The organism is Streptomyces luteogriseus (genome assembly GCF_014205055.1).
Classification (GTDB): Bacteria; Actinomycetota; Actinomycetes; order Streptomycetales; family Streptomycetaceae; genus Streptomyces; species Streptomyces luteogriseus.
Genome location: NZ_JACHMS010000001.1, coordinates 1243692 through 1359034, shown reverse-complemented (window position 1 = coordinate 1359034; position 115343 = coordinate 1243692). Strand labels below are relative to the sequence as shown.

Sequence of the window (115343 nt, the reverse complement as noted above, 5' to 3'; positions counted from 1 at the left end):
TCGGCATGCGGGCGACTCCAGGCGTCCCGGTCCGCCTCCCGCCCGGGACGTCACACGGCCTGCTGGAGCTGCGGCAGCACCTTCGTGCGGTAGAAGTCGAAGAAGCCGCGCAGGTCCGGGCCGATCTGGTTCACATAGACCCGGTCGAAACCCGCGTCGGCGAACTGCTTCAGCTCCGCCACGTGCTCGTCCAGGTCGTCGCCGCACACCCGGTTCCCGCGCACCATGTCCTCGGTGACGAGCTGCTGCGCCTGCTCGAAGTGCTTGGGGGAGGGCAGCACCTGGCCGAGCTCGCCCGGCAGCTGCTCGTTGGCCCAGAGCCGGTGGACGGTCCGTACGGCCTCGTCCTTGTCGGTGTCGTAGCAGACCTTGGTGCCGCCGCTGACGAGCTTTCCGCCGCCCCCGCCCTTGCGGTACTGCTCCACCATCGCCTCGTCCGGCGACACGGTGATGTAGCCGTCGCCCACACGGGACGCGAGCTGCGTCGCGGCCGGGCCGAAGCCGGAGATGTCGATCGGGATCGGCTCGTCCGGGACGGTGTACAGCCTGGCGTTCTCGACCGTGTAGTGCGGTCCGTGGTGGTTCACCTCCTCGCCGGTGAACAGCCGGCGCATCACCTGGATCGCCTCCTCCAGCATGTCCAGCCGCACGTGGGCCGGCGGCCAGTGATCGCCCAGGATGTGCTCGTTGAGCGCCTCGCCGGAGCCGACGCCGAGCCGGAAGCGGTTGTTCGTCATCACCGCGCTGGTCGCCGCGGCGTGCGCCACCACCGCCGGGTGCATGCGCACGGTGGGGCAGGTCACGGCCGTCTCGATCGGCAGGGACACGGCCTCGGAGAGCGCGCCGATCACCGACCACACGAACGGGCTCTGGCCCTGCTCGTCGTTCCACGGGTGGTAGTGGTCCGAGATCCACAGCGCCTGGAAACCGGCCTGTTCGGCCATCCGCGCCTGCTCGATCAGCTCGGCGGGTCCGTACTGCTCACACGAGAGGAAGTATCCGTACTCGGGCATGGGGGAGTGCCTCCGCGACGTCGGCGGTCCGTATCCCGCACCGGGTACCCGGGCGCGGGGTCGGAAACCGGCGGCGTGCGGGGGAGCGCGCGCCCCGGCCGGGGTTTGGGTGCCCTGGCCAGGGGGACGCGGAAGGCTCCCGAGCTACGCGACAGCGCCGGAGGCGAGCGACCGTGAGTCGACCCCGCATCCTGATCGTCGGTGCCGGCTTCGCCGGCTTCCGCACGGCCCGCACCCTGTCCCGGCTCACCCGGGGCCGGGCCCACATCACCCTGCTGAACCCGACCGACTACTTCCTGTACCTGCCCCTGCTGCCCCAGGTCGCCGCCGGCATCCTGGAGCCCCGCCGGGTCACGGTCTCCCTCTCGGACTCGCTGCCGGACGTCCGGCTGGTGCTGGGCGAGGCCGACCGGATCGACCTCGACGACCGGACGCTGCACTACACCGGCCCCGAGGGGGAGGGCGGCACCCTCGCCTACGACCGACTGGTGCTCGCCGCGGGCAGCGTCAACAAGCTGCTGCCGATCCCCGGGGTCGCCGAGCACGCGCACGGCTTCCGGGGCCTTCCCGAGGCGCTGTACCTGCGTGACCACGTGACCCGGCAGGTGGAACTCGCGGCGTCCGCGGACGATGCCAGGACGTGCGCCGCGCGGTGCACCTTCGTCGTGGTCGGCGCGGGATACACCGGCACGGAGGTCGCCGCGCACGGGCAGATGTTCACCGACGCGCAGGTGCGCAAGCACCCGCTGCGGCGGGGCATGCGGCCGCGCTGGATGCTGCTGGACGTGGCGCCGCGGGTGCTGCCCGAGATGGACGGGAAGCTGTCCGCCACCGCCGACCGGGTGCTGCGGCAGCGGGGTGTGGACGTGCGCATGGGGACCTCCGTGAAGGAGGCCACGCACGACGGGGTCCTGCTGACCGACGGCGAGTTCGTCGAGAGCCGGACGCTGGTGTGGTGCGTGGGCGTGCGTCCCGACCCACTGGTCGAGTCCCTCGGGCTGCCCATGGAGAAGGGGCGGCTGCTCGTCGACCCGCATCTGCGGGTGCCGGGTCGGCCGGAGCTGTTCGCCTGCGGCGACGTGGCCGCCGTACCCGATCTGTCGAATCCGGGGAGCTATACGCCGATGACCGCGCAGCACGCCTGGCGGCACGGCAAGGTCGCGGCGGAGAACGTCGCCGCGTCGCTCGGTCTCGGCGGGGCGCGCACGCCGTACCGTCACCGCGATCTGGGCTTCGTCGTCGACCTGGGCGGGGCGAAAGCCGCTGCCAACCCGCTCGGCGTGGCTCTGTCCGGCGTACCCGCGGGTGCGGTGACGCGGGGTTACCACCTCGCCGCGATGCCCGGCAACCGCGTGCGGGTCGCGGCCGACTGGCTGCTGGACGCCGTACTGCCGCGCCAGGCCGTGCAGTTGGGGCTCGTACGGTCCTGGTCGGTGCCGCTGGACACGTCGTCGCCCGAGGTGGCCCGGGTGCCGGGCGGGCCCGGGCGAGGGCAGGACACGAGCGCCCGGTCCGGGCCGGGGGCGGCGCTCGCGGCCGACACCGGCGACGGGGGCACCGGCGCCGGAGGGCCGGGCCCTGCCCGGCCCGACGATGAGCCCGCGAAGGGGCGGCCCGGATCCGGGGCGACGCAGGTACGGCCCGGATCCGGGGCCGCGCAGCCACGCTCCGAGTGGGAAACGGCGAAGGGCCGCCCGGCCACGGGCCGACCCGGCTCCGGGTCCGCGGAGTTGCGCTCGGAGGCCGAGACGGCGAAGGGCCGCCCGGCCGCGGGACCCCGCGGCGAGCTGTCCAGGAACCAGGCGGGTGGTGAGCCGGCGAGGAATCAGCCCCGCGGCGAACCGGGCAAGAACCAGGCGGGTGGTGTGCCCGCCAGGAATGAGCCAGGCGGTGTGTCCGCCAGGAATGAGCCTGGTGGTGAGCCTGCCAAGAACCAGCCTGGTGGTGAGCCTGCCAAGAACCAGCCCGGTGGTGAGCCTGCCAAGAACCAGCCCGGTGGTGAGCCTGCCAAGAACCAGCCCGGTGGTGAGCCCGCCAAGAACCAGCCCGGTGGTGAGCCTGCCAAGAACCAGCCCGCCCCCGGACCACCCCCGCCCGGCCGGCCGTCTGCGGGCCACCCTGCCCCCGGCCCGGTCAAACGAACCGACGTCACGGAAGACTCCGCGAAAGGAGACTCATGAACACCGGTGAACTCACCGACCTCGGACAGCAGCTGCGAGTGGACAGTGTCCGCGCCGCCGCCGCGGCGGGCTCCGGGCACCCGACGTCCTCGATGTCCGCGGCCGACCTGATGGCCGTCCTGCTCGCGCACCACCTCCGCTACGACTTCGACCGCCCCGCCCACCCCGGCAACGACCGCTTCGTCCTCTCCAAGGGCCACGCCTCCCCACTGCTGTACTCCGCGTACAAGGCGGCCGGCGCCATCGACGACGAGGAACTGCTCACCTTCCGCAAGCTGGGCAGCCGCCTCGAAGGGCACCCCACCCCGCAGCGCCTGCCGTGGGTCGAGACGGCCACCGGGTCACTTGGGCAGGGCCTGCCCGTCGGAGTCGGCATCGCGCTGGCCGGCAAGCGGCTCGACCGCACCGGCTACCGCACCTGGGTGCTGTGCGGCGACAGCGAGCTGGCCGAGGGATCCGTGTGGGAGGCCGCCGAGCACGCCGGGTACGAGCACCTGGACAACCTCACCGTGATCGTCGACGTCAACCGGCTCGGCCAGCGCGGCCCCACCCGGCACGGCCACGACCTGGACGCCTACGCCCGCCGCTTCCAGGCCTTCGACTGGCACACCATCGAGGTCGACGGCCACGACGTGGACGCCGTCGACCGCGCCTATGGCGAGGCCGCGTCCACCAAGGGCCAGCCCACCGCGATCCTCGCCCGCACGCTCAAGGGCAAGGGCGTCGAGGGCGTCCAGGACCGTGAGGGCCTGCACGGCAAGCCGCTGCCGGAGGCCGAGGAGGCCATCACCGCACTCGGCGGCCCGCGCGACATCCGGGTTCAGGTGCAGGAACCGCCCGCCGCCCGCATGCTGCACTCCGTCCACACCGGGGACTTCGAGCTCCCGAGGTGGGACAAGGGCGAGGAGGTCGCCACCCGCAACGCCTTCGGCGAGGCGCTCACCGCCCTCGGCACCGGCCGCGGCGACATCGTCGCCCTGGACGGCGAGGTCGGCGACTCCACCCGCGCCGAGTTCTTCGCCAAGGAGCACCCCGACCGCTACTTCGAGTGCTACATCGCCGAGCAGCAGCTGGTCGCCTCGGCCGTCGGCCTCGCGTCCCGCGGCTGGGTGCCGTACGCGGCCACGTTCGCGGCGTTCCTGACCCGGGCCTACGACTTCGTACGGATGGCTTCCGTCAGCGGCGCCGGCATCAACCTCGTCGGCTCACACGCGGGTGTCGCCATCGGCGAGGACGGGCCCAGCCAGATGGGCCTGGAGGACCTGGCGATGATGCGGGCGGTGCACGGCTCGACCGTGCTGTACCCGTGCGACGCCAACCAGACCGCGCGGCTCGTCGGCGCGATGGCCGGACTGGAGGGCGTCCGCTACCTGCGCACCTCGCGCGGCGAGAGCCCGGTGATCTACGGCCCCGACGAGGAGTTCCCGGTCGGCGGCAGCAAGGTGCTGCGCTCCTCCGGCCAGGACCGCCTGACCCTCGTCGCGGCGGGCGTCACCGTGCACGAGGCACTGGCCGCCGCCGAGGCACTGGAGCAGGAGGGCATCGCGGTGCGGGTGATCGACCTGTACTCCGTGAAGCCCGTCGACCGGGCCACCCTGCGCCGGGCCGCCGAGGAGACCGGCTGCCTGGTGACCGTGGAGGACCACCACCCCGAGGGCGGCATCGGCGACGCGATCCTCGACGCCTTCACCGACGGGCGTCCCGTACCGCGCCTGGTGCGGCTCGGCGTGCGGACCATGCCGGGCTCGGCGTCCCCGGAGGAGCAGCTGCGCGCCTCGGGCATCGACGCGGAGTCCATCGCGGCGGCCGGGCGGCTGCTGGTGGAGGAGGCGGTCGTGCGGTGAGCGGCGGCGACGGCACACGCAGGGTGCGGGCGGGCCGCCGCACGGTGGAGGTGCACCGGCCGGACAAGGTGCTCTTCCCCGGCGGCGGCGACGCCAAGGAGTACACCAAGGGCGACCTGGTGGACTTCTACCGGGCCGTGGCGCCCTTCATGCTGCCGCACCTGCGCGGCCGGCCGCTGATGCTGGAGCGGCATCCGGACGGCCTCGACGGGCCCACGTTCATGCAGAAGAACACTCCCGACCACTACCCGGAGTGGATCACCCGCGTCGAGCTGGCCAAGGAGGGCGGCACCGTCTGCCACGCCGTGTGCGACGACACCGCCACCCTGCTCTACCTGGCCGACCAGGCGAGCATCACCCTGCACCGCTGGCTGTCCCGCACCGGCAGTGTCGACCACCCCGACCGGCTGGTCTTCGACCTCGACCCGGCGGGCGACGACTTCGAGGCCGTGCGCGAGGCCGCCCGGCTGCTCGGGGAGCTGCTCGACGAGCTGGAACTGCCCTCGGCGCTGATGACCACGGGCTCGCGCGGGCTGCACGTGATCGTGCCCCTGAACGGTCGCCACGACTTCGACGAGGTACGCGCCTTCGCCCGGGACGTCGCCGACACCCTCGCCGCCGCGCACCCCGACCGGCTCACCACCGCCGCCCGCAAGAAGGAGCGCGGCGAGCGGCTCTATCTCGACATCCAGCGCAACGCCTACGCCCAGACCGCCGTCGCGCCCTACACGGTCCGGCCCCGCCCGGGTGCGCCGGTGGCCACCCCCATCACCTGGGGCCAGCTCGACGAGCCGGAGCTGAACGCCCGCCGCTGGACCATCGCCGACGCCGTCGAGCAGGCCCGCACCCATCCCTGGTCAGGTCTGCTGAACCGCGGCCGGGCGCTGGGGCCGGCCCGGCGGCGGCTGATCGCCCTGCGCGGCTGAAGCGCCCCGCCTTCGGCCTGGCGAGTGGCAGATGCATGCATCCGTAGAGGTTTGGCGAACACGCTTGCGGCCACACGGAGGGGGAGGTGGCCATGTCGAACACAAAAAACACGCAAGAGTCACAGGGTCCACAGAAGTCTCAGGACTCTCGGAATTCGAGCAAAACGAACGACGACCAGACGGCCCGGAAGCGGCCGAGTCCGATGGAAGTGCTGCGTCAGGCACGCGGCCAGCTCGCGGAGCTCACCGGCATGGAAGCCGAGTCCGTGTCGTCCTTCGAGCAGACGGAGGAGGGCTGGGCGCTGGAGGTCGAGGTCCTCGAACTCGAGCGCGTGCCCGACACGATGAGCCTGATGGCGAGCTACCAGGTGGAGCTCGACGCAGAGGGGCAGCTCACGGGATACCGGCGCGTCCGCCGCTACGAACGCGGGCGGTCCGACGCGCGCAGGCCCGGCGGCCGTTAGGCCGCCCGACCCGACCCGTACCCACACACGAGGAGGAACACCCGGCATGACAGTCGTACCGGCACAGCAGTCCGGCGGCGGAGGCGGCAGCAGCGGTCTCTACGACGTGCTTGAGCTCGTCCTGGACAGGGGGCTCGTCATCGACGCATTCGTGCGCGTCTCCCTGGTCGGCATCGAGATCCTCAAGATCGACGTACGCGTCGTCGTCGCCAGCGTCGACACCTATCTGCGCTTCGCCGAGGCGTGCAACCGGCTCGACCTGGAGGCCGGTCCGCGCAAGGACCCGGGCCTGCCCGACCTGGTCGGGGAGATGACCGAGTCCGGTGCCCGCGGCAAGTCGAAGGGGGCGCTGTCCGGCGCCGCCGAGACCATCTCCGACGCCTTCAAGCAGGCGCGGACCGAAGGCTCCGAGCGTGAGACCGAGTCGCGTCCGCGAGCCCGCAAGAGCACGTCGTCCCGCCGTAAGGAGGAGCAGGAGTGAGCACTTACGTCTACGGCATCGCCTCGAGCTCGCACCCCGGCCTCCCCGAGGGCATGAGCGGCGTCGGCGACCCGCCCCGCCCGGTGCGCATCCTGCGCGAGGGCGACCTGGCGGCCGTCGTCAGCGAGGCGCCCGACGGGCTGCGGCCCAAGCGCAAGGAACTGCTCGCCCACCAGAACGTGCTCAGCGAGGCGGGTGCGGCCGGCTGCGTGCTGCCCATGCGGTTCGGCAGCGTGGCCCCGGACGACAACTCCATCACCGGGGTGCTCGCCGAGCGCGCCGAGCACTACAAGGAGCGGCTGCGGGCCCTGGACAACCGGGTCGAATACAACGTCAAGGCCAACCACGTCGAAGAGGCCGTCCTGCACCAGGTGATGGCCGAGAGCCCCGACATCCGCGGGCTCGCGGAGGCCAACCGGCAGGCGGGCGGCGGCAGTTACGACGACAAGATCCGGCTCGGCGAGATGGTCGCGGCCGCGGTCAAGGCCAAGGAGGCCGACGACGGGGCCGCGGTGCAGCGCGCCCTGGAGTCGGCCGCCGACGACGTGAGCGTAGGCCCGGAGTCCACCGGCTGGCTGGCCAATGTGTCGTTCCTGGTGGACCGGGACTCGGCCGAGTCCTTCCTGGCCGCGGTCGAGCAGGTCCGCAAGGACATGCCGCACCTCGAGGTGCGGGTCAACGGTCCGCTGCCGCCGTACAGCTTCGTCGAGCCCGGTCCGGCCGAGCCCGCGGGCACCGTGGCGAGCGGAACGGACACCGGAGCGGGGTGACGACGTGGGCCTGATCTCTGAGGTGCTGCTGCTGCCGTTCGCACCGGTACGCGGCAGCGCCTGGGCCATCAAACAGGTGGTGCAGGAGGCCGAGCGGATCTACTACGACCCCGCCACGATCCGGGCCGAGCTGGCTCGCCTTGAGGAGCAGATGGAGGCCGGAGAGATCACGGAGGAGGAGTTCGACCGTCTTGAGGACGAACTCCTCGACCGGTTGGAGATCGCTTCGCGCGGCAGCGCGGGAACAGGCAACGGGACAACATCATGAACCGAACGGGACTGGGTCTCGCCATAGGGGCCGGATATCTCCTGGGACGGACCAAGAAACTGAAGATGGCGATGGCCGTCGGCGGACTGGTCGCCGGCAAGAAGCTGAACCTGAGCCCGCGCATGGTCGCGGATCTGGTCCAGCAACAGCTGCGGAACAACCCGCAGTTCAAGGAGATCGGCGACCAGCTGCGGCAGGATCTGCGCGGTGTCGGCAAGGCCGCTTCCGGTGCCATGGTCGAGCGGCAGATCGACGCCCTCGCCGACCGGTTGCACGGCCGTACCGCCCAGGTCCGCGACCAGCTGTCGGGCGTGGTGCCCGGCCAGGACGACGAGGCCGAGGACGCCGAGTACGAGGACGAGGAACCCGAGGACTCCGCACCCGACGAGGACGAGGAGCCTGAGGACTCCGAAGCGGAGGAGCCCGAGGAGGAAGAGGAGCCCGAGGACTCCGAAGCCGACGAGGACGAGGAAGAGGAAGAGGAGCCCGAGGCGAAGAAGGCCCCCGCCAAGAAGGCGCCGGCGAAGAAGGCGGCCAAGAAGGCTCCCGCCAAGAAGGCTCCTGCCAAGAAGGCTCCCGCGAAGAAGACGGCGGGCCGCAAGGCGGGGGCGAAGAAGACCACGCCCGCCAAGAAGGCGACCTCAGGAAGCCGGGGCGGCAGCGCCCGGTCCCGGCGGCAGAAGGGAGGCGGTGAGGGATGAGTGACACTCTCGGCTCGGCGAAGTCCGCCGCCAACGGAGCGACGAAGAACCCGCTCACAGACCTGGCTCACAGCGAGGCCGCCGACCGGCTGAAGGCCGAACTGCAGGAGTACCTCGCCGCTCAGGCCACGCGCATGCTCACCGGCGTAGGCCACAAGCTCGGCGAGACCACCGGAAAGCTGAACGACATCGCCGAGGGCAACAGCCCCGGCTTCGCCAAGCTCGCCCTCGACGGCGGCCGCAAGATAGCCGAGGGCAAGGGGCCGGTGCGCTCCGCCCTGGAGCTCGGCGGCTCACGCCTCAAGGACAAGGTCAAAGGCGCCTTCAAGGGCCTGGGCGGCAAGGGCAAGGGCAAGGGCCGTTCCGGCAACAAGCCCACCGTCATCATCGAGCACATCGATGTCGGCGTACCGCTGCGCACGGCGTACGACCAGTGGACCCAGTACCAGGACTTCAGCACCTTCGCGAAGGGCGTCAAGAGCGCGAGCCGCGACGACGACACCCACTCCGACTGGCAGGCGAAGATCTGGTGGTCCAACCGCAGCTGGAAGGCGACCACGACCGAGCAGGTCCCCGACGACCGCATCGCCTGGACCTCCGAGGGCGCCAAGGGCACCACGAAGGGCGTCGTCTCCTTCCACCGGCTCACCGACAACCTCACCCGTGTCCTGCTGGTCATCGAGTACTACCCCTCCGGCTTCTTCGAGAAGACCGGCAACATCTGGCGCGCCCAGGGCCGCCGGGCCCGGCTTGACCTCAAGAACTTCGTCCGCTTCATCACCATCAAGGGCGAGGCGGAGGACGGCTGGCGCGGCGAGATCCGCGACGGCGAGGTCGTCCGCAGTCACGAGGACGCGCTCGCCGAGGAGGAGTCCGAGGAGGAACGCCCCGAGGGCGAGGAGGCCGAGGACGAGTACGACGAGGAGGAGCCGGAGGAGGACGAGGAGCCCGAGGGCGAGTACGAGGACGACTCCGAGGCCGAGTACGACGAGGAGGCCGAGGACGAGGAGGAGCCCGAGGAGGAAGAGCCCGAGGGTGAGTACGAGGACGACGAGGACGAGGAAGTCGAGGCAGGGAGCCGGCGATGACGACGCCCAGCAGGATGCCCGAACCCTACGGTCAGGGAAGCGGTGCCAACCTCGCCGACATCCTTGAACGGGTCCTGGACAAGGGCATCGTCATCGCGGGCGACATCCGGATCAATCTGCTCGACATCGAACTCCTCACCATCAAGCTGCGGTTGATCGTCGCCTCGGTCGACAAGGCGAAGGAGATGGGCATCGACTGGTGGGAGACCGACCCGGCCCTGAGCTCGCGGGCCCGCCGGGACGAACTGACCCGTGAGAACGCCGAGTTGCGCGAAAGGCTGGCCCGGCTGGAGGAACTGGAGCCCGGCCGCGCGGAGAAGAAGGAGGCACCGTGACCGGACTGCGGTACGTCTACGCCGTCTGCCGCCCCTTCGGAACCCCGCTCCAGGCCCAGTTGACGGGTGTGGCGGGCGATCCGCCCAGGGCGCTGACTCACCACGGCCTGGTGGCCGTGGTGAGTCACGTGCCGGAGCGGGACTTCGCGGAGGAACCGCTCCGCGCCCATCTGGAGGATCTGGACTGGCTCACCGAGACCGCCCGCGCCCACCAGGGCGTGATCGACGCGCTCACCACCGTCACGACGCCGCTGCCACTGCGGCTCGGCACCGTCTTCCACGACGACAGCGGCGTACGGACGATGATGGAGGCCCGCGAAGAGGACTTCCAGCGCACCCTTGAACGGCTGGAGGGCCGGGTCGAGTGGGGCGTGAAGGTGTACGCAGAGTCCGAACCGCAGGAGAGCGCCCGGCCCGCGCAGAAGCCCGCGTCGGGCCGGGACTACCTGCGGCAGCGGCGCATGCAGACCAGGTCCCACGAGGAAATGTGGCAGAAGGCCGAGGCTTTCTCGTCCCGTCTGCACGAGGAGCTTTCCGCATTCGCGGAGGATTCCCGGACGCATCCCCCGCAGAACCCCGCCCTGTCCAAGGCGACCGGACGCAACGTGCTGAATGCCGCCTATCTCGTTCCGCGTGCGAACTCCGAGGAATTCGTGGAACTGGTCGACCGCACGAAGGGCGAGGTGCCCGGAATGCGCATCGAACTCACCGGCCCCTGGGCGGCCTATTCGTTCGCCGGGGAAGCCACATGAACAGGCGGGAGAATCCGTGACCGTAGTGGAACGCCGTGAGGTCGCCCTCGTGGACCTGCTCGACCGGCTGCTCGCCGGCGGCGTCGTGATCACGGGGGACATCACCCTGCGCATCGCCGACGTCGACCTCGTGAGGATCGACCTCAACGCGCTCATCAGCTCGGTGAACGCCCAGGTGCCCTCACCGTTCGAGGAGTTGCTGTGACCAGCCCCGACGACCAGCCCCGGTCGCGCCGCAAACATATGGATCTGGAGCCCGACACGGTCGAGCGCGACCTGGTCAAACTGGTGCTGACAGTGGTGGAGCTGCTGCGTCAGCTCATGGAGCGCCAGGCGCTGCGCCGGTTCGACGTGGGGGACCTGAGTGAGGAGCAGGAGGAGCGGATCGGGCTCACGCTCATGCTGCTCGACGAGCGGATGACGGAACTGCGCGACCGCTACGGACTGCGGCCCGAGGACCTCAACCTCGACCTCGGGCCGCTCGGACCGCTGCTTCCGCGGGACTGACCTCACACATGTCGCCCCGGGCCCTGATCCGGACCCGGGGCGACATGTGCGCATTCACCACCTGTACCAACGGCCCCTGCCGCCGGCTGCCGACGTACCGCGGACGAAGAAGCCCACCAGCCATATGACGAGAACCGCGAGTGCGATCCACCAGAGAATCTTTACTGCGAATCCGGCGCCGAACAGAATCAAAGCCAGAAGCAGCACCAGCAGGATGGGAACCATAATTCGAACCTCCTGCTTTCAGGGTGTCCCGTAAAACGGGATTCAGGCTTCCTTGCGGCAGAGAATTTCTCCGTGCAGCACGCTGAACCACCCGTCCTCCCGCGTACCCCACTCCCGCCAGGCCTCGGCCACGCCCCGCAGCCCCGCCTCGTCGGCGTGCCCGCCCTCGACGGCCCGGTCCGCGTAGACCGACGCCAGGGTGCGATCGGCCCACAGCCCGCTCCACCAGGCCCGCTCCTGAGGCGTGGCGAAGGTCCAGGTGCCGGAGGTCGCCGTGATGTCCGTGAGGCCGGCCCGCAGCGCCCAGGCCTTCAGTCGTCGTCCGGCGTCCGGCTCACCGCCGTTGGCCCGGGCCACCCGGCGGTAGAGGTCGAGCCAGGCGTCGAGTCCATCCGACGCCGGGTACCAGGTCATGGCCTCGTAGTCCGCGTCCCGCACGGCGATGAGGCCGCCGGGTTTCACGACCCGGCTCATCTCGCGCAGCGCCCGCACGGGATCTCCCACGTGCTGGAGCACCTGGTGGGCGTGGACCACGCAGAACGTGTCGTCGGGATAGTCCAGGGCGTGCACGTCGGCGACCGCGAAGCCGACGTTGGCCAGGCCCCGTCCGGCCGCGGTCGCACGCGCCTGCTCCAGGATCTCCGGCGCCCGGTCGACGCCGGTGACGTGCCCGCCGGGCACGAGTGCGGCCAGGTCGGCGGTGATCGTGCCGGGCCCGCAGCCGATGTCCAGGATCTTCATGTGGGGCTTCAGCGAAGGCAGCAGGTAGGCGGCGGAGTTGGCGGCGGTGCGCCAGGTGTGCGAGCGCAGCACGGACTCGTGGTGCCCGTGGGTGTAGACGGCGGTCTCCCGGGGTTCCGGCATGTCGGATCCCACCCCTTCCGGTCGGGTCGGCATGAGATCACCGTACGCAGGAGCGCCGCATATTGAGATCCATATCCCGCCATGTGGACTGACGGTGTGTCAGCGCCCGGTGATCGGCCGGTACACGGTCAGTGCCGCGGGGAGCTTCTCCAGCGTCACGCGGCCCGCGGGTACCCGGAGAGGGTGGACACACCGACGCTCCCGGGGCAGGCTCGGGACTGATCATCATCACCGAAACAGGGGGAACCGAGAGATGAACGCGCACGTGACGGCGGTCAGCAGCAACGGGGAGTACTCGTTCACCAAACCGAACCGGGACAGCATCACGCTGCTCGCCGGGCTCGGGGTGGAAGGGGACGTGCACGCCGGGGTGACGGTCAAGCACCGCTCGCGCGTCGCGCAGGACCCCACCCAGCCGAACCTGCGGCAGGTCCACCTCATCCACGAGGAGCTCTTCGCCGAGGTCGGCGAGGACGGGTTCGAGGTGGCGCCCGGCGAACTCGGCGAGAACATCACCACCCGGGGCATCGACCTGCTCGCACTGCCGACCGGCACGCTGCTGCGCATCGGCGCCGGCGCGGTCCTGGAGGTCACCGGGCTGCGCAACCCATGCCTGCAGATCGACCTCTTCCAGGACGGACTGCTGAAGCAGGTCGTCGGACGTGACGAGGCGGGGAACATCGTGCGCAAGGCCGGGATCATGAGCGTGGTGCGCGAGGGGGGCGTGGTCCGCCCCGGCGACACGATCGTGGCGGAGCTTCCCAGCGAGCCGCACCGGCCGCTGGAACGGGTCTGAACGGCACCCCGGGATCCGAAACCCGTTTGCCCCGGACCCCCGCGCCCCCACAGAATCGCGCGCATGGGACACCTCGAAGCCGCGCACCTGGAGTACTGCCTGCCCGACGGAAGGGCGCTGCTGGGTGATGTCTCGTTCCGGGTGGGGGAGGGGGCCGTGGTGGCCCTCGTCGGGCCCAACGGTGCCGGGAAGACCACCCTGCTTCGGATGCTCGCCGGTGAGCTCAAGCCGCACGGCGGATCCGTGGTCGTCGGCGGCGGGCTCGGGGTCATGCGACAGTTCGTGGGATCCGTACGCGACGAGACGACCGTACGGGACCTGCTCGTGTCCGTCGCGACGCCCCGTATCCGCGAGGCCGCCAAGGCCGTCGACGACGCCGAGCACGCCATCATGACCGTCGACGACGAGGCGGCCCAGCTGGCCTACGCGCAGGCCCTCGCCGACTGGGCCGAGGCCCGCGGCTACGAGGCCGAGACGCTGTGGGACATGTGCACGACGGCCGCGCTCGGGGTGCCGTACGACAAGGCGCAGTTCCGGGAGGTCCGCACCCTCTCCGGCGGCGAGCAGAAACGGCTCGTCCTGGAAGCGCTGCTGCGCGGCACCGATGAGGTGCTGCTCCTCGACGAGCCCGACAACTACCTCGACGTCCCCGGCAAGCGGTGGCTGGAGGAACGGCTGAAGGAGACCCGCAAGACGGTCCTGTTCGTCTCCCACGACCGCGAACTCCTCGCCCGCGCCGCCGAGAAGATCGTCTCCCTGGAGCCCGGGCCCGCGGGCGCCGACGCCTGGGTGCACGGCGGCGGTTTCGCCACCTTCCACGAGGCCCGGCGGGAGCGCTTCGCCCGCTTCGAGGAGCTGCGCAGGCGCTGGGACGAGAAGCACGCCCAGCTGAAGAAGCTGGTGCTGACGCTGCGTCAGGCCGCTGCCGTCAGCCATGAGATGGCCTCCCGCTACGCGGCCGCGCAGACGCGCCTGCGCAAGTTCGAGGAGGCCGGCCCGCCCCCGGAGCCGCCGCGCGAGCAGGACATCAGGATGCGGATCAAGGGCGGCCGCACCGGCATCCGGGCGGTCACCTGCGAGAACCTGGAGCTCACCGGCTTGATGAAGCCCTTCGACCTGGAGGTCTTCTACGGTGAACGCGTCGCCGTTCTCGGCTCCAACGGCTCCGGCAAGTCCCACTTCCTGCGCCTGCTGGCCGGCGACGACGTGGCGCACACGGGGGACTGGAAGCTGGGCGCCCGGGTCGTGCCCGGCCACTTCGCGCAGACGCACGCGCACCCGGAGCTGGAGGGCCGCACGCTCCTCGACATCCTGTGGAAGGAACACGCACAGGACCGCGGCGCCGCCTCCTCACGGCTGCGCCGCTACGAGCTGACCCAGCAGGCGGAGCAGACGTTCGGGCGTCTCTCCGGCGGCCAGCAGGCCCGCTTCCAGATCCTCCTGCTGGAGCTCCAGGGCGTGACGGCGCTGCTGCTGGACGAGCCGACCGACAACCTCGACCTGGAGTCGGCCGAGGCGCTCCAGGAGGGCTTGGAGGCCTTCGACGGCACGGTCCTCGCGGTCACCCACGACCGCTGGTTCGCCCGTTCCTTCGACCGCTTCCTGGTCTTCGGCAGCGACGGCCGGGTCCGGGAGACCCCGGACCCGGTCTGGGACGAACGGCGGGTGGAGCGAGCCCGCTAGGGGCTGTCGAGCTTCACGACAGCCCCTCGGAGGACATCCCCCGGGGCCCGCTCCCGGTCACTTCCAGCGCAGCAGCGCCCCGAGGCCCCCCACCGGGACCTCGCGCTCGGCGACCGACAACGCGGGCGCGTCCGTGGCCACCGCGGAGCGGATCAGCGCGTCGTCCGCCCGGGCCGGCCACGAGTGCTGCTCGCCCAGGACCTTCAGGTCCGTGCGGCGGACCGCGAGCTGGTCGGGGTCCTCCCCGATCCACACCTCGCGGTGCGCGTCGGGCCCGTCCGTCCTGATCAGCAGCTCGTCGATGCGGTGCTCGCGCGCCGCCTCGACCAGCGCGGGCACGCCCTCGGCGGCTCCGGTCCGGCCCTCGCCGTCCGGGGCGCGGGCGGCACGGAACCGCTCCAGCTCCGCCTCGGCCCGTCGCCCCACGTGTTCGGCCCGGGCCCGCTCCACGTCCTCGTCGAGCAGTCGGCTGCCGCTGCCGTGCGGCGCCTCGACCACCAGGTCGTGCAGCCGCTTGGGCAGCCGCTCGTGCACGGACCGCCGCTCCCGGTCGTCACCGACGAGAACCAGCAGGTCGGCCTTGGTCTCCTCCTGGCACACGGCGAGCGCGTCGGCGATCTCCGCGGCGTTGTGCTCCCAGGTGTTCTCCACCCGCAGCTGGAAATGCCGCTCGGACCAGTCCGCGGAACTCGTCCGGTGCACCGGCCACTGCCGGCCGGTGACGCTCCCGGCGCCCTCCCGGCCCAGCGCGCTGCGCAGCTCGAAATCGGCGCCCTTGCGGTCGACGTACGCCACCACGCACACCGGGTCCTCCCCGGCCAGCTCCAGCAGCGGCGCGACCCGCGGCAGCGGCGCCCATTCGGCCCAGTCACCGCCGCGCGGGGGACGGACCAGCGGCGGGTCGAGAACGACCTCGCCGGCTCGTGCGAAAAGGGCCCGGCCGTGCGGTTCGGAGGAGTGCCGCAGCTCCTCGATCGCGCTCTGCACGGCCCGGCAGGTCGCCTCGTCCGCTCCCTGCGCGGCCAGCTCCCTGGCCATCGCCTGGGCCGTCAGCTCCCGCTCGTGGGGAGTGCCCTCCGTGTGCCGTGAGGTGTCGACGTACACGGAGGCCCAAGGCCCGGGGTGTTCGTACAGTGGGTGCAGAAAGGCGAGATCCATGGTTCCTCCCGGATGCCGCTCGGGGGTAGTGCTCAGTTGCTCCGGGGGCGGGTACCCGGACCGCATGAACGAACACGAGGAGCGGGGCGACACGATGACCGGAGTGGACCCTGACCGGCTGGACGAGCAGCAGCTCATGAAAGAGCTGGAGACCATCCACCGCACGCGCCACGACACGCTGCTCTACGGCTCGAACGACGCGCTGCGCGCCCACAACGAGCGCATGGCGCAGCTCGAGGGCGAGTACCTGCGCCGCAATCCGCGCCGCACGGTGGCCGCGGGCCGCACACGCGAAGGGGCCCGGGAGCGGGGGAGCGGGGAGTCGGCGACTCCCACGGCCCCCGGCACCTGAGCCCCTCGAAGGACGAGACCGGAACCTGACCGGCGCGCACGCGCGCCGCACGGACCGGACCGGCCGCGACCGGCCCGGCCCGGCCCGGCGGACGGGCGGCGGGATCGTCCGCCTGGCACGCCTCGCGCCGATGCCGCTCGCGGTCGGCGGGGGGGGGGTGCCGTCAGGCGGTCTCCTGCGTGAGGACCTTCAGGCGGCCTCTTGCGCGAAGACGTCCAGGAACGTTTCGCAGAACGCCTTCAGATCGTCCGGCTTGCGGCTGGTGACCAGCTTGTTCGCCCCGTGGTCACAGACCTTGACCTGCTTGTCGACCCAGGTGCCGCCCGCGTTGCGGATGTCCGTCTGCAGGCTCGGCCAGGACGTGAGCTCCCGGCCGCGTACGACGTCCGCCTCGACCAGCGTCCACGGCGCGTGACAGATCGCCGCGACGGGCCGGCCGTGCTCGAAGAAGTCCCGGACGAAAGCGACGGCCTTGTCGTCCATCCGCAGGAAGTCCGGGTTGGCGACGCCTCCCGGCAGCACGAGAGCGCCGAACGAGTCCGGCGAGGTGTCGCCCACGACCTCGTCCACGGGGAACGTGTCCGCCTTGTCGAGGTGGTTGAAGGCCTGGATCTCACCCTGCTGCGTCGACACCAGGACGGGCTCGTGACCCGCGTCCTTCGCGGCCTGCCAGGGATCGGTCAGCTCGACCTGCTCGACGCCCTCGGGCGCGACCAGAAACGCGATACGCATGATGCTCGATGTCCTTTCCTGTTGCGTTTGTCCTTTTTGCGGCCCGCGCGCACGCACCGCAGCAGCTCTTCGCCGTACGGCAGCAGCACACACGTGCCGATCGCGGCGGCGATGCCCGCCAGGTAGCCGGGCGACAAGGGCCGCCGGCGCGGCACCAGCCGCCACGCGTCGGGGTCGCCCCTGCCGCCGCGCACGAGCGAGGCGACCTGGTCGGCGTGCAGGCACATCAGGGCGGCCAGGGCCCCGAACGGCAGCGACTCCAGGAAGCTGTGGATGTGCTGCTCGATCGGCTTGACCTCGCGCTCGCTCTCCACGGCCGTACGGACGTCCCACAGCGCCGTCGCCTCGTGCACCGCGGCCCCGCCCAGCTGCACGCTCAGCAGCAGCGGATTGACCTCGTAGCGCAGCGTCAGTGCGATCGGGATGCCGACCTCGGCCATCATCAACGAGTGGATCAGGGACTCCTTGGTCCCCGCGGTGTCCTCGATGCGCGTCCGCCGGTGCATCACCCAGTCCGCCACGCCGGGGACGAACCAGCTGGGCAGCAGCCCGTAGAGCAGATACCGGGTCGTGGCGTCACCGACGTCGACGGTGACGCCGGTGGAGCTGATCCGACTGGCCTGGTCCGTGCTCATGCATCACCCCGGGCGTCGGGCTCGGCCCGGCTGATGTCGGCGAGCGCGGACGCGGGGTCCTCGGCCTCGGCCACGTCACCGAGGCTCACGATGCCGACCGGCAGCCCGTTCTCCACCACCGGCAGCCGGCGCACCGCATGCTCACGCATCAGCGTCACGGCGGTCCCCACCCGGTCGTCCGGCGTCACCGTCACGGGATTGCGGGTACACACCGCCTGCGCGCTGACCGTCATGGGGTCGGCGCCGTCGGCGACGGCCCGTACCGTGATGTCACGGTCGGTGAGCACGCCGATCACGTCCTGCCCCTCGGCCACCACCACATCGCCGATGTTCTGCGTGCGCATCAACTGCGCCGCCTCGACGAGCGAGGCGTCCGGGCGCACGGCGACCACACCCGCTGTCATCACGTCCTTGACGTACTCGGCCCTCACTGGCGCCTCCCCTCCGTTCCCAGGACGGTGGGGGGCGTCGCGGCCTCCCGCGACGCCCCGACACGGTCCTTACGCGTACTCCTCCGGCCCGGTCTCACGGGCCCGGATCAGGGCCTGGGCCAGTTCCTGGACGTTGCCGTAGCGCTCCTGGCGCGGCAGTCCCTCCAAGCCCTCGACGAGGACGTCGGGCGCCTGGTGGCCGCGCAACTCGCGGGCCAGCTCGCGCGCGCTCGCGGGGAACGCCCTGCGGCCCAGGATCCGGGCCAGTTCCAGCCGCACCGACTCCAGGGACGTCGGCGCACGGCTCGGGGTCACCGGCCCGTGGGCGACCTCGGGGTCGTCCTCGGCGGCCGGCTCCGGGTCGTGCCACTCCTCACTGCGTGTGGGATGCCCCGACCTGAGCAGGCCCTGCAGTTCGTGCTTCATCTCGTCGTCCCGGTGGACGCTCAGCCGGTCGCTGCCTCGCTGCATGTCTCCCTCCAGACGTTCGGGGGCCCGCACCGCGTACCCGAACACCGGAGGGCGACACAGGTTCCGCCACGCCGATCGCCGCCGTCCGTACTGGTTTGCGCCATGCCCTGCGGGAGACCCGGATCCCACCCCCCCACACACTTCTGGGGAAGGACACGTCATGGCGATGCTCGCGGTGCTCATCCCGCTGCTCATGCTCGGAGTGGTGCTGGTGCTGGGCCGTTACGAGGAGTTGCTGCTGCCGCAGGAGGACGCCGAACGGCGCGAACCGGCCGCCCCCGCAGCCGTGGCGGCCACCCCTTCTCCCGCCCCGGCAGGAACTCACGCACCATCGCCCTGAAGCCCCTCCAGACGTCCGGACGCTCCAGCCGCGGGTTCTCCCACTCGCTCACCGCTCTCCCCCCCGCACGGCGAGAAGGCCGTTGACGCCACCGCCGGAGCCGGCGGTACGAGTCACCCTGCGCGATGGCGGAGGACCTCTCCGGGTTTGCGGGTGGGGCCCGGGGGCAGGCGCCCATGAGTGCTTCGGACAGGAGGCACGTCCGTGGGAGCGGCGAGCGAGCCGCACCGGAGCCTCTGTCCCAGAGCCCGATCGCGCTCCCACGGTGACCGTCCAACCCAGTGCACTTTCAAGGGAATTGCGACGCATCATGCCGACTCGATCCAGCACGAAGCACCCCCACGACGACGCCCCCGACACCGCCGAGGCCTTCCGCAGGATCACCTCCATGCCCGCCGGCCCGGAGCGCGACAAGCTCCGCGACGAGATCGTCCAGGCCTGGCTGCCCATGGCGAACCGCCTAGCCGGACGCTTCCACAGCCGCGGCGAGAACGTCGAGGACCTGCGCCAGGTCGCGGCCCTCGGCCTGGTCAAGGCCGTCGACCGGTACGACCCCGACCGCGGCAACGCCTTCGAGAGCTACGCCGTGCCGACCATCACCGGCGAGATCAAACGGCACTTCCGCGACCACATGTGGACCCTGCACGTACCCCGCCGCGTCCAGGACCTGCGCAACCGCGTGCGCTTCGCCGGTCAGGACCTGTCCCAGACCATCTCCGGACGCCGGCCCACCGTGGCCGAGATCGCCGAGCACGCGGACATGAGCGAAGAGGACGTCCGGGCCGGCCAGGAGGCACTGGAGAGCTTCACGGCACTCTCCCTGGACGCGGAGCTGACCGGCAGCGAGGACGGCTACTCGCTGAGCGACGCGCTGGGGTCCTGCGACCCGGCGCTGGACACGGTCGTCGACCGCGAGGCGGTGCGGGCCCGGCTGGCGGCGCTGCCCGAGCGGGAGCGGGCGATCCTGTACATGCGGTTCTTCGGGGACATGACGCAGAGCCGGATCGCCGAGGAGCTGGGAATCTCGCAGATGCACGTCTCCCGGCTGATCAGCCGGTGCTGCGGACGGGTACGGGAGCAGGTCATGCGGGACGCGGCCTGACACACGGCACCGGGACTTTCACCCGGTTGGAGGGCGCCGTCCCGCTAATGGGGTCCGGTCCCGCGCGGGCCCGTCGGCGGCGGGCTGTCATGGCAGAGGGGTATGACTACCGAAGGAGTCCCCTCGATGCGCCGCAGCCTGCACGCCCTGTCCGTCGCCGTCCTGGCCGGCTCAGCACTGCTGGGCTTCGCGTCGGCCGCGTCCGCCGAACCGGCCGCCGAGGTCAGTCCCGCCACCGTCCAGCCCGGCGGCACGCTCACCGTCTCGGTCAGCTGCGATCCGACCGGGGGGCCGCCGCCCGACACCATCGACGCCACCTCCGAGGCCTTCGACGAGGGCACGGTGGCGCTGCAACGGGTCACCGGCAACGACGACGAGGTGTCCGGCCCCGCCTACCGCGGCACGGCCCGCATCGCCTCCGCGGAGAACTTCGAGGGCGACCCGGACGCCCCGGCGGAGGACTCGGCCTGGAGCGTCGAGGGCACCTGCCCGGCCGCTCCCGGCGGTGAGGGCACGACCTGGAGCGCGACGTTCACCGTGGCCCACGGCTCCGGGCCCCACGAGCCGTCGCACAAGCCCACCCACGAGCCCCCGTACGACCACCCCACGCACCCACCCACGCACAAGCCCTGCCCCGAGCCCTCGTACCACCGCGAAGCGCACCACACCGAGTGCGGCGGGTCGGCGGCCCGGCGCGGGGTGCGGGCCGGTGACGGCGGTGCCTTCACCGACTCCGTGCCCGCCCTGGCCGCCGGCGGGGTGCTGATCGCGGGCGCGTTCGGCGCCGCCGTGCACCGGCTGCGCACCCGGGAGAGCGACCCCCGCCGCTGACCCTCCGGGCCCTTCCACCGTCCCGGAAGGGCCCGGCTTCCCCGCCACGGCCCGCTCATGCTGTGACCGTCACGACCCGGCCGGGCGCCCATGGGGCGGTGGAACCCTGGGTACTCAGTGCCCGAGGGCCCGAGCCGCACCGTACGGCGCACGCGCCCGGGGCGACATCACACGGCGGCACCAGACACTGGCACTGCGGAGGTACGGATGCGGCGGACGGCCCCGGAAGGTCACGGCCCCGTCCGGTTCGGGCCGCCGCTCCCCGAGGACGGGCTGCCCGTCCTGCCGGAGCTGTCCGCGGTGCTCGCCGCCGCCGCGTCCCGGGGCGACCACGAGCCCGTCGGCGGCGGCCGTGCCCTGCGCGAAGCCGCCTGCGGCTACTGGGACCGGCGCGGACTGCACTGCGACCCGGACCGGGTGGCCGCCGCCCCCGGATCGCCCGCCCTGCTGCTCGCCCTGACCGCCGCCCTCGGCGGCGACGTCCTCGTACCGAGACCCTGCGCCGCCTGGTGGGCGCCGTACGCCCACCTGCTGGGCCGCCCCGTCTTCCATGTGCCCACCCCGCCGGAGAGCGGCGGTGTACCCGACCCGTACGCCCTGCTGGAGACCGTGCGCCGGGTCCGCGCCGAGGGCGGCGACCCGCGCCTGCTCGTGATGTCCGTCGCCGACGACCCCACCGCCACCGTCGCCCCTCCCGAACTGCTCCACGAGACCATCGAGGCCGCCCAGGGGGAGGGCCTGCACCTCGTCAGCGACGAGACCTGGCGCGACACCCTGCACGACCCCCACGACACCGTGCTGCTCAGCCCCGCCGAGATGGTGCCAGACCGGGTCACCGTCGTGACCGACCTGGCCGGTGCCCTGCTCCCGCCCGGCTGGCCCGCCGCAGTGGCCCGCTTCCCGGCCGGTGAGGACGGCGCGGGCCTCCACGCGCGCGTGCTCGACATCCTCACCGCCCTCGACGCCCGGGTCGCCGCGCCCATCGCCGCGGCGGCCGGATACGCCCTGGGAGAGCCGGAAGCGGTCACCGCGCGCGTGGCCACCGCCGTGCGCCTGCACGCGCTCCTGGCCGCCGAGGCGCACACCGCCGTCGTCGCCGCGGGAGCCCTCGCCCGGCCCCCGCGCTCCGGCCGTCACCTGTATGTGGACTTGGCCCCGCTGCGCCCCGCGCTGAGCGCGCACGGCGTCGGCGACGCACAGGAACTGGAGGACTTCCTCGGCGCACGCCTCGGCATGCCCGCCCCGGGCGGTCACCGCTTCGGCGACGACCTCGAAGCCCCGCGCGTGCGGCTCTCCACCGGCGCACTGGTGGCCGGCTCCGGCACGGAACGCGCGGAATGCCTCACCTCACCCACGCCGTTGGAACTGCCGCAGGTGAACCGTGCGTTGAGCCGACTGAAGTCGGTCTTCGACGATCTCCGCGACGACGCTCAGCGATGGGAGCCTCCTCGATGACGCAGCAGTCCGAGTCGACCACCAGCACGACCACCCGGGAAGCGGACGAGCCCGGGCTCCCGTCCCCCCTCGCACCCCCGCACCCGCCCCTGGCCGAACCCCGGCCGCTGGCCGAGCGGCGGGTGTGGCCGCGCACCTTCCACGACCGGCTGACCGCACCGCTCCCCGGTCTGAAGGCCATGGCCCGCTTCGCCCGGGAGGGCGCGGTGAGACCGGGCCCCGAAGGCCTCGCCGACATCCCCCGGCTGCCCTACGCCCCGGCCCCGCTGCCCCGCGTGGACGCCCGCACCGTCGCCGTCACGTGGGCGGGGCACGCCAGTTGGGTGCTGCGCATCGGCGGGCTGACCGTCCTCACCGACCCGGTCTGGTCCCGCCGCATCCTCGGCACCCCGGCCCGGATCACGCCCGTGGGCGTCCCCTGGGAGGACCTGCCGCGCGTCGACGCCGTCGTCATCAGCCACAACCACTACGACCACCTGGACGCCCCCACACTGCGCCGCCTCCCGCGCGACACCCCGGTGTTCGTCCCGGCCGGGCTCGCCCGCTGGTTCCACCGCCGCCGCTTCACACGCGTGACCGAGCTCGACTGGTGGGAGGCCGCCGAACTGGACGGCGTCCGCTTCGACTTCGTCCCGTCCCACCACTGGTCCAAGCGCAGCCTCACCGACACCTGCCACAGCCTCTGGGGCGGCTGGGTCCTCACGGACCGGGAGGGGCAACGCGTCTACTTCGCGGGCGACACCGGCTACGGCCACTGGTTCTCCCGCATCGGCCGCCGCTACCCCGGCATCGACCTGGCCCTGCTTCCCATCGGCGCCTACGATCCGCGCTGGTGGCTCCGCGACGTCCACTGCGACCCGGAGGAGGCGGTCCGCGCGGCACAGGACCTGGGCGCGCGCCGGATGGCCCCCATGCACTGGGCGGCGTTCGTCCTGTCGGCGGAGCCGGTCATGGAGCCCCTGACGCGCGTGCGGGCGGCATGGGAGCAGGCGGGGCTGCCCCGCGAGGACCTCTGGGACATGCCGGTGGGCGCCTCCCGGGTGCTGTCCGGGAACTGACCTCAGGTGCGCGGGGAGCTGCGCACCCGCCGCCACACCGCCGGCACCGCGCTGAGCAGCAGCGTCAGCGCGATCGCCGCCACCACGCCCTGCCACGGCTCGGCGAACAGCGACCCCCCGAGGATGCCGATCAACTGATACGTGGCGGCCCAGGCCAGACAGGCCGGCAGGTTCCCCCGGGAGAACCTCCGCAGCGGCCACTCGGCCAGCAGACAGGCCAGCATCACCGGGATGCGCCCCGCCGGCATCAGCCGGGACAGCACCAGCACCGCCACCCCGTGGGCGGAGAGCTTCTCCTGCGCCTGCTCCAGCCGGTCCTCCGGCGCCCGCGACCGGAGGGCCTCCAGCCATCGCGAGCCGTTCTTCGACTTCAGCCCGCGCCGACCCAGCCAGTACAGCGCCGCATCGCCCAGGAACGCCGCCAGCGACGCCGTCACGAACACCAACGCCAGTGAGAAGGGCGCCGTCCGGTGCACGGCGACCACCGCCGCCGAACTCACCAGCGCTCCCGTCGGAATCACCGGCACCAGCGCCCCGGCCAGCACCAGCACGAAGAGCGTCGGATACCCGATCGCCTGCTGCGTGGACTCCGGGACCAGGGACGCCGGGGTGACGGCCGACGCCGCGAGCAGGGGTGCGAGCGCCAGGGGCGCGGACCAGCTCACCGCGCGGCCTTCACACGCACGCTCTCCCCGTGGCCGAGCCGGTGCACCGCCACCTCGGGCGCGTCCCGGGCCGCCAGCCGGACGAACTCCTCTCCCGGAGCGTGGAACTCGTGGGGGCGCACGGCGTCCATGCCGATCGGCCAGTACGTGCCGTAGTGCACCGGCACCGCGGTGTGCGGCGCCAGCCGTGCCAGCGCCTGCGCCGCCCGGCCCGCGTCCAGGTGTCCCTCGCCCAGGTAGGGCCCCCAGCCGCCCACCGGCAGCAGCGCCACCTCGACCGGACCGACCTCCTTCGCCATCTCGTCGAACAGCCCGGTGTCCCCGGCGAAGTACGTCCGGGCCTCGCCGGTTATGACGTAGCCGAGGGCGGGGGAGCGGTGCGGTCCGAACGGCAGCCGCCGCCCGTCGTGGCGCGCGGGCACGGCGCGTACGACGATGTCGCCGACCGAGGTCTCGTCCCCGGGGGTCACCTCGCTCACCCGCAGGTGCGAGAGCCGGCGCAGACCCGGCACCGCCCGGCGCGCGCCCCGGGGCACGAGCAGGCGCGTGCCCGGAGCGAGCCGCATCAGCGACGGCACGTGCAGATGGTCGGCGTGCAGATGCGACACCAGCGCCACATCCGCGTGCGGGGCGCCCGGGGGCGGCAGCGCTCCGCGCCGGCGCCGCAGGTGTGCGAGCCGGCGTGCGAACAGGGGATCCGTGAGCACGCGCACATTCGAATCCTCGACGGTGCAAGTGGCGTGACCCCACCAGGTGATCTCCACCGGCACTTCTTTGCCTCCTTCGCGCGACTCCCCCGAAGCCTACGTGCAGGAGTAGGGTCGGCGGCGAAACCGGAGGTGAGGGGGACGCCATGGTGCCGGTGCGGGTCACGGCGATCGCGAGTCTGACGCCGCTCGAGGAGCTGGACGACGATCCGTTCCTGGTCGACTCCCGCAGTCAGCACGCGATGTGCGCCCGCTGGGCCGCCGAGCGGGGCTACGTGGTCAGCCGGGAGTTACTGGTCCGGGGGCTGCGGCCCGACCACGGCGCCCTGTGGGACGGCGTCCGGCCCGGCCTCGACCTGTTCGTCGCGCCCAGCCGGCGGGTACTGGAGAGTGCGCTCGCCTCCGTCGAGGAGTTCACCGCCGAGTGCGCGCGGCGTGGTGTACGCGTCGAGACGGTGGGGCATGCGGAACCTGCGTACGACGCGGCGATGAAGGCCTGTGTGCACCGGCGGCTGTCGATGCCGACGGCCGGCTACGACGGCCGCTGACGTCCTCCCACACCGGGGTGTGACCTGGGGACGAAACCGCCCGGCCGGGCGTTGAGACACTGTGGGGGAGGCCCGCGACGGCTGCGGGCCAGGGACGTGAGGTGGCTGGGCGTGCGGGGCGTGCGGTGGCGGCGGGCCGCCAGTCAGGTGGGGCGGAGCGTCGCCGTGTGGGCGGTCTCCACCGTCACCATGCTCGTGCTCGCCGGGATCCTCCCGGACTTCCGGCTCCGCTCGGAGAACGGCGACAGCGCCACGGACATAGCCGTCACGGCGGCCTTCGGCGCCGGCGCCTTCGGTCTGCTGTCGGCCGTGGTGTGGCCGCTGCTCGTGCGGCTGCTGCTGCTCGTGCCGGCACTCGTGCTGGGGCTGCTGGTGTTCTTCCTCAACGGCGCCCTGCTGCTGCTCGCCCTGCACCTGAACCCGGCCGAGCGCGGCGCCGCCGCGCCGGAGACGGCCGTCGTGGTCGCCGCCGTGATGTCCGCCGTGGCGTCCGCGACCGGCGCCGCCCTGGCCGTGCGGGACGACGACGCCTACCGCCGCAGGCTGTACCGCCTCTCCGACCGCCGCCGCCGCTCCGGACCGCCGTCCCCCGCCGGCGCCGGCACGGTCTTCGTGCAGCTCGACGGCGTCGGCCACGACACCCTGCTCGACGCGGTCGGCAAGGGCCTGATGCCCACCGTCGCCCGCTGGCTCGACATAGGCGACGGTGGCCGACCCACCCATCGGCTCACCCCCTGGCGCACCGACTGGTCCAGCCAGACCGGCGCCAGCCAGCTCGGCCTCCTGCACGGCAGCAACCACGACGTCCCCGCCTTCCGCTGGTACGAGAAGGACACCCGCGAGGTGGTCGTCTGCAACCGCCCCACCAGCGCGGCCGAACTCCAGCGCCGCGCCGTCGAGTACGCGGGGCACGGCGGGCTGCTGACCGTCGACGGCGCCAGCCGCGGCAACCTCTTCAGCGGCGGCGCCGAACAGCAGGCCCTCGTCCTGTCCATCGCGGCCCGCCGCCGCAGCCGCGAGAACCGTTCCCGCGCGGGCTACTTCGCCTACTTCTCCGACCCCGCCAACGCGGTGCGCACCGCGCTGTCCTTCTGCGCCGAGGTGGGCCGGGAGGTCGGCCAGTCCACCCGGGCGCGCCTGCGCAAGCAGCGCCCGCGCGTCTCCCGCGGCGGGCTCTACCCCCTCGTCCGGGCCTTCGCGACGGTCGTCGAACGGGACGTCGTCGTGGCCGCGGTGACGGGCGACATGCTCGTCGGCCGTACGGCCGTCTTCGCCGACCTGGTGGCCTACGACGAGGTCGCCCACCACTCCGGCCCCGCGAGCCGCGACGCGCAGAAGGTCCTCGAACGCCTCGACCGCTCGCTCGCCCTGATCGAGAACGTCGCCGAGCACGCCCCGCGTCCGTACCGGATCGTCGTGCTGTCCGACCACGGCCAGAGCCCCGGCGAGACCTTCCGCGCCCGCTACGGCCTCACGCTCGGCGACCTGGTGCGGGCCGGCTGCGGCATGCCCGTGCCGCGCGGGGCGGAGCGCACCCGCAGCGGGGCGGAGGCCCGCGCCGCCGTGCGCGCCGCGCTGCCCTTCCCGGTCGCGGAGGGCGGCGAGCGGCACCCCCCCGAGCCCGGCTCGGAGCCGATCGTGCTGGCCTCCGGCAACCTCGGTCTGGTCTCCTTCCCTGACGTCACGCACCGGATGAGCAAGGAGGAGATCGACGCGCGCCACCCCGCGCTGCTGCCGACCCTCGCCAACCACCCGGGCGTCGGCTTCCTGCTGGTCCGCAGCGACCGGCACGGCGGTGTCGTCCTCGGTGCGTACGGCGTCGAGATCCCGCTGGCCCGCCTCGACGACGACCCGGGCCCGCTCGCCCCGTTCGGCCCCGGCGCCGCCGACGCGATACGCCGCACGCACGCGTTCCCGCACACCGCCGACATCATGGTCAACTCCATGTACGACCCGGCGTACGGCGAAGTCCTCGCCTTCGAGGAGCAGATCGGCTCGCACGGCGGCCTCGGCGGCGCCCAGGGCAGACCCTTCCTGCTGTCCCCGCTCGGTGTCTCCGCGCCGGTCGCCGAGGGCGAGGAACTCGTCGGCGCCGAGCACGTGCACAGGGTCCTGCGGCGCTGGCTGCGCGAGTCGAACGGACCGCAGGTGCCGCTGGAGGCCACCGAGGAGGAGCGCGCCGCCTGAACTCCCTTCGAAGCGCCTGGTCCCGCGGGCAGCGCGACCGCCGTTCACCGCCAGAGGGCAGGTCGTCCGCGTGAGTTGAGCCGTAGTGTGATCGGATGGGGGACACGGGGCCCGGAGACGGGCCCGCACGCGAGTCCGTACGCGAAAGGAAGAACTCGTGGCTACCACGCGCTCCGCACACACGGTCTGGGAAGGCAACCTGCTCGAGGGCAACGGTGTCGTCACCTTCGACTCCTCCGGCGCCATCGGCGAGCAGCCGGTCACGTGGGCCTCGCGCGCCCAGGAGGCGAACGGCAAGACCAGCCCCGAGGAGCTGATCGCGGCCGCCCACTCCAGCTGCTTCTCGATGGCCTTCTCCAACATCCTCAACAAGGCCGGGACGCCGCCCACCAAGCTCATCACCTCGGCCGACGTCTCCTTCCAGCCCGGTGAGGGCATCACCGGCATCCACCTCACCGTCGAGGGCACCGTCCCCGGCATCGACGAGGCTGCCTTCCAGGCCGCCGCCGACGAGGCCAAGACCGGCTGCCCGGTCAGCCAGGCCCTCAAGGCCACGCCCATCACGCTGACCGCCAAGCTCGCCTGATCCGCCGCACGCCCGTCGCGCGGGCCCGCCCACCAGGGGCGGCCCGCGCGTCGTCGTCGGTTCACCACCCCCGGCCGGGGTATGAACCAGACGCCTCGAACCGCCGGGCCGGAAGGAACGCGATGCTGCCGGGAACGTCCCCGAACGCGACGGTGCTCGACTCCGCCACCCGTGACCGGACCCGCGTCCTGCTGCTGTTCAGCGTCTCCGGACGGCTGCGCCCCCGGAACACCGCTCTCGGCGCTCTGGTCGACCGCTACGACTACGGCCGCTTCGCCTCCCACTTGATGACCAGCCAGGACGTGCTGCCCGTCCCGGTCCTCGACGAACAGGTCGCGCCCCGGCGGCTGCGGCTGCCGCACGGCGACCACGGACTCGGCCTCGCGTCCCTGCGGATCCTCGTCGTCACCACCCCGCGCGGCGACGCCACCCTCGTCATGGACTGCTCCTTCGCGGGCGAGACCACCGCCGGCGACCTGGCCGTCTGGCTGGCCACCACCTGCTTCGACCGGGAGCGGATCGAGCTCGACGACCGCCCGCTCCTGCAGACCGTGGCCGCGCGGCTCGGCGGCCGACCGCTCGCCCTCGGCCAGAACGTGCACCAACTCGTCTTCCCCGGCGGCCGGTTACAGCGGGAACTGCTCAGCGCGGACGAGGCCCGCAAGGCGATCCTGCTGAACGAGATCGTCTACCGCGGCCGGATGCCGTGGAACCCCGCCACCCCCTCCGACGCGACCCTCGCGCCCCACCTCAGGAACCACGGCCTCACCCTGTCCGCCCTCGGCCGGGGCGTCTCCGTCCAAGCAGGCTGGGCCCCGCACGTGGAGAACGGCCTGGTCCTCGTCGCCGTCGGCATGATCTCCGCCCTGTCCGTGCTCCAGCGCACCCGGCTGGCGGCCTTCGCCATGATGAAGGCCAACGAGCAGGCCCTGACCGACTCGCCCACCGACATCCGCTCCCTGATCTCCCGCCTCTCCGCCGGTGTCAACGAACTCCAGCTCGACCTGGCCTTCGGCGTCGAGGCCTACGTCGACAGCCTGCTGATCCCCGAGATGGTCACCGAGGCCTTCCAGTCCTCCCTGGGCGACGCCCTGGGCATCCGCGGCAGCCTGGAGAACTCGGCCCGCATGGTCGAGCGCCTGACCTCGGTGATCAGCGCCCGCTCCGCCGCCCTGGACGCCGAACTCGCCGAGCGCGACGACCGCCGCGACCGCACCGTCTCCGGCCTGGTCGCCGCGGCCACGCTGATCGCCCTGCCACCGACGCTGCTGCTGGCCTTCTTCGGCGTGAACGGCACGAACGTCGACGAGCACCGCTCCATCCTCGACGTGCGCGCCTACGGCACGGCCTACGCGCTGGCCTGGCTGCCCTTCGTCGTCCTGGTGCTGATCGGCTGGCTCCTCCTCAGACGGGTCCGCACCCGCTCCGGCTCGCTGCTGCCCGCGCCCGACGACGCCTTCGCCCCCGTCCCGCCCCCTCGCTCCCCCTCCGGGAACCGACGACCATGACGCCCCACCCCGCCGTCTCCGCCCACCGGGGCGGTTCCGAGCGCGCCGGCCCCGCCACCTGGGAGGCCTACGAGGACGCGATCGAGTCCGGCGCGGAGTACGCCGAGTTCGACATCCGCCGCACGCGGGACGGGGTCCTCGTCGTCCACCACGACCCCCGGGTCGGTCCCGCCGGGCCGCCGCTGTCCGTGCTCACCCATGCCGAGCTGTGCGAGCGGGCCGGGTACGCCGTGCCCGTGGTGGACGAGGTGATGGCGCTGATCGCCGGGAAGCTCGTGGCCCACCTGGACCTCAAGGAGACCGGCTACGAGCGGGAGGTGGTCGACCGGGCGGTCTCCCTGCTCGGCGCGGACGGGCTGGTCGTCACCACGCTGGAGGACCGTTCCGTCGCCGCCGTCACCCGGGGCTACCCCGGGGTGCGCACCGCCCTGTCCCTCGGGCGCGACCGCAGGGAGCTGGCCCTGACCCGGCTGCCCGGCACCCGGCTGAGCGAGTTGTTCCCGGCCCGCCGCATCCGGGCCTGCGGGGCGCACGGCGTCGCCGTGCACCAGCGGCTGGCCAGGACGAACGTGCTGCGCGAGGCGACCCGGCACGGCCTGTTCACCATGGTCTGGACCGTCAACGACGACACCCTCATGCGGGCCTTCCTCGCCCACCCGCGCGTCGACGTGCTCGTCACCGACCGGCCCCGGCGCGCCGTCGCGCTGCGCGGGCCGGTCACCCCCTCGCGGCATTGACAAGAGCGCACTCAAGTTTTGTGCTGGAGTGTGGGAAGAGTCGTCGCCCTGGCGGAAGGGGACAGCGATGGGACGAGCGGTCGGGATCGACCTCGGAACCACGAACTCGGTGGTCGCCGTACTGGAGGGCGGCGAGCCCACCGTCATCGCCAACGCGGAGGGGGCAAGAACCACACCCTCGGTCGTGGCGTTCGCCAAGAACGGCGAGGTGCTGGTCGGAGAGGTGGCCAAACGGCAGGCCGTGACCAACGTGGAGCGCACCGCCCGCTCGGTCAAGCGGTACATGGGCGACGCGCACTGGCGGTTCCCCGGCGAGGGCGACGTGGACGGCACCCGCTACCGGGCGCAGGAGCTGTCCGCGCGGGTGCTGCAGAAGCTGAAGCGGGACGCGGAGTCCTACCTGGGCGAGGACGTCACCGACGCGGTGATCACCGTCCCCGCCTACTTCGACGACACCCAGCGGCAGGCCACCAAGGAGGCCGGGGAGATCGCGGGCCTGAAGGTCCTGCGGATCATCAACGAGCCGACGGCCGCGGCCCTCGCCTACGGCCTGGACAAGGAGAACGAACAGACGGTCCTCGTCTTCGACCTCGGCGGCGGCACCTTCGACGTGTCGCTGCTGGAGATGGGCGAGGGCGTCATCGAGGTGAAGGCCACCAACGGTGACACCCACCTCGGCGGCGACGACTGGGACCAGCGGATCGTCGAGTACCTGATCAAGCGCTTCAAGGGCCAGAACGGCGTCGACCTCGCGGGCGACAAGATGGCCGTGCAGCGGCTGCGCGAGGGCGCCGAGCGGGCCAAGATCGAGCTGTCCAGCTCGACGGAGACGACGATCAACCTGCCCTACATCACCGCCTCCGCCGAAGGACCCCTGCATCTCGACGAGAAGCTGACCCGGGCGCAGTTCCAGGAGCTCACCGCCGATCTGCTGGACCGCTGCAAGGCGCCCTTCCACCAGGCGGTGAAGGACGCCGGTGTGCAGCTCTCGGCGATCGACCACGTGATCCTCGTCGGCGGCTCGACGCGGATGCCCGCGGTGACGGACCTGGTCAAGGAACTCACCGGCAAGGAGCCGCACAAGGGCGTCAACCCCGACGAGGTGGTGGCCGTCGGCGCGGCGCTCCAGGCGGGCGTCATCCGCGGCGACGTCAAGGACGTCCTGCTGCTCGACGTCACCCCGCTGTCCCTCGGCATCGAGACCAAGGGCGGCATCATGACCAAGCTCATCGAGCGCAACACGACCATCCCGACGCGCCGTTCGGAGATCTTCACGACGGCGGCCGACAACCAGCCCTCGGTCGGCATCCAGGTCTACCAGGGCGAACGGGAGATCGCCGCGTACAACAAGAAGCTCGGCGTCTTCGACCTCACCGGTCTGCCGCCGGCCCCGCGCGGCGTGCCGCAGATCGAGGTCGCCTTCGACATCGACGCCAACGGCATCATGCACGTCTCCGCAAAGGACCTGGCGACCGGCCGCGAGCAGAAGATGACCGTCACCGGCGGCTCGGCCCTGCCCAAGGACGACATCGACCGCATGATGCGCGAGGCCGAGCAGTACGCCGACGAGGACCGGAGGCGCCGCGAGGCCGCCGAGACCCGCAACCAGGCCGAGCAACTCGTCTACCAGACCGAGAACTTCCTCCGCGAGAACGGCGACCGGGTCCCGGCCGACACGAAGTCCGAGGTCGAATCGGCCGTCGCCGAGGTGAAGGAGCGGCTGGAGCAGCAGGCGGACACCGCCGCCCTGCGCGCCGGCGTCGAGAAACTCGCCTCCGTCAGCCAGAAGATGGGCCAGGCGATGTACGCCCAGGCGGCCCAGCAGGCCCCCACCGAGGAACCCCAGGGAAGCCCCCAGGACGAGGAGGGCGTGGTCGACGCGGAGATCGTGGACGAGGAGAAGAACGGCCGGGACGCGAAGGGAGGCGCCTCCTAGCCCGAACTCCCGGCGGGAAAACCCTTTCTGCGATGTCAGTGTCCCCTGTTAACCTCCAGCGGCTCGTGTGACCGACGGGCTGAGGGAAGTTCACAGGGGAGGGACAGTTGGACGCACTGAAGAGATCCGGCGGCCACAGACTGCTGGCGGTGGGGTGTGCGGTGGCGGCCGTGATGACGACCGGCACCGGCGTGGCACGGGCCGCGGACAACCTGCCGCCGAAGCAGCCGCTCGTCCAGGACCTGCAGACCGGGTACAAGGCATGCGCGACGGGGGACGACAAGGCGTACGTCTCGGAACCGCCCACCCTGACCGCGGTGCTGTACGACCCGGAGGAGGACAACCATCCCTCCGAGGCCAACATGGTCAAGGGCGAGTTCGAGGCGTGGTGGACGGACTCCGAGGGAGTGGAGCAGAAGCTCACGTACACGACGAGCGCGACGCTCTCCGGTAGTCGGCGGCAGTGGCGGATGCCGGAGGACGGCATCCCGCCGGACACCGTCGTCTCCTGGCGCGTCCGCGCGAACGACGGCGAGGCGAACTCTCCCTGGAGCTCCGAGGGCGACGGTTCGATCTGTGAGTTCGTCTACGACGACGACAGCCCGGAGAAGGCGACGATCGCCTCTCCCGAGTACCCAGAGGACGTGCTCTGGGTCGACGGAGTGGGCGTCTACGGCCACTTCACCATGGACTCGCCCTCCGACGACGTCGTGGCCTACACATACGGCTTCATCGCCGGTCCCCACGGAACCGTCCGCCCGGAGCGGCCCGGCGGGCCCGTGACCATCCCGTTCCTGCCCCTCAGGTCGGGCCCCGAGACACTGACCGTCCGGGCCCTCGACCGCGCCGGACGCAGCAGCGGCGAGTCGTCGTACCGCTTCTTCGTGAAGTCCGGCCGCGCGCCCGTGGCCCACTGGCCCCTGGACGACGCGAAGGGAGCCACGGCCGCCGACGCCGAGGCGGGCACCGACGCGGCCGCCGGCTCCGGCGTCACCTTCGGCGCCCCGGCTCCCGCGGGCACGGATCTCACGGCGACGGCGACCCTGGACGGCAGCAGCCACGGCTACCTCACCTCGGGCACTCCGGCCGTCGTCGACCCTCGCAAGAGCTTCGCGGTCAGCGCCTGGGCACGTCCCGCGCAGACCGACCGGAACATGACTGTCGCCAGTCAGGACGCGGGGGAGTCCGCGGGCTTCGCTCTCGGTCTGAGCGCCCGGGGCGAGGCTCCGGTCTGGACGTTCACCGTCGGTGGCTCACAGGTGTCGGGCGGGGCGCCCGAGACCGGCGAATGGGCTCATCTGCTGGGGGTCTACGACGCCGAGACGGGCAAGGCACAGCTCTACGTCAACGGCCACGAGACCGGCACCAGGGCCGATGCCGCCCCCACCGCAACCGCCGGCGCCTTTCAGCTCGGCCGCGCCCGGGACGGCAACGGCTACCACGACCGCTGGCACGGCGAGCTGGGCGGCGTCAGGGCCCACGACCGCGTCGTCGTCCCCGCCCAGGCAGCTGAACTGGCCCATCGCGAACCGTCGGTGCGCGGCCACTGGTCCCTGGAAACGGCCCGGGACAGCGCCAGTCCGGAGCAGAACGGCGGCGCGCCCCTGAAGCTGGGGACGGGTGCGACGGTCTACCGCGTCCCGGACAACGCGTGTCTCCCGGAGCTCGACCCGGACTGCGCGCCGGTGCCGTACCCTCTCGTCGGCGAGGGCCATCTGACGCTCGACGGCAAGACCGGTCACGCGGTCGCGGAGGGACCGGTGGTCGACACCTCCGACAGCTTCACCATCGGCGTGGTCGCCCGTCTGGCGGACGCGGAGCCCGAGCACCCCATGACCGTGCTGTCGCTGCCCGGTGAGCACACCGACACCCTCAAGGTGCGCTACCAGCCCGAGCAGCACGCCTGGCAGCTGGTGATGCCGCACAAGGACGAGCGGGATGCCCCCGAGACCGTGGTGACCCAGCTGGAGATGGCGGACGGCGGCGAGGGCGCCGGCCACCGGCTCGCCGTCGTCTACGACGACGCCACCGACAAGATCAAGCTCTACCTCGACGGCAGGGCCGGCCCGGACGCCACCGCGGATCTCCCGAACGGCTGGCGAGGCTCCGGCCCGCTCCAGATCGGTCGCGGCCGGACCGGTGACGCGTGGGGCGAGCACCTGCACGGTGACGTGGACGAGGTGCAGGCGTTCGCAGGCGCCTTTACCGACAATGACATCTGGCGACTGGGCACGGGCATGTAACCGCGCCTGTGGTGACCCTGGTCAGCGGGTTCCTAGGCCTCGGTGTGCGCGGGCGGCAAGGTCGCGCACACCGCGTCCAGGACCGACGCGTACGGCGTACCGAAGTCGGTGAGCTTCGACCGGAGCTGGTCCAGGCCGTCGCGGTGCTCCGTCAGCAACGCGTCGCTGCCGGTGCGGGACGCGAACTCAAGGACCGCCGGCAGGAAGTCCGGCGGCTCCTCACCGGTGGTCTCCAGGCCGTGCGCGCGGTACAGCTCCTCGGAGGGCGCCGGGGCGGCCTCGCGCCAGACGCTCAGGTAGAGGCTGTGGTCCTGCCCGGCCTCGAACACCTCGACGTAGTGCGCGGCCAGCTCCATCGGCGGGGTCACGGCCGCGTGGTCGGCGAACTCCCTCAGCTGCGGGGCCGCTTCGCGCAGCAGCGGCAGCCGGGCGCGGAAGTCGTCGTCGGGGTACATCAGGCACAGCGCCGCCGCCTGGTACAGCACCTCGAATCCGGGCATCGGACCTCCTTCGCGTGCGCTCCCTCGCCTGCCCCGTCATCCCGACGCTAGGGGCGGGCCGGGGAGCACACCTGCCGACGGCGCCCGTACGGGTCAGAACCCGTGCCATGACGTCGGGGCGGGAGCCGGCGGCTCAGTAGCGCTCGCGGTACTCCCGCAGCAGCTCCTCGGTGCGCTGCGCGGACGCCGCCCGGGCCGTCATGTGGTCCAGCACCTCCAGATGCGCCGAGACCTCCTTGCGGGAGTCCAGGTACAGCGCGCCGGTCAGATACTCGGTGAAGACCATGTCGGGCAGTTCCGGCTCGGCGAAGCGGAACAGCGAGAAGGGGGCGTACGTCCCCGGATGCGGGCCGTCCGCGAACTCGGCGATCTGCAGAGTCACCCGGTCGCGCGCGGCGTACTCCAGCAGCTTGTCCAGCTGGTCGCGCATCACCCGTCCGTCCACGCTCACCGGGCGGCGCAGCACCGTCTCGTCCATGATGACCCACAGGTGCGGCGGGTTCCGGCGGTCCAGGAGCCGCTGTCGCTCCATACGCAGCGACACATGCCGGTCCACGGCCTCCGGCCCGGCGTTCGCGATGGTGCCGGACTGCATCACGGCCCGCGCGTACCCCTCGGTCTGCAGCAGCCCCGGCACGAAGTGCGGCTCGTACGACCGGATGATCCGGGCGGCGCCCTCCAGGCTCACGTACAGGCTGAACCATTCCGGCAGCACGTCGTGGAACCGCTGCCACCAGCCCGGCCGGTTCGCCTCCTCGGCGAGGTCGACGAACGTGGTCACCTCGTCCTCGGCCACCCCGTACGCCGTCAGCAGGATCTGCACGTACGGGATCTTCAGCGCGACGTCCGCGGTCTCCATCCGCCGGACGGTCGCGGGTGCGACCCGCAGCACCTTCGCGGCCTCGTCGCGGCTGAGGCCCGCGGCCTCGCGCAGCTCTTGCAACCGCTTGCCCAGGACCACCTGGCCCACGGTGGGTGCGGCCCGCCGTTCACTCACGCCACGCCTCCCCAACGCGCCCAAGCCTGTGATCAGTCTGTCACGTCCGGTCGGCGGCATCACAGGGCTCGCACCGAGAAGATCCGCGGAAACGGAGGAGCGGGGCGGGCATTACCCCGCGGGTAATCGACCGGACGCCACCGGAACGGGATCGTGAGCGTACCGGAACCCGGGCCGGCGCACTCCTTCCCGGGAACCGGCCCCAGCCGCCGCACCACGACCCGACGGAGGGTGATTCCCCATGTCCACGATCCAGCTCGCCGCACTCGCCCGGACCTGTGAGCCGCAGTCGATGCTGCGCCGCTTCCTCGCCCTGGACGCCGTCGTGACCGGCGGCAACGCGCTCGCCTACCTGGCGTTCTCCGGCCCGCTCGGGCGGTTCCTCGGAGCCGACGCATCGCTGCTGCTCGCCCTGGGCGCGTTCCTCGCCCTCTACGCGGCGGGCGTGGGCCTGCTGGCCGCCCGCCGGCAGCCCCCGGCGCTCGGTGTGCGGGCCGTCGTCGAGGCCAACCTCGCCTGGGCGGCGGTGAGCCTCGTGGCCCTGGCCCTGTGGCTCACGCCGAGCACGCCGGGCGCCGTGTGGACGGTGCTCCAGGCCCTGGTCGTCGCCGGGTTCGCCGTCCTCCAGCACATGGCGCTGAAGGCCCGTCAGGACATCGGCTCCTGAAGGTACTTGACCGTCGCCGGGTCGGCCGGGAGCAGTGTCTCGATGGCCAGCTCGGCGACCGTCACGTCCATCGGCGTGTTGAACGTCGAGATCGAGGAGATGAACGACAGCGTCCGCCCCTCGTGCTCGATCCGCAGCGGCAGCGCGAAGTGCGGCACCGGCTCGGACGGCTCGTCCGCCGGCTCCGCGTCGGGTACCGGATACGCGGCCACCTCCTCGTACAAGGCCCGCAGCGGCTCCGAGCGGTGCAGCGCGATCTGCCGCTCCATCTGCTCCAGCAGATGCCCCCGCCAGGCGTGCAGATTGAGGATGCGCGGTGCGAGGCCCTGCGGGTGCAGCGCCAGCCGCATCGCGTTCAGCGGCGGTTCCAGCAGTGACTCGCCGACGCCGTCGACCAGCGTCATGATCCCCCGGTTGGCGGCCACCACGTTGTACAGCGCGTCCACCACCAGCGCCGGATAGGGCTCGTAGCCGCTGATCAGCCGCTCGATTCCCTCGCGCAGCGCTCCCAGCGCCGGGTCGTCCAGCGGGGTCTCCGGATAGCGCGGGGCGTAACCGGCCGCCAGCAGCAGCGCGTTGCGCTCCCGCACGGGGACGTCGAGATGCTCGGCGAGCCGCAGCACCATCTCCTCGCTGGGCCGGGAGCGGCCGGTCTCGACGAAGCTGATGTGCCGGGCCGAGGAGTCCGCGCGCAGGGCCAGCTCCAGCTGGCTGACCCGCCGCTGCTCCCGCCAGGCCCGCAGCAGCGGGCCCACGCCCTGCTCGCCGGTGAACGGGTGAGTGGTCATGCCGGGACCGTAGTCGAAAACCGGTCGCTCCGGACACATACACCCTTCTGACCAGGGCTTCGGCCGCCCGGCTGTGGCAGGCTGAGAGGACACCGAGGACACCGCGGCCACGGAAGGAGCGCAGCCCATGCCCGTCGAACCGCTGTCGCAGAAGGAGGTCGAGGACCGGCTGGCCGAGCTGCCGGGCTGGTCGCTCGACAGGGACCACCTCTTCCGCTCCTACCGGCTCGGCTCGCACTTCGCGGCGACGGCGATGGTCGTGCACATCGCCCAGGTCCAGGAGGAACTGAACCACCACTCCGACCTCACGCTCGGCTACAACACGGTCTCGCTGGCCGTGCACACGCACAGCGCGGGCGGCGCCGTCACCGAGAAGGACTTCGAGCTCGCCCGCAGGGTGGAGGACCTCGCCCCCGGGCACGGGGCACACTGACCGGGTGCTCGACTACGACAAGGAAGCGGAGCGGTACGACGCCTCGCGCGGCGGCGAGCCCCGGGCGGCCGCCGCCGCGGAGGCCGTGCTGCGCCTCGTACCGCCCGGCACGCGCCGTATGCTCGACGTCGCCTGCGGCACCGGCATCGTGACCCGCCGGCTCGCGGCCGCCCGCGACGGCATGCGGGTGACGGGTGTCGACCTCGCCCCCGCGATGGCCCGGCAGGCCTCCACCCGGCTCCCGGGCGCGGTCGTGCGCGCCGACAGCCGCAGGCTGCCGTTCCGGGACGGGCAGTTCGACGCCGTGTGCAGCGTGTGGCTGCTGCACCTGGCCGCCGGGCCCGCCGAGGTGCGGAGCATCGTCGGCGAGTGCGCCCGGGTGCTGCGGCCCGGCGGGATCTACGTCACGACGGTCGACAAGGCCGCCTCCCACAACGTCGGCAGTGACATCGATGTCGTCCTGTCCTCCCGGCCGCCCAGCCCGGTCCGGGACGCGGCGGCGGACGTCGAGTCCGCGGCCGCCGCCCACGGTCTGCTGCCGGCCGGGCAGGCCCGCTTCACCGGTCACGGCCAGGGCCGCAGCCCCCGCCGCACCATCGCCGACCTGCGCCGGGGCTGGTTCGTCACCCTGCCGCCCGGCGACCCCCTGGCCGACGGGTTCGCCACCCGCCTCGCCCACCTTCCCGACCAGGATCGGCCACGCCCCGACCCGGTGTTCAGCCTGCGGTCGTTCCGGAAGACGTGAACACCGGGCGGCGGGGGGAACCGGCGGAGCGGTACGGCGTCCACCGCACTCCCTGCGGCGGCCGCCCGCTCAGCCGACCGCGCAGGTCTGCTCACCCAGCTTGAACGCGGCCGGTTTCGCGTTCGTGCCCGACCGGTTCGCGGTGAACCCGAAGCTCACCGACGACCCCGCCGCCACGTTCGCGTTCCAGGCGACGTTCTTCGCCGTCACCGTCGGCCCCGACTGGGCCGCCTCGGCGTTCCAGGCCTGGGTCAGCTTCTGGCCGTCGGTGAAGGTCCAGGCGAGTGACCAGCCGTTCCAGGGGCTCGTGCCGGTGTTGGTGAGCTGGACGTCCGCCTGGAAGCCGCCCGACCATTGGCTGGTGATCTTGTAGGTGACCTGGCAGGCACCGGTCGGTGTGGGGCCGGGGCCCGGTCCCGGATCCGTGGTGCCGCCGCCGGAGCTGTCGCCGTAGAGGACGCCGCGGCCGTTCGTCGAGACGTAGACACGGCCGTACACCCGCGGGTCGCCGGTGATCGCGGCGCCCGTCCAGCCCCACTGGTGGGCGTCGTCGTTGATGCGGGTCCAGCTGGTGCCCTTGTCGGTGGAGCGGAAGATGCCGCGCACGCCGCCGATCTTCGCGCTGGTGTAGAGGGTCTGGTAGGAGGCGCCGGGGGCGGCCTTGCCGAAGCCGACGGTGTCGGCCTGCTCGACGTTCGGGAGCTTGGTGAAGCTTGCCCCGCCGTCCGTGGAGTGCCACAGTCCGTACGCGCCGTCCGTCGCCCCGCCCGCCAGCCACACGTCGCCCTTCCCTCCGGGCAGCGCCTTGAAGCGGACGCTGTCGCCGCCGGGCAGGCCACCGGCGGGTGACTCCTTGAACGTCGCCCCGCCGTCCGTGCTGACGTAGAACTTCCCGGACTTGAAGCCGTAGAAGGTCTTCGGGTCGACCCGGTCCGACTCGACGACGGCCCCGGCGGGGATTCCGGCGGAGGCCTGCCACGACGTGCCGAAGCCCGTCGCGTGATGGACACCGGCCCCCTCGGGACTCCACACGAAGCGGCTGCCGTCGGCCGCCGCCGCGACCGTGCCGCCGCCGCTCACGCCCGAAGGGTCGGTCCCGGCGAACCAGTTGGCGCCGTTGTCCGTCGAGAACGCGATGTGCGGCCCCGAGTCCAGGTTGCCCGTACGCACCACCGTGTTCGGGTTCGACTCGGCGAAGTCCAGGCTCGTGGTCGTGGTGAAGTTCGGCTGGGTGAACATCATCGACGGCACCTTCGTCAGGTCCGTGTGCCGGAAGCCGCCGATGTCACCCAGCGCGCTCAGCAGCGGCGCGCCGGACGGGGGAGAGGCGAGGTCGTTGACGGCGGTCTCCTCCAGCCCCCGCACCATCGGGGTGACGGCGAACTTGCTCCCGCTGTCCCAGTTCGTGAGGTTCTCGGTGCCGTAGACCGTCGCGCCGGTCCCGTACATCATCCGGTCGGAGTCGAACGGGTCGATCTCCAGCGCCTCCGTCATCCAGCCCAGCTTCGGCGTCTGCTCGGGCGGTTGAGGGTTCGCGCCCCAGGTCAGCCACGGCGAGGACGAGACGTCCATCGTGTAGCGGTTCTCGCGGTTCGGATACGACGTGTAGTCCCAGGCCTTGCTCCAGGTCGCACCGCTGTCCCTGGAGCGGAAGATCTGCGTGTCCGGCCACCAGGCGCTGTACGCGGTCGCCATGACCGTGCCCGGCTTCTGCCGGTCCACCGTCAGCCCGCTGAAACCGTAGAAGGTGTCCGCCTCGGCCACCGGGCTGATGTCCGTCCAGGTCCCCGTGCCCGTCGCGTACCGCCACAGCCGGCCCTTGCCGCCGTCGTACGGGCCGCCCTTGTCGCTGTACGCGAGATAGAGGTAGCCGTTCTTCGCGTCCAGGACGCCCTTGTGGGCCAGGTGGCCGGTGGGCTGCCCGGCCAGCCGCTGCCAGGTCGCGCCCGCGTCCGTCGACCGGTACACCGCGTTGTCCTTGTCGGCGACACCGACGTAGACCGTCTTCGTGGCGCTCCCGGCCGTGCCGGTGGACTCGTCGAAGGTGACCCAGACGATGCCCTGGTTGTCGGACGCGTAGCCGCTCGTGTCGCTCGGGTCCTGGGCGTAGTTGCCGACGTTCGGGAAGTTCGCCACCTGCGACCAGCCGGCCCCCGAGTCCGTCGACCGCCACAGCCCCTTGCCGCTGGGCGCACCCAGGTACAGCACGCTGTTGCGGTTCGGGTCGACGGCCAGCCGCTCGCCCATGCCCCGCCCCGGCATGTTGCCGCCCAGCTTGAACGGCAGGTTCGCCTTCTGCCAGCTCGCTCCCCGGTCGGAGGAGCGCATGACGGCGCCGTTCTTCGGGTCCCAGCTGTTCGTGTACGTCCCGACCGCCGCGTACACCCGGTTCGGATCGACGGAGTCGGACGCGATGCTGACCACGCCGGTGTGGCCCCAGTCGTCCCAGCCGACCGAGTCCAGCAGCGGCGTCCAGGTCTTGGAGGACTCCTGCCAGCGGTAGGCGCCGCCGATGTCCGTGCGGGCGTAGGCCAGGTTCCTCTCGGAACGGTTGAAGACGATGCCCGGTACGAACCCGCCCCCGTCGATCCGGGCGTTCTTCCAGGTGTACGTGTCGGCGGCGAGCTTCGGCGGGGGATCGGCGGCCAGGGCGGTGGGGGCGCCCGACAACAGCCCGGCCGCCAGCGCCAGCACGGCCGTGAGGATACGGGTTCTTCGCACGGTGGGGGTCCTTCCGTGAGGGGGGACGTGCGAGGGCCGGGCGGCCCCTGTGCGGGTGGAGCCGCCCGGCCGTGGTGGCCCCGCGTCAGGTGCAGGGCCGTGTACGCAGAGCTTCGGACGCTGTCTTGGGGGCGCGGGGCTGCATCGATATGCGGTTCCGCCGCGTGGGCGCGACCAGCCACACATGGCCCGCAGACAAAACCCACGCCCCCTCGGAGCGCCCGGCGGGGACTATTCGAGAAGCTCCGCGTACGAGCCCATGGCCAGGGCGATGTCCGCCTGGGCCCAGAACCGGTGATACGTGAACGACGGCACCGCACCGCCCGCGAGATAACTCTCGATCTTCGACCAGGCCGGATCGTCCTCGTAGAACGACCGGATCGAGTCGAACGTCGACGACGAGTTGATCGCGTCACCGTTCGGCATCGTGCCCGTCCAGCCGCTCGGGATGTACACCGGGTCGTCGAACCGGTTGTAGTCGGCCCGGTTCTCCGGGACCGCGATCCCGAGGGCGTCCTGGTGGTTGTCCCACATCCCGTCCAGCAGCTTCTTCGCCGCCGCCGCGGCCTCCGTGTCACCGGAGCGGTCCGCGTAGTACGTCAGGGTCTTGGCGAACGCGGCGGCCACACCCACGTCGTTGGTGTAGTCGGCGACGGTGACGCTCAGCCCGCTGTTGGCGCCGGGGCTGGAGGCGTTCCAGGTGTCGGGCTGGCCCGACCACTGCAACGTCGACGGGATGCGGAACGTGCCGTCCGGGTTGAACGTGGTCTTGGACAGCGCCCAGTCGACCCACTTGTCGAGGACCGTCTTGGCCTTCGCGTTCCCCGTCTGCTGGTACAGCTCGGCGACGCGCTCCATGGACCACGCCTGGAAGCCGAACCACTGGTTGGACGGTGGATCGTGGTACACGGGCTTCTCGTCGTAGTACATGCCGTAGAACGTCGACTTGCCCGACGGCGGGGTCGCGTACCGGCCGGCCCAGCTGTTGGTCGCGCCGCCCGCGATGGCACCCTCGCTCGACTGCAGCCAGCGGTAGAACTCCAGCTGCCGGTCCATGGACTTGGCCCAGTCCGCAGCGCCCGTCGCCGACTTCGGCTTCAGCGGCGCGTAGCTGCTGAGCGCGTACGCGGCCAGCGGGTTCTGGTAGCCCCCGTGGGCGTGGCTGGAGCCGATGCGCCAGGCCCAGCCGGCGTTGGTGTCGGTGGCGCCGCCCCAGGCGTAGTACCAGGACATCAGGTAGAACGAGGCGTCCTTGCCGGTGCCCGCCGGACAGGCCGACGGCCCGACGCAGTTGCCGACCTTCTTGAAGTACTTGTCGAACATGGAGTAGCGCAGGTAGTCGCCCATCTTGGCGGCCTTGCCCACCGTCGCGGAGACGGCGGAGCCCTTGCCCTGCTCCTTGGCCCACAGGTCCGCCCAGTAGGCGGCCTGCACGGCCCGCGCGTCGGCGTCCGGCGCGTTGGTGAACTTCCACTGCTTGGAGTAGGAGGCGTCCCCGGTGAACAGGTCCAGGTAGCCGTTCTTGCCGCCGTACTTGAAGGCGTCACAGGTCGGCTGCGGCACCGTCTCCCACACCGACTCCTGCGCGCCGCGCTGGAAGGTGTTGATGTAGGACGGGCCGGTGTCCGACGGACCCGCCTCGCACTTGCCGGGGGAGTTGCCGTAGCCGTAGACGTTGTCCACGTCCTGCAGCCAGTGCATGCCGTAGACGTCGTCCGTGCCGTACGCGCTCTTCAGCTCGCCCGCGATCGGGTCGGACCCGACCGAGACACCGGAGTCGAGCTTGGCCGGGTACTCGTTCGGTGTGTCCAGCTCGGGCGCGTAGGTGGCCGGCTTGGAGGCGTTGTAGAAGGAGTTGGTCGGCTGGTCGGCGTGGGTGGGGATCATGTACTTCTCCATGAGGTCCCACGCGCCGTTGAACTTCGACCAGTCTCCCGTCACCTTGCCGTACATGGCCTGGAGCCACAGGAGGTAGCTGTACGCCTCCGACGTGGTCTCGTGGCCGTGGTCCGGCGCCTCGACGATGAGTGTCTCGACCGAGTGGTACGGGATGCCCTCGGGGGAGAAGTAGCCGTTCGCCGGGTTGGTGATCTTCCCGTACAGCTCCAGGAAGCGGGCGTCGTACACCTTCGCCGCCGCCAGCTGGGTGACGGTGACCGAGGCCTTGGCGTGGCCCGGAGCCGTCGACTCGAACACGGCCGACCCGGTACCCGAGTTCCCGGCGGTGACGGTCACCTTCTGCGCGGTGTTCCAGTTCTGCGGCGTGAAGGTCAGCGAGGCGCCGGCCGAGACCGACAGGCCCGAGTTGCCGCTGGCGCGGGCCGAGGTCACCGTCACGTTCGCGGAAGGCTGCTTGGACAGCTTCACCTCGTAGGTGCCCGACTTGCCCGACTGGACGCCCAGTTGGAGCGGTGAGGCGACGACGGTCGGGCCCGAGGCCACGGTGATGCCGACCGGGGTGGAGTCGGCCGAGGCGCCCGTGCTGTCGTACGCCTTCGCCACCAGGGAGTGGCTGCCCACGGCCAGGTCGGAGACGGAGAGCGTGTAGGGCGAGCTCGTGTCCGTGCCCAGCAGCTTGGTGTCGTCGTAGAACTCCACCTTGCTGATGGTGGCGTTGTCCGCCGCAGCGGCGGTCGCCGCCAGGGGAACCGCCTGGCCCTGGGTGTAGACGGCGCCCGCGCTCGGGCTGGTCAGTACCGCGATCGGCGGCTGGTGCGCGCCGGTGCAGGGAGTGCCGTTGACCGAGAAGGACGTCGGCGCGGTGTTGCTGCCGCTGTACGAGAACTGGGCGCCGGTGGAGACGGCGGCGCCCGCGGCGACGCGCGCGTTGTGGGCGGCGTTCTTCACGGTGATGTTCTGGCCGGACTGTGACCAGGTGCCGTTCCAGCCGTTGCCCAGCTTCTGGTTGCCGGCGTAGGCGTAGGTCAGCGTCCAGCCGTCGATGACGTCCGTGCCGCGGTTGGTGAGGGTCAGGTCCACCGTGAAACCGGAGCCCCAGTCGTTCGTCTTGTAGTCGACACTGCACTGAAGTGCTGCTGCCTGCGCGGGAGTCGACCCCGAGGAGAGCATCGTCAACGGAAGCGCGAGAGCTGCGAGGGCGGCGGTCCACAACCGCCGCACGGCTCGGCGTCTCCGGGGTGGGGGATGCATGGTGCTGGTTCCTCCTTGCGGCTCGGAGAAGTCAAGGCTTGAACCAGTGGGAGCGCTCCCATAGTGCGGACACGTCAGGTACCGGTCAAGGTCCTTGAAGAGTCGAAAAGATTCGACGCCCCGCGTTGAGCAAAAGTCAGCAACTCCCCTGTTCTTTACTGTCACTTGGCGCTACCTTCCTTGGCACCAGTGGGAGCGGTTCCATCAGTCGACGCGTCCGTCACGGCGCGCCCGACCTGCAAGGAGTCGCTCATGCGACACCCCCCGCGTTCAGTACTTTGAGCCGCCGCCGGCGCGCGACGCCCGCGTGCGGCGGACAGTTGCCGCCCCGCGTCGGCCGCGTACGACGCCGCCGGGCTCCGCCCTGCCCGCGAACACCTCACCGCTCCGAGAACCCCCCACGGAACCGCGGAATTCGCAAGGAACCCCAACGGAAGAGGGACCCCCACTCATGAGCCGTACGAGAACCGCGTTACTGGCCGCCGTGGCCCTGGTCGCCGGCGCGACCGGCACCGCGTTCGCCGTCGACCCCGGCACGGCCGGCATCGCGGCAGTCCCCTGCACCGTCGACTACAAGATCCAGAACCAGTGGAGCACCGGCTTCACCGCCGCCGTGACGCTCACCAACAACAGCGCCGCCAAGTCCTCGTGGTCGCTGAAGTGGTCGTATGCCGGCGACCAGAAGGTCACCAGCGGCTGGAACGCCAAGATCAGCCAGAGCGGCGCCGCCGTCACCGCCGCCAACGAGGCCTACAACGGCCAGCTGGCGACCGGCGGTTCGGTGAGCTTCGGCTTCCAGGGCAGCTACAGCGGCAGCAACGCGATCCCGGCCACCTTCACCCTCGACGGCGTGACCTGCAACGTCGACGGCGGTGGCGGCCCCACGGACCCGCCGGACCCGGGGGGACCGTCCACCCGCGTGAACAACCCCTACGAGGGCGCGAAGGTGTACGTGAACCCGGAGTGGTCCGCGAACGCCGCCGCCGAGCCCGGCGGCAGCCGGGTCGCCAACCAGCCGACCGGTGTATGGCTGGACCGCATCGCCGCGATCAACGGCGCCGGCGGAAAGATGGGCCTGCGCGAGCACCTCGACGAGGCCCTGCGCCAGAAGGGGTCCGGCGAGCTCGTCGTCCAGTTCGTCATCTACAACCTGCCCGGCCGGGACTGCTCCGCCCTCGCCTCCAACGGCGAGCTCGGCCCGACGGAGATCGACCGGTACAAGACGGAGTACATCGACCCGATCAAGGCGATCCTCGCCGACCCGAAGTACGCCTCGCTGCGGATCGTCACCACGGTCGAGATCGACTCGCTGCCGAACCTCGTCACCAACACCGGCAGCCGCCCGACAGCCGTCCCGCAGTGCGACGTGATGAAGGCCAACGGCAACTACGTCAAGGGCGTCGGCTACGCGCTCAACAAGCTCGGCGACGTGCCCAACGTCTACAACTACGTCGACGCCGGGCACCACGGCTGGATCGGCTGGGACGACAACTTCGGTCCCACCGCCACCATCATGAAGGAGGCGGCGACCGCCGAGGGCGCCACGGTGAACGACGTCCACGGCTTCATCACCAACACGGCGAACTACAGCGCCCTGAAAGAGGACCACTTCACCATCAGCGACACCGTGGCCGGCAAGTCCGTCCGCGAGTCGAAGTGGCTCGACTGGAACCGCTACGTCGACGAGCTGTCCTACGCCCAGGCGTTCCGCAGCCAGCTGGTCTCGTCCGGCTTCAACTCGAGCATCGGCATGCTGATCGACACCTCCCGCAACGGCTGGGGCGGCACCGCACGGCCCACCGGACCAGGCGCGACGACCAGCGTCGACACGTACGTCGACGGCGGGCGCTACGACCGCCGCTTCAACGGCGGCAACTGGTGCAACCAGTCCGGAGCCGGCCTCGGCGAGCGCCCGAAGGCCGCCCCGGCCGCGGGGATCGACGCGTACGTGTGGATGAAGCCGCCGGGCGAGTCCGACGGGGCGAGCAAGCAGATCCCCAACGACGAGGGGAAGGGCTTCGACCGCATGTGCGACCCGACCTACACGGGCAACCCGCGCAACAACAACAACATGTCCGGTGCCCTGCCGGACGCGCCGCTGTCCGGGCACTGGTTCTCCGCCCAGTTCCGGCAGCTGATGCAGAACGCGTACCCGCCGCTGTCCTGACCCGTCCTCGCTGACCGGCTGATCCGCCGGGGCCCCGGCCCCGGCGGATTTGCCGCACCGGCAACAGCAGTGGCCTCCCCTCGGTGCGTCGGCGCACGCTGACCGCATCCGAGCGAGAGGCTGAACACCATGGCGCACGACCACGACCACGACCCCGTTCACCGGCAGGGCCACGGCCACCACCACGACCACACCGACATCGACTGGGCGGCGATGGCCCCGATGCTGGAATCCCAGGCCGAGCTGTTCACGTCGATGTACGAGCGGGCCCTGGCCTGGCTGGCGAAGGAGGTGACCGAACCGGGCCTGATCGTCGACGCGGGCAGCGGGCCCGGCGTCGTGTCGTGTCTGTTCGCCGAGACGTTCCCGGGCGCCCGCATCGTGGCCGTGGACGGCTCGGAGCCGCTGCTGGAGCTGGCCCGGGCCCGGGCGGAGCGGCAGGGGGTGGCCGACCGTTTCGGCACGGTTGCCGGGGAACTTCCGGACGTCCTGGGCGAGTTGGACTACCCGGCCGATCTGCTGTGGGCCAGCCGGACCCTGCACCACCTCGGCGACCAGCGGGCCGGGCTCGTCGCGTTCGCGGCCCGGCTGGCACCCGGCGGCACCCTGGCCCTCATGGAGGGCGGGCTGCCCGCCCGGTTCCTGCCCCGCGACATCGGCATCGGCCGCCCCGGCCTCCAGGCGCGCATGGACGCGCTGGAGGAGGAGTGGTTCACGAAGATGCGGCAGGACCTCCAGGGCCATGTCGCCGAGCCGGAGAACTGGCCCGCCCTGCTGGCCGCAGCGGGCCTGACGCACACCCGGACGCACAGCTTCCTCCTGGACCTTCCCGCCCCGGCCTCGGACCGCGCCCGCGCCCACGTCATCGACTCCCTGACGCGTTTTCGGGACACCCTCGCGGAGGGCCTCGACCACGACGACCGCGCCACCCTCGACCGCCTCCTCGACCCCGACGACAAGGCGGGCCTGCACCACCGCCAGGACGTGTTCGTGCTGGCGGCCCACACCGTGCACACCGCGGTCCGGCCCGCGTAGCTCCGCGTCCCTCACCGTCGAGGCCCTTGACACCGAGGCCCTTGACTTCGAGAGCGCTCCAGCTGATGGACTCCCCGGCATCGCACTCCGGCCGACACCACAGGGGGAGATCCATGGCTCAGGTCGCGCTCATCACCGGCGGCGGCGGGGGTCCCCCTGCTCGAGCGAAGTCGAGAGCTTGGGGGAGGGATCGGTGCCGCTGTCGCACGGCAGTTGCTGGACGCCGGGCACCGGGTGGCGGTCACCGGCCGCGGGGAGGAGCGGCAGCGTGACTTCGCCGAGGAACTGGGACGCCCCGAGGGGCTGCTGACACTCGTCGGTGACACCGCCGTGTACGACGACGTCCGCTCGGCGGTGGACAGCACTCTCAACTCTGAGATGCGGAAACGGAAGCGCCCCGGCCCGGGCCCCGCGACGGGGCTCCGGGCCGGGGCGCTTCCGGTGGTCCGGCACTGCGAGGGATTCCGGACCCGGGTGCCGCCGGTACGGCTCAGGCGCCGTTGAACTCCGCCGGGTCCGGGCCGATGCGCCGGTCCTCGTTCAGGGCGCTGATCGCCGCCAGGTCCTCGTCGTCGAGGCTGAAGTCGAAGACCTCGATGTTCTCCTTGATCCGCGACGGCGTCACGGACTTCGGGATCACCACGTTGCCCAGCTGGATGTGCCAGCGCAGCACGACCTGGGCCGGGGTGCGCTCGTGCTTGCGGGCGATGGCCACGATCGCCGGGACCTCCAGCAGACCCTTGCCCTGGCCGAGCGGCGACCAGGCCTCCGTGGCGATGCCCTGCTCCGCGTGGTACGCGCGGGAGGCGCCCTGCTGCAGATGCGGGTGCAGCTCGATCTGGTTCACCGCGGGGACGACCGACGTCTCGCCGATCAGCTTCCGAAGGTGCTCGGGAAGGAAGTTGGAGACGCCGATGGCCCGGATCCGGCCGTCGGCGTGCAGCTTCTCGAACGCCTTGTAGGTGTCGACGTACAGACCCCGCTCCGGCGTCGGCCAGTGGATCAGGTACAGGTCGACGTAGTCCAGGCCGAGCTTCTCCAGCGACGTGTCGAAGGCGCGCAGCGTGGCGTCGTAGCCCTGGTCGGCGTTCCAGAGCTTCGTGGTGACGAAGAGCTCCTCGCGGGGGACGCCGGAGCCGGCGATGGCCTTGCCGGTGCCCTCCTCGTTGCCGTAGATCGCCGCTGTGTCGATGCTGCGGTACCCGGCCTCCAGCGCCGTCGCGACGGCCGTCTCGGCCTCGTCGTCCGGCACCTGCCAGACGCCGAAGCCCAGCTGGGGCATCTCGACGCCGTTGTTCAGGATGATCGGGGGGACCTTGCTCACGAGCTCTCGATCCTTCGCTAAGTGGTCAGGTGTTCCTACCCATCGTCAACGATCACAGGCGGTGATGCATTCCTGACGGGAGATTCCGAAGCCACACCTGCCCCGCGATGCGGACGTCACGCCCGGTAGAGCGCTTCGACCTCGTTCTCGTACGCCTTTTCGATCGCCTTGCGCTTCAGCTTCAGCGACGGGGTCAGCAGCCCGTGCTCCTCCGTGAACGGCTGGGCGAGTATGCGGAAGGTGCGGATCGACTCGGCCTGCGAGACCAGGGTGTTGGCGGCGACCACCGCACGGCGCACCTCCGTCTCCAGATCCGCGTCGCGCACCAGCTCCGCGGGGGACATCTGCGGCTTGGCCCGCATGGCCAGCCAGTGCTCGACGGCCTCCTGGTCGAGGGTGACCAGGGCGGCGATGTACGGGCGGTCGTTGCCGACGACGATGCACTGGTTGACCAGCGGGTGGTCCCGGACGCGTTCCTCCAGCACACCGGGTGACACACTCTTGCCGCCGGATGTGACCAGGATCTCCTTCTTGCGGCCGGTGATGGTGAGGAAGCCGTCCTCGTCCAGCGCGCCGAGGTCGCCGGTGGCGAGCCAGCCGTCGTGCAGGGTCGCGTCGGTGGCCTTCTGGTTGTTGAGGTACCCCTGGAAGACGTTCGCGCCGTGCAGCCAGATCTCGCCGTCGTCCGCGATGTGCACGGTCATGCCGGGAATGGGCAGCCCGACCGTGCCGAAGCGGGTGCGCCCTGGCGGGTTGGCGGTCGCGGCGGCGGTGGTCTCCGTCAGGCCGTAGCCCTCGTAGATGTGCACGCCCGCCCCGGCGAAGAACAGCCCGAGCCGGCGGTCCATCGCCGAGCCGCCGGACATGGCGTGCTTGATGCGGCCGCCCATCGCGGCGCGGATCTTGGTGTAGACGAGCTTGTCGAACAGCTGGTGCTGCATGCGCAGGCCCGCCGACGGGCCGGGGCCGGTGCCCCAGGCCTTGGCCTCCATCGCGTCCGCGTACTTGATGGCGATGTCGACGGCCTTCTCGAACGGGCCGGAGCGGCCCTCCTTCTCGGCCTTGCGGCGGGCCGCGTTGAACACCTTCTCGAAGATGTACGGCACGGCCAGGAAGAACGTCGGCTTGAACGCGGCCAGGTCCGGCAGCAGGGCCGCCGCGTTCAGCTGCGGCTGATGGCCGAACTTCACCTTGCCGCGGATGCCGGCGACCTGGACCATACGCCCGAAGACGTGCGCGAGCGGCAGGAACAGCAGGGTCGCCGCCTCGTCGCCGCGCTTGGAGTGGAACACCGGCTCCCAGCGCTCGATGACGGTGTCCGCCTCGTACATGAAGTTGCCGTGCGTGATGACGCAGCCCTTGGGGCGGCCGGTGGTGCCCGAGGTGTAGATGATCGTGGCGACCGAGTCGGGTGTGACGGCCTGCCGGTGGCGGTGCACCACCTCGTCGTCGAGGTGCGCGCCCGCGTCGTACAGCTCGTGCACGGCCCCCGAGTCGAGCTGCCACAGGCGGCGCAGCCGGGGCAGCCGGTCGATGACGGTGGCGATCGTCATGGCGTGGTCCTCGTGCTCCACGACCGCGGCCGTCACCTCGGCGTCGTACAGCATCCAGAAGCACTGCTCGGCCGAGGACGTCGGATAGACCGGCACGACCTGGGCGCCGATCGTCCACAGCGCGTAGTCGAAGAGGGTCCACTCGTAGCGGGTGCGGGACATGATCGCGACCCGGTCGCCGAACCGGATGCCGCTCGCCAGCAGCCCCTTGGCCAGGGCGAGCACCTCGTCGCGGAACTCGGCGGCGGTGACATCCCGCCACTGGCCCGCGTCGTCCTTGCGGCCCAGCGCGATGTGCAGCGGGTCTTCCCGGGCATGCTCGAAGACCACGTCGGCCAGACCACCCACCGGAGGTGCCAACGCCAACGGAGGGTTGGTGAACTCGCGCAATCCCCGCTCCCCGCTCCTCAGCGCTTCAGTCGAGTGACGCCCCGCACAGCGCCGTGAAAGCTACCCCAACCGGCCAGGGGGCGGGAGGGGGTGCGAAGGCGAGCGGCCCCCTCGTATGCGCTGGTCAGTCAGGGAAAAAAGCGCTCACATGGGGAAGGGTCGGACACAATCCTGACGGTTGAGTAAGTTTCGGTGCCGTAATCTCCACCGAATCTGTACGAGTCCGGCCGGGGCGCGTCGCGCCTCACTGCGGGGTCTCTTCGGTCAGCGGGGCGACGGCGGATTCTGTCACTCCGCTTCGTCACAGCCCCTTGCGCTCGCTGCGGTGCAGACGGTCCCCACCTGCCAGGATCGCCGCCGCGAGGGCGTCCGCCGCGCCCTGGGCGGAGGGCCGGCGCCGGCCGTGGACGAGGACGAAGTCGACCTGCCCCAGCTCCGGCAGCCCCGCCCGCTCCGGGACCCGGACCAGTCCCGGCGGGATGAGGCCCCGGGAGTGGGCCATCACCCCGAGCCCGGCCCGGGCCGCCGCGACCAGGCCGTTGAGGCTCCCGCTGGTGCACACCACGCGCCAGTCCCGGCCCTGCCGCTCCAGGGCCTCCAGGGCGAGCGCGCGGGTGATGCCCGGCGGCGGGTAGACGATGAGCGGCACCGGGCGGTCCGGGTCGAGCCGGAGCCGCTCCGCGCCGATCCACACCAGCCGGTCGTGCCGGACCAGCTCGCCCCGCGGGTCCTCGGGTCGCCGCTTGGCCAGCACGAGGTCCAGCTTCCCGGCCGCCAGCTGCTCGTGCAGCGTGCCCGACAGCTCGACCGTCAGCTCCAGGTCGACCTCCGGGTGCTCGTGCCGGAAGCCCTCGAGGATCTCGGGCAGCCGGGTCAGCACGAAGTCCTCCGAGGCGCCGAAGCGCAGCCGGCCGCGCAACCGGGTGCCCGTGAAGAACGCCGCCGCCTGCTCGTGCACCTCCAGGATCCGGCGCGCGAAGCCGAGCATGGCCTCGCCGTCCTCCGTCAGCTCCACCGAGTGGGTGTCCCGGGTGAACAGCGTGCGCCCGGCGGCGTCCTCGAGCCGCCGCACGTGCTGGCTGACCGTCGACTGCCGCAGCCCGAGCCGCCGCGCGGCCTGCGTGAAGCTCAGCGTCTGCGCCACCGACATGAAGGTGCGCAGATGGGACGGGTCGTACATGCCCCTCACGTTATCGCGAAACGCGATGACAGTGAGAGCCGTATACGGGATTCCCGATCGCCGGACCGCGGAGCAGGATGGAAGGGGGCCGCTGCGGCCCCGGACCGACCGAAGTACCAAGCAAGTGGAGCACCGTGAAACGCCTGCGCTGGCCGAGCCGGCTGCCGATCGACCCCTACATCCTGCTGCTTCTCGGGACGGTGGGCCTCGCCGCGCTGTTCCCGGCACGCGGGCCGGCCGCGGATGTCGCCTCCGGCGCCTCCACGGCGGCGGTCGCCCTCCTCTTCTTCCTGTACGGTGCCCGGCTGTCCACCCGCGAGGCGCTCGACGGGCTGCGCCACTGGCGGCTCCACGTCACGGTCCTGGCCTGCACCTTCCTGGTCTTCCCGCTGCTCGGGCTCGCGGCCCGCGGGCTGGTCCCGGTGATCCTGACGGACCCGCTCTACCAGGGACTGCTCTTCCTCACGCTCGTCCCGTCGACCGTGCAGTCGTCGATCGCCTTCACGTCGATGGCCCGCGGCAACGTGCCCGCCGCGATCTGCGCGGGCTCCTTCTCCTCCCTCGTCGGCGTCGTCGCCACCCCGCTGCTCGCGGCCTCGCTGCTCGGCGGCAACGGCGGCGGCTTCTCCGCCGACTCGCTGCTGAAGATCGTGCTGCAACTGCTGGTGCCGTTCCTCGCCGGACAGGTGCTGCGGCGCTATATCGGCAGCTTCGTCACTCGCCACAAGAAGGTCCTCGCCCTGGTGGACCGCGGTTCGATCCTGCTCGTCGTCTACACCGCGTTCAGCGCGGGCATGGTGCAGGGCATCTGGCACCAGGTCAGCCCCGCCCGGCTCGGTGGCCTGGTCGTCGTCGAGGCGGTGATCCTCGCCGTGATGCTGCTGTTGACCTGGTACGGCGGCAAGGCGCTGCGCTTCGGCCGCGAGGACCGGATCGCGATCCAGTTCGCCGGCTCGAAGAAGTCCCTGGCCGCCGGACTGCCCATGGCGAGCGTCCTGTTCGGCGCGCAGGCGGCGCTGGCCGTGCTGCCGCTGATGCTCTTCCACCAGATGCAGCTGATCGTCTGCGCGGTGATCGCCAAGCGGCGCGCCCGGGAGGCGTCGGCGGAGGTCACCGCACCGAAGCCAGGCGCAACGACACGAAGCGCGGTCGGTACAGGGACACGTTCCGGCTGAGCTGGGCCGCGGCGCCCGTCGTCTCCAGCCAGTTGACGTCGTAGCTCAGCACGAGCCGCCCGTCGCCGCTCAGCACCGGATGCGCCTGCGGGTTGTAGGCGGCGACCTGCCCCTGGGGCAGCGGTGGGCTGAATTCCTTCGCCGGACCGTGCCACGGCCCGGCCGGCGAGCAGGACCAGTAGGACGCGACGGTGGTGAGCCCCTTCGGGCCGGCGGCCATCGTGAACAGCACGTACGTGCCCCCTTCCCGGACGACCGAGAACGCGCTGCCCACGCCCTTGCGCCGCCCGTCCCCGAGCACCGGCCGGGGGCGGGCGCCGGGCACCCACGCCGAACCGCTCCAGTACTGCCAGGCCGACGGGTCGCCGAGCGCGCCCTTGGGCACCCGGGCCGCGTACGCGTGCGACACGGGCCGGGAGGCGGCCCGGCCGTCGTCGCCGCCGAACACATAGGTCCAGCCGTCCTCCTCGACCAGCGACGTACCGAACAGCACCCGCCGGGACGGGTCGGGGACCCGCTGCTGGCCGAGCACTTCGACGACCGACTCCAGGCGCAGGCCGGGCAGCGACAGCGTGGCGACCTCGGTGGCGGTGGGCACGCCGTAGATCCAGGGCGCCTGGCCCGCCGTGCGCACCCACAGCAGCACTCGGACGACCTGCTCCGAGGAGCCGGGGGAGCGGGGTTCGACGCGGGCGGCGACCGGCCAGCGCCACTGGTTCGGCGCCGGGTCGGCGAACAGCGGGGCGGGCAGGGTGGTGTCGAGGCGGCCGTCGCGCATCAGCACCGCCGAGTTGCGCACCAGCGGCGTGCCGGCGTCCCGCCAGGCGTAGGACTCGCCGTGCGGGTTGGGCGGGCCGTACACCCGGCCCAGATAGGTGTCCGAGAACAGCCACAGCACCCGGCCGTCCGGCAGCCGCACCGAGTGGGTGCCGTCGCCGCCGGTCCAGTCGTCCGTGCGGCTCGCGTCGTCGCCGTAGCGGGAGAACTCGGCGGTGAGGCCGTCGTCCGTCTTCCAGGAGCCGACCGTGAGCGCCGGACAGGAGTCGTCCGGCCTCTCGTCGTCCGGAAGGGCGATGAGCAGCGCGGCGCCGAGAACCAGGACCAGCAGCAGGCCGATCCCGGTTCCCGTGCGCTGTCGTGCTCGTGCTGCTCCTGAGTCGTCGGGCACGTCGGGTGACGTTAGTTGCTGCCGCTCACCTGGTCCATGGGGAGCCACAGCACCGTGCCCCGGGAGGCCGCGCCCGACGCGCCGGAGGCCAACTCCTCGTCGCTCAGGGCCCGTTTCCACACCCGGACGTCGTCGATCGCTCCGGTGAGGAACGCCCGGCTGTCCATGCGCTGCCCGATGTGCACGCCGAACGGGGAGTTGCGGCTGACCGAGCCGGGCACGTCCGCGGTGCCGATCGCCTCGCCGTCGAGGAAGAGCGTCAACCGCCCTCCGCCGCGGCGCAGGGCCAGATGGTGCCAGCGGCCGTCGTTGTGGGCGCCGTCGGCCGCCACCGAGGCGGACCTGACGGTCGTCGCGCCGGACCGGGTGGTGATCAGCCCCCGGACCCGGTTGCTCGCCGGTTCCCCGCGCAGCCAGATCTGCGGCTGGGTGGTGCCGATGCCGCCCATCCACAGGAAGGGCTGTTCGCCGGTCGTGGCCGTGTAGCGGAAGTGCAGCGAGGCCGTGAAGTCCCCCTCGCCGAGCGGGAGCCGGGACCGGTAGGGCAGCCGTACGGCGTCGTCGCTGCCGTCGAACGACAGCGCGCCCCCGCGGACGCCGGCCGTGCGCCGGGCGCCGCCGAGCACCGCCGCGGGCCTGGCGCCCGCGGCCGCGTCGCGCGTGGTCGGGTCGGCGCCCCGGCGCGGCTTCAGCCAGTCCTCGGTGAAGCGGGCGAAGCGGATCTCGTCGCGCGCGTCGGCCGCGCCGCCCTCGTACAGCAGGCCCACCGTCGTGCCGTCGACGGCCGCCATGTCGGAGTAGCCCGACCAGTCCGTGGTGACGACCGTGCCCCGGTCCACGCTCTCCCAGGTGCGTCCGCCGTCGTAGGAGGAGCGGACCATCATCGTGCGGCGGCGGTCGGGGTCGGCCGGGGCGGACAGCAGCATCCGGTCGCCCAGGCGCAGGGTCGCGCCCTGGACCTGTGGGGTGTACAGATCCGGGAGGTCGCGGAACGGCGTGGCGAAGCTGTCGCCGCCGTCCGTGCTGAGGGTCTGGGAGCGGTGTCCGAGGTCGGTGCCGTCCTGCTCCCGGCCGCTGACGAGCAGGGCGCCGTCGGCGCGTTCGGCGAGCGTCACCTCGGACGGCTTCTGCCGGAACACGCCGTCCGGCCCTATGGGCCAGGTGTCCGTGGCGCCGACGCGCCAGGAGTCGCCGCCGTCGTCGCTGACCACCAGCGCGGCGTGGTTGGCGGAGACCCGGCTGCCGTTCCACGTCTCGGTGTTGACGCCGAAAACCAGCCGCCCGGCATGCCTGCCGCGGGTCAGCTGGATGCCGTGCACGGGTCCGGTCGCGTACCAGGAGTTCCAGTGTTCGGGCAGGATCTCGTCGCTCAGATCGCGCGGCTCCGACCAGGTGCGGCCGTCGTCGTCGCTGTGCTGCAGGTGCGGGGTGCGGTCACAGGGGACGGTGCAGTTTCCGGTGTCCGTACGGCCGGTGTTGTACGTCTCGGCCAGCAGGATCCGGCCCGTGCCGCGGTCCACGACCGGCGCCGGGTTGCCGTGTGTGTCGCCCGCGCCCTCGGTGACGACCTGGAGCGGCCCCCAGGTGCGGCCGCCGTCGGTGGAACGCTTGAGGACGATGTCGATGTCGGCCGCGTCACCGCAGTTGAGGACGCGGCCCTCGGCGAACGCCAGGAGTGTGCCGCTGGTGGTGCGCACGATCGCCGGGATCCGGAAGCAGGCGTAGCCCGGGTCCTGGGACGCCTTGAAGAGCACCTGCTGGTCGAACTCCGGTGAAGCGGCCGCGGGTTGGCTGTGCGCCGGGGCGGTCGGCGCGAGCAGCGCGCCGGCGGCGACGGCGGCTGTCAGGGTGGATCTCAGACGTGCGTGAAGACGTGACGGCATGGTGCGACCTGCCCTTCATGCGTCTGTCGGCTGGACCACCGGGGCGTGGGAACAGACATCCGGTCATTCGGACATCCCACGTCCCATGTGTGGGCCACAGACGGTACTTGGGTTCACAGACCCCCCACAAGAAGCGTGCGTCAGGGGATCAGGACGACCTTGCCCAGGTTGGACCGCCCCTCGATCTCCCCGTGCGCCTTGGCAGCGTCCTCCAGGGCGAACTCCCCGTGGACGACGGGCCTGAGCTCCCCGGCCGCGAACAGGCGCCACAGCTCCTCACGCCACCGCTCGTACAACTCCGGCTTCCCGCGGGCGATACGGGCCATCTGGAATCCGATCACCGACTTGGCGCCCACGAGCAGGTCGTACGCCTGGATGGTGCCACCGCCCGAGCCGTACGCCACCAGCCGCCCCTCGGGGACGAGGGCGTGCAGCGCAGGGGTGAGCAGCTCGCCGCCGACCGCGTCCAGGACGTAGTCGACCGGGGTGCCCCAGCCGGTGTCGCCGTACGTGATGACGTGGTCGGCGCCGAGGCCCCGGACGAACTCGGCCTTGGCCGCGTCGGAGACGGCTCCCACGACCCGTCCGGCGCCGCGCGTCCTGGCCAGTTGCAGGGCCAGGTGGCCGACTCCGCTCGCGGCCGCGGTGACCAGGACCGCCTCGCCCGGCTCGGGGCGGGCCGCCTCCAGGGCACCGAGGGCGACCAGTCCGCTGCGGACCAGGGCGACCGCGTCGACGGCGCTCGCGTCCGCCGGAACCGGGGAGGTCATGGCCTCGTGCAGCAGCGCGAAGTCGGCGTAGCCGTGGCCGAAGCAGAGTCCGGTCACCCGGTCGCCGGTGCCGAAACCCGTGACGCCCTCGCCGACGGCCATGACCTGCCCGGCGATCTCGCCGCCGAGCGGGACGGGCTCGGCCGACTCGGTGACCTTGCGTACGACCGGGAGCGTCACGCCGATCGCCTCCGCGCGCACGAGCAGCTCTCCGGGGCCGGGCACGGGGAGCGGGGCCTCCTCCACGAAGAGAGGGCCGCCTCGGGATTCGTAGCGGACGCGGCGCATCGCACCTCCGGGGTCGTTGGTGATCCCCATGAATTCATGGGGGAGCCCAACGGTATAGGAGGATCATAGGAAGAACCAACGACTTTGCGGTTAGGCTGCGCCCATGTCGGAAGCCCCCCTCCCCGCGATCCGCTCCCTGCCCAGCTGGCTGCTCGGCCGCGCCGCCGCCCGCGGCCGGGCCCTGGTGGCCGAGGCACTGGCCGGGGAGGACATGCGGATGTGGCACCACGTCGTACTGTCCGCCGTGCGTGACCTCGCGCCCGTCGCCCAGGCCGACCTCGGCCGCGGGATCCGGCTGGACCCCAAGGACCTGGTCGGTGTGCTCAACGAGCTCCAGGCGGCCGGTCTGGTGGTCCGCGAGCCCGACTCGAAGGACCGCCGCAAGAACGCGGTGTCCCTCACGGAACAGGGGGCACGGCTGCTGAAGCGCTGCGAGAAGGCGGCCCGCGCCGCCAACGACGAACTGCTCGCACCGCTGTCGGCGGCCGAGCGGGAACAGCTCATGGAGATGCTGCTCCGGATATCCGCCACGGCCGAGTAGGCGCGACGCCCCGGGGCGCCGCGACCGGGCAGGCCGAGACGGGGCCCCTACGGCGCAGGGGGCGCTCCCCGCCGGTCGGGGCCCCGCCGCCGTGTCGCGGGAGGGACCTGCTCAGCCCTGGGCGGCCGCGGCCCGCACAGCGATCCGGTCCGCACCCGCGTACACGTTCATGGAGCTGCCCCGCAGGAAGCCCACCAGCGTCAGACCCGCCTCGGCGGCCAGGTCCACCGCCAGCGAGGACGGGGCCGACACCGCCGCCAGCACGGGGATGCCCGCCATCACGGCCTTCTGCGCCAGCTCGAAGGAGGCCCGGCCCGAGACGAGCAGGACCGCCCGGGACAGCGGCAGGTCCCCGCTCTGCAGGGCACGGCCGACCAGCTTGTCGACCGCGTTGTGCCGGCCCACGTCCTCCCGGACGTCCAGCAGCTCGCCCTCTTCCGAGAACAGGGCCGCCGCGTGCAGGCCCCCGGTCCGGTCGAAGACCCGCTGGGCCGCGCGCAGCCGGTCGGGGAGGCCCGCGAGCAGCTCGGGGGAGAGCCGGACCGGGGGAGTGTCGGCGACGGGCCACCGGGCCGTGGTGCGCACCGCGTCCAGCGACGCCTTGCCGCACAGCCCGCAGGAGGACGTGGTGTAGACGTTGCGCTCCAGCGTGATGTCAGGGATCACCACGCCTGGGGCCGTCTTCACGTCGACCACGTTGTACGTGTTCGATCCCTCGGACGTCGCCCCGGCGCAGTAGACGATGTTCTGCACGTCCTGCTGCCCGGCCAGCACCCCCTCGCTGACCAGGAACCCCGCCGCCAGCGCGAAATCGTCGCCAGGGGTGCGCATGGTGATCGCCAGGGGCTTGCCGTTGAGCCGGATCTCCATCGGCTCCTCGGCGACGAGCGTGTCCGGCCGGCTGGAGACCACCCCGGCCCGGATGCGGATCACCTTGCGTCGTTCCGTGACTCGTCCCATGTCCTGATCAGTCCCGGTTCTGTACGTGCTGGTAGCCGAAGCGGCCCTTGATGCAGAGGTTGCCGTGGGTCACCGGGTTGTCGTGCGGCGAGGTGACCTTCACGATCTCATTGTCCTGCACGTGCAGCGTCAGGTTGCAGCCCACGCCGCAGTACGCGCACACCGTGGTCGTCTCCGTCTGCCGCGCCTCGTCCCAGGTACCCGCCGCCCGCATGTCGAACTCGGACTTGAAGGACAGCGCGCCCGTGGGGCACACCTCGATGCAGTTCCCGCAGTACACGCACGCAGAGTCCGTCAGCGGCGCGTCGTGCTCCACCGCGATCCGGGCGTCGAAACCGCGTCCCGCGACCGAGATCGCGAAGGAGTTCTGCCACTGGTCACCACAGGCGTCCACACACTTGTAGCAGAGGATGCACTTGTCGTAGTCGCGGACGTACAGCTCGTCGTCGACCCTCGGCTCCTCGTTCAGCCGCGCCGCGTCCGGGCCGAAGCGGTCCGGCTTCGCCTCGTACTCCTTGAGCCACCCGGCGACCTCCGGGGTCGTCGACAGGTCGACCGAGGACGCGAGCAGTTCCAGGACGACCTTGCGGCTGTGCCGGGCGCGCTCGGTGTCCGTGCGCACCTCCATCCCCGGCTCGGCCTTGCGGGAGCAGGCCGGGACCAGCGTCCTGGCCCCCTCGACCTCGACGACGCAGAGCCGGCAGGCGTTCTTCGGGCGCAGGGTGTCGCCCTCGCACAGGGTCGGGATGTCCTTCCCGGCCGCCCGGCAGGCGTCCAGGATCGTCGAGCCCTCGGGGACCCGGGCCTCCTCGCCGTCGAGGGTGAACTCCAGCATGCGGCGCGGGATCCCCAGCGGTGTGACGGTCATTCGTACGCCCCCAGACGGTCGATGGCGGATTCCACGGCGTTCCACGCGGTCTGCCCCAGACCGCAGATCGAGGCGTCCCGCATGGCGCGGCCGACCTCCCGCAGCAGCGCGATGTCGTCGGCTGCGTCGGCGCCCGTGCGCTCCACGATCCGGTGCAGCGCCTCCTCCTGCCGCACCGTCCCGACCCGGCAGGGCACGCACTGCCCGCACGACTCGTCGCGGAAGAACTCCGCGATGCGCAGCAGCAGCCGGGGCAGGGGCACGCCGTCGTCGAAGGCCATGACGACCCCCGAGCCGAGCGTCGTGCCCGCCTCGCGCGTCCCTTCGAAGGTGAGCGGCACGTCCAGCTCGTCGGGCCGTACGAAACCGCCGGCCGCCCCGCCGAGCAGCACCGCCCGCAGCCCCTCGCGCACCCCGGCCAGGGCGAGCACCTCGCCCAGCGTCGCGCCGAACGGCACCTCGTAGACACCGGGCCGCTCCACACTCCCCGACACACAGAACAGCTTCGGGCCGGTGGAGCGCCCCGTGCCGATCTCCGCGTACGCCGGGGCACCCATGGTCAGGATCGGCAGGACGTTGACCAGCGTCTCCACGTTGTTCTCGACCGTCGGCTTACCGAACAGGCCCTTCTCCACCGGGAACGGCGGCTTGGAGCGGGGCTCGCCCCGATAGCCCTCGATGGAGTTGAACAGGGCCGTCTCCTCACCGCAGATGTAGGCGCCCGCGCCGCGCCGGATCTCGATGTCGAAGGCGTAACCCTGCCCGAGGACGTCGTCGCCGAGCAGCCCGCGCGCACGGGCCTGCGTGATCGCGTGCTCCAGCAGGTGCAGGGCGCGCGGGTACTCGCCGCGCAGATACAGGTAGCCCTTGTGCGCGCCGGTCGCGTACCCGGCGACCGTCATCGCCTCGACGAGCGCGTACGGGTCGCCCTCCATGAGCACCCGGTCCTTGAAGGTGCCCGGCTCCGACTCGTCGGCGTTGCAGACGAGGTGGTGCGGACGGTCGGGCTGGGACGCCGTGGCCTGCCACTTGCGGCCGGTGGGGAAGGCGGCGCCGCCGCGCCCGACCAGACCCGAGTCGGTGACCTCGCGGATGACCCCGGCGGGACCCAGCTCGAAGGCCCGGCGCAGGGCGGTGTAGCCGCCGTGGGCGCGGTAGTCGTCGAGGGACGACGGGTCGACCACGCCGACGCGGTGCAGCAGCATCAGACCGTCCTGCCCCGCCTGGGGCACCGCCAGCGCGGCCGGTGGCTCCTCGGGCGCGGAGCCGGGCGAGTTCGCGGCGAGCACGGCCTCCTCGACGGTCGCCGGCGCCGAGACCGCCGTACGGACGGGGTCCCCGGCCTTGATCGCGAGTGCGGCCGGCGCCCGTTCGCACAGGCCCAGGCACGGGCTGCGCTCGACACTCACCCCGCTGCCGGGGCCCAGCCGCGCCTCGATCCCGGCGCACAGCCGAGGCGCCCCGGCCGCCGCGCACGCCAGGTCCGTGCACACGTGCAGCACGGTCGCCGGACGGGGCCTGACCGAGAACATGGCGTAGAAGGTGGCGACCCCGTAGGCCTCCGCCGGCGGCACCGTCAGCCGCCGGCACAGGTAGTCGAGGGCGCCCTCGCTGATCCAGCCGATCCGGTCGTTGACGGCGTGCAGCCCCGGCAGCAGCAGGTCGCGGCGGTCCCGGGCCTCGCGTCCGCCACGCGCCCACCTCAGATCGGCGTCGGAACGGTCGGCACCCTCCCAGGAGGACTCGGGAGGCCCGAGCAGGGCGTCGACGGCCGACCGTTCCTCGTCCGTCGGTTTGCTGTCACCGAAGTGCAGGTCCACGTACGTTCACCCCACGATGGTCGCGATGGGCAGCTTCTCGATCCGGATCGCCGACGCCTTGAACTCCGCCGTCCCCGCGATCGGGCAGTTCGCCTCGATCGTCAGCTGGTTGGTGTCCACCTCGTCCGGGAAGTGCATGGTCATGAAGGCGAGCCCCGGCCGCAGCGCGGTGTCCACCCACACCGGCGCGGTCACCGACCCGCGCCGCGAGGTCACCTGGACGTGCTCGCCGACCACGACCCCGTAGCGCTCGGCGTCCTCCGGGCTCAGCTCGATGAACTCGCCGCGCCTGAGCGGCGAGGCGTAACCGCCGCTCTGCACGCCGGTGTTGTACGAGTCGAGCCGCCGCCCGGTGGTGAGCCGGACCGGGAACCGCTCGTCGGTGAGGTCCACGGGCGGGTCGTGCTGCACGATCCCGAATGGCGCGAGCGGGCCGCGCCGCGCCGGGTCGGACTCCCACAACCGGCCGTGCAGATACGTCGGTTCGATGTCGTCCGTGCTCGGGCAGGGCCACTGGATGCCCTGGTGTTCCTCCAGGCGCTCGTACGTCATGCCGTAGTGGTCGGGCGAGACGGACCTCAGTTCGTTCCACACGGTCTCGGCGTCGGCGTACTTCCAGTCGTGCCCGAGGCGGGCGGCGAGGTCGCAGATGATGTCGATGTCCTCGCGGGCCTCGCCGGGCGGGGTGACGGCCTTGCGGACGCGCTGGACCCGCCGTTCGCTGTTGGTGGTCGTGCCGTCGGTCTCGGCCCAGCCGGCGGTGGCCGGCAGCACGACGTCGGCGAGCTGGGCCGTCTTCGTGAGGAAGATGTCCTGAACGACCAGGAAGTCCAGGGCCTTCAGCCGCCGTACGGCCTGCTCGCTGTCCGCCTCGGACTGCGCCGGGTTCTCACCGATGCAGTAGACGGCCTTGAGCGTGCCGTCCTCCATGGCCTCGAACATCTCCGTGAGGTTCAGGCCGTAGTGCGGCTGGATGACGGTGTCCCAGGCCGACTCGAACTTGAGCCGGGTGTCCGGGTCGAGGATGTCCTGGAAGCCGGGCAGCCGGTTGGGGATCGCGCCCATGTCGCCGCCGCCCTGCACGTTGTTCTGCCCGCGCAGGGGTTGCAGGCCCGAGCCGTAGCGGCCCACGTGCCCGGTGAGCAGCGACAGGTTGATCAGGGCGCGGACGTTGTCGGTGCCGTTGTGGTGCTCGGTGATGCCCAGGGTCCAGCACAACTGGGCCCGTTCGGCACGGGCGTAGGCGTGCGCGAGTTCGCGGATCGCCGCGGCCGGTACGCCCGTGACCTTCTCGGCGAGCGACAGCGTCCACGGCTCGACCAGGGCCTTGTACTCCTCGAAGCCGCTGGTGGCCCGCGCGATGAACGCCTCGTTCGCGAGGCCCGCATGGATGATCTCGCGGCCGATCGCGTGCGCCATCGGGATGTCCGTGCCGACGTTGATCCCCATCCAGCTCTCCGCCCACTCGGCGGTCGACGTCCGGCGCGGATCGACCGCGTACATCCGGGCGCCGTTCCTGATCCCCTTCAGCACGTGCTGGAAGAAGATCGGGTGTGCGAACCGGGCGTTGGAGCCCCACATCACGATGACGTCGGTGTGTTCGATCTCCTCGTACGACGACGTGCCGCCGCCCGAGCCGAACGCCGCGGACAGGCCCGCCACGCTCGGGGCGTGGCAGGTGCGGTTGCAGGAGTCGACGTTGTTGGTGCCCATGACGACCCGGGCGAACTTCTGCGCCACGTAGTTCATCTCGTTGGTGGCGCGGGCGCAGCTGAACATCCCGAAGGCGTCGCGGTTGCGCCCGAGGCCCAGGGCGGCCCGGTCCAGGGCCTCCTCCCAGGTGGCCTGCCGGAACGGCTCATCGCGGGAGTCACGGACGAGGGGGTGGGTGAGCCGGGTGTAGGTCGTGGGGGTCCGGTCGCGTTGCCTCATGCGGCGCTCCTCAGCGAGAGCAGGTCCGAGATGGCGTGCACGGTGCGCAGGGTGGGCACCTCCACGCCGGTGATGTCCGCCAGCTCGACGACCGCCGCGAGCAGCACGTCGAGTTCGAGCGGCTTGCCGCGCTCCAGGTCCTGGAGCGTGGAGGTGCGGTGGTCGCCGACCCGCTCGGCACCGGCGAGCCGGCGCTCGATGGAGACACCGACCTCGCAGCCGAGGGCCTCGGCGACCGCCAGCGTCTCGGTCATCATGATCTCGATGACCTTGCGGGTGCCGCCGTGCAGACACATCTGCCGCATGGTCGCGCGGGCCAGGGCGCTGATCGGGTTGAAGGAGATGTTGCCGAGCAGCTTGACCCAGATGTCGCTGCGCAGGTCCGGTTCCACCGGGCACTTCAGACCGCCGGCCTGCATGGCCTCGCTGAAGTCGAGACAGCGGGCGGAACGGCTGCGGTCGGGCTCGCCGACGGAGAACCGCGTGCCCTCCAAGTGGCGTACGATCCCCGGCCCTTCGAGTTCGGTCGCCGCGTAGACGACACAGCCGATGGCCCGTTCGGGCGCGAGCACCGCACTGACCGCGCCGTCCGGGTCGACACTCTCGACGCGGTGGCCGTCGTACGGGCCGCCGTGCCGGTGGAAGTACCACCAGGGGATGCCGTTCTGGGCCGCGACGACCGCGGTCGTCTTGTGCAGCAACGGCGCGATCAGCGGCCCGCACGCCGCGTACGCGTTTGCCTTCAGGCCCAGGAAGACATGGTCGACCGGGCCGACTTCGGCCGGGTCGTCGGTGGCGTGGGGGTGCGCGGTGAAGTCACCGCGTGGGCTGCGCACCCGGACTCCGTGCTGCCTCATGGCCGCCAGATGCGGTCCACGGGCGATGAGATGCACCTCGGCGCCCGCGCGGTGGAGCGCGGCGCCGACGTAGGCGCCGATGGCACCGGCGCCGAGAACTGCGACTTTCACGGGAACACTCCGTTCGGTTTGAGGGATACCGCGGAGGTGGCTGCCGTCCGGCCGCCCACGGGTCGCGTATGGCTCGCGGACGGCTTGTGTCGACGAAATATTGTCTACAGTATGGAGGTTGGGGCGGCAAGGGTCCGCGCGCCGACCGTTCGGCGCATGCCGGATACCGTTCACCGCATACGGTCGACGCCGCGCTTCTCAACTCCCGTGCGGATCCCTACCGTCCGGGGTTCATGAGTCCCCCAGTCGCGCCCCCGGGCTGGAGCCGCTGGCTCGTCCCGCCCGCCGCTCTCTCCGTACATCTCTCCATCGGCCAGGCCTACGCCTGGAGCGTGTTCAAACCGCCCCTGGAGTCCGCGCTCGGCCTCAGCGGCACCCAGAGCGCGCTGCCCTTCCAACTGGGCATCGTCATGCTCGGTCTGTCCGCCGCGTTCGGCGGCACCCTCGTCGAGCGCAACGGCCCGCGCTGGGCGATGACCGTCGCCCTGGTCTGCTTCTCGTCCGGCTTCCTGCTCTCCGCGCTGGGCGCGTCCCTGGAGCAGTACTGGCTGATCGTCCTCGGCTACGGCTTCGTCGGCGGCATCGGTCTCGGCATCGGCTACATCTCGCCCGTCTCCACACTGATCAAGTGGTTCCCGGACCGGCCCGGCATGGCCACCGGCATCGCCATCATGGGCTTCGGCGGTGGTGCGCTCATCGCCTCGCCGTGGTCGGCCCAGATGCTGGAGTCGTTCGGCGGCGACAGCACCGGCATCGCACTCGCCTTCCTGGCCCACGGGCTGTCGTACGCCGTGTTCATGCTGCTGGGTGTGCTGTTGGTCCGGGTGCCCCGCACCGAGAAGCCCGTGGAGAGCGGTCCCAGTGTCCTCGCCGGCCCGCAGGTCTCCGCGAAACAGGCCATCCGTACCCCACAGTTCTGGCTGCTGTGGATCGTGCTCTGCATGAACGTCACCGCCGGCATCGGCATCCTGGAGAAGGCCGCGCCGATGATCACGGACTTCTTCGCGGACACCTCCACCCCGGTGTCGGTGACGGCCGCCGCCGGCTTCGTCGCGCTGCTGTCCGCGGCGAACATGGCCGGCCGCATCGGCTGGTCCTCGACGTCCGACCTGATCGGCCGCAAGAACATCTACCGCGTCTACCTGGGCGTCGGCGCCGCGATGTACGCCCTCATCGCCCTCTTCGGCGACTCCTCCAAGCCGCTGTTCGTCCTCTGCGCGCTGGTCATCCTCTCCTTCTACGGCGGTGGTTTCGCCACGGTTCCTGCCTATCTGAAGGATTTGTTCGGTACGTACCAGGTCGGCGCCATCCACGGGCGGCTGCTCACCGCCTGGTCCACGGCCGGGGTGCTCGGCCCGCTGATCGTGAACTGGATCGCCGACCGGCAGGAGGAGGCGGGCCGGCACGGCGCGTCCCTGTACGGGCTGTCGTTCGTCATCATGATCGGGCTGCTCGTCGTCGGCTTCGTCGCCAACGAACTGGTGCGGCCCGTCGACCCCCGCCACCACGTCCCCGCCCCGAAGGAGGCCGCCCATGGCCGGCGACAGCAGTCAGAGTCCGCCTAGCCCGGACCGGCGGTGGCTGATCGCCCTCGCCTGGGTGTGGGTGGGCGTCCCGCTCGCCTACGGGGTGTACGAGCTCGTCCGCAAGGCGACGCAGCTGTTCACCGGTTAGGAGCCGGGCGCGGTCGGGAGCCGGCGGCGCCGGGTGGGCATTCGACAGGTGTCCGGGCGTCCGGGCTCCTGACCGAAGCTGACAACCCCGGCGCTCGTTTCCTGTCGCCTTGGCTGCCGTCGTACTCGTGAGTCACTGATCAGACTGGTGGATCCGCTACCCAAGGCAACGAGGGGGATCCACCCAATGAACGGCTCGCGCATCGCCGCCGTCGGCCACTATCAGCCCGCCAAGGTCCTCACCAACGAGGATCTGGCAAGCCTGGTGGACACCAGTGACGAGTGGATCAGGAGCCGGGTGGGCATCCGTACGCGTCACATCGCCGGGCCCGACGAGCCGGTCGACGAGCTGGCCGCCCATGCCGCCGCCAAGGCCCTCGCCGCCGCCGGACTGACCCCGGCGGACATCGACCTGGTGCTGGTCGCCACCTCCACGGCGGTCGACCGCTCGCCCAACATGGCGGCCAGGGCCGCGGCCCGCCTGGGCATCCCGCAGGCCGCCACCATGGACCTCAACGTGGTGTGCGCGGGCTTCACCCACGCCCTGGCCACCGCCGACCACGCCGTCCGCGCGGGGGGCGCGAGCCGGGTGCTGGTCATCGGGGCCGACAAGATGTCCGAGGTGACCGACTGGAGCGACCGCACCACCTGCGTGCTGGTGGGGGACGGGGCCGGGGCCGCGGTGGTGGAGGCCGCCGACGAGCCGGCGATCGGTCCGGTGCTGTGGGGCTCGGTGCCCGAGATGGGCAACGCGGTGCGCATCGAGGGCACCCCGCCGCGCTTCGCCCAGGAAGGGCAGAGCGTCTACCGCTGGGCCACCACACAGCTGCCGCCCATCGCGCGCAAGGCCTGTGAGCGGGCGGGGCTGGAGCCGGCCGACCTCGCCGGAGTGGTGCTGCACCAGGCGAACCTGCGCATCATCGAGCCCCTCGCGCAGAAGATCGGCGCCGTCAACGCCGTCGTCGCACGCGATGTCACCGAGTCCGGCAACACCTCGGCCGCGAGCATCCCGCTGGCCTTCTCGAAGCTGGTCGAGCAGGGGGCGCTGACCACGGGCGACCCGGTGCTGCTGTTCGGCTTCGGCGGAAACCTGTCGTACGCGGGGCAGGTCGTGCGCTGCCCCTGAGCGCGGCTCGGTCCCTCGTGGTGTGACGGGGTCAACTCCCCGAAAGCCTGGCTCTTGTGCGCCGTAGACTGTAGACGAAAGACAATCAATACTGATTCTGCGGCGATACCGGCTCGCGCCGCGCTGTGCACGGCCCTGCCGAGGAGGGGGACCGCGATGCTGTCGACAGGCCTGCCCCAGGGGGCGGTACCCAAGCTGGAACGCCCGGGTCCGCTGCGCGACCGTGTCTACGAGGCACTGCTCGAACTCATCACCACCCGTGCGCTCCAGCCCGGCCAGCATCTCGTCGAGAGTGAACTCGCCGGGCATCTCGGGGTCTCCCGGCAGCCGGTGCGTGAGGCGCTGCAACGGCTCAACACCGAGGGGTGGGTCGATCTGCGGCCCGCGCAGGGCGCGTTCGTGCACGAGCCGACGGAGGAGGAGGCCGACCAGCTCCTCACGGTCCGTACGCTGCTGGAGGCCGAGGCCGCCCGGCTCGCGGCGGCCAACGCCGACAGCGCGGGCATCGCCGCCCTGGAATCGCTGTGCGCCGAGGGCGAGAAGGCCGTCGAGGCCGACGACGTGGACGGGGCCGTCGCCATGAACGCCCGATTCCACGCCAAGATCATGGAGCTCGCCGGCAACGCGGTCCTCGCCGAACTCGCCGCCCAGGTCGACCGGCGGGTGCGCTGGTACTACACGCCTGTGGCCCGTCGGCGCGGTCACCAGTCCTGGATCGAGCACCGGGAGTTGATCGCGGCGGTCTCCGACCGGGACGAACAGCGTGCCACCCAGCTGATGCGCGCACACACCGAGCACACGCGCCGGTCGTACCACGCGCGTTCCCGCTCGTAGCTCGTAGCTCGTAGCTCCCGTAGCTCCGGGGCTCCTGTTCTCCCGTAGCTCCGGGGCTTCGTGGCGCCACCGTGTCCGGCTGCGAGGTGTGGCACCCGTCGCCACCGCTTTGTCCTGTGAGTGGAAAAAGTGGGGGGCAATTCCTGCGCGACTTCTTCCCACTCCCGGCAGCCGCTGCTACGTTCCCTCCGAAAGCAAGCCACCGAGGTGGCGGAAAACCGGCGCGCACAGGCCGATCAGGCGGGGAGGGGCTCGTGAGACGTATGACCGCGCGACCCGCGAACGCCCACCAGGCCCGGCTGCTCAAGCTGCTGCGTGACGGCGGTCCCAACTCCCGTGCCCAGCTGGGCGACCAGGTCGATCTCTCGCGGTCCAAGCTGGCCGTGGAGGTGGACCGGCTGCTGGAGACGGGGCTGGTGGTGGCCGACGGACTCGCCGCCTCGCGCGGTGGCCGCCGCTCCCACAACATCCGGCTCAACCCCGAACTGCGCTTCCTCGGCGTGGACATCGGCGCGACCTCGGTCGACGTCGCCGTCACCAACGCCGAGTTGGAGACCCTCGGGCACCTCAACCAGCCCATGGACGTGCGCGAAGGCCCCGTCGCGGTCTTCGAGCAGGTCCTGGCCATGGCCGCGAAACTGCGGGCCTCCGGGCTCGCGGAGGGGTTCGACGGCGCCGGCATCGGCGTCCCGGGCCCGGTCCGCTTCCCCGAGGGCATCCCGGTGGCCCCGCCGATCATGCCGGGCTGGGACGGCTTCCCCGTGCGGGAGGCGCTCAGCCAGGAACTCGGCTGCCCTGTCATGGTCGACAACGACGTGAACCTGATGGCGATGGGGGAGCAGCACGCGGGCGTTGCCCGCACCGTCGCCGACTTCCTCTGCGTCAAGATCGGCACCGGCATCGGTTGCGGCATCGTCGTCGGCGGTGAGGTCTACCGCGGTACGACGGGCAGCGCCGGCGACATCGGGCACATCCAGGCCGTCCCCGACGGCCGCCCCTGTGCCTGCGGCAACCGCGGCTGCCTGGAGGCCCACTTCAGCGGGGCCGCCCTGGCCCGTGACGCCACGGAGGCCGCCCAGCAGGGACTTTCGGCCGAACTGGCATCGCGGCTGGAGACGAACGGCGGCCTCAGCGCCGTCGACGTGGCCGCGGCGGCCTCCGCCGGTGACGCCGCTTCCCTCGATCTGATCCGCGAGGGCGGCAACCGCACCGGCCAGGTCATCGCCGGCCTGGTCAGTTTCTTCAACCCCGGCCTGGTGGTGATCGGCGGCGGGGTGACCGGCCTCGGCCACACCCTGCTCGCCGCGATCCGTACCCAGGTCTACCGCCAGTCGCTGCCGCTGGCGACCGGCAACCTGCCCATCGTCCTGGGCGAACTCGGTCCCACCGCCGGAGTCATCGGCGGGGCCCGGCTCATCAGCGACCACCTGTTCTCACCCGCGTAGTCCGTCTCGACAGCACGGCTCATCAGCACAGCGCCCTGCCCCGCTCTGCCTGCCCTGCCCTGAACACGCCTGTTCGACAAGCGCCCTGACACCGGCCCGCCCGCCAGGGGGAATCCGCATGGCACCAGAACCACCGCTGCTCAGCATGTCCGGCATCACCAAGTCCTTCCCCGGAGTCCGGGCCCTCGACGGCGTCGACCTCGACGTCCAGGCCGGTGAGGTGCACTGCCTGCTCGGCCAGAACGGGGCCGGCAAGTCCACCCTCATCAAGGTGCTGGCCGGCGCCCACCAGCCCGACACGGGGACCATCCGCTGGCGCGGCGAGGAGGTGACGCTGCGCTCGCCGATCGCCGCCATGCGCCTCGGCATCGCCACCATCTACCAGGAACTCGACCTGGTGGAGCATCTGTCGGTCGCCGAGAACGTACACCTGGGACATGAGCCGACCGCCGCCGGTTTCGTCGTACGAGGGAAGACGGCCAAGGCGTCAACGGCCGCTCTGCTGAAGCGACTCGGGCATGCGGAGATCGACCCGGCCCGGCTGGTCGGTGAACTGTCGGCGGCTCAGCAGCAGATCGTGTCCATGGCGCGGGCGCTCTCCCACGACGTGCGGCTCATCGTGATGGACGAACCGTCCGCCGCCCTCGACCCGGACGAGGTGGACAACCTCTTCCGCATCGTCGGCGACCTCACCGCCGCCGGAGTCGCCGTCGTCTACATCTCGCACCGCCTGGAGGAGATCCGCCGCATCGGCGACCGGGTGACGGTGCTGAAGGACGGCCGGGCCGTCGCGGGCGGGCTCCCCGCGAAGTCGACCCCGACCCGCGAGGTCGTCGCCTTGATGACCGGACGCAACGTCGAGTACGTCTTCCCGGACCGGCCCGTCGCCCCGCCGCGTGCGGAACCCGTGCTCAAGGTCCAAGGGCTCTCCCGGCAGGGGGAGTTCGAGACGCTCGACCTCGAGGTGCGGCCCGGCGAGATCGTCGGCCTCGCCGGACTCGTCGGCTCGGGCCGCTCGGAGATCCTGGAGACCGTCTACGGTGCCCGTAAACCGACGGCCGGTCAGGTGCTGGTCGACGGAAAGGCACTGAAGCCGGGCAGCGTACGGGCCGCCGTCCGGGCCGGACTCGGCCTCGCCCCCGAGGAGCGCAAGGCGCAGGCCCTGCTGATGCTGGAGTCCGTCACCCGCAACGTGTCGGTCTCCTCCATGTCCCGCTTCTCGCGCGGCGGCTGGATCGACCGGGGCGCCGAACTCGGTGCCGCCCGGGCCGCGACCCGCGAACTGTCGCTCCGGCCGGACAACCCGTCCGTGCCCGTGCGCACCCTGTCCGGCGGCAACCAGCAGAAGGCCGTCCTGGCCCGCTGGCTGCTGCGCGGCTGCAAGGTGCTGCTGCTCGACGAACCCACCCGCGGCGTCGACGTCGGCGCCCGTGCCGAGCTCTACGCGGTCATCCGCCGGCTCGCCGACGAGGGCCTCGCCGTCCTGCTGGTCTCCAGCGAGGTGCCCGAGGTGCTCGGCCTCGCCGACCGTGTGCTGGTGCTGCGCGAGGGCCGTGTCGTCCACACGGCACCCGCCCGCGAGCTCGACGAACACCGCGTACTCGACCTGGTCATGGAAGGAAGCCCGGCGTCATGACGCAGCCCGTCTCCCCGCCGCTGGACAGCAGCACCGACAAGGTGCCCCCGGTCCGGCCCCCCGCCTGGCGCGGCCTGCTGATCCGCGCCGATGTCCGCACGCTGTCCCTGCTCGGCGTGCTCGCCGTGCTGATCGTCATCGGCGGCATCACCAAGCCCGACGAGTTCCTCGACACCCGCAATCTGCAACTCGTCCTCACCCAGGCCTCGGTGATCGGGGTCGTCACCGTCGGCATGACCTTCGTCATCGTCTCCGGCGGCATCGACCTGTCGGTCGGCGCGATCGTCGCCCTCGCCTCCGTGTGGGCCACCACCGTCGCCACGCAGGAGTACGGCTTCGCCGGCATCCTCTTCACCGCGGTGATCGTCGGAGTCGGGTGCGGCCTGGTCAACGGCGTCCTCATCGCCTACGGCGCGATGGTGCCGTTCATCGCCACCCTCGCCATGCTGGCCTCGGCCCGCGGCCTCTCCCTCCAGATCACCGACGGCAGGACGCAGATCGTCACCGTGCCGTCCGTCCTCGACCTGGGGGAGCGCGACGCCTACGTCCTCGGCATCCCGCCCCTGGTCATGGTGTTCGCCGTCGTCACGGTCATCGGCTGGCTGGTGCTCAACCGCACCACCTTCGGACGCCGCACGGTCGCCGTCGGCGGCAACCCGGAGGCCGCCCGGCTCGCCGGTATCGACGTCCGCCGCCAGCGGCTCTACCTCTACCTGCTGTCCGGGCTGTGCTGCGGCATCGCCGCCTTCCTGTTGATCGTCCTGGCCGGCTCCGGCCAGAACACCAACGGCAACCTCTACGAACTCGACGCCATCGCCGCCGCGATCATCGGCGGCACCCTCCTCACCGGCGGCCGGGGCACCATCACCGGCTCCGTCCTCGGCGTCCTGATCTTCACCACGATCACCAACATCTTCGCCCTGAACAACCTGCAGAGCGACGTCCAGCAGATCGCCAAGGGCGCGATCATCGTCGCCGCCGTGCTGGTCCAGCGCCGTACCGCGAGCACGACCTGAAAGCCGTACCGCCCCCGCTTGGCACGACCTGAGGAAAGGTTCCCCCGCCATGACCGAGATCACGAGCCGCAGAGGGCTGCTCTTCGGGGCCGCCGCCGTCTCCGCCGGTGCCCTCCTCACGGGGTGCACGAGCAACGAGCCCTCCGACTCCAAGGACGAGCCGGCCGGCAACGACCAGCCGGCCGCCGACGACAAGCCCGGCAAGCAGGTCACCATCGGCTTCGCCGGACCGCAGGCCGACCACGGCTGGCTCAACGCCATCAACGACAACGCCAAGAGCCGCGCCGAGAAGTACTCCGACGTCACCCTGGAGATCACCGAGGGCTCCAACGACACCGCCCAGCAGATCGGCCAGATCGAGACCCTCATCAACAAGAAGGTCGACGTCCTGGTCGTGCTGCCAGCCGACGGCAAGGCCCTCACCCAGGTCGGCCTGAAGGCGATGCGGGCCGGCATCCCCGTCGTCAACCTCGACCGCATCTTCAACACCCCGCAGGCCTACCGCTGCTGGATCGGCGGCGACAACTACGGCATGGGCCTCAACGCAGGGCACTACATCGGCGAGAAGCTCAAGGGCAAGTCCGGCGCCCGCGTCATCGAACTGGCCGGCCTGGACAACCTGGAGCTCACCAAGCAGCGCACCCAGGGCTTCGACGACGCTCTGAAGAACTACCCCAACATCAAGAAGGTCGCCCGGCAGGCCGCCGAGTTCACCGTCGAGTCCGGCCAGGCCAAGATGGCCCAGCTGCTCCAGGCCCAGTCGAAGTTCGACGCGCTGTGGAACCACGACGACGACCAGGGCGTGGGCGCGCTGCGCGCCATCGAGCAGGCCGGGCGCGACGACTTCCTGATGGTCGGCGGCGCAGGGGCGCTCTCGGCGTTCCAGGCCATCAAGCAGGACGACGGCGTCCTCAAGGCGACCGTGCTGTACCCGCCGACCATGGCCGCCTCCGCGATCGACCTGGCCCGTGCCCTCGGCCAGAGCAAGGGCATCGGGGGGCTCGCCGAGTTCGAGATCCCGTCGTCGCTGACGCTCTACTCGGCCGTCGTCGACAAGACCAACATCGACCAGTACATGTCCACCGGCTTCAAGTGAGCCGCCCCGCACCCCCCACGTGCGCCACCCCGACCAGGACGAGGAGGACACCCGTATGGGACAGCCGCAAGCGGAGTCAGAAGGGACCGAGGCAGGGAAGCCACCCCTGCGCGTGGGGATGGTGGGCTACGCCTTCATGGGCGCCGCCCACTCCCAGGGCTGGCGCACCGCGGGCCACGTCTTCGACCTGCCACTGAACCCCGTGCAGGCCGTGATCTGCGGCCGGGACGCCGCCGCCGTCCGCGCGGCGGCCGACCGGCACGGCTGGGCCTCGACCGAGACCGACTGGCGGGCCCTCGTCGAACGGGACGACATCGACCTGGTCGACATCTGCACCCCCGGCGACAGCCATGCCGAGATCGCCCTGGCCGCCCTGGCGGCGGGCAAGCACGTCCTGTGCGAGAAGCCCCTCGCCAACACCGTAGAGGAAGCCACCTCGATGGCACTGGCGGCCGAAGAGGCCCACGCCCGCGGCCAGGTGGCGATGGTCGGCTTCAACTACCGCCGGGTTCCCGCCACCGCCCAGGCCCGCCGCATGGTCGCCGAGGGCCGCCTGGGCAGGCTGCGACACGTGCGCGTGACGTACCTCCAGGACTGGCTGGTCGACCCCCGGTTCCCGCTGACCTGGCGGCTGCGCAGGGAACAGGCCGGCTCGGGCTCGCTCGGCGACCTGGGCGCGCATATCGTCGACCTCGCGCAGTACCTGGTGGGGGAGCCGCTGGCAGGTGTCTCGGCGGTGACGGAGACGTTCGTACGGGAACGGCCCCTGCCCACTGGCGCGACCAGCGGCCTGTCCGCCGTCACCTCCGCCGGCACCGGCCAGGTCACCGTGGACGACGCCGCGCTGTTCACGGCGCGCTTCCCCTCCGGCGCCCTCGCCTCGTTCGAGGCCACCCGCTACGCCACCGGCCGCAAGAACGCCCTGCGCATCGAGCTCAACGGGGAGCGCGGCTCGCTCGCCTTCGACCTGGAGCGGCTGAACGAGCTGTCCTTCCACGACGCCACCGAGCCCGGCGCGGAGGCCGGTTTCCGCCGGATCCTGGTCACCGAACCCGACCACCCCTACCTGGACGCCTGGTGGCCGCCGGGCCACGGCCTCGGCTACGAACACACCTTCGTCCACCAGGCCCGCGACCTCGTCCACGCCATCGCCGAGGGCCGCCGCCCCGAACCCTCCTTCGCCGACGGGCTGCAGGTGCAGCGCGTGCTCGCGGCGGTCGAGGAGAGCGCCGAGAAGAACTCCGTCTACACGCCCATCGCGGTCTGAGGAGGCCACGAGGATGCCGCGCACCTTCACCCTGTTCACCGGCCAATGGGCGGACCTGCCCCTGGAGGAGGTCTGCCGCCTGGCCCGCGACTTCGGCTACGACGGACTCGAACTCGCCTGCTGGGGCGACCACTTCGAAGTCGACAAGGCGCTGGCCGATCCCTCCTACGTGGAGTCGAGGCACCAGCTCCTCGACAAGTACGGCCTCAAGTGCTGGGCGATCTCCAACCACCTGGTCGGTCAGGCCGTCTGTGACGCCATCATCGACGAGCGCCACCAGGCGATCGTCCCGGAAGCGGTCTGGGGCGACGGAGATCCGGAAGGGGTCCGCCGGCGAGCCGCGGAACGCATGAAGGACACCGCACGAGCCGCGGCCGCCTTCGGAGTGAACACCGTCATCGGGTTCACCGGCTCCGCCATCTGGCACCTGGTCGCCATGTTCCCGCCCGCCCCCGAGGCCATGATCGAGCGGGGGTACCAGGACTTCGCCGACCGCTGGAACCCGATCCTGGACGTCTTCGACGCCGAGGGCGTGCGGTTCGCGCACGAGGTCCACCCCGGCGAGATCGCCTACGACTACTGGACGACGGCCCGCGCGTTGGAAGCGGTCGGCCGGCGCCCCGCCTTCGGCCTCAACTTCGACCCCTCCCACTTCGTGTGGCAGGACCTCGACCCGGTGGGCTTCCTCTGGGACTTCCGTGACCGGATCTACCACGTCGACTGCAAGGAGGCCCGCAAGCGCCTCGACGGACGCAACGGCCGGCTCGGCTCCCACCTGCCCTGGGGCGACCCGCGGCGCGGCTGGGACTTCGTCTCCGCCGGGCACGGCGACGTCCCCTGGGAGGACGTCTTCCGCATGCTGCGCTCCATCGACTACCAAGGCCCCGTCTCGGTCGAATGGGAGGACGCCGGCATGGACCGCCTCCAGGGTGCTCCCGAGGCCCTGACGCGGCTCAAGGCCTTCGACTTCGAGCCGCCCAGCGCGTCCTTCGACGCCGCGTTCAACAGCTGAACCACGCTCCCGGCGCAGGTCGGGGACGGGGACCGGCAGCACCGCCGGTCCCCCCTCCGACCTGCACGGATACTGCTTTGTCCCGTGCTGGGAGAAAGTCCGGCCGAGTCTGTCGCGAGGGGTGTTCGCCCCGCACGGACACGGTTACCGTCCTTGATGTGTTCAGGACACACGCACCTCCGGGGTGACGGCGCACCCCGGCGCCCGCACCGCACGCTTCGCACCCACCCCGTACGGCCCACCCCGTTCCCGGAGGGACTTCGTGCACAGAACCAGACCCAGAAGCACCGCCACCCCCAGGCGTCCCGGGCTTCGCACCACCGTCGCCCTGTTCACCGGACTGCTCCTCGCCGTCGGCACCCCGGCCACCGTCGCCGGCGCCCACCCCGGCCACCCGGAGCACGACGAACCGGCCGCCGCCGAGGGGCAGTTCCAGCAGGTGCCGCTCGCCAAGGGCGAACCCGAGATGGGCGAGCCGATGTCGCTCGCCGTGCTCCCCGATCGCAGCGTCCTGCACACCTCGCGCGACGGCACGCTGCGCCTCACCGACCAGGGCGGCGTCACCAAGGTCGCCGGCAAGCTCGACGTCTACAACCACGACGAGGAGGGCCTCCAAGGCGTCGGCATCGACCCGGACTTCAAGAACAACCGGGCGATCTACCTCTACTACGCCCCGCCGCTCGACACCCCCGTGGGCGACGCGCCGGAGACCGGAACGGCCGAGGACTTCAAGAAGTTCGACGGCGTCAACCGCCTTTCCCGCTTCACCCTGAACGCCAACGGCACACTGAACACGGCCAGCGAGAAGAAGGTCATCGACGTCGCGGCGTCCCGTGGCACCTGCTGCCACGTCGGCGGCGACATCGACTTCGACGCCGACGGCAACCTGTACCTGTCGACCGGCGACGACACCAACCCCTTCGCCTCCGACGGCTACACACCGATCGACGACCGGCCGAACCGCAACCCGGCCTTCGACGCCCGTCGCAGCGCCGGCAACACCAACGACCTGCGCGGCAAGATCCTGCGCATCAAGGTGGCCGAGGACGGCTCCTACACCGTCCCGGAGGGCAACCTCTTCGCCCCGGGCACCGAGAAGACCCGCCCCGAGATCTACGCGATGGGCTTCCGCAACCCGTTCCGGATGAGCGTCGACGACAAGACCGGCACCGTCTACGTCGGCGACTACGGCCCCGACGCCGGCGCCGCCGACCCCAAGCGCGGCCCGGGCGGTCAGGTGGAGTTCGCCAAGGTGACCAAGGCCGCCAACTTCGGGTGGCCCTTCTGCACCGGCGACAACGACCCCTACGTCGACTACGACTTCGCCACCAAGGAGTCCGGCGAGACGTTCGACTGCGACGCCCCGAAGAACACCTCGCCGTACAACACGGGCCTGACCGACCTCCCGCCCGCGCAGGCCGCCTGGATCCCGTACGACGGCGGCTCCTTGCCCGAGTTCGGCAGTGGCTCCGAGTCCCCGATGGGCGGCCCGGTCTACCGCTACGACCCCGCGCTCGAATCCAGCGTGAAGTTCCCGGAGGCCTACGACGGCGACTTCTTCGCCGGTGAGTTCGGCCGCCGGTGGATCAAGCGCATCGAGCAGAACGCGGACGGCTCCGTCGCGAAGATCAACGACTTCCCGTGGACCGGCACCCAGATCATGGACATGGAGTTCGGCCCCGACGGCGCGCTCTACGTCCTCGACTACGGCCTCTCCTGGTTCCAGGGCGACAAGGACTCCGCGCTGTACCGGATCGAGAACGCCGAGGACGGCTTCTCCCCGATCGCCGAGGTCAGCGCCGACAAGACGTCCGGCGCGGCCGGCCTGAAGGTGAAGTTCACCGCCTCCGCAAAGGACGCCGACTCCCCGAACCTCACCTACAGCTGGGACTTCGGCGACGGCACCAAGGGCGAGGGCCTCAACCCCACCCACCGGTACAAGAAGGTCGGCACCTACAGCGCCACCTTCACCGCCAAGGACCCCGAGGGCAACACCGGCAACGCCAGCGTCCGGATCGTCGTCGGCAACACCGAACCCAAGGTGCGCATCGACGTCCCGGGCAACGGCACCCTGGCCGAGTTCGGCAAACCCGTCCCCTTCAAGGTGACCGTCACCGACCCCGAGGAGACGGTCGACTGCTCCAAGGTCAAGGTCTCCTACAGCCTCGGCCACGACTCCCACGCCCACGAGCTGACCAGCGAGATGGGCTGCGAGGGCACCCTGACACCGCCCCCCGGTGACGGCGGCCACGACCCCAACGCCAACATCTACGGTGTCGTCGGCGCGAGTTACACCGACGGCGGGGCCAACGGCCAGGAGGCGCTGACCGGCACCGCCCGCACCGTGCTCCAGCCGGTGCACCGCCAGGGTGAGCACTTCACCACCCAGTCGGGTGTGTCGGTCATCGACAAGACCGGCGCCAACGGCGGCAAGACCGTCGGCGACATCAACGACGGCGATTGGATCTCCTTCTCCCCCTACCGGTTCGACGGGCAGAAGAAGATGACCGTACGGGCGTCCTCCGGCGGCGCGGGCGGCTTCATCGAACTGCGCACCGGCTCGCCCGAAGGACCCCTGCACGGCTCGGCCTACATCCCGCCGACCGGCGGCTGGGAGACGTTCCAGAACGTCGACGTGCCGCTGCGGTCGCTGCCGAAGAAGACCACCGACATCTACCTGGTCTTCAAGGGCGGCGAGGGCGCGCTCTACGACGTGGACGACTTCGAGTTCTCCAAGACGCCGTTCAAGGGCGGCAAGAAGGTCCTGGTCTTCTCCAAGACCGCCGGCTTCCGCCACGACTCCATCCCCGCGGGCATCACCGCCCTGAAGGAACTCGGCGGCCCGGCCGGCATCACGGTCGACGCGACGGAGGAGGCCAAGCAGTTCACCACGGCCAACCTCGCCAAGTACGACGCCGTGGCCTTCCTGTCCACCACCGGTGACGTCCTCGACGCCGAGCAGCAGAAGGCGTTCGAGAACTACGTTGCGGGCGGCGGCGGATACATGGGCATCCACGCGGCCGCGGACACCGAGTACGACTGGTCGTTCTACGGCGGCCTCGTCGGCGCCTACTTCGACTCGCACCCGGCCATCCAGAAGGCCACCGTCCGCGTCGAGGACCACGACCACCCGTCCACCGCGCACCTGGACGACGCCTGGGAGCGCACCGACGAGTGGTACAACTACCGCACCAACCCCCGTGAGCAGGCCAAGGTCCTCGCCACCCTGGACGAGACCACCTACCAGGGCGGCACCATGAAGGGCGACCACCCGATCGCCTGGTGCCAGAGCTACGGCGGCGGCCGCTCCTTCTACACCGGCGGTGGCCACACCAAGGAGTCCTACGCCGACGAGGCCTTCCGCGCCCACCTGCTCGGCGGCCTTCAGTACGCCACCGGCCAGGTGAAGGCGGACTGCAAGCCGAGCAAGGACTACCGGAAGATCTTCAACGGCCAGACCCTGGACGGCTGGAAGCAGGCCGGCCCCGGCAAGTTCGTCGTCAAGGATGGCGTGATGGAGTCCGAGGGCGGCATGGGTCTGCTCTGGTACCAGCCCAAGGAGCTGAAGTCGTACTCGCTGAAGCTCGACTGGAAGATGCGGGGCGACGACAACTCCGGGATCTTCGTGGGCTTCCCCGCCTCCGACGACCCCTGGTCCGCGGTGAACAAGGGCTACGAGATCCAGATCGACGCCACGGACGCGGCCGACCGCACCACGGGCTCCGTCTACTCGTTCAAGTCGGCCGACATCAAGGCCCGTGACCAGGTTCTGCGGCCGCCCGGCCAGTGGAACTCCTACGAGATCAAGGTCCGGGGCGAACGCCTCCAGGTGTTCCTCAACGGAGTCAAGATCAACGACTTCACCAACAAGGACCCCCAGCGGAGCCTGGCCGACGGCTACATCGGCCTCCAGAACCATGGTGCCGATGACCAGGTCTCCTTCCGCAACATCCAGTTGAAGGAACTGCCCGTCCAGGGCGACTGAACGGCGGCGGGCGGGGGACGCCGGACCCCCGCCCGCCGTCTCCTCACCTCCCCCAGGGGCTCGCGCACGATCAGGAGGCTGCCCATGTCCGCGTCCCTCTCCCGACCGCGTGTGGGGGTGTGGCTGATCGGAGCCCGAGGCTCCGTCGCCACCACCGTCGTCACCGGCTGCGCCGCCGTAGCCGCGGGACTGCACCCGCCCACCGGCATGGTCACCGAAACACCGGCCTTCACCGGCAGCGGTCTGCCCGCGCTGTCCGACCTCGTCTTCGGCGGCCATGACACCCTCGACTGCCCGCTGCCCAAACGCGCCGAGACCCTGACCGCCGGCGGCGTCCTCCCACCCGGCGTCGCCACCGCCGTCACCGCCGAACTCACCGCCGCGGACCTCGAGATCAGGCCCGGCGGCCCCACGCCCGGCGGCACCAGGAGCCAGGCCGAACTGATCACGGCCTTCGCCGCCGACATACGCGACTTCGTCCACCGCCACCAACTGGAGCGGGCCGTGGTCGTGAACGTCGCCTCCACCGAACCCGCCTCCCACGGGCCCGACGCACCCCTGCCGGCCAGCACCCTCTACGCCCTGGCCGCCCTGCGCGCGGGCTGCCCCTACGTCAATTTCACCCCTTCCGAGGGCATGCACCACCCCGTCGCCGCCGCCGAGGCCGAGCGCAGCGGCCTGCCGCACGCCGGCCGGGACGGCAAGACCGGCCAGACGCTGCTGCGGGCCGTGCTGGGCCCGATGTTCGCGCAACGGGCGCTGAGCGTCCGGGCCTGGTCCGGCACGAACCTGCTGGGCGGTGGTGACGGCGCTGCCCTCGCCGACCCGGCCGCCGCCGCGGCGAAGAACGCCGGAAAGGAACGGGTCCTGGCCGATACCCTCGGCACCGTCCCCGAGGGCGAGGTCCACATCGACGACGTCCCGGCCCTCGGCGACTGGAAGACCGCCTGGGACCACATCGCCTTCGACGGCTTCCTCGGCACCCGCATGATCCTCCAGACCATCTGGCAGGGCTGCGACTCGGCCCTCGCGGCACCTCTGGTCCTCGACCTGGTCCGCTTGACCGCCCGCTCCCACGAGGCAGAGCTGTCCGGTCCCCTCGGCGCGCTCGGCTTCTACTTCAAGGACCCGGTGGGGGAGGGGCCCTCGGGGTTGTCCGAGCAGTACGAGGAACTGGTCCGGTTCGGGCGGAGCCTGGGGCGGGGTGAGGGAGAAGGCCTGGGCGAAGGTCAGGGAGACGGCGAGGGGCAAGGCGAGGGCGTGGGCCGTGACGCGGGGTCGGTGAGCGGCCCCGAGGCGACGGGAGAAGCACGGTGACGCTGCGCGAAAGCCCTTGCGGATGCCCCGACGAGCCGCCCACCGCCGCTGCTCGGGTCACTGCCGGTGACACTCCTCCCTGCCCATGCCCCGGCCGCTCGCACCGGGGACGCGCCTGGGCCGAACTCCTGCGCCTGCCCGCCCTCTTCAGCGTCCCCGGTGACGCCCTGGCCGGCACGGCCGCAACCGGCGCGTCCCCCAACACCCGCACCCTGCTCGCCATCGCCTCCTCCCTCTGCCTCTACGAGGCCGGCATGGCCCTCAACGACTGGGCCGACCGCGACGTGGACGCCGTCGAACGCCCGCACCGCCCCCTGCCCTCCGGTCGCATCCGGCCGGCCGCCGCCCTCACGGCGGCCTGCGCCCTCACCGGAGCCGGGCTGGCCCTGGCCGCGAGGGCGGGCCGCCCGGCCCTAGCCGTCGCCGCGCCCCTCGCGGCGACCGTCTGGGCGTACGACCTCGGTCTGAAGCACACGCCCGCCGGGCCCGTGGCCATGGGCGCGGCACGCGGCCTCGACCTGCTCCTGGGAGCCGCGGCCACGAGCGGCACCACCCGCCCGGCCCTGCCCTCCGCCGCCCTCCTCGGCACCCACACCCTGGCCGTCACCACGGTCTCCCGCCAGGAGGCCCAGGGCGGCTCACCCCTGCCACCCCTTGCCGCCCTCGCGACCACGGCCCTGCTGACCCGACTGGTGACGCGCCGCAGCTCCGGGGGGCCGACGAGAGGCCGCCGGCCTGCAGCCGGGCGCAGGCCGGCAGGTCTCCGTGCCGACCGGTTCCCGGGGCAGGACTCCGGAGCGCTGCTCACCACCGCCCTCACGGCCGCGTACGCCGCGACGACCGCCCGCCCCTCCTTCCACGCCACCCTGAACCCCTCACCGCCCCTCATCCAGCGCGCCGTCGGCGCCGGCATCCGCGCCACCATCCCCCTCCAGGCCGCCCTCACCGCCCGCTCCCGGGGCACGGCCACGGCACTTCTCATCGCCGCGCTCGCCCCCTTCGGAGCCCGGTTCGCGAAGAAGGTGAGCGTCACATGAGCGCCGATGCCCATGCCCCGAGGAGCCATGCCCCGAGGAGCCATGCCCCGACGAGCCATGCCCCGAAGAGCCAAGCTCCGAAGAGCCATGCCACGAACTCACCGGCCCCCGACGCCGAGCCGGCCACCTCGCTCAGCGCCGCCCCCGCCCGGCCCGACGCCTCGCCCAGCGCTTGCCTCGCCCAGCCCGGCGCCTCATCCAGCGCTTCCCCCGCCCGGCCCGACGCCTCACCCAGCGCTTCCCTCGCCCAGCCCGGCGCCCTCCCTCCCCTCCGCTTCGGCTACGGCACCAACGGTCTCGCCGACCTCCGGCTCGACGACGCCCTCTTCCTCCTCGCCGACCTCGGTTACGACGGCGTCGGACTGACCCTCGACCACATGCACCTCGACCCTCTCGCGCCCGACCTCGCCGGCCGCACCCGCCGGGTCGCGCACCGACTGGACGCGCTCGGGCTGGGCGTCACCATCGAGACGGGCGCCCGCTACGTCCTGGACCCGCGCCGCAAGCACGGCCCGTCCCTCCTGGACCCGGACCCGGACGACCGAGCCCGCCGCGCCGACCTCCTCGTCCGGGCCGTCCGGGTCGCCGCCGACCTCGGCGCCCACGCGGTGCACTGCTTCAGCGGTGTCGTCCCGGAAGGCACCGACACGGACACCGCATGGAAACGCCTCGCCGAGACCCTGACTCCCGTCCTGGACGTCGCCGCCTCCGCGGGCATCCCGCTCGCCGTCGAACCCGAGCCCGGCCACCTCCTCGCCGCCCTGGCCGACTTCCACCGGCTCCGCAGCGCCCTCGGCGACCCCGAACCCCTCGGCCTCACCCTGGACATCGGCCACTGCCAGTGCCTCGAACCCCTTTCTCCCGCCGATTGCGTGCGCGCCGCCGCCCCCTGGTTGCGGCACGTCCAGATCGAGGACATGCGGCGCGGCGTGCACGAGCACCTCCCCTTCGGGGACGGGGAGATCGACTTCCCACCCGTCCTGGCGGCCCTCGCCGCCACCGGCTACCAGGGGCTGACCGTCGTCGAACTGCCCCGCCACTCCCACGCCGGCCCGCACTTCGCCGCGCACTCCCTCCCGTTCCTCCGCCACGCCGAGCGGACCGTGGCCACCGTGCCGCCCGTCCCCGCTCCGGCCCTCCAGCAGGCCGCGCCACCCCACGGCGCTCCCTCCGCCACCCCTGAGGGGAGCAGCACCGGATGACCCGTCCCCGCCCCACACCAGCGGCGAGAACCGAGAAGACCCAGAACACCCGGGACGTCCAGGGCCTTGAGGACGCCACCCGGAGCAGCCGGGGTGCCCAGGGCCTTGAGGACGCCACCCGGAGCAGCCGGGGTGCCCAGGGCCTTGAGGACGCCACCCGGAGCAGCCGGAGCGCCGAGGGCCTTGAGGACGCCGCCCGGAGCCCCCAGGGCGCCCAGAACCCCAAGGACACCGACCCGCGCACCCAGGACCCGGGCGACGCCCGCACCTGCACCCCTACCCCCGCCCCCACCCGCCTTCCCACCCAGGACACCGCCCCCACCCCCTCGCTCGCCGACCTCCGCCGCCGCCTCGCCTCCCACCTCGACCCGGCCGCCCGCAGCTGGCTCGACCAAGCCCTCGACGAGGCCGCCGCCCACCCCGGCATCCACGGGCCCATCTCCGTGTGGGAACTGCGTCTCGCCGAAGCCGGCCGGCGCTGCGGTGCCGCGCACGCCGACGTCGCACGCGTCCTCATCCTGGCCGCGGCCCACGCCGGCACCGACGCCCTGACCCGGGTGTACTTCCAGGGCACCGCCGACGAGCGCCGTGCCGTTCTGCATGCCCTGCCGCACCTCGTGTCCGGCCCGGGCGCGCTCCCGCTGGTCGAGGACGCCCTGCGCACCAACGACACCCGGCTCCTCAGCGCCGCCGTCGGCCCCTACGCCGCCCGGCACCTGACCGCTCACGCCTGGCGGCACGCCGTGCTGAAGTGCCTGTTCACCGGCGTGCCGGTCGACCACGTGGCGGACCTGTCCCGGCGCGCGGCGGGCGACGGCGAACTCGCCCGGATGCTGGGCGACCACGCCGCCGAACGCACCGCCGCCGGCCGCACCGTCCCCGAGGATCTGCACCGCGTCCTGGAGCTGACCGAGTCCGAGTGCGTCACCCCGGCCCCCGTCACGGACCACCCCCACGGCAAGGAGTCCTGATGCGCATCTTCGACCCCCACATACACATGACGTCCCGGACCACCGACGACTACGAGGCCATGTACGCCGCCGGTGTCCGCGCCGTCGTCGAGCCGTCCTTCTGGCTCGGCCAGCCGCGCACCTCGCCCGCCTCCTTCCGCGACTACTTCGACGCCCTCCTCGGCTGGGAGCCCTTCCGCGCCGCCCAGTACGGCATCGCCCACCACTGCACGATCGCCCTCAACCCCAAGGAGGCCAACGACCCGCGCTGCCTGCCCGTCCTCGACGAGCTGCCCCGGTATCTCGTCAAGGACAACGTCGTGGCGGTGGGGGAGATCGGCTACGACTCCATGACTCCGGCCGAGGACACCGCCCTCGCCGCGCAGCTCCAGCTCGCCGCCGACCACGGCCTGCCCGCCCTGGTGCACACCCCGCACCGCGACAAACTCGCCGGGCTGCGCCGCACTCTCGACGTCGTCCGGGAGTCCGCACTGGCCCCGGAGCGGGTCCTGGTCGACCACCTCAACGAGACGACCGTCAAGGAGGCCAGGGACAGCGGCTGCTGGCTGGGCTTCTCCGTCTATCCCGACACCAAGATGGACGAGGAGCGCATGGTCGCCCTCCTGCGCGCCTACGGCACCGAGCAGGTCCTGGTGAACTCCGCCGCCGACTGGGGAAAGAGCGACCCCCTCAAGACGCGCAAGGTCGGCGACCTGATGCTGGCCGAGGGCTTCGACGAGGACGACGTCGACCAGGTGCTGTGGCGCAACCCCGTCGCCTTCTACGGGCTCAGTGGCCGCCTGAACCTCGACGTCACCGGCACAGGGGCCACCCACGAGGGCAACTCCGTCCTCCGCGGCGCCCCGAAGGATCCGCACGAGCCGGACACCGCCCCGAAGGATCCGCACGAGCCAAACACCGGCGCGGGCAGGCCGGCCCCCGTGCCCGCCGCGGAGGCGTGATCCATGCGCTTCCGCCACCCCGACGGTTCCATCGTCCACCTCGCCTACTGCACCAACGTCCACCCCGCCGAGACCCTCGACGGGGTCCTCGCCCAGCTCCGCGACCACTGCGAACCCGTCCGTCGCCGCCTCGGCCGCGACCGGCTCGGCATCGGGCTGTGGCTCGCCAAGGACGCCGCCCACGCCCTCGTCACCGACCCCGCCGCGCTGCGCGGCCTGCGCTCCGAACTCGACCGGCGTGGCCTCGAGGTCGTCACCCTCAACGGCTTCCCCTATGAGGGCTTCGGCGCCGAGGAGGTCAAGTACCGCGTGTACAAGCCGGACTGGGCCGACCCGGAACGCCTCGACCACACCACCGCCTTGGCCCGCGTCCTCGCCGGGCTCCTCCCCGACGACGTCACCGACGGGACCATCTCCACCCTGCCCCTCGCCTGGCGCACCGCGTACGACGACGAGCGCGCGCGGACGGCCCGCACCGCGCTGCGCACCCTCGCCGAACGCCTCGACGCCCTCGAGGAGCTGACCGGCCGCTCCATCCGCGTCGGCCTGGAACCGGAACCCGGCTGCGTCGTCGAGACGACCCACGACGCCATCGCCCCGCTCACCGCGATCGGCCACGACCGCATCGGCATCTGCGTCGACACCTGCCACCTCGCCACCTCCTTCGAAGACCCGCACACCGCCCTGGACGCCCTCACCGCGGCCGGCGCCCCCGTCGTCAAATCCCAGCTCTCCGCCGCCCTGCACGCCGAACACCCCCATCTCCCCGAGGTACGCGAGGCCCTCGCCGCCTTCGCCGAACCCCGCTTCCTGCACCAGACCCGCACGGCCACCGCCGCCGGCCTGCGCGCCACCGACGACCTCGACGAGGCCCTCGCCGGACACGCCCTGCCCGACGCCTCACCCTGGCGCTCCCACTTCCACGTCCCCCTGCACGCGGCCCCCGCCGCGCCCCTCACCTCCACCCTCCCGGTCCTGACATCCGCACTGACCCGGCTCGTCGGCGGCCCGGCCCCGCTCACCCGCCACCTGGAGGTCGAGACCTACACCTGGCAGGCCCTCCCGCCCGAGCTGCGCCCCAAGGGCCGCACTCAGCTCGCCGAGGGCATCGCCGCCGAACTCACCCTCGCCCGCGACCTGCTGACCGACCTCGGTCTGAAGGAGCTGCCATGAGCACCGGCACCCATGAGCGCCCGGACCCGGCCGCCCCGCTCCCGGCCGCCGCGACCCGCCCCACTCCGCTCCTCGTCCTCGACGTCGTCGGCCTCACCCCCCGCCTCCTCGACCACATGCCCCACCTCAAAGCGCTCGGCCAGTCCGGTTCCCGTGCTCCGCTCGGCACCGTCCTGCCCGCCGTCACCTGCGCCGCCCAGTCCACGTTCCTCACCGGCACCATGCCCTCGGAGCACGGCATCGTCGGCAACGGCTGGTACTTCCGTGAACTCGGCGACGTCCTGCTGTGGCGCCAGCACAACGGGCTCGTGGCCGGCGACAAGCTCTGGGACGCCGCCCGCCGCGCCCACCCCGGCTACACCGTCGCGAACATCTGCTGGTGGTACGCCATGGGCGCCGACACCGACATCACCGTCACCCCCCGTCCGGTCTACTACGCCGACGGCCGCAAGGAACCCGACTGCTACACCCGGCCGGCCGCACTGCACGACGAACTCACCGACGCACTCGGCACGTTCCCCCTGTTCCACTTCTGGGGTCCCGGAGCCGACCTCGTCTCCAGCCGGTGGATCATCGACGCCACCCGCCACATCATCCGCACCCGGCACCCCGACCTGACGCTCTGCTACCTCCCTCATCTCGACTACGACCTGCAGCGCTTCGGCCCCGACGACCCGCGCTCCCTGAAGGCGGCCGCCGACCTAGACGCCGCCATGGCCCCGCTGCTGGACGACGCCCGTGCCGAGGGCCGTACCGTCGTCGCCCTGTCCGAGTACGGCATCACCCGCGTGAACCGGCATGTCGACATCAACCGCGCCCTGCGCCGCGCCGGGCTGCTGGAGGTGCACACGCAGGACGGCATGGAGTACCTCGACCCGATGGCGTCCCGTGCCTTCGCGGTCGCCGATCACCAGATCGCCCATGTCTACGTGCGCCGCCCCGAGGACCTCGACGCCACACGAGCGGCCCTCGACGGCCTGCCCGGCATCGCCCAACTCCTGGACGACGAGGGCAAGAAGACCCACCACCTCGACCATCCGCGCGCGGGCGAGCTCGTAGCCGTGGCGGAACCCGACGCCTGGTTCACGTACTACTACTGGCTCGACGACGACCGCGCGCCCGACTTCGCGCAGCTGGTCGAGATCCACCGCAAACCCGGCTACGACCCGGTCGAACTCTTCATGGATCCCCTCGACCCCTACGTCAAGGTCAAGGCGGCCACCGCACTGGCGCGCAAGAAGCTCGGCATGCGCTACCGGATGGCGGTCGTGCCCCTGGACCCCTCACCTATTCGCGGCAGCCACGGCCGCCTTCCGCAGAGCGACGACGACGGTCCGCTCCTCATCTGCTCCACCCCCCGTGCTGTCGGAGACCGCGTCGCGGCCACCGATGTGAAGTCACTCCTGCTCAGACTCGCCGGTCTCACCTGAGGTCACCGCCCTCGGTACCGACTGGTCACAAGTGAAGCACTCACCACTGACAACGCCCCGCGATCACGAGGAGTTCCACGCATGAGCCGCTTCTCCCAGCCCGACCCCGAGCTCGGCCACCGCCTCAGCAGACGAGGCATGCTCGGCGTGGCCGCCGGCGCCACCGCCGCCGCCCTGCTCGGCGCCGCCGCCCCGGCGAACGCCGCCACCCGCAACGCCACCGCCGCCACCGGCAGCGCCACGCCCGCCACGACGTCCGGCACCAAGGGCCGCGGCCGCCCCGTCCTGCCGCCCGGTCGCCTCGGCATCCAGCTCTACAGCCTGCGCGACAAGGTCTCCACCCTCGGCTTCGGCCCCGTCTTCGCCGAACTGGAGCGGTACGGCTACGACGAGGTCGAGTTCGCCGGCTACACCCAGGGCTCAGCCGGCCCCATCACGCTCGCCCAGCTCAAGCGGCTGGCCCGCAACCACGGCCTGAACCCGATCGGCAGCCACGTCGGCTACTACTCCGACGACCCGAACGCCTACACGTTCGCCCAGAACCTCACCAAGGTCCTCGACGACGCCCAGGCCCTCGGCCTCAAGCACATCGGCACGGCCTCCGGCCCGTTCCGCTACGGCTCGACCGTCGACGCCTGGAAGCGTGCCGCCGAGGACTTCAACACCTACGGCGCGGCGGCGCGGGCCCGCGGCATGAAGTTCTACCAGCACAACCACTCCGAGGAGTTCTCCTTCGCCACCGACAACCCCAAGGTCCGCCTCTACGACATCCTGCTCAAGGAGACCGACCCGGACCTCGTCCACCTGGAGATGGACATCTACTGGGCGTACGTAGGCCAGTTCCGCTTCTCCAAGCGGCCCGACGGCACACCCGCGCCGTTCGAGCCGCTGAACTACGTCCTGCGGCAGCCCGACCGCTACCCGCTCTTCCACGTGAAGGACGGCGAGAGCGATCCGTCGAACCCGTACGGCTACACCATGACCGACGTCGGCGACGGCGACATCGACTACCAGCGCTTCATCTCGGCCGTGACCCGGCTGCGCGGCCACCGCATGGCCCACCACTGGCAGGCCGAACACGACAACCCGGCCGAGTCCTTCACGTTCGCCCGTCGCTCCAGCGCCCACCTGCACTCCCTGAGGGAGAAGTGCTGACAGGCGACGTACGGACATGAGGAGGCCCCTCCCCGCACAGGGAGGGGCCTCCTCCTGGATGCGGCGGCCGTCAGCCGGCGGCTCGCGCCGGTGCCGGTGCGCGGCCCGGCTGGCGCAGCAGCAGGGCGACCCCCGCGGGTGCCGCGAACAGCGGGTAGAACGCGCCGCCGCCGAAGCCGGACAGGAACGCGAAGAACAGGAACAGCCACTCGCTCCTCAGGTCGCCGGCCCAGATCACGCCGAACTGGGCGAGGCCCAGCACGACGATGACGAACACCAGGGTGGACTTGCGGCCTCACCGGTCGGACAGCCGGCCCACCACGCCGCGGCCGACGCCGTTGACCACGGTCATCACGCCCATCGACGACGCCGCCACCAGCGGGCCGAAGCCCACGTCCCTGGCGAAGTCGACCTGGAACGAGATGCCGAAGATCGACACACCGGCGGTCATCACCACCGAGATCCACACCAGCGGCAGCATGCCCGTGCGAATGGCCTCCTTCGGAGTGAACTGCCGAACCGGATCGGTCACCTCGTGGTAGGGACGGTGTGCGGCGTCGGAAGGTAAGGGGGACGTGCTCGCTTCGTACGGATCTGCCGTCATGTCAGGCTGTGTCCTCGCCGAGCGGTTGCGGGTTGGGGGAGATGCGGCCCGTCTTCCTGTCGCGTCCCGGCGGGGTGAGGAACAGTGCCACGCAGCCGGCGAAGAGCGAGATGGAGCCGGCCAGGATGAAGGCACCGGAGTGCCCCCAGGCACCGACGACCACGGCACCCATGCCGGCGCCCAGACCGGAGACGAGCTTGGCGCTGTAGACCATGCCGTAGTTGGACGCGTTGTTGTTCTCACCGAAGTAGTCGGCGGTGAGTGCGGCGAACATCGGGAAGATGGCACCGCCGCCGAAGCCGGAGATCGCGGAGAAGATCAGGAACAGCGTGAGGTTCTTGCTCTCGGCCGACCAGAGGATGCCGTACTGGGCGAGACCCAGGATGAGGCAGACGACGAGGAGGCACCGCTTGCGGCCGTAGAGGTCGGAGAGCCAGCCGATGACGCCGCGGCCGGTGCCGTTGACGACCGCCTTCAGGGACATGGCGGTGGCCACGACCCCGCCGGCGAATCCGGCCTCCTCGCCGATGTCCACCTGGAAGGCGATACCGAAGATGTTCACACCGGACGTACACGCCAGGCAGAACCACATCAGGGCGACCCGGCCGGTCTTCCACGCCTCCCTGGGGGAGTACTGGCGCACCGCCGGAGGGTTCATCCGCAGCGAGCGGGCCGCGCGCGGGTCGTCCGGCGGGTTCAGCGGGTCGATCGTGGAGGGCCACCAGTTCTTCGGCGGGTCCTTGAAGAAGTAGCCGGAGCAGGCGACCATCCCGGCCAGGAACACACCCACCGAGACCAGCACCCAGCGGAAGTTGGTCAGGTCCATGTAGCCGTTGAAGAGGAAGACGAAGGGCACCGAACCGTAGGCGAAACCGCCGTTGACGAAGCCGGTCTTGCCGCCCTTGCGCTCCGGATACCACTTGCCGACCATGTTGACGCAGGTCGCGTAGACCATGCCCGCGCCCATGCCGCTGAACATGCTGAAGCCGATGTAGGCGAAGACCACGTGCGGCGCGAAGGCGAGGGACAGGTAGCCCAGCAGGGTGCCCGCCGCGCCGAGCATCATGGCCCAGCGGGCCGGCAGTTTTCCGCTCTCACGCAGCTTGCCCGCGGGGAAGGCCACCGCGGCCTGGAAGAAGACCCAGACGGTCATCATCCAGAAGATGTGCATGCTGTTCCAGCTGTGCGCGGTGTGCAGGGTGTCCTCGGCCGACGCGAACGCGTACTCGGCGGAGGAGATGCCCATCATGCCGATCCAGGGCAGGATCACCATCCACTTGCGCTTGCGCCCCATGATGTCGATGTCGGTCTCACCGAGGCGGTAGACGCGGCCGTTCGCGTCGGTGACCTCCCGGTAGGGAACCGTCGTGGGCAGATCGGTCGTTGTCATGTCGTGTCGCACCCCTTGCGTCGAAAGATCTGGCCAGCGCCCCCTGTCCCATGCCTTTCGTGCGCGTGCGGGTCCCGGGGCCTGCCGACGCGCACCGTCGGCCGGCCCCCCGCTCACTCACCTCATGTACCGCCCCCCAGCCGCCCCGCCTCCCGCGCCCAGCGGTACTTCGCGCCGAGCACGGCCACCGGCTTCTCGGTCGTGTACGGGTACGCCACGACCCCGCGCTCGAAGAGGTACTGGCAGGCCTCCTCGACCTCCACGTCACCCGCGAGCGACGCCACCACGGGCTTCTCGATCCCGCGCTCCCGGAACTCGGCCACCACCCGCGCGGTGAGCTCCGCGAAGACCATGGGAGGAGTGACGATGGTGTGCCAGTAGCCGAGGACCAGCGCGTGGATGCGCGGGTCCTCCAGACCCAGCCGGATCGTCGCCTCGTACGTCGACGGCGGCTCGCCCCCGGTGATGTCCACCGGGTTGCCCGCGGCCCCGAACGGCGGGATGAACTTCCGGAACGCCTCGTCCAGGTCCGGCGGGATCTCCATCAGGGACAGGCCGTTGTCCGTCACCGCGTCGGAGAGCAGCACACCACTGCCGCCGGCGCCCGTGATGATCACGACGTTGTCGCCCTGGGGAGCGGGCAGCACCGGCAACGCGCGCGCGTACTCCAGCATGTCGTTCAGGCCCGGCGCCCGGATCACCCCGGCCTGCCGCAGGATGTCGTCGTACACGGCGTCGTCACCGGCCAGGGCGCCGGTGTGTGAACCGGCCGCCTTGGCACCCGCCGCCGTCCGCCCGGCCTTCAGCACGACCACCGGCTTCTTGGGCACGGTCGCCCGGGCGGCCTCCACGAAGGCGCGGCCGTCCTTGAGGTCCTCCAGGTGCATCGCGATGCAGTCGGTGCGCGGGTCCTCGCCGAACCAGGTCAGCAGGTCGTCCTCGTCCAGGTCCGACTTGTTGCCGAGCCCGACGATCGCCGACACACCCGTCTTGGTGGTGCGGGCGAAGCCCAGGATGGCCATCCCGATGCCGCCCGACTGCGAGGTCAGCGCCACCCCGCCCTTGACGTCGTACGGCGTGCAGAACGTGGCGCACAGGTCCTGCCAGGTCGAGTAGTAGCCGTAGATGTTCGGCCCCAGCAGCCGTACGCCGTACCGCTCGGCGATCTCCACGATCTCCGCCTGGAGTTCGTGCTCGCCGGTCTCCGCGAACCCGGAGGGGATCAGCACGGCGTTCGGGATCTTCTTGCGTCCCACCTCTTCCAGGGCGGAGGCCACGAACTTGGCGGGGATCGCGAAGACCGCCACATCCACCTCACCGGGAACGTCCGTGACACTCTTGTACGCCTTGCGGCCCAGAATGTCATCGGCCTTGGGATTCACCGGATTGATGTCCCCGGCGAAACCTCCGTCGATGAGGTTGCGCATCACGGAATTGCCGATCTTGCCCTGCTCGTTGGAGGCACCGATCACGGCGACCGAGTTCGGCTGCATCAGCCGGCGCATCGACGCGAGGATCTCGTCGCGTGAGTACTTCCGCCGCGGCGCGGGCTGCGACTCGGCGAGGATCACCCGGATGTCGGCCGCCATGGCCCCCTCCGGCGTCGCGATCACCGGGTTGAGGTCCACCTCGGCGATCTCGGGGAAGTCCGCGACGAGTTGGGAGACCCGGCGGATCTGCTCGGCGACGGCCCACCGGTCCACGCCCGCCCGGCCGCGCACCCCGCGCAGGATCTCCGCCGACCGGATCGAGTCCAGCATCGACAGCGCCTCGTCTGCGTCCACCGGCGCGAGCCGGAAGGTGACGTCCTTCAGGACCTCGACGAGCACCCCGCCGAGCCCGAAGGCGACCACCTTCCCGAACGTCGGGTCCGTGACGGCGCCGACGATGACCTCCTGCCCCTTCGGCAGCAGCTCCTGCACCTGCACGCCCGAGATGCGCGCATCGGCGTCGTAGGCGCGCGCACTGTCGATGATCTTGTGGAAGGCGGCCCGTACGTCGGTCGCGCCCTCGACTCCGACGATCACTCCGCCGGCGTCGGTCTTGTGCAGGATGTCCGGCGAGACGATCTTCATCACGACGGGCCCGCCGAAGCGTGCCGCGAACGCCACGGCCTCGTCGACGTCCGTCGCCAGCTCCTCGCCCGGTACGGCGATCCCGTACGCGTCGGCGATCACCTTGCCCTCGGGCGCGGTCAGCGCGGTCCGTCCCTCGGCCCGCACGGACTCCAGGAGGGACCGCACCCGCAGGACCCGGTCTTCCGCCATCACGTCAGATCACTCCGTTCGACTTGAGCAGGCGCACTTCCTCGTCGCCGAGGCCGAGTTCGCCGATGTAGACCTCTTCGTTGTGCTCGCCGAGCAGGGGTGAACTGGTCACGTCGACGGGGGAGTCGGACAGCTTGAGCGGGCTGCCGACGGTCACGAAGTCGCCGCGCTCGGGATGCGGGACGGTGACGACCATCTCGTTGGCGACCAGGGAACGGTCCTCGATGATCTCCCGGGTGGACAGGATCGGCCCGCACGGAATGTTGTGCGCGTTGAGCCGCTCCAGCACCTCCCACTTGGGCAGCGTCGAGGACCACTCCTCGATCAGCTGGAACATCTTGCCGAGCTTGGGAAGCCGCGCCTCGGGTGTCGCCCACTCGGGGTCGGCGGCCAGCTCGGGCCGGCCGATGAGCTCGCTGAGCGGCTGCCAGCCGACGGGCTGGACGATGACGTACACGTAGTCGTTCGGGCCGCCCGGAGCGCACTTGACCGCCCAGCCGGGCTGGCCGCCGCCGGACGCGTTTCCGGACCTGGGAACCTCGTCGCCGAAGTCCTCGTTGGGATATTCAGCGAGCGCCCCGTGTGCCAGACGCTGCTGATCCCGCAGCTTCACCCGGCACAGGTTGAGTACGGCGTGCTGCATGGCCACGTTGACCCGCTGCCCGCGCCCGGTGCGCTCCCGTTGGTAGAGCGCGGCGAGGATGCCCGCCACGGCGTGCACACCCGTCCCCGAGTCCCCGATCTGGGCCCCCGTCGCCAGCGGCGGTCCGTCCTCGAAGCCGGTGGTCGACATCGACCCGCCCATGGCCTGCGCGACGACCTCGTACGCCTTGAAGTTGGTGTACGGGCCCTCGCCGAACCCCTTGATGGAGGCATAGACGATCCGTGGATTGATCTCCTGGATGCGGTTCCAGGTGAATCCCATCCGGTCCACCGCGCCCGGGCCGAAGTTCTCGACCATGACGTCGGAGCGCCGGATCAGCTCGGTGAGGATCTCCTTGCCGCGCTCGGTCTTGGTGTTGAGGGTGATGCTCCGCTTGTTGCAGTTGAGCATCGTGAAGTAGAGGGAGTCGACGTCCGGGAGGTCACGCAGCTGCTTGCGCGTGATGTCGCCGGTCGGAGCCTCCAGCTTGACGACGTCCGCGCCGAGCCAGGCGAGCAGCTGGGTCGCCGACGGCCCGGACTGGACGTGGGTCATGTCCAGGACGCGGATGCCTTCGAGGGCCTTGGTTCCTGTCATCGGGGGCACCTCACTTGTACATGGTCTGGTTCATGGTTCCGGGGGCGTACGCGTCCGGGTCGACCCAGACGTTGATCAGCGACGGCTTGCCGGACTCACGGGCGCGCCGCAGGGCCGGGCCGATGTCGGCGGGGTCGCGGACCTCCTCGCCGTGGCCGCCCAGCATCCGGGCGAACTCGTCGTAGCGGACGTCGCCGAGGGTGTTGCCGATCCGCTCGCGTTCCTTGCCGTACTTGGCGGCCTGGCCGTAGCGGATCTGGTTCATGGAGGAGTTGTTGCCGACGATGCCGACGAACGGGAGGTCGTAGCGGACGAGGGTCTCGAAGTCCCAGCCGGTCAGGGAGAACGCGCCGTCGCCGAAGAGCGCCACGACCTCCTTGTCGGGCCGCGCCTGCTTGGCCGCGAGCACGAAGGGGACGCCGACGCCGAGCGTGCCGAGGGGGCCGGGATCCATCCAGTGCCCGGGCGACTTGGGCTGCACGACCTGCCCGGAGAAGGTGACGATGTCGCCGCCGTCGCCGATGTAGAGGGAGTCCTCGGTGAGGAAGTCGTTGATCTCGCTGACCAGGCGGTAGGGGTGGATGGGCGAGGCGTCGGACTTCAGGCTCGGCAGCCGCTTCTCCAGGGCGGTCTGCTCGGCCGCCCGCAGTTCGTCCAGCCACTCCTTGCGCCTGGAGGCACCGCCGTTGACGCGCCCGGAGGCGGCCTCCGTCACCGACTTCAGGACCAGCCCGGCGTCGCCCACGATGCCGAGATCGATGTCGCGGTTCTTGCCGACGGTGCGGTAGTCGAGGTCGATCTGCACGACCGTCGCGTCCGGGGAGAGCCGCTTGCCGTAGCCCATGCGGAAGTCGAAGGGCGTCCCGACGATGACGATGACGTCGGCGTGGGAGAAGGCGTACCGGCGTGAGAGCTGGAAGTGGTGCGGGTCGCCGGGCGGGAGGGTGCCGCGTCCCGCGCCGTTCATGTAGGCGGGGATGTTGAGGGTCCTGACGAGTTCGATGGCCGACTCGGTGCCCCGGGTCGTCCAGACCTGGCTGCCGAGCAGGATGGTCGGCTTCTCGGCGTGCACGAGCAGGTCGGCGAGCTTCTCGATCGCCTCGGGGTCGCCCGCCGAGCGGGTCGAGGCCCGGTAGGCGCCTTCTTGCGGTACGCGCGCCTTGGACGCGGGCACCTTTGCATCCAGCACGTCGCGCGGAATCTCCAGGAAGGAGGGGCCGGGGGCGCCGTGGAAGCACTCGCGGAACGCCATGGACACCATGTCCGCGGCGCGGGCGGTGTCGGGCACGGTCGCCGCGAACTTGGTGATGGGGTTCATCATGTCGACGTGCGGCAGGTCCTGGAGGGACCCCATCTTGTGTTGGGTGAGGGCTCCCTGACCGCCGATCAGCAGCATCGGGGACTCGGCGCGGAAGGCGTTGGCGACACCGGTGACGGCGTCGGTCGTGCCGGGCCCCGCGGTGACCACCGCGCAGCCGGGCTTGCCGGTGATCCGCGCGTACCCGTCGGCGGCGTGGGCGGCGACCTGCTCGTGGCGTACGTCGACGACCTCGATGCCCTCGTCGACGCAGCCGTCGTAGATGTCGATGATGTGGCCGCCGCACAGCGTGTAGATGCGGTCGACCCCCTCGGCCTTCAGCGCCTTGGCTACGAGATGACCACCGGAAATCAAGTCCTGGGTGTCGTCGGGCATGGCGAAGTCCTGTCCCTTCGTAGGGGGTTGGAGCGGCTCGCGTAGATTGCATACAGTCGACGAATACTGTATGAAGCTTGTTATCCCGCATCCGGTGGGTGGTGTCCAGGGGGCGTGCGGCATTTTCGGGGGGCCGGGGGTCGCTCCCCGGAAGACACGGCAGTCAGGAGCCGAAATGGACCTGTACGAACACCAGGCAAGGGAACTCTTCGAAGACCACGGCATCTTGGTGCCGCGGGCCGAGGTGACCGACTCGCCCAAGGAAGCGCGCGAGATCGCCCGCAGGCTCGGCGGTCGAGTCGTGGTGAAAGCCCAGGTGAAGACCGGTGGGCGCGGCAAGGCCGGTGGTGTGAGACTGGTCGCCGACCCGGCCGCGGCGGAGCTGACCGCACGCCAGATCCTCGGCATGGACATCAAGGGCCACACGGTCGGCAAGGTCATGCTGGCCCAACCCGTGGACATCGAGAACGAGTTCTACGTGTCTTACGTACTCGACCGCGCGGCGGGCCGCTTCCTCGCGATCGCCTCCGCCGAGGGCGGCATGGAGATCGAGGAGGTCGCCGCCACGAGGCCGGAGGCGGTCGTGCGCATCCCCGTCGACCCGGCCGAGGGCGTGACCTCGGCCAAGGCCACCGAGATCGCCGACGCGGCCGGGCTGCCGTCCCGGGCCGTCGACGTCCTCGTACGCCTGTGGGAGGTCCTGGTCCGCGAGGACGCCGTCCTCGTCGAGGTCAACCCGCTCGTCCGCACGAAGGAGGGCAGGATCCTGGCTCTCGACGGCAAGGTCACCCTGGACGACAACGCCCGCTTCCGGCAGGCGCGCTGGGGCGCCGACGACACCGAGCACGACGACCCCCTGGAGGCGGCCGCCGCTGCGAAGCGCCTCAACTACGTCAAGCTGGACGGCGAGGTCGGCATCATCGGCAACGGCGCGGGACTCGTCATGTCGACGCTCGACGTGGTCGCGGGATGCGGTGCGCGACCCGCGAACTTCCTCGACATCGGCGGCGGAGCGAGCGCCCAGGTCATGGCGGACGGACTGTCGGTCATCCTCTCCGACCCGGCCGTGAAATCCGTCTTCGTCAACGTCTTCGGTGGGATCACCGCCTGCGACGCGGTCGCCGACGGCATCGTGCGGGCCCTGGAGACCGTCCGGTTGACCAAACCGCTCGTCGTGCGTCTCGACGGCAACAACGCGGCCCGGGGCCGGGCCATCCTCGACGAGCACGCCCATCCGCTCGTCCAGCAGGTCACCACCATGGACGGCGCCGCCGCCCGTGCCGCCGAACTCGCCACCACGGCCTGAGGAGAGGGAACGCCATGGCCATCTACCTCACCAAGGAGAGCAAGGTCCTCGTCCAGGGCATGACCGGCGGCGAGGGCATGAAGCACACGCGGCGGATGCTCGCTGCGGGCACCAACGTCGTCGGGGGCGTCAACCCGCGCAAGGCCGGCCGCACCGTCGACTTCGACGTCCCCCAGTGCCTTGAGGGCCTGGGGGGCGCCCCCAGGGCCGTGCCCGTCTTCGGCTCGGTCGCCGACGGGATGCGCGCCACCGGAGCCGATGTCACCGTCGTCTTCGTGCCGCCCGCCTTCGCCAAGGCGGCCGTCGTCGAGGCCGCCGACGCCGGAATCACCCTCGCCGTCGTCATCACCGAGGGCATCCCCGTCCACGACTCCGTCGCCTTCACCGCCTACGCCGAGGACAAGGGCACCCGCATCGTCGGCCCCAACTGCCCGGGCCTCATCACCCCCGGCCAGTCCAACGCCGGCATCATCCCGGCCGACATCACCAAGCCGGGCCGCATCGGCCTGGTCTCCAAGTCCGGCACCCTGACGTACCAGCTCATGTACGAGCTGCGCGACATCGGCTTCTCCACGTGCGTCGGCATCGGCGGCGACCCCGTCGTCGGCACCACGCACATCGACTGCCTCGCCGCCTTCCAGGACGACCCCGACACCGAACTGATCGTCCTCATCGGGGAGATCGGCGGCGACGCGGAGGAACGCGCGGCGGCGTACATCCGCGAGCACGTCACCAAGCCGGTCGTCGGCTACATCGCCGGGTTCACCGCACCCGAGGGCAAGACCATGGGGCACGCGGGCGCGATCGTGTCCGGCTCCTCCGGTACGGCCGCCGCGAAGAAGGAGGCGCTGGAGGCGGTCGGGGTGAGCGTGGGCAGCACACCGACCGAGACGGCGAAGCTGGTGCTCGCGCGACTCGAGAGCCGATAGCCGGGACCCCCAGCGCCGATCGCCCGGTTGGTTGCAGGGACCCCCAAGGCCGATCGCCCGGTCGATGGCCGGGCCCTCACGGCGCCTACTCGGCTCGGCCGACTGCCGGGCCCCCACGGCGCCACCTCGGTTGGTCGACTCCCCCCCCCCACGCCGACTCCCCGGCGCGGCGGACTGCCGGGTCACTCCGCGCCGACGACCCGGCGCGGCCGGTCGCCGGGCCACCCCAAGCCGACAACCCCGGCTCGGCCGACTGCCGGGCCCCACGCGCACTTCCCCGCCCCCGACTGTGCACCGAGAGCGGAGCAACCTCATGGCACCCACCCTCACCCTCAAGACCGGCACGTCCTGGCCCGACGCATGGCGGCGCTGTCTCGCCGTCGCTCCCGAGGCCTTCCGCGACGACCGGGTCCTCAACCTCTGGAACGGCGCCTGGCAGGAGGACGGCCGGGCCCTGCCCGCCGTCAGCCCCGTCGACGGCAGCCCGATCGCCGGCCCGCCCCGCCTGGACGGAACCACCGCCCACCGGGCCGTGTGCGCCGCACTCGACCAGCACCGCGCCTGGCGTCACCTCCCGCTGGAGGAGCGCCGGGCCCGGATCGCGGCCACCCTCGACGCCCTCACCGAACACCGCGGCCTGCTCGCGCTCCTGCTCGTCTGGGAGATCGGCAAGCCCTGGCGGCTCGCCCAGGCGGACGTCGACCGGGCCATCGACGGGGTCCGCTGGTACGTCGACGGGGTCGAACCGATGCTCGCCGGCCGCTCCCCGCTGGACGGCCCGGTGTCGAACATCGCGAGCTGGAACTACCCGATGAGTGTGCTCGTTCACGCATTGCTGGTCCAGGCACTGGCAGGCAACGCGGTCATCGCCAAGACCCCGACCGACGGCGGTGTCGCCTGTCTGACCCTGGCCTGTGCCCTCGCCGCCCGCGAGGGAGTTCCCGTGACCCTCGTCAGCGGCAGCGGAGGCGAGCTGTCGCAGGCGCTGGTGCGGGCGCCCGAGATCGGCTGCGTCTCCTTCGTCGGCGGCCGCGACACCGGAGCCGCCGTCGCCACGGCCGTCACCGACCTCGGCAAACGACACGTACTCGAACAGGAAGGACTCAACACCTGGGGCATCTGGAACTGCTCGGACTGGGACACTCTCACCGCGGTGATCCCCAAGCTCTTCGACTACGGCAAGCAGCGCTGCACGGCGTACCCGCGCTTCGTCGTCCAGCGGCACCTGTTCGACGCCTTCCTGGCGGCGTACCTCCCGGCGGTGCGCACGCTCAGGGTCGGGCATCCGCTCGCCGTGGAGCAGCCTGACGACCCGTACCCGCAGCTGGACTTCGGGCCGGTGATCAACGCGGCCAAGGCGAAGGAGCTGCAGGACCAGGTCGCCGAGGCGATCGACCGCGGCGCCGTACCGCTGCACCGTGCCACGCCCGACGACGCCCGTTTCCTGCCCGACCAGGACACCTCCGCCTACGTCCAGCCGGTCACACTCCTCAACCCGCCCTCGTCCTCTCCGCTGCACCACGCGGAGCCGTTCGGCCCGGTCGACACGATCGTCCTGGTCGACACGGAGGCGGAGCTGCTGGCCGCGATGAACGCCTCCAACGGCGCCTTGGTCGCCACGCTGTCCACGGACGACCGGGCGACGTACGACCGGCTCGCCCCGCAGATCCGCGCGTTCAAGGTCGGCCACGGCGCGCCCCGCTCCAGGGGCGACCGCGACGAGCTGTTCGGCGGGCTCGGCGCGTCCTGGCGCGGCGCGTTCGTCGGAGGTGACCTGCTCGTGCGCGCGGTGACGCGAGGACCGCAGGGGGAGCGGCTGCCGGGCAACTTCCCGGAGTACCAGCTGCTGCCCTGACGAAGGGGGACGCGTCCGGCGCCGGTTCCCCGCGGTGTTCGCGAGGAGGGGACCGGCGTCGGACGCCGTAGGGTCGGACGGGGCGTGGTCGGACGTGGCGTGGTCGGACGGGGCGGTCCTGGGCGCGGTGCGGTGCTCCCCGGAGGTCGCTCAGCCGATGCCCTGCCGGTCCGGGCGCAGGGCGAAGTCCCGGTCCGACGCGGTCGGCGCGGCCAGGCCGACGGCCTGCCGGAGCAGTTCGCGATGGCGCAGCAGCGGCTCGCGGCGCTCTGGTGGTGCGAGCAGGAGCAGGTCGTCGAGACCGGCCAGCATGCGCCGGCAGACCTGCGGGCTCCCGACGGCACATCCCCGTGCCTCGGTGAACCCGAGATCCACCAGCTCGGTCCAGTCCGGCACGGGCTGCACCAGCCGCACCGCACCGGCCCGGTCCCGGTGCAGTGCGGCGTCCAGCGGACGCCGGCTCAGCGCGGCCAGGAACTGGACGACACGGTCCAGCGCTTGGACGGCGGTCGTCGGATCGTTGATCGCGGGGGACAGGGCGCGCAGTGCGATGTCGGCCAACTGCCGCAGCCCGAAGGCGAGATCCTGGTGATAGGTGCGCTCCACCCCCACCGAGATCGCGTAGCGCAGAGCCCTGCGCGGCGGGACCGGCCCACCGTGCACCGCCAGCACGGGCATCCCGGGCACCACGAAGTCCCCGATCCGCGGGATCAGCCGCAGCACGACCCCGTGTTTGCGCGCCACGCGCACCAGCCGGGTGATGTGCACATCCCGCAGCACTCCCGCCCGGCCGTCGTGCGGCACCCACCCGGTCTCCGTACCGTGGCCGGGAGCCTCCCGCCCGCCCACCGGCACGGCCTCCCGCCCGCCTGCCGGCACGGGCATCGACGCGGGCACCCGGAACGACTCCGAGGCGATCCGCGCGATCACATGGCTGATCCGCATCAGCCGCAGGGTGGCGTTCACGTACAGCACGAACAACAGCAGGCTCAGCCCGACCATGCAGAGGGTGAGAACCGACTGCACCAGGGGCACGGTCGTGACGGACCGGGGGTCGTCGGCGGTGTCGAAGCTCGTCAGGACCAGCAAGGTCAGTACGAAGGTCGCCAGGAACACCGCGAAGGTCGCCTTGGTGATCCGGCTCCGGACGAAGAGCCGCACCACGCGCGGGGTGAACTGCCCGCTCGCCATCTGCACGGCCACCAGCGAGATGCTGAAGACCACGCCGATGAAGGTCATCATCGCCGAGCCGACCGCGCTCACCACGGCCTTCGCGTCCTCCGCGAACCGCAGCAACTCGTCGAGCGTCTCGTAGTCCCGGTCCCGCTGGAGCGCGTCGACGATGGCCGTGTCGAGCGCCTCCGCCCCGACCCAGACCACGAAGACGCCCACCATCGCCGCGGTGGGGGCGAACCAGAACGTGTCCCGCAGATGCTCCCGGAGCGGCGACAACGCACGCGGACGACGCCCTGCCGGGGAGCTCTGCGTAGCCATCCAGTCACTCATGGTGTGACCCTAGAGGTATGGGACCGCGAGGTCCCGGACCCCCGCCAGGCGGATGGAAACGCAGGTGAAAGGCACTCCGAAAGCTTGGTATTGTTGTCCGTGTCGCCGCGGGGAACACCCCTGGCAAGGCGGCAGACACCTGGTCCGGGTGGCGGAATGGCAGACGCGCTAGCTTGAGGTGCTAGTGCCCTTTATCGGGCGTGGGGGTTCAAGTCCCCCCTCGGACACAGATCAGCTCGGGCGGGTCGAGATCTTCTCGGCCCGCCCGAGCTGTCGTGCGTCACCCCCTCCGCCGCAGCCCGCGTCTCGGCCTTCGCCTCAGCGCCGGTACTCCCGCAGCTTGCGGTACAGCGTGGCCCGGCCGATCCCGAGCGCGACCGCCGTGCGTGCCTTGTTGCCGCCGTGGCGGCGCAGCGCCTCCAGGATCGCCGCGCGCTCGGCGTGCTCCATCGGGCTGAGCGGGCGGGCGGCCGGTCCTTCCCGGACGGCGTCCGGCAGCTCCGCGCGGCGGACCGGCCCGGTCACCCGCCGGTGCTCCGCGAGGGCCCGTACGACATGGGCCAGCTCGGTGACGTTCCCGGGCCACGGGTACGCCTCGAGCGCGCGCAGGGCGTCCAATGTCCAGGTCAGCGGGGGTTGTCCGGGCGCCGGGCGGGGGGTGAGGACGGGCAGGAGCTCCCGTATGTCCTCGGTGCGTTCCCGCAGCGGCGGCAGGGTCACGGAGCGGGCCGACAGCTTGTCCAGCAGGCGCTGGAGGCAGGGGCCGGCCGGGGCGCCGGGCGTGTAGGTGACCAGCAGCCGGGTGTCCGGGTGCTGGTCCAGCAGGGAGTTGAGCGCGGCCACCCCGGGCTGCGCGAGGCGCTCGGCGTGGCGGAGCAGGAGGAGCCCGTCGGGCCGCCACGCGGACAGGGCCTGGTCGAGTCCGGCGTCCCGCGCCGCGTCGGCCACCTGGACGGGGTCCGGGCCGAACAGCTCCCGCGCCAGTGCGGACTTGCCGGTTCCGCGCTCGCCGGTCAGCAGCAGGGGCTCCCTGGAGCGCATCAGCTCGGCGGCCCGTCCGACGGCGTGGCGCCAGGGGACCGAGGAACCGGTCAGGGTGACCGGCGGGGGCGGGACCGGCGCAGCCGGTGCCGGATCGTCGAGCGGCTCCAGGGCGGTCACGATCCCGATCGTCCTGCCGTCCAGGCGTACCGGTGTGACCCGCGCCGTGCACCCGGCTCCGTCCGGCAATCGCACCACGCCCGTGACGTCCCGGTGCCGTGCGCCGGCCGCCGCGCGCTCCAGCACTCCCAGCACCTCGGGCGTCAGCAGCCGCTGCGCCGCGTCGCTGACCAGCCGGTTGCGGCCGTCGAGTGCCGCCACGGCCCGATCCGGCCCGCGCGCCGCGCGCACGTAGGCATCCAGCAACGCCCGCTCGCCCTGCCCGGCCCGGGCCCGCAGTTCCGTCTCGACCGCCGCGACCGTCGCCTCGGCGAAGGCCGCCTGCGGATGCGGCGGTCCGGCGGTGCACAGCCGTGACGCGACCGTCAGGGTGCCCAGCACGTGTCCGTTCTCCGGCCCGAGCACCGGGACGCTGACCGCGGAGACGTCCTGCCACCGGTCGAGGAAGTGCTCGGGTCCGTGTACCTCGGCCCGGCTCCGGGTGCGCAGGGCGAGGGCCGCGCTGTTGTGGCCGACCTCCTGCTCCGACAGGCCGGTGCACGCGCCGAGCCCGGGGACGCTCCCGGCCGTCCACAGCACCCGCAGCCGCTCGTCGGTCAGCACGAGCAGGGACCCGCCCACGCCCAGGGCGGGGACGATCCGGTCGAGCACCGGCCGGGCGGCGCCGAGCAGCGTCGACTCTCCGGAGAGCGGAGGAGACGCCACCGACTCCTCCAAGTCGTGCGGCACGCCGAAGAACCGGGCCCGCCGCCACGCCGCGACGACCTCCTCCGGCACGCCCTGGGGCAGCGGACGCCCCGACAGGAACCGCTCGCGGGCGACGCGCAGTGAGGGCCGGGCGGTGGTGGCTGCGGGGGAGGCATCTGTGGTGGTCACGGCACGTCCCACCGTAGCGGGCTCAATTGAACAAGAAACAACCGCGGGTCCCGACCCCGCGTTTCGCGGACGGCCCGGTGTTACGCAAAGAGGCCCGCCCCGGCCTTCGCCGACCACTCTCACCATCGGGCGCCCGAGGGCCGCCCATCGCCGACACTCCGGTGTCTCGTAATGAGACACCCGCGTCCGGCCGAAGACACCCATGATCATGCACGTCCCGCGTCCGCCGCCCGAACCCCCTTCCACAGGAGCGCCCGTGTCCACCGTCGTCGAGACCGACGTCCTGATCGTGGGCAGCGGCCCGGCCGGTGCCTCGGCCGCGCTGGCCCTGAGCACCTACGGTGTCCCCAACATCGTGGTGACCCGCTACGCGAGCCTCGCCGACACACCCCGCGCCCACATCACCAACCAGCGCACCATGGAGGTGCTGCGCGACCTCGGCGTGGAGCAGGAGGTCATCGCGCAGGCCACCCCTCAGCACCTGATGGGCAACACGACGTTCTGCACGAGCCTGGCGGGCGAGGAACTGGGCCGGGTGCGCTCCTGGGGCAACGACCCGCTGGTGCAGGCCGAGCACGAACTCGCCAGCCCCACGCGTATGTGCGACATGCCGCAGCACCTCATGGAGCCGGTCCTCGTGAACGCGGCCGTCGCCCGCGGCACCCGGCTCCGTTTCCAGAACGAGTACCTCTCCCACACGCAGGACGCCGACGGCGTCACCGCCCTCGTCCGCGACCGGCTGCGCGGGGACACGTACGAGATCCGGGCCAAGTACCTGATCGGCGCCGACGGCGGACGATCGAAGGTCGCCGAGGACGCCGGGCTGCCGATGGGGGGTCAGATGGGCGTGGCCGGCAGCATCAACATCGTCTTCGAGGCGGATCTCGCCCGGTACACCGCCCACCGGCCGTCCACCCTCTACTGGGTCCTCGCCCCGGGTGCGACGGTCGGCGGCATCGGCGCGGGCCTGGTGCGCTGTGTGCGCCCCTGGAACGAGTGGCTGATCGTCTGGGGCTACGACGTGAACGCCGGCGCGCCCGACCTGACCACCGAGTACGCCGAGTCGATCGTCCGGGCACTCGTCGGCGACGACGACGTCCCCGTGACCGTCAAGTCGTCCTCGGCGTGGACCGTCAACGAGATGTACGCCGAGACGTACGCCAACGGCCGGGTCTTCTGCGCCGGCGACGCCGTGCACCGGCATCCTCCGTCCAACGGCCTCGGCTCCAACACCTCGATCCAGGACGCCTACAACCTCGCCTGGAAGCTCAAACTCGTCCTCGACGGCACCGCCCACCCCCGGCTGCTCGACAGCTACACCGCCGAGCGCGCCCCGGTCGGCCGGCAGATCGTCACCCGCGCCAACCGCTCCATTCGCGAGACCGCCCCCGTCTTCGAGGCCCTCGACGGGCTCTCCCCGCAGACCCCCGAGCAGCTGTGGGCCAACATCGCCGCCCGCAAGGACGCCACCGAGGCCGCCGAGAAGCAGCGGGCCGCACTGCGGGAGGCGATCGCCTTCAAGGCCTACGAGTTCAACGCGCACGGCGTCGACCTCAACCAGCGCTATGACGCCGGGAGTTCCGCCGCGATCGTCCCGGACGGCACACCCGACCCCGGCTTCGCCCGCGACCCCGAGCTGTACCACCAGCCGTCCTCCCGCCCCGGCGCCCGGCTCCCGCACGCCTGGATCACCTCCGGTACCCGCACGCTCTCGACCCTCGACACCGTCGGCCGGGGCCGCTTCACCCTGCTGACCGGCATCGGGGGAGAGGCCTGGGTGCGGGCGGCCGAGGAGCAGGAGGTGGAGATCGCCACGGTGGTGATCGGCCCGGGGCAGCAGTGCGAGGACCCGTACGGCGACTGGGCGCGGCTGCGTGAGATCCCCGACGCGGGCGCCCTCCTGGTACGTCCGGACGGTTTCGTCGCCTTCCGGCACGCCTCCGCCGGCGCGGACGCCGGAGCACTGCTCGCGCACGCGCTGCGGCGGATCCTCGGGCACGCCTGACCGCGCCATCATGGAAGCAGCGGAAGCGATGGAAACAGCGGAAGAGCTGCCGGAACCCGAAGCTCTGGAAGCAGCGAAAAAGCTGTAAGAAGCGGACGTCGACGACGAGGAGCCGGGATGACCACCGATGCGACCAGGGCCGGCGTCACCGAGCAGGCCCTCGCCAGCCTGCGCGGGACCGCCGACCCCAGGCTGCGTGAACTGCTCACCGGCCTCGTCCGCCATCTGCACGACTTCGCGCGCGAGACCCGTCTCACCCAGGACGAGTGGGAACGGGCGATCGACTTCCTGACCGCGACCGGGCAGATGTGTACCGACACCCGGCAGGAGTTCATCCTGCTGTCGGACGTGCTGGGCCTGTCGATGCTGGTGGAGACGCTGGGCGGCGAGCGCGCGGCGGGCGCCACCGAGTCGACCGTGCTCGGCCCCTTCCACATGACCGAGTCGCCCGTCCGGGCGCTCGGCGACGACATCGACCTGGTCGGCGGTGGCGAGAAGTGCGTCGTCAGCGGCCGGGTGCGATCCGCCGACGGCACCCCGCTGCCCGGCGCCGTCGTCGACGTATGGCAGGCCGACGACCAGGGTTTCTACGACGTCCAGCAGCCCGGCGTCCAGCCCGCGGGCAACGGACGCGGGTTGTTCACCGCCGACACCGATGGCCGCTTCTGGTTCCGCACCTGCGTCCCGGCGGCGTACCCCATCCCCACCGACGGCCCCGTGGGAGCGCTGCTGCGCGCGACCGGACGGCACCCCTACCGCCCCGCGCACATCCACTTCATCGCCACGGCCGAGGGCCACACGCCCGTCACCACACACATCTTCGTGGCCGGCGGCGACTACCTCGACTCCGACGCGGTGTTCGCCGTGAAGCGGAGCCTGGTCCAGGACTTCGCCGAGACCGACGACCCCTCCCTGGCCCGGGAGTTCGGCGTGCGGAACCCCTTCCGGCACGCCCGCTTCGACCTCGTCCTGGAGCGGACCGCATGACGTACCAGAAGGAGTTCACGTACGAGACCCGACCGGTGCGGGTCGTGTTCCGGCCCGGCGCCGCCGTCACCGCGACCCCGGGGGAGGCGGCGCGCCTGGGTCTGAGCCGGCTGCTCGTCGTCTGCGGCAGCCGGGGCGAACGCGTGGCCCGGGCCGTCGCGGACGCGCTCGGCGACAGTTGCGCGGGAGTGCACGCCGAGGCTCGGATGCACGTGCCCGTCGAGGACGCCGACCGGGCCGTAGCCGCCGTCCGGGCGGCCGGGGCGGACGGCTGCGTCGCGGTCGGCGGCGGCTCCGCGATCGGGCTCGGCAAGGCGATCGCCCTGCGCACCGGCCTTCCGCTGATCGCCGTGCCGTCGACCTACTCGGGCTCCGAGATGACCCCGGTCTGGGGCCTGACCGAGGACGGCGCCAAACGCACCGGCCGCGACCCGGTCGTCCAGCCCCGCAGCGTCGTGTACGACCCCCGGCTCACCCTCTCCCTGCCGGTAGCGCTGACCGTCACCAGCGGGATCAACGCGCTCGCGCACGCCGTCGAGGCGCTGTACGCCCCGGACGTCTCCCCGCTGGTGTCGTTCATGGCCGAGGAAGGCGTCCGGGCCATGGCAGAGGCCCTGCCGCGACTGGCCGCCGACCCGGACGACCTCGACGCGCGCAGCCGGGCGCTGTACGCGGCATGGCTGTGCGGAGCGTGCCTCGGCGCCACCACGATGGGGCTGCACCACAAGCTGTGCCACGTCCTCGGCGGCACCCACGGCCTGCCCCACGCCGAGACCCACACCGTGGTCCTGCCCTACGCCCTCGCCCACAACGCCCCTGCGGCCCCGCGGGCGTTGACCGTCCTGCGCCGCGCCCTCGAAACCGATGACGTGCCCCGCGCCCTGTGGGACCTGGCCGGCCGCCTCGGCGCCCCGCGATCCCTGGCCGAACTCGGCCTGGCGGAGGCCGATGTGACCCCGGCGGCGGCCCGGGCCGCGGGCGAGCCGTACGCCAACCCCCGCGAGGTGACCGTGGAGGGGGTTCGGGGCGTGCTGCTCGCGGCGTACGAGGGAGGGCCGCCCTCGACGGCATAGGTGCCGCCGTCAGCCGGCCCGCCCGCACCTGCCGTGACCGCGACCTCACGGCCCGTGCCTGATGCGGCGTCAGCGCGCCGCCGGAACCCCGCGCCAGTGGATCCCCCAGGACGAGATCCGGAGGGAGTGCGGGCGTCGTGGACGCGGTCGGACCGGAGGCGCGGCACAGACCGGCCGTGCGGTTGCAGCGCCCGTGACCAGGGCGGAGGATGAAGACAGGCCCTCCGGCCGCTGTCACCGTCTCCCACCGCCTTGTGCAGGGCCGCACGCACGCGCACCGGGAGTCCACATGGACCCAGCCGACCTCTCAGCGGTGTTCTACGGGGAGGGTCCCGTCCCTGTCCTGTGGGCCACCCACTGCCCCGTGCACTTCGACGTGTGGCTGGCGTTCGCCCAGCCGCCGTCCTCGCGGGGGGACGCCGACGGCCCGGGGCCCGTGGCCCGGACGGGAGAGCGGGGACGGCAGGACCTGATCCTCGCGATCCGTGAGGAGTTCGGCGTCGAGCAGGTGCTGGAGCGTTTCCAGAACCGCGGGCTGATGGAGAAGTGCCGTCCGATCGCCGCCGGCAGCTTCGTGGCGGCACAGCTGACTCTGAAGGAGCTCGTCAGCGACGTCCTGCCCCTGACCAGTCTGGCCGGTGCGGTGCGTGTCGCCCACGAACTCGCCCGGAACGGTGGGGCCGAAGGCATCGAAGCAGCCCTCGCCGGACACGTCAGGACCCCTGCCACCAGCGAGATCCACGACAGCATGGAGCGCCGGCAGGAACGCGGCCGTCATGTCACCTGGCTGCTGAGGCTGCTGCACCGCATCGTGCGGAACGCGCGGCCCGACCTGGGCCGGGGTGAGACGAGGGAACGGGCCGTGACCGACGTGCTGGTCGACCTGCTGGACGCCGTCGTCGTGGACACCGGCCCCGTGCGTCGGCCGCACGCACCCGCCGGGCGGGTGGCCGACCGGAGACAGAAGTATCCGGTCGTGTCCGTGACGACGAACCGGCCCGCGACCGGAGCGGTCGTACGGTCCCGCCGCACGATCAAAGCCGACGCGGCGGAGCAGGTCTTCTCGGTCGACACCGCCTCCATCGGCTGGGCCGTGGTCGACAGCGGTATCGATCCGCGGCACCCCGCCTTCCACGACTGGGACACCACCGGCCCGACGCCGCAGCGACTGGAGACGCGTATCGCCCGCTCCTTCGACTTCACCGGCGTACGGGAGAAACTCTCCGCCGACGTGCTCGTGGGCGGCTTGGTCAACTGGGCGGCCGCCCTGCCGTCCGTCGAGACCACCACGCCCCCGGATCAGCCCCCACGGCCACCGCCCGGCGACCAGCACGGCACCCACATCGCCGGCATCATCGGCGGCTGGTGGCCGGAGCTGGACTTCCGCGGCATCTGCCCGCGCATCCGGCTCTACGACTTCCGAGTCCTCGACGACGACGGAGGGGGTGACGAGTTCTCCATCGTCACCGCGCTGCAGGCGATCCGTCACATCAACGAGCAGGCCGGGCGGTTCATCGTCGCCGGGGTCAACATCAGCCTGTCGGTCCCGCACGACGTGGCCAGTCACTCCACCGGATGGACTCCCGTGTGCGTCGAATGCGACCGTCTGACGCGGTCGGGCGTCGTGGTCGTCACCGCGGCCGGCAACGCGGGGTTCGCGGGCACCGCGCGGACCGTGGGCGCCGACTACCGGGACATCAGCATCTCCGACCCCGGAAACGCGGATTCCGTCATCACCGTCGGCTCCACCCACCGCAGCAACCCGCACCGCCATGGCGTCAGTTACTTCTCCAGCCGGGGCCCCACCGGGGATGGGCGGCCCAAGCCGGACCTCGTGGCGCCGGGGGAGGACATCGACGGCCCCATCCCCGGCGAGGGCATCGCCGCCATGCACGGAACCAGCCAGGCGGCGGCCCATGTCAGCGGAGCCGCGGCCATGCTGCTGGCCCGCCACCGGGAGCTGCTCGGCCGCCCGGAACGCGTGAAGGAGATCCTCTGCGCCACGGCCACGGACCTCGCTCGCGAACGTCACTTCCAGGGCCACGGACTCGTCGACGTGCTCCGTGCCATCCAGTCCGTCTGACGGAACGGTCCACCAGCCAGGAGCCGACATGCTCACCTTCGACTTCCTCGACGCCCGCCACGGCGACTGCTTCCTGGTCCACTGGGGCTCACCTCACGAGCGGGTCATGCTTGTCGACGGCGGTCCCGGCGCCGTCTACCGGGCCACACTCCGCGGCCGGCTGCAGCGGCTCGGCAAACCTGACGGCGGCGCCCCGCCGCACCTCGACGTCGTGTGCGTCTCCCATGTCGACGAGGACCACGTCGGCGGGCTCGTCCAGCTCTTCCGCGACATGAGGCAGGCCCAGCAGGACGGGGACGCCCCGCCGTACGCGGTGGACGCCCTGTGGTTCAACTCCGTGGAGGAACTCGTCGACCGGCGCGCCCCCGGGCTGAGCGCCTCCGTACGGCCACTCCTCGAACGCGCCGCCACCGACGCGGCGGTCGGGGCGAGCTACAACCAGGGCCGCGACATCCGTAACGCGGCGACCGCGCTGCACCTGGACGGCAACGCCCCGTTCGGCGGCCCGCTCACCGAGGGCGCCGAGACCGTTCTCGAAGACCTGGACGTCACGGTCGTCGCGCCGGACCAGGAAGCGCTGGAGGAGCTGGAGGAGAGGTGGCGCAAGGCGAAACAACGCGGCGACCCCGACGTCATCACCGCCGGCTACACCGACGGGTCGGTGCCGAACCTCTCCAGCATCGTGCTGCTGCTGCGCCACGAGGGCCGCACCGCCCTGCTCACCGGTGACGCCCGCGGCGACCACGTCCTGACCGGGCTGCGCGAGCTGGGCCTGCTCAACGACTCGGAACCCCTCCACCTCGACCTGCTCAAACTGCCGCACCACGGCAGCGAGCGCAACGTGGAGGCGGGCTTCTTCGAGCAGGTGCGTGCCGACCACTACGTCATATCCGCCGACGGCGTCCGCCACCATCACCCCAGCGAGGACACTCTGCGCTGGCTCGTCGAGTCCCGGGCACCGGACGACGAGTACGTCATCCACCTGACCAACCACATCCCGTTCGCTGAGGAGGAACTGACGCGACTGAGCGAAGGCCGGGCCTTCGGCTTCGACGTCCGGGCGCCCGCCGAGCAAGCGCTCCTCATCACGATCGGAGACCCGCCATGACCACCTCCCGGCAGGCCCCCGTCCCTTCCGCGCCCCCGGCCGGCTCCGCGCCGGACGCCGGACCGCAGTGGGCCGTCGACTCGCCCGCTGCCGGCACCGGCCTCGCGGCCCGGCCCTGCGGCGACGCCCTCCGCCCCGCCGAACCTCCCGCCACCGCGCACCCGGTCGCGCTCGCCCTGTCCGGTGGCGGGTTCCGTGCCACCCTCGCCGCCCTGGGGTTCGTGCGGCTGCTGGCCGATACCGGGCTGCTCTCCCGGCTGCGGTACTCCTCGTCCGTGTCCGGTGGGTCGATCGCCAACGGCTGCCTCGCCACGGCCTGGCCCGCATTGCGGCGGGAGAACTTCACCACGGGCGCCGTCGACGAACTGGTCGTCGCGCCGGTCGTGGACCGCGTCTCGTCCCGTTCCCTCAAGCGCGCCCTCCTCCGCGGCCTGTGGCGGACCATCGGCCCCTCGACCCGTACGGATCTCCTCGCCGGGCGCCTGGACGAGTGGTTCCTGCGGGAGACCGAACTGGAGAACCTGGACCCCGAGGTGCGATGGATCATCAACGCGGCCAACCAGACCACCGGTGTCCGCTTCACTTTCGAACGCGACGTGTACGGCGACTACACCATCGGCCTGGCCCCCACGGCAGGCACGGGGCTGCGGCTGAGCCGCGCCGTGTCCGCCTCCGCCGCGGTGCCAGGCGCGTTCCCACCGGTCGTCCTCGACAAGGCGGCCTTCCCGTGCGCCACCCACCCGCCCGCGTTGCTCGACGGTGGTACGTACGACAACACCGGTCTGGAAGCCATCGACTCGGACCGCTACCGGCACACGTTCCTGTGCGCCCTCAACGCCGGAGGCCTGCTGCGTCCTGGTGTGTACGGGCGCGTCCCCGTCGTCCGGGACCTGGCCCGGGCCAACTCCCTGCTGTACCGGCAGAGCACCGGGCTGCGGACCCATGCCGTCGTCGAACGCTTCGAGCGGGCGAGGGCCGCGGGCCCGGACGGCGAACTGCCGCGCGGTGCCCGCCGCGGCATCCTCGTCCAGCTCTCCACCGCGTTCCCGCCGGACGGTTCGGACGCGCTGCGGCGCTGGCACGCGGCCTTTCCCGAGCGACCGGTCCACGACGGCCGCCATCTCGCCCTCGTCCCGACCGTGTTCGACCGCCTCGACCCGGGCCTGTGCCGTGCCCTGGTCCACCGCGGCTGGTGGCTCGGGGGCGCGGCCCTGGCGCTGCACCACCCGGGCCTGCTCCCGGACGACCTGACGCTGATGCTCCCGCCTCCGCAGGGATGAGACATCCGGGTCGGCCACCGGACACGCTGTCCCGACCGGTCGTGGATCGCGGACAGAAGGTGACCGCAAGCCTTCCTAGGGTCGTGGCATGACTCAGACGCAGAGGATTCTTGTCACCGGCGCCACCGGAACCGTCGGCCGTCAGGTCGTCGCCGAACTGCTCGACCGGGGGCACGAGGTGCGTGCCCTGACGCGCGACGCCGCGAAGGCCGCCTTCCCGGCCGGGGTCGACGTCGTCGAGGGTGACCTGAACGAGCCGGACGGGCTGGCCCCGGCCCTGGAGGGCGTCACCGGCCTCCACCTGATCACCTTCGGCGGTGCCGCCTTCAGTCCGCTGGAGTCCGGCCCCCGGATCCTGGAACTCGCCCGCTCCGCCGGGGTCCGCCGTGTCACGGTGCTGCACGGCGGCGGCCCCACCCCGCTGGAGGACGCGGTACGGGCCGACGAGGGTGTGGACTGGACGGTGCTCATGCCGGTCGAGTTCATGGCCAACGCCCTGGAGTGGGCGGACGGGATCGTGACGGCGGGGGAGGTACGGGAGCCCTTCGTGGACCGGCTCAGCGCCATGGTCCACGAGGGGGACATCGGCGCCGTCGCGGCCGTCGCGCTCACGGAGGAGGGGCACGGCGGCCAGGAGTACGTCATCACCGGCCCCGAGGTGCTCACGGTCGGCGACAAGGTGAAGACGATCGCCGCGGCCGTCGGCCGGGAGATCACCCTCGTCGAGCTGACCGAGGAGCAGGCACTCGCACAGTGGCGGGCGGCGGGTCTCGCGGAGGACGTCATCGGCTTCCTGCTCATGGCGTACGGCGACACCCCCGAAGTGGGCCGTACGGTCTCCGGCACCGTCGAGAAGGTCACCGGACGACCGGCGCGCACCTTCGCCCGGTGGGCCGCCGACCACGCGGACGCGTTCACACGGCCGTCCTGACTGTCTCGTATTGAGACACCCGGGCCGGAAGCCGGTCCGTCAAGATCGGCAAGGGGGTGTGACCGCAGCAAGGTGCGGCCGTCGGCATGCGAGAAATCGCCGACCGCACGGCCGCACACCCGAAGAAAGGTGACCACCATGGCCCTCGCACTCCTCCGGCGCAGGTGGCTCAAGAACACCCCCGCCGCAGCGGCGGGCCTCGCCCTCCCCCTCCCCTCCGGCGCGGGCGCCGTCGCCCGTGAGGTCGTCGACCCGATGGGCTCGCCCCTGGCGGCCGCGGACGTCACCGTCACCGCCCTGGACACCCACCGCGTCGCCGCCCGCGGCACGACCGACCCGTACGGCTACTTCCTCGCGGCGCTGCCGCCCGGCCGGTACAGCCTGCTCATCTCGGCGGAGGGCCTGCGGCCGCACCGCGAGACGATCGAGACCGGCCCGGGCACCCCGACGGCCACCGAGCGCGTCTGGCTGCAACCCGCCGAGGCGCTCCAGCTTCCGACGCCCGGCACCTGGCTCTTCGACCCGCCGCACACCGCGATCCGGTTCATCGCCAAGCACGTCGGAATGGCCCATGTCCACGGCCGCTTCGAACGCTTCGAGGGCGGCATCCGGATCGCCCCGGACATGGCCGACTCCCGTGTGCACGTCCGCATCGACGCCTCCAGCATCACCACCGGCAACACCACCCGCGACAACCACCTGAGGTCCGCGGACTTCCTCGACGTCGAACGCTTCCCGTACATCGACTTCACGAGCGCGCGCTTCGCCTACCGGGGCGGCAGCAAGTGGACACTGCAGGGCTCCCTCACCATGCACGGCGTCAGCCGCTCGGTGGCACTGGACACGACGTACCTCGGCACCGTGAACGGCGGATACGGCCAGGAACTGCGCTGCGCGGCCCTGGCGACGGCGGAACTCCACCGCGAGGACTACACCCTCAACTGGCGTTCCATGCTGGCCCGGGGCATCGCGGTGGTGGGCCCGACGGTCCAGCTGGAACTCGACGTCCAGGCGATGTACCGCACCCACGACACCCCGACCCCGCCGGAATAGCGGCCCGGCCCGGGCCTTCCGAGACCCAGGCCGTACGGGCGGGCTGCGCCTACCCGGCGTCCGGCCACACCTGCGGCGGCCGGGGCGGTTGTGGGTCGGTCCGCCGCTCCGTCGCCCGGGCATTCTCCTCGCGCAGGGCGGTCAGCCACGGCCACAGATCGGGCAACGGCTGCCGGGAGCACGCCAGTCGGTGCTCGATCCGGCAGAGCTGCGACCCGTCGGGTGGGCACACGCCGTACACCGTGACCCTGCCGTCCGAGAGAGTGATCCACCGGTGTCCGGCGGGCACCAGATGCGCCGGCACCTCCACTTTCGGCTCCAGCAGAACCCATTCGTGCTCCAGCGTCGCCACGCGATCCTGCGGCAACCGGCAGTGCGGACACGCGTCCTGGCCGACCTGCAAGCGGCGCAGCCCGTCATCGACAGCCCTCATACGGCCAGAGTCCGCAGGCAGCGGCACGGCGAGTAGAGGGCGAACCGGACGGGGCAGCGGAGTCGCTCCGAGACGGGAGGGGCGAAACGAGGCACGGCAGGTTCAACCAGCAACCACCGCCCGAGTCCCGGCGGCCGATACGCGACGGGACCCGGGCCGTCCCGCGCCCCGCAATAATCCCTGGCCCTCGTCGCATTGCCCTCCCTACACTCACCTGCACCGAGGTGACGAGCGAAGGGAGAGGGCCATGCGTGACCGCACCGCTGTCGCCGTCTCCCTGCCGCGCTACGAGGTGATCCTCGTGTCTTCGTCGTCCCGGTGCCCGCTGCGCGGCGGCACCGGCTGACCGGACGAAGAAGCGCCAGATCCACAAGCGCTCTGACGTGATGTCAGGATGGGCAAGACGCCCGCCCTGCCCGTCTCGCCCGGCAATCGCGCTGCCCCATTTCGCGATCGCACCGAAAGGCCCTGGGCCGTGCGCACCCACCTCAACCCGCTCGCCGCCGTCCGCAACCTCGGCATCCTCGCCCACGTCGACGCGGGCAAGACCACCGTCACCGAACGGATCCTGTTCGCCACCGGCACCACGCACAAGCGCGGCGAGGTCCACGACGGCACCACCGTCACCGACTTCGACCCGCAGGA

The 115343-nt window shown here is 71.7% G+C and carries 99 protein-coding genes, 1 tRNA gene and 2 pseudogenes (1 of these 102 only partly in view); 68 read left to right on the top strand and 34 right to left on the bottom strand.

Features of this window, described 5'->3' with window-relative positions; all coding sequences use genetic code 11:
• Positions 1-50 precede the first annotated feature (50 nt).
• Positions 51-1013 carry a TIGR03557 family F420-dependent LLM class oxidoreductase gene (locus BJ965_RS06255; protein ID WP_184907752.1) on the bottom strand — a complete coding sequence of 321 codons (963 nt, stop codon included), beginning with the start codon at positions 1011-1013 and terminating at the stop codon, positions 51-53.
• Between the two features lie 173 nt (positions 1014-1186).
• Between BJ965_RS06255 and BJ965_RS06250 the strand changes: the two genes are divergently transcribed.
• From BJ965_RS06250 to BJ965_RS06190, 13 genes are all read left to right on the top strand, one after another.
• On the top strand, positions 1187-3193 hold the full coding sequence (locus BJ965_RS06250) for an FAD-dependent oxidoreductase (RefSeq protein ID WP_184907751.1): 2007 nt from the start codon (positions 1187-1189) through the stop codon (positions 3191-3193).
• Positions 3190-5037: a transketolase gene (locus tag BJ965_RS06245; RefSeq protein ID WP_184907750.1), complete on the top strand. Its 1848-nt coding sequence runs from the start codon at positions 3190-3192 to the stop codon at positions 5035-5037. The genes BJ965_RS06250 and BJ965_RS06245 overlap by 4 nt, the downstream gene beginning before the upstream one ends.
• Positions 5034-5963, top strand: coding sequence for a non-homologous end-joining DNA ligase (gene ligD, locus BJ965_RS06240; RefSeq protein WP_184907749.1), 930 nt, complete (start codon positions 5034-5036; stop codon positions 5961-5963). The genes BJ965_RS06245 and ligD overlap by 4 nt, the downstream gene beginning before the upstream one ends.
• 92 nt (positions 5964-6055) lie before the next feature.
• Positions 6056-6427: a gas vesicle protein GvpO gene (locus BJ965_RS06235; protein WP_184916839.1), complete on the top strand. Its 372-nt coding sequence runs from the start codon at positions 6056-6058 to the stop codon at positions 6425-6427.
• Between the two features lie 46 nt (positions 6428-6473).
• Positions 6474-6908: a gas vesicle structural protein GvpA gene (locus BJ965_RS06230; RefSeq protein WP_030843829.1), complete on the top strand. Its 435-nt coding sequence runs from the start codon at positions 6474-6476 to the stop codon at positions 6906-6908.
• Positions 6905-7678 (top strand): GvpL/GvpF family gas vesicle protein, encoded by a 774-nt coding sequence (locus BJ965_RS06225; protein WP_184907748.1) that lies wholly within the window; start codon positions 6905-6907, stop codon positions 7676-7678. Before BJ965_RS06230 ends, BJ965_RS06225 begins: the two co-directional genes overlap by 4 nt.
• A gap of 4 nt (positions 7679-7682) precedes the next feature.
• Positions 7683-7946: a gas vesicle protein GvpG gene (locus tag BJ965_RS06220; RefSeq protein ID WP_184907747.1), complete on the top strand. Its 264-nt coding sequence runs from the start codon at positions 7683-7685 to the stop codon at positions 7944-7946.
• Positions 7943-8647 (top strand): DNA primase, encoded by a 705-nt coding sequence (locus BJ965_RS06215; RefSeq protein ID WP_184907746.1) that lies wholly within the window; start codon positions 7943-7945, stop codon positions 8645-8647. The genes BJ965_RS06220 and BJ965_RS06215 overlap by 4 nt, the downstream gene beginning before the upstream one ends.
• On the top strand, positions 8644-9735 hold the full coding sequence (locus BJ965_RS06210) for an SRPBCC family protein (protein ID WP_184907745.1): 1092 nt from the start codon (positions 8644-8646) through the stop codon (positions 9733-9735). The genes BJ965_RS06215 and BJ965_RS06210 overlap by 4 nt, the downstream gene beginning before the upstream one ends.
• Positions 9732-10070: a gas vesicle protein gene (locus BJ965_RS06205; RefSeq protein ID WP_031108661.1), complete on the top strand. Its 339-nt coding sequence runs from the start codon at positions 9732-9734 to the stop codon at positions 10068-10070. Before BJ965_RS06210 ends, BJ965_RS06205 begins: the two co-directional genes overlap by 4 nt.
• Positions 10067-10822, top strand: coding sequence for a GvpL/GvpF family gas vesicle protein (locus BJ965_RS06200; RefSeq protein WP_184907744.1), 756 nt, complete (start codon positions 10067-10069; stop codon positions 10820-10822). The genes BJ965_RS06205 and BJ965_RS06200 overlap by 4 nt, the downstream gene beginning before the upstream one ends.
• A gap of 16 nt (positions 10823-10838) precedes the next feature.
• The gene (locus tag BJ965_RS06195) at positions 10839-11027 is read left to right on the top strand and encodes a gas vesicle protein (RefSeq protein ID WP_003994122.1); all 189 of its coding nucleotides are present in this window, start codon (positions 10839-10841) and stop codon (positions 11025-11027) included.
• Positions 11028-11065: 38 nt separating this feature from the next.
• Positions 11066-11329 (top strand): gas vesicle protein K, encoded by a 264-nt coding sequence (locus tag BJ965_RS06190; RefSeq protein WP_030843810.1) that lies wholly within the window; start codon positions 11066-11068, stop codon positions 11327-11329.
• Between the two features lie 54 nt (positions 11330-11383).
• Here the strand turns inward: BJ965_RS06190 and BJ965_RS06185 are convergent, their stop codons facing one another.
• Both BJ965_RS06185 and BJ965_RS06180 read right to left on the bottom strand, forming a co-directional pair.
• Positions 11384-11554: a hypothetical protein gene (locus tag BJ965_RS06185; protein ID WP_030843806.1), complete on the bottom strand. Its 171-nt coding sequence runs from the start codon at positions 11552-11554 to the stop codon at positions 11384-11386.
• A gap of 42 nt (positions 11555-11596) precedes the next feature.
• A complete protein-coding gene (locus BJ965_RS06180) occupies positions 11597-12418 on the bottom strand; it encodes a class I SAM-dependent methyltransferase (protein WP_184916836.1) in 822 nt (273 codons plus the stop codon).
• A 253-nt stretch (positions 12419-12671) separates the two neighbouring features.
• On the opposite strand from BJ965_RS06180, the gene BJ965_RS06175 reads away from it, so the two are divergent.
• A complete protein-coding gene (locus tag BJ965_RS06175) occupies positions 12672-13214 on the top strand; it encodes an MOSC domain-containing protein (protein WP_184907743.1) in 543 nt (180 codons plus the stop codon).
• A gap of 63 nt (positions 13215-13277) precedes the next feature.
• The gene (locus BJ965_RS06170; protein WP_184907742.1) at positions 13278-14897 is read left to right on the top strand and encodes an ATP-binding cassette domain-containing protein; all 1620 of its coding nucleotides are present in this window, start codon (positions 13278-13280) and stop codon (positions 14895-14897) included.
• 57 nt (positions 14898-14954) lie between these two features.
• Here the strand turns inward: BJ965_RS06170 and BJ965_RS06165 are convergent, their stop codons facing one another.
• Positions 14955-16055, bottom strand: coding sequence for a baeRF2 domain-containing protein (locus BJ965_RS06165; protein ID WP_184907741.1), 1101 nt, complete (start codon positions 16053-16055; stop codon positions 14955-14957).
• A gap of 64 nt (positions 16056-16119) precedes the next feature.
• Between BJ965_RS06165 and BJ965_RS06160 the strand changes: the two genes are divergently transcribed.
• Positions 16120-16407, top strand: coding sequence for a DUF6158 family protein (locus tag BJ965_RS06160; protein ID WP_184907740.1), 288 nt, complete (start codon positions 16120-16122; stop codon positions 16405-16407).
• A gap of 189 nt (positions 16408-16596) precedes the next feature.
• Here the strand turns inward: BJ965_RS06160 and BJ965_RS06155 are convergent, their stop codons facing one another.
• The 4 genes from BJ965_RS06155 to BJ965_RS06140 form a co-directional block, all read right to left on the bottom strand.
• Positions 16597-17139, bottom strand: coding sequence for a type 1 glutamine amidotransferase domain-containing protein (locus BJ965_RS06155; protein ID WP_030843792.1), 543 nt, complete (start codon positions 17137-17139; stop codon positions 16597-16599).
• The gene (locus tag BJ965_RS06150; RefSeq protein ID WP_184907739.1) at positions 17088-17774 is read right to left on the bottom strand and encodes a diguanylate cyclase; all 687 of its coding nucleotides are present in this window, start codon (positions 17772-17774) and stop codon (positions 17088-17090) included. Before BJ965_RS06150 ends, BJ965_RS06155 begins: the two co-directional genes overlap by 52 nt.
• Positions 17771-18178, bottom strand: coding sequence for a CBS domain-containing protein (locus tag BJ965_RS06145; RefSeq protein WP_184916833.1), 408 nt, complete (start codon positions 18176-18178; stop codon positions 17771-17773). Before BJ965_RS06145 ends, BJ965_RS06150 begins: the two co-directional genes overlap by 4 nt.
• Before the next feature lie 96 nt (positions 18179-18274).
• On the bottom strand, positions 18275-18676 hold the full coding sequence (locus BJ965_RS06140) for a DUF2795 domain-containing protein (RefSeq protein ID WP_184907738.1): 402 nt from the start codon (positions 18674-18676) through the stop codon (positions 18275-18277).
• Positions 18677-18836: 160 nt separating this feature from the next.
• Here BJ965_RS06140 and BJ965_RS06135 point away from each other — a divergent pair, with 160 nt between their 5' ends.
• The 5 genes from BJ965_RS06135 to BJ965_RS06115 all read left to right on the top strand — a co-directional run bounded on the left by BJ965_RS06135 (position 18837) and on the right by BJ965_RS06115 (position 23462).
• Positions 18837-19016: a hypothetical protein gene (locus BJ965_RS06135; protein ID WP_184907737.1), complete on the top strand. Its 180-nt coding sequence runs from the start codon at positions 18837-18839 to the stop codon at positions 19014-19016.
• 310 nt (positions 19017-19326) lie between these two features.
• Positions 19327-20118: an RNA polymerase sigma factor SigF gene (locus BJ965_RS06130; RefSeq protein ID WP_184907736.1), complete on the top strand. Its 792-nt coding sequence runs from the start codon at positions 19327-19329 to the stop codon at positions 20116-20118.
• A gap of 126 nt (positions 20119-20244) precedes the next feature.
• Entirely contained in the window at positions 20245-20949 is a 705-nt protein-coding gene (locus tag BJ965_RS06125; RefSeq protein ID WP_184907735.1) for a hypothetical protein, read from the top strand.
• Between the two features lie 207 nt (positions 20950-21156).
• On the top strand, positions 21157-22404 hold the full coding sequence (locus BJ965_RS06120; RefSeq protein ID WP_184907734.1) for an aminotransferase class I/II-fold pyridoxal phosphate-dependent enzyme: 1248 nt from the start codon (positions 21157-21159) through the stop codon (positions 22402-22404).
• Positions 22401-23462, top strand: coding sequence for an MBL fold metallo-hydrolase (locus BJ965_RS06115; RefSeq protein ID WP_184907733.1), 1062 nt, complete (start codon positions 22401-22403; stop codon positions 23460-23462). Before BJ965_RS06120 ends, BJ965_RS06115 begins: the two co-directional genes overlap by 4 nt.
• Before the next feature lie 2 nt (positions 23463-23464).
• Here BJ965_RS06115 and BJ965_RS06110 read toward each other — a convergent pair whose 3' ends face one another.
• Both BJ965_RS06110 and BJ965_RS06105 read right to left on the bottom strand, forming a co-directional pair.
• Positions 23465-24127 carry a DedA family protein gene (locus BJ965_RS06110; RefSeq protein ID WP_184907732.1) on the bottom strand — a complete coding sequence of 221 codons (663 nt, stop codon included), beginning with the start codon at positions 24125-24127 and terminating at the stop codon, positions 23465-23467.
• Positions 24124-24897 (bottom strand): MBL fold metallo-hydrolase, encoded by a 774-nt coding sequence (locus BJ965_RS06105; RefSeq protein ID WP_184907731.1) that lies wholly within the window; start codon positions 24895-24897, stop codon positions 24124-24126. Before BJ965_RS06105 ends, BJ965_RS06110 begins: the two co-directional genes overlap by 4 nt.
• A gap of 83 nt (positions 24898-24980) precedes the next feature.
• On the opposite strand from BJ965_RS06105, the gene BJ965_RS06100 reads away from it, so the two are divergent.
• The 7 genes from BJ965_RS06100 (at position 24981) to BJ965_RS06070 (ending at position 34579) form a co-directional block, all read left to right on the top strand.
• The gene (locus BJ965_RS06100) at positions 24981-25382 is read left to right on the top strand and encodes a hypothetical protein (RefSeq protein ID WP_030843767.1); all 402 of its coding nucleotides are present in this window, start codon (positions 24981-24983) and stop codon (positions 25380-25382) included.
• A gap of 111 nt (positions 25383-25493) precedes the next feature.
• Positions 25494-27569, top strand: coding sequence for a phage holin family protein (locus tag BJ965_RS06095; protein ID WP_184907730.1), 2076 nt, complete (start codon positions 25494-25496; stop codon positions 27567-27569).
• Between the two features lie 157 nt (positions 27570-27726).
• Complete coding sequence (locus BJ965_RS06090; RefSeq protein WP_030843761.1) at positions 27727-28155, top strand: OsmC family peroxiredoxin; 429 nt, start codon at positions 27727-27729, stop codon at positions 28153-28155.
• 122 nt (positions 28156-28277) lie between these two features.
• Complete coding sequence (locus BJ965_RS06085) at positions 28278-29663, top strand: hypothetical protein (RefSeq protein ID WP_184907729.1); 1386 nt, start codon at positions 28278-28280, stop codon at positions 29661-29663.
• Positions 29660-30400, top strand: a complete 741-nt coding sequence (locus BJ965_RS06080; RefSeq protein ID WP_184907728.1) for a glycerophosphodiester phosphodiesterase family protein — start codon at positions 29660-29662, stop codon at positions 30398-30400. Before BJ965_RS06085 ends, BJ965_RS06080 begins: the two co-directional genes overlap by 4 nt.
• Before the next feature lie 67 nt (positions 30401-30467).
• A complete protein-coding gene (gene dnaK, locus BJ965_RS06075; protein WP_184907727.1) occupies positions 30468-32336 on the top strand; it encodes a molecular chaperone DnaK in 1869 nt (622 codons plus the stop codon).
• Positions 32337-32509: 173 nt separating this feature from the next.
• Positions 32510-34579 (top strand): LamG domain-containing protein, encoded by a 2070-nt coding sequence (locus BJ965_RS06070; protein WP_184916830.1) that lies wholly within the window; start codon positions 32510-32512, stop codon positions 34577-34579.
• 32 nt (positions 34580-34611) lie between these two features.
• Here the strand turns inward: BJ965_RS06070 and BJ965_RS06065 are convergent, their stop codons facing one another.
• Both BJ965_RS06065 and BJ965_RS06060 read right to left on the bottom strand, forming a co-directional pair.
• Positions 34612-35079, bottom strand: a complete 468-nt coding sequence (locus BJ965_RS06065) for a nitrate reductase molybdenum cofactor assembly chaperone (RefSeq protein ID WP_184907726.1) — start codon at positions 35077-35079, stop codon at positions 34612-34614.
• A 133-nt stretch (positions 35080-35212) separates the two neighbouring features.
• Positions 35213-36076, bottom strand: a complete 864-nt coding sequence (locus tag BJ965_RS06060; RefSeq protein WP_184907725.1) for a helix-turn-helix domain-containing protein — start codon at positions 36074-36076, stop codon at positions 35213-35215.
• Positions 36077-36317: 241 nt separating this feature from the next.
• Here BJ965_RS06060 and BJ965_RS06055 point away from each other — a divergent pair, with 241 nt between their 5' ends.
• Complete coding sequence (locus tag BJ965_RS06055) at positions 36318-36743, top strand: hypothetical protein (RefSeq protein WP_184907724.1); 426 nt, start codon at positions 36318-36320, stop codon at positions 36741-36743.
• On the opposite strand, the gene BJ965_RS06050 is transcribed toward BJ965_RS06055, so the two are convergent.
• Complete coding sequence (locus BJ965_RS06050; RefSeq protein ID WP_184907723.1) at positions 36725-37531, bottom strand: helix-turn-helix domain-containing protein; 807 nt, start codon at positions 37529-37531, stop codon at positions 36725-36727. The genes BJ965_RS06055 and BJ965_RS06050 overlap by 19 nt on opposite strands.
• A 127-nt stretch (positions 37532-37658) precedes the next feature.
• On the opposite strand from BJ965_RS06050, the gene BJ965_RS06045 reads away from it, so the two are divergent.
• Both BJ965_RS06045 and BJ965_RS06040 read left to right on the top strand, forming a co-directional pair.
• Positions 37659-37964: a 4a-hydroxytetrahydrobiopterin dehydratase gene (locus BJ965_RS06045; RefSeq protein WP_142157404.1), complete on the top strand. Its 306-nt coding sequence runs from the start codon at positions 37659-37661 to the stop codon at positions 37962-37964.
• Positions 37965-37968: 4 nt separating this feature from the next.
• The gene (locus BJ965_RS06040) at positions 37969-38709 is read left to right on the top strand and encodes a class I SAM-dependent methyltransferase (protein ID WP_184907722.1); all 741 of its coding nucleotides are present in this window, start codon (positions 37969-37971) and stop codon (positions 38707-38709) included.
• Between the two features lie 69 nt (positions 38710-38778).
• On the opposite strand, the gene BJ965_RS06035 is transcribed toward BJ965_RS06040, so the two are convergent.
• Together BJ965_RS06035 and BJ965_RS06030 are read right to left on the bottom strand one after the other, a co-directional pair.
• A complete protein-coding gene (locus BJ965_RS06035) occupies positions 38779-41430 on the bottom strand; it encodes a cellulose binding domain-containing protein (RefSeq protein ID WP_184907721.1) in 2652 nt (883 codons plus the stop codon).
• Positions 41431-41661: 231 nt separating this feature from the next.
• Positions 41662-44580: a glycoside hydrolase family 48 protein gene (locus BJ965_RS06030; RefSeq protein WP_184907720.1), complete on the bottom strand. Its 2919-nt coding sequence runs from the start codon at positions 44578-44580 to the stop codon at positions 41662-41664.
• A gap of 451 nt (positions 44581-45031) precedes the next feature.
• On the opposite strand from BJ965_RS06030, the gene BJ965_RS06025 reads away from it, so the two are divergent.
• The 3 genes and pseudogenes from BJ965_RS06025 to BJ965_RS06015 all read left to right on the top strand — a co-directional run.
• Entirely contained in the window at positions 45032-46747 is a 1716-nt protein-coding gene (locus BJ965_RS06025) for a glycoside hydrolase family 6 protein (RefSeq protein ID WP_184907719.1), read from the top strand.
• Between the two features lie 129 nt (positions 46748-46876).
• On the top strand, positions 46877-47782 hold the full coding sequence (locus BJ965_RS06020) for a class I SAM-dependent methyltransferase (protein WP_184907718.1): 906 nt from the start codon (positions 46877-46879) through the stop codon (positions 47780-47782).
• A gap of 156 nt (positions 47783-47938) precedes the next feature.
• Positions 47939-48151: pseudogene (locus BJ965_RS06015) on the top strand (SDR family NAD(P)-dependent oxidoreductase); the annotation flags it as partial.
• Between the two features lie 121 nt (positions 48152-48272).
• Here the strand turns inward: BJ965_RS06015 and BJ965_RS06010 are convergent.
• The 3 genes from BJ965_RS06010 to BJ965_RS06000 form a co-directional block, all read right to left on the bottom strand.
• Positions 48273-49064: an aldo/keto reductase gene (locus tag BJ965_RS06010; RefSeq protein WP_184916827.1), complete on the bottom strand. Its 792-nt coding sequence runs from the start codon at positions 49062-49064 to the stop codon at positions 48273-48275.
• A gap of 158 nt (positions 49065-49222) precedes the next feature.
• Positions 49223-51049, bottom strand: a complete 1827-nt coding sequence (locus tag BJ965_RS06005) for an AMP-dependent synthetase/ligase (protein WP_184907717.1) — start codon at positions 51047-51049, stop codon at positions 49223-49225.
• A 301-nt stretch (positions 51050-51350) separates the two neighbouring features.
• A complete protein-coding gene (locus BJ965_RS06000; protein WP_184907716.1) occupies positions 51351-52229 on the bottom strand; it encodes a LysR substrate-binding domain-containing protein in 879 nt (292 codons plus the stop codon).
• A gap of 161 nt (positions 52230-52390) precedes the next feature.
• Here BJ965_RS06000 and BJ965_RS05995 point away from each other — a divergent pair, with 161 nt between their 5' ends.
• Positions 52391-53404, top strand: a complete 1014-nt coding sequence (locus tag BJ965_RS05995) for a bile acid:sodium symporter family protein (RefSeq protein WP_246546521.1) — start codon at positions 52391-52393, stop codon at positions 53402-53404.
• Here BJ965_RS05995 and BJ965_RS05990 read toward each other — a convergent pair.
• From BJ965_RS05990 to BJ965_RS05980, 3 genes are all read right to left on the bottom strand, one after another.
• Positions 53340-54572, bottom strand: coding sequence for a DUF4185 domain-containing protein (locus tag BJ965_RS05990; RefSeq protein WP_184907714.1), 1233 nt, complete (start codon positions 54570-54572; stop codon positions 53340-53342). The two genes, BJ965_RS05995 and BJ965_RS05990, sit on opposite strands and share 65 nt — an antisense overlap.
• Before the next feature lie 11 nt (positions 54573-54583).
• Entirely contained in the window at positions 54584-56455 is a 1872-nt protein-coding gene (locus BJ965_RS05985) for a sialidase family protein (protein ID WP_184907713.1), read from the bottom strand.
• A 140-nt stretch (positions 56456-56595) separates the two neighbouring features.
• Entirely contained in the window at positions 56596-57513 is a 918-nt protein-coding gene (locus BJ965_RS05980) for a quinone oxidoreductase family protein (RefSeq protein WP_184916824.1), read from the bottom strand.
• Positions 57514-57616: 103 nt separating this feature from the next.
• Between BJ965_RS05980 and BJ965_RS05975 the strand changes: the two genes are divergently transcribed.
• Positions 57617-58054, top strand: a complete 438-nt coding sequence (locus BJ965_RS05975; RefSeq protein ID WP_184907712.1) for a MarR family winged helix-turn-helix transcriptional regulator — start codon at positions 57617-57619, stop codon at positions 58052-58054.
• A gap of 111 nt (positions 58055-58165) precedes the next feature.
• Here BJ965_RS05975 and fdhD read toward each other — a convergent pair whose 3' ends face one another.
• From fdhD to BJ965_RS05950, 5 genes are read right to left on the bottom strand one after another with little or no spacing between them, the layout of a single operon-like run.
• Positions 58166-59014, bottom strand: coding sequence for a formate dehydrogenase accessory sulfurtransferase FdhD (gene fdhD, locus BJ965_RS05970; RefSeq protein WP_184907711.1), 849 nt, complete (start codon positions 59012-59014; stop codon positions 58166-58168).
• Positions 59015-59021: 7 nt separating this feature from the next.
• On the bottom strand, positions 59022-59882 hold the full coding sequence (locus BJ965_RS05965; RefSeq protein ID WP_184907710.1) for a 2Fe-2S iron-sulfur cluster-binding protein: 861 nt from the start codon (positions 59880-59882) through the stop codon (positions 59022-59024).
• Positions 59879-61702, bottom strand: coding sequence for an NADH-ubiquinone oxidoreductase-F iron-sulfur binding region domain-containing protein (locus tag BJ965_RS05960; RefSeq protein ID WP_184907709.1), 1824 nt, complete (start codon positions 61700-61702; stop codon positions 59879-59881). Before BJ965_RS05960 ends, BJ965_RS05965 begins: the two co-directional genes overlap by 4 nt.
• 6 nt (positions 61703-61708) lie before the next feature.
• Positions 61709-63634 (bottom strand): molybdopterin oxidoreductase family protein, encoded by a 1926-nt coding sequence (locus BJ965_RS05955; RefSeq protein ID WP_184907708.1) that lies wholly within the window; start codon positions 63632-63634, stop codon positions 61709-61711.
• Positions 63631-64602, bottom strand: coding sequence for a 2-dehydropantoate 2-reductase (locus BJ965_RS05950; protein ID WP_184907707.1), 972 nt, complete (start codon positions 64600-64602; stop codon positions 63631-63633). Before BJ965_RS05950 ends, BJ965_RS05955 begins: the two co-directional genes overlap by 4 nt.
• A gap of 233 nt (positions 64603-64835) precedes the next feature.
• On the opposite strand from BJ965_RS05950, the gene BJ965_RS05945 reads away from it, so the two are divergent.
• The 19 genes from BJ965_RS05945 (at position 64836) to BJ965_RS05855 (ending at position 88918) form a co-directional block, all read left to right on the top strand.
• Positions 64836-66167: an OFA family MFS transporter gene (locus BJ965_RS05945; RefSeq protein ID WP_184907706.1), complete on the top strand. Its 1332-nt coding sequence runs from the start codon at positions 64836-64838 to the stop codon at positions 66165-66167.
• Positions 66136-66276, top strand: a complete 141-nt coding sequence (locus BJ965_RS05940) for an MFS transporter small subunit (protein WP_184907705.1) — start codon at positions 66136-66138, stop codon at positions 66274-66276. The genes BJ965_RS05945 and BJ965_RS05940 overlap by 32 nt, the downstream gene beginning before the upstream one ends.
• A gap of 186 nt (positions 66277-66462) precedes the next feature.
• On the top strand, positions 66463-67401 hold the full coding sequence (locus BJ965_RS05935) for a beta-ketoacyl-ACP synthase III (protein ID WP_184907704.1): 939 nt from the start codon (positions 66463-66465) through the stop codon (positions 67399-67401).
• Positions 67402-67557: 156 nt separating this feature from the next.
• Positions 67558-68235, top strand: coding sequence for a GntR family transcriptional regulator (locus tag BJ965_RS05930; protein ID WP_184907703.1), 678 nt, complete (start codon positions 67558-67560; stop codon positions 68233-68235).
• A gap of 263 nt (positions 68236-68498) precedes the next feature.
• Positions 68499-69680, top strand: coding sequence for an ROK family transcriptional regulator (locus tag BJ965_RS05925; protein WP_030843648.1), 1182 nt, complete (start codon positions 68499-68501; stop codon positions 69678-69680).
• A gap of 118 nt (positions 69681-69798) precedes the next feature.
• On the top strand, positions 69799-71316 hold the full coding sequence (locus BJ965_RS05920; RefSeq protein WP_184907702.1) for a sugar ABC transporter ATP-binding protein: 1518 nt from the start codon (positions 69799-69801) through the stop codon (positions 71314-71316).
• Positions 71313-72332: an ABC transporter permease gene (locus BJ965_RS05915; protein WP_184907701.1), complete on the top strand. Its 1020-nt coding sequence runs from the start codon at positions 71313-71315 to the stop codon at positions 72330-72332. The genes BJ965_RS05920 and BJ965_RS05915 overlap by 4 nt, the downstream gene beginning before the upstream one ends.
• 49 nt (positions 72333-72381) lie before the next feature.
• Positions 72382-73428 carry a substrate-binding domain-containing protein gene (locus BJ965_RS05910; RefSeq protein WP_031105329.1) on the top strand — a complete coding sequence of 349 codons (1047 nt, stop codon included), beginning with the start codon at positions 72382-72384 and terminating at the stop codon, positions 73426-73428.
• A gap of 55 nt (positions 73429-73483) precedes the next feature.
• Positions 73484-74695: a Gfo/Idh/MocA family protein gene (locus BJ965_RS05905; RefSeq protein ID WP_184907700.1), complete on the top strand. Its 1212-nt coding sequence runs from the start codon at positions 73484-73486 to the stop codon at positions 74693-74695.
• Between the two features lie 13 nt (positions 74696-74708).
• Positions 74709-75707, top strand: coding sequence for a sugar phosphate isomerase/epimerase family protein (locus BJ965_RS05900; RefSeq protein ID WP_184907699.1), 999 nt, complete (start codon positions 74709-74711; stop codon positions 75705-75707).
• 262 nt (positions 75708-75969) lie between these two features.
• The gene (locus BJ965_RS05895; RefSeq protein WP_184907698.1) at positions 75970-79692 is read left to right on the top strand and encodes a ThuA domain-containing protein; all 3723 of its coding nucleotides are present in this window, start codon (positions 75970-75972) and stop codon (positions 79690-79692) included.
• An 84-nt stretch (positions 79693-79776) separates the two neighbouring features.
• On the top strand, positions 79777-81009 hold the full coding sequence (locus BJ965_RS05890) for an inositol-3-phosphate synthase (RefSeq protein WP_184907697.1): 1233 nt from the start codon (positions 79777-79779) through the stop codon (positions 81007-81009).
• On the top strand, positions 81006-82046 hold the full coding sequence (locus BJ965_RS05885) for an SCO3242 family prenyltransferase (RefSeq protein ID WP_313666732.1): 1041 nt from the start codon (positions 81006-81008) through the stop codon (positions 82044-82046). Before BJ965_RS05890 ends, BJ965_RS05885 begins: the two co-directional genes overlap by 4 nt.
• The gene (locus BJ965_RS05880; protein WP_246545843.1) at positions 82043-83248 is read left to right on the top strand and encodes a sugar phosphate isomerase/epimerase family protein; all 1206 of its coding nucleotides are present in this window, start codon (positions 82043-82045) and stop codon (positions 83246-83248) included. Before BJ965_RS05885 ends, BJ965_RS05880 begins: the two co-directional genes overlap by 4 nt.
• Positions 83245-84219, top strand: a complete 975-nt coding sequence (locus BJ965_RS05875; protein WP_376777901.1) for an EboA domain-containing protein — start codon at positions 83245-83247, stop codon at positions 84217-84219. Before BJ965_RS05880 ends, BJ965_RS05875 begins: the two co-directional genes overlap by 4 nt.
• A complete protein-coding gene (locus BJ965_RS05870) occupies positions 84219-85160 on the top strand; it encodes a TatD family hydrolase (protein WP_246545842.1) in 942 nt (313 codons plus the stop codon). The genes BJ965_RS05875 and BJ965_RS05870 overlap by 1 nt, the downstream gene beginning before the upstream one ends.
• A 3-nt stretch (positions 85161-85163) precedes the next feature.
• Entirely contained in the window at positions 85164-86333 is a 1170-nt protein-coding gene (gene eboE, locus BJ965_RS05865; protein ID WP_184907696.1) for a metabolite traffic protein EboE, read from the top strand.
• The gene (locus tag BJ965_RS05860; RefSeq protein ID WP_184907695.1) at positions 86330-87763 is read left to right on the top strand and encodes a nucleotide pyrophosphatase/phosphodiesterase family protein; all 1434 of its coding nucleotides are present in this window, start codon (positions 86330-86332) and stop codon (positions 87761-87763) included. The genes eboE and BJ965_RS05860 overlap by 4 nt, the downstream gene beginning before the upstream one ends.
• Positions 87764-87844: 81 nt before the next feature.
• Positions 87845-88918, top strand: a complete 1074-nt coding sequence (locus BJ965_RS05855; protein WP_184907694.1) for a sugar phosphate isomerase/epimerase family protein — start codon at positions 87845-87847, stop codon at positions 88916-88918.
• Between the two features lie 70 nt (positions 88919-88988).
• Here the strand turns inward: BJ965_RS05855 and BJ965_RS05850 are convergent.
• The 5 genes and pseudogenes from BJ965_RS05850 to BJ965_RS05830 form a co-directional block, all read right to left on the bottom strand.
• Positions 88989-89438 (bottom strand): annotated as a pseudogene (locus BJ965_RS05850) (MFS transporter); the annotation flags it as partial.
• Positions 89439-89523: 85 nt separating this feature from the next.
• Positions 89524-90912, bottom strand: a complete 1389-nt coding sequence (locus BJ965_RS05845) for an OFA family MFS transporter (protein WP_184907693.1) — start codon at positions 90910-90912, stop codon at positions 89524-89526.
• Between the two features lie 122 nt (positions 90913-91034).
• Positions 91035-93179 (bottom strand): acetate--CoA ligase family protein, encoded by a 2145-nt coding sequence (locus BJ965_RS05840; RefSeq protein WP_184907692.1) that lies wholly within the window; start codon positions 93177-93179, stop codon positions 91035-91037.
• 4 nt (positions 93180-93183) lie between these two features.
• Positions 93184-94419 carry a formyl-CoA transferase gene (frc, locus tag BJ965_RS05835; RefSeq protein ID WP_184907691.1) on the bottom strand — a complete coding sequence of 412 codons (1236 nt, stop codon included), beginning with the start codon at positions 94417-94419 and terminating at the stop codon, positions 93184-93186.
• Positions 94420-94429: 10 nt separating this feature from the next.
• Positions 94430-96112, bottom strand: coding sequence for a thiamine pyrophosphate-binding protein (locus BJ965_RS05830; protein WP_184907690.1), 1683 nt, complete (start codon positions 96110-96112; stop codon positions 94430-94432).
• A 175-nt stretch (positions 96113-96287) separates the two neighbouring features.
• Here BJ965_RS05830 and sucC point away from each other — a divergent pair, with 175 nt between their 5' ends.
• The 3 genes from sucC to BJ965_RS05815 all read left to right on the top strand — a co-directional run bounded on the left by sucC (position 96288) and on the right by BJ965_RS05815 (position 100202).
• The gene (sucC, locus tag BJ965_RS05825; RefSeq protein WP_184907689.1) at positions 96288-97418 is read left to right on the top strand and encodes an ADP-forming succinate--CoA ligase subunit beta; all 1131 of its coding nucleotides are present in this window, start codon (positions 96288-96290) and stop codon (positions 97416-97418) included.
• Between the two features lie 14 nt (positions 97419-97432).
• On the top strand, positions 97433-98347 hold the full coding sequence (gene sucD / locus BJ965_RS05820; protein ID WP_184907688.1) for a succinate--CoA ligase subunit alpha: 915 nt from the start codon (positions 97433-97435) through the stop codon (positions 98345-98347).
• A 313-nt stretch (positions 98348-98660) separates the two neighbouring features.
• Positions 98661-100202 (top strand): aldehyde dehydrogenase family protein, encoded by a 1542-nt coding sequence (locus tag BJ965_RS05815; protein WP_184907687.1) that lies wholly within the window; start codon positions 98661-98663, stop codon positions 100200-100202.
• Positions 100203-100352: 150 nt separating this feature from the next.
• Here BJ965_RS05815 and BJ965_RS05810 read toward each other — a convergent pair whose 3' ends face one another.
• Complete coding sequence (locus tag BJ965_RS05810) at positions 100353-101708, bottom strand: DUF2254 domain-containing protein (protein ID WP_184907686.1); 1356 nt, start codon at positions 101706-101708, stop codon at positions 100353-100355.
• A gap of 142 nt (positions 101709-101850) precedes the next feature.
• Here BJ965_RS05810 and BJ965_RS05805 point away from each other — a divergent pair.
• Positions 101851-101935: transfer RNA gene (locus BJ965_RS05805), tRNA-Leu, on the top strand.
• 91 nt (positions 101936-102026) lie between these two features.
• Here the strand turns inward: BJ965_RS05805 and BJ965_RS05800 are convergent.
• The gene (locus tag BJ965_RS05800; protein WP_313666730.1) at positions 102027-103745 is read right to left on the bottom strand and encodes a sigma-54-dependent Fis family transcriptional regulator; all 1719 of its coding nucleotides are present in this window, start codon (positions 103743-103745) and stop codon (positions 102027-102029) included.
• 208 nt (positions 103746-103953) lie between these two features.
• On the opposite strand from BJ965_RS05800, the gene BJ965_RS05795 reads away from it, so the two are divergent.
• The 8 genes from BJ965_RS05795 (at position 103954) to BJ965_RS05760 (ending at position 114265) form a co-directional block, all read left to right on the top strand.
• Positions 103954-105750, top strand: a complete 1797-nt coding sequence (locus tag BJ965_RS05795; RefSeq protein WP_221513057.1) for an FAD-dependent oxidoreductase — start codon at positions 103954-103956, stop codon at positions 105748-105750.
• Between the two features lie 117 nt (positions 105751-105867).
• Complete coding sequence (locus BJ965_RS05790; RefSeq protein WP_184907684.1) at positions 105868-106737, top strand: intradiol ring-cleavage dioxygenase; 870 nt, start codon at positions 105868-105870, stop codon at positions 106735-106737.
• A complete protein-coding gene (locus BJ965_RS05785; protein ID WP_184907683.1) occupies positions 106734-107810 on the top strand; it encodes a maleylacetate reductase in 1077 nt (358 codons plus the stop codon). Before BJ965_RS05790 ends, BJ965_RS05785 begins: the two co-directional genes overlap by 4 nt.
• Before the next feature lie 289 nt (positions 107811-108099).
• The gene (locus BJ965_RS05780; RefSeq protein WP_184907682.1) at positions 108100-109893 is read left to right on the top strand and encodes a S8 family serine peptidase; all 1794 of its coding nucleotides are present in this window, start codon (positions 108100-108102) and stop codon (positions 109891-109893) included.
• A 28-nt stretch (positions 109894-109921) separates the two neighbouring features.
• Positions 109922-111001 (top strand): ComEC/Rec2 family competence protein, encoded by a 1080-nt coding sequence (locus BJ965_RS05775; RefSeq protein ID WP_184907681.1) that lies wholly within the window; start codon positions 109922-109924, stop codon positions 110999-111001.
• Positions 110998-112281, top strand: a complete 1284-nt coding sequence (locus BJ965_RS05770) for a patatin-like phospholipase family protein (RefSeq protein WP_184907680.1) — start codon at positions 110998-111000, stop codon at positions 112279-112281. The genes BJ965_RS05775 and BJ965_RS05770 overlap by 4 nt, the downstream gene beginning before the upstream one ends.
• An 88-nt stretch (positions 112282-112369) precedes the next feature.
• A complete protein-coding gene (locus tag BJ965_RS05765; RefSeq protein WP_184907679.1) occupies positions 112370-113212 on the top strand; it encodes an NmrA family NAD(P)-binding protein in 843 nt (280 codons plus the stop codon).
• A 138-nt stretch (positions 113213-113350) separates the two neighbouring features.
• Positions 113351-114265 (top strand): YceI family protein, encoded by a 915-nt coding sequence (locus tag BJ965_RS05760; protein WP_184907678.1) that lies wholly within the window; start codon positions 113351-113353, stop codon positions 114263-114265.
• Between the two features lie 49 nt (positions 114266-114314).
• Here the strand turns inward: BJ965_RS05760 and BJ965_RS05755 are convergent, their stop codons facing one another.
• A complete protein-coding gene (locus BJ965_RS05755; protein WP_184907677.1) occupies positions 114315-114698 on the bottom strand; it encodes a DUF6083 domain-containing protein in 384 nt (127 codons plus the stop codon).
• 475 nt (positions 114699-115173) lie between these two features.
• Here BJ965_RS05755 and fusA point away from each other — a divergent pair, with 475 nt between their 5' ends.
• Positions 115174-115343: the 5' portion of an elongation factor G gene (gene fusA, locus BJ965_RS05750; protein WP_184907676.1), read on the top strand. Its footprint extends 1873 nt past the window's final position; only the first 170 of its 2043 coding nucleotides appear in the window; its start codon is at positions 115174-115176; its stop codon lies beyond the right edge, outside the window.

What these genes read in the sequence shown, in the direction of transcription:
- BJ965_RS06255 (WP_184907752.1), bottom strand. Translation starts at nt 1,013, where the DNA reads ATGCCCGAGTACGGATACTTCCTCTCGTGTGAGCAGTACGGACCCGCC.
- BJ965_RS06245 (WP_184907750.1), top strand. Translation starts at nt 3,190, where the DNA reads ATGAACACCGGTGAACTCACCGACCTCGGACAGCAGCTGCGAGTGGAC.
- BJ965_RS06235 (WP_184916839.1), top strand. Translation starts at nt 6,056, where the DNA reads ATGTCGAACACAAAAAACACGCAAGAGTCACAGGGTCCACAGAAGTCT.
- BJ965_RS06230 (WP_030843829.1), top strand. Translation starts at nt 6,474, where the DNA reads ATGACAGTCGTACCGGCACAGCAGTCCGGCGGCGGAGGCGGCAGCAGC.
- BJ965_RS06215 (WP_184907746.1), top strand. Translation starts at nt 7,943, where the DNA reads ATGAACCGAACGGGACTGGGTCTCGCCATAGGGGCCGGATATCTCCTG.
- BJ965_RS06210 (WP_184907745.1), top strand. Translation starts at nt 8,644, where the DNA reads ATGAGTGACACTCTCGGCTCGGCGAAGTCCGCCGCCAACGGAGCGACG.
- BJ965_RS06205 (WP_031108661.1), top strand. Translation starts at nt 9,732, where the DNA reads ATGACGACGCCCAGCAGGATGCCCGAACCCTACGGTCAGGGAAGCGGT.
- BJ965_RS06190 (WP_030843810.1), top strand. Translation starts at nt 11,066, where the DNA reads ATGGATCTGGAGCCCGACACGGTCGAGCGCGACCTGGTCAAACTGGTG.
- BJ965_RS06185 (WP_030843806.1), bottom strand. Translation starts at nt 11,554, where the DNA reads ATGGTTCCCATCCTGCTGGTGCTGCTTCTGGCTTTGATTCTGTTCGGC.
- BJ965_RS06180 (WP_184916836.1), bottom strand. Translation starts at nt 12,418, where the DNA reads ATGCCGGAACCCCGGGAGACCGCCGTCTACACCCACGGGCACCACGAG.
- BJ965_RS06175 (WP_184907743.1), top strand. Translation starts at nt 12,672, where the DNA reads ATGAACGCGCACGTGACGGCGGTCAGCAGCAACGGGGAGTACTCGTTC.
- BJ965_RS06170 (WP_184907742.1), top strand. Translation starts at nt 13,278, where the DNA reads ATGGGACACCTCGAAGCCGCGCACCTGGAGTACTGCCTGCCCGACGGA.
- BJ965_RS06165 (WP_184907741.1), bottom strand. Translation starts at nt 16,055, where the DNA reads ATGGATCTCGCCTTTCTGCACCCACTGTACGAACACCCCGGGCCTTGG.
- BJ965_RS06160 (WP_184907740.1), top strand. Translation starts at nt 16,120, where the DNA reads ATGAACGAACACGAGGAGCGGGGCGACACGATGACCGGAGTGGACCCT.
- BJ965_RS06155 (WP_030843792.1), bottom strand. Translation starts at nt 17,139, where the DNA reads ATGCGTATCGCGTTTCTGGTCGCGCCCGAGGGCGTCGAGCAGGTCGAG.
- BJ965_RS06150 (WP_184907739.1), bottom strand. Translation starts at nt 17,774, where the DNA reads ATGAGCACGGACCAGGCCAGTCGGATCAGCTCCACCGGCGTCACCGTC.
- BJ965_RS06145 (WP_184916833.1), bottom strand. Translation starts at nt 18,178, where the DNA reads ATGACAGCGGGTGTGGTCGCCGTGCGCCCGGACGCCTCGCTCGTCGAG.
- BJ965_RS06140 (WP_184907738.1), bottom strand. Translation starts at nt 18,676, where the DNA reads ATGCAGCGAGGCAGCGACCGGCTGAGCGTCCACCGGGACGACGAGATG.
- BJ965_RS06135 (WP_184907737.1), top strand. Translation starts at nt 18,837, where the DNA reads ATGGCGATGCTCGCGGTGCTCATCCCGCTGCTCATGCTCGGAGTGGTG.
- BJ965_RS06130 (WP_184907736.1), top strand. Translation starts at nt 19,327, where the DNA reads ATGCCGACTCGATCCAGCACGAAGCACCCCCACGACGACGCCCCCGAC.
- BJ965_RS06125 (WP_184907735.1), top strand. Translation starts at nt 20,245, where the DNA reads ATGCGCCGCAGCCTGCACGCCCTGTCCGTCGCCGTCCTGGCCGGCTCA.
- BJ965_RS06120 (WP_184907734.1), top strand. Translation starts at nt 21,157, where the DNA reads ATGCGGCGGACGGCCCCGGAAGGTCACGGCCCCGTCCGGTTCGGGCCG.
- BJ965_RS06115 (WP_184907733.1), top strand. Translation starts at nt 22,401, where the DNA reads ATGACGCAGCAGTCCGAGTCGACCACCAGCACGACCACCCGGGAAGCG.
- BJ965_RS06100 (WP_030843767.1), top strand. Translation starts at nt 24,981, where the DNA reads ATGGTGCCGGTGCGGGTCACGGCGATCGCGAGTCTGACGCCGCTCGAG.
- BJ965_RS06085 (WP_184907729.1), top strand. Translation starts at nt 28,278, where the DNA reads ATGCTGCCGGGAACGTCCCCGAACGCGACGGTGCTCGACTCCGCCACC.
- BJ965_RS06080 (WP_184907728.1), top strand. Translation starts at nt 29,660, where the DNA reads ATGACGCCCCACCCCGCCGTCTCCGCCCACCGGGGCGGTTCCGAGCGC.
- dnaK (WP_184907727.1), top strand. Translation starts at nt 30,468, where the DNA reads ATGGGACGAGCGGTCGGGATCGACCTCGGAACCACGAACTCGGTGGTC.
- BJ965_RS06070 (WP_184916830.1), top strand. Translation starts at nt 32,510, where the DNA reads ATGACGACCGGCACCGGCGTGGCACGGGCCGCGGACAACCTGCCGCCG.
- BJ965_RS06065 (WP_184907726.1), bottom strand. Translation starts at nt 35,079, where the DNA reads ATGCCCGGATTCGAGGTGCTGTACCAGGCGGCGGCGCTGTGCCTGATG.
- BJ965_RS06055 (WP_184907724.1), top strand. Translation starts at nt 36,318, where the DNA reads ATGTCCACGATCCAGCTCGCCGCACTCGCCCGGACCTGTGAGCCGCAG.
- BJ965_RS06050 (WP_184907723.1), bottom strand. Translation starts at nt 37,531, where the DNA reads ATGACCACTCACCCGTTCACCGGCGAGCAGGGCGTGGGCCCGCTGCTG.
- BJ965_RS06045 (WP_142157404.1), top strand. Translation starts at nt 37,659, where the DNA reads ATGCCCGTCGAACCGCTGTCGCAGAAGGAGGTCGAGGACCGGCTGGCC.
- BJ965_RS06030 (WP_184907720.1), bottom strand. Translation starts at nt 44,580, where the DNA reads ATGCATCCCCCACCCCGGAGACGCCGAGCCGTGCGGCGGTTGTGGACC.
- BJ965_RS06025 (WP_184907719.1), top strand. Translation starts at nt 45,032, where the DNA reads ATGAGCCGTACGAGAACCGCGTTACTGGCCGCCGTGGCCCTGGTCGCC.
- BJ965_RS06020 (WP_184907718.1), top strand. Translation starts at nt 46,877, where the DNA reads ATGGCGCACGACCACGACCACGACCCCGTTCACCGGCAGGGCCACGGC.
- BJ965_RS06010 (WP_184916827.1), bottom strand. Translation starts at nt 49,064, where the DNA reads ATGCCCCAGCTGGGCTTCGGCGTCTGGCAGGTGCCGGACGACGAGGCC.
- BJ965_RS06000 (WP_184907716.1), bottom strand. Translation starts at nt 52,229, where the DNA reads ATGTACGACCCGTCCCATCTGCGCACCTTCATGTCGGTGGCGCAGACG.
- BJ965_RS05985 (WP_184907713.1), bottom strand. Translation starts at nt 56,455, where the DNA reads ATGCCGTCACGTCTTCACGCACGTCTGAGATCCACCCTGACAGCCGCC.
- BJ965_RS05980 (WP_184916824.1), bottom strand. Translation starts at nt 57,513, where the DNA reads ATGCGCCGCGTCCGCTACGAATCCCGAGGCGGCCCTCTCTTCGTGGAG.
- BJ965_RS05975 (WP_184907712.1), top strand. Translation starts at nt 57,617, where the DNA reads ATGTCGGAAGCCCCCCTCCCCGCGATCCGCTCCCTGCCCAGCTGGCTG.
- fdhD (WP_184907711.1), bottom strand. Translation starts at nt 59,014, where the DNA reads ATGGGACGAGTCACGGAACGACGCAAGGTGATCCGCATCCGGGCCGGG.
- BJ965_RS05965 (WP_184907710.1), bottom strand. Translation starts at nt 59,882, where the DNA reads ATGACCGTCACACCGCTGGGGATCCCGCGCCGCATGCTGGAGTTCACC.
- BJ965_RS05955 (WP_184907708.1), bottom strand. Translation starts at nt 63,634, where the DNA reads ATGAGGCAACGCGACCGGACCCCCACGACCTACACCCGGCTCACCCAC.
- BJ965_RS05945 (WP_184907706.1), top strand. Translation starts at nt 64,836, where the DNA reads ATGAGTCCCCCAGTCGCGCCCCCGGGCTGGAGCCGCTGGCTCGTCCCG.
- BJ965_RS05940 (WP_184907705.1), top strand. Translation starts at nt 66,136, where the DNA reads ATGGCCGGCGACAGCAGTCAGAGTCCGCCTAGCCCGGACCGGCGGTGG.
- BJ965_RS05935 (WP_184907704.1), top strand. Translation starts at nt 66,463, where the DNA reads ATGAACGGCTCGCGCATCGCCGCCGTCGGCCACTATCAGCCCGCCAAG.
- BJ965_RS05930 (WP_184907703.1), top strand. Translation starts at nt 67,558, where the DNA reads ATGCTGTCGACAGGCCTGCCCCAGGGGGCGGTACCCAAGCTGGAACGC.
- BJ965_RS05925 (WP_030843648.1), top strand. Translation starts at nt 68,499, where the DNA reads ATGACCGCGCGACCCGCGAACGCCCACCAGGCCCGGCTGCTCAAGCTG.
- BJ965_RS05920 (WP_184907702.1), top strand. Translation starts at nt 69,799, where the DNA reads ATGGCACCAGAACCACCGCTGCTCAGCATGTCCGGCATCACCAAGTCC.
- BJ965_RS05915 (WP_184907701.1), top strand. Translation starts at nt 71,313, where the DNA reads ATGACGCAGCCCGTCTCCCCGCCGCTGGACAGCAGCACCGACAAGGTG.
- BJ965_RS05910 (WP_031105329.1), top strand. Translation starts at nt 72,382, where the DNA reads ATGACCGAGATCACGAGCCGCAGAGGGCTGCTCTTCGGGGCCGCCGCC.
- BJ965_RS05905 (WP_184907700.1), top strand. Translation starts at nt 73,484, where the DNA reads ATGGGACAGCCGCAAGCGGAGTCAGAAGGGACCGAGGCAGGGAAGCCA.
- BJ965_RS05900 (WP_184907699.1), top strand. Translation starts at nt 74,709, where the DNA reads ATGCCGCGCACCTTCACCCTGTTCACCGGCCAATGGGCGGACCTGCCC.
- BJ965_RS05890 (WP_184907697.1), top strand. Translation starts at nt 79,777, where the DNA reads ATGTCCGCGTCCCTCTCCCGACCGCGTGTGGGGGTGTGGCTGATCGGA.
- BJ965_RS05880 (WP_246545843.1), top strand. Translation starts at nt 82,043, where the DNA reads ATGAGCGCCGATGCCCATGCCCCGAGGAGCCATGCCCCGAGGAGCCAT.
- BJ965_RS05875 (WP_376777901.1), top strand. Translation starts at nt 83,245, where the DNA reads ATGACCCGTCCCCGCCCCACACCAGCGGCGAGAACCGAGAAGACCCAG.
- BJ965_RS05870 (WP_246545842.1), top strand. Translation starts at nt 84,219, where the DNA reads ATGCGCATCTTCGACCCCCACATACACATGACGTCCCGGACCACCGAC.
- eboE (WP_184907696.1), top strand. Translation starts at nt 85,164, where the DNA reads ATGCGCTTCCGCCACCCCGACGGTTCCATCGTCCACCTCGCCTACTGC.
- BJ965_RS05860 (WP_184907695.1), top strand. Translation starts at nt 86,330, where the DNA reads ATGAGCACCGGCACCCATGAGCGCCCGGACCCGGCCGCCCCGCTCCCG.
- BJ965_RS05855 (WP_184907694.1), top strand. Translation starts at nt 87,845, where the DNA reads ATGAGCCGCTTCTCCCAGCCCGACCCCGAGCTCGGCCACCGCCTCAGC.
- BJ965_RS05845 (WP_184907693.1), bottom strand. Translation starts at nt 90,912, where the DNA reads ATGACAACGACCGATCTGCCCACGACGGTTCCCTACCGGGAGGTCACC.
- BJ965_RS05840 (WP_184907692.1), bottom strand. Translation starts at nt 93,179, where the DNA reads ATGGCGGAAGACCGGGTCCTGCGGGTGCGGTCCCTCCTGGAGTCCGTG.
- frc (WP_184907691.1), bottom strand. Translation starts at nt 94,419, where the DNA reads ATGACAGGAACCAAGGCCCTCGAAGGCATCCGCGTCCTGGACATGACC.
- BJ965_RS05830 (WP_184907690.1), bottom strand. Translation starts at nt 96,112, where the DNA reads ATGCCCGACGACACCCAGGACTTGATTTCCGGTGGTCATCTCGTAGCC.
- sucC (WP_184907689.1), top strand. Translation starts at nt 96,288, where the DNA reads ATGGACCTGTACGAACACCAGGCAAGGGAACTCTTCGAAGACCACGGC.
- sucD (WP_184907688.1), top strand. Translation starts at nt 97,433, where the DNA reads ATGGCCATCTACCTCACCAAGGAGAGCAAGGTCCTCGTCCAGGGCATG.
- BJ965_RS05815 (WP_184907687.1), top strand. Translation starts at nt 98,661, where the DNA reads ATGGCACCCACCCTCACCCTCAAGACCGGCACGTCCTGGCCCGACGCA.
- BJ965_RS05810 (WP_184907686.1), bottom strand. Translation starts at nt 101,708, where the DNA reads ATGAGTGACTGGATGGCTACGCAGAGCTCCCCGGCAGGGCGTCGTCCG.
- BJ965_RS05795 (WP_221513057.1), top strand. Translation starts at nt 103,954, where the DNA reads ATGCACGTCCCGCGTCCGCCGCCCGAACCCCCTTCCACAGGAGCGCCC.
- BJ965_RS05790 (WP_184907684.1), top strand. Translation starts at nt 105,868, where the DNA reads ATGACCACCGATGCGACCAGGGCCGGCGTCACCGAGCAGGCCCTCGCC.
- BJ965_RS05785 (WP_184907683.1), top strand. Translation starts at nt 106,734, where the DNA reads ATGACGTACCAGAAGGAGTTCACGTACGAGACCCGACCGGTGCGGGTC.
- BJ965_RS05780 (WP_184907682.1), top strand. Translation starts at nt 108,100, where the DNA reads ATGGACCCAGCCGACCTCTCAGCGGTGTTCTACGGGGAGGGTCCCGTC.
- BJ965_RS05775 (WP_184907681.1), top strand. Translation starts at nt 109,922, where the DNA reads ATGCTCACCTTCGACTTCCTCGACGCCCGCCACGGCGACTGCTTCCTG.
- BJ965_RS05770 (WP_184907680.1), top strand. Translation starts at nt 110,998, where the DNA reads ATGACCACCTCCCGGCAGGCCCCCGTCCCTTCCGCGCCCCCGGCCGGC.
- BJ965_RS05765 (WP_184907679.1), top strand. Translation starts at nt 112,370, where the DNA reads ATGACTCAGACGCAGAGGATTCTTGTCACCGGCGCCACCGGAACCGTC.
- BJ965_RS05760 (WP_184907678.1), top strand. Translation starts at nt 113,351, where the DNA reads ATGGCCCTCGCACTCCTCCGGCGCAGGTGGCTCAAGAACACCCCCGCC.
- BJ965_RS05755 (WP_184907677.1), bottom strand. Translation starts at nt 114,698, where the DNA reads ATGAGGGCTGTCGATGACGGGCTGCGCCGCTTGCAGGTCGGCCAGGAC.